Source organism: Streptomyces sp. NPDC028711, from assembly GCF_055565415.1.
Genome location: NZ_JBVHUJ010000014.1, coordinates 109,303 through 222,250 on the forward strand (window position 1 = coordinate 109,303; position 112,948 = coordinate 222,250).

At 72.5% G+C, this 112,948-nt stretch carries 101 protein-coding genes, 1 tRNA gene and 2 pseudogenes (2 of these 104 running past the window's edge); 68 read left to right on the forward strand and 36 right to left on the reverse strand.

Translation table 11 applies throughout. From position 1 onward, the window contains the following. On the reverse strand, nt 1-451 hold the start of the coding sequence (locus ACZ4VK_RS33275; protein WP_468360521.1) for a metallophosphoesterase. It extends 488 nt beyond the left edge of the window; the window shows 451 of its 939 coding nt (coding positions 1-451); its start codon is at nt 449-451; its stop codon lies off the left edge, out of view. A gap of 74 nt (nt 452-525) precedes the next feature. Between ACZ4VK_RS33275 and ACZ4VK_RS33280 the strand changes: the two genes are divergently transcribed. Continuing rightward, complete coding sequence (locus ACZ4VK_RS33280; protein WP_468360524.1) at nt 526-990, forward strand: GatB/YqeY domain-containing protein; 465 nt, start codon at nt 526-528, stop codon at nt 988-990. Nucleotides 991-1,068: 78 nt separating this feature from the next. Here ACZ4VK_RS33280 and ACZ4VK_RS33285 read toward each other — a convergent pair whose 3' ends face one another. After that, nucleotides 1,069-3,306 (reverse strand): transglycosylase domain-containing protein, encoded by a 2,238-nt coding sequence (locus tag ACZ4VK_RS33285; RefSeq protein WP_468360527.1) that lies wholly within the window; start codon nt 3,304-3,306, stop codon nt 1,069-1,071. Between the two features lie 538 nt (nt 3,307-3,844). Here ACZ4VK_RS33285 and ACZ4VK_RS33290 point away from each other — a divergent pair. Continuing rightward, on the forward strand, nt 3,845-4,189 hold the full coding sequence (locus tag ACZ4VK_RS33290; protein WP_026058363.1) for a WhiB family transcriptional regulator: 345 nt from the start codon (nt 3,845-3,847) through the stop codon (nt 4,187-4,189). A 14-nt stretch (nt 4,190-4,203) separates the two neighbouring features. Here the strand turns inward: ACZ4VK_RS33290 and bagB are convergent, their stop codons facing one another. Then, a complete protein-coding gene (bagB, locus tag ACZ4VK_RS33295) occupies nt 4,204-5,529 on the reverse strand; it encodes an ATPase BagB (protein ID WP_468360893.1) in 1,326 nt (441 codons plus the stop codon). 170 nt (nt 5,530-5,699) lie between these two features. Beyond that, the gene (bagA, locus tag ACZ4VK_RS33300; protein ID WP_468360530.1) at nt 5,700-6,662 is read right to left on the reverse strand and encodes an ATPase BagA; all 963 of its coding nucleotides are present in this window, start codon (nt 6,660-6,662) and stop codon (nt 5,700-5,702) included. 123 nt (nt 6,663-6,785) lie between these two features. Here bagA and ACZ4VK_RS33305 point away from each other — a divergent pair, with 123 nt between their 5' ends. The 5 genes from ACZ4VK_RS33305 (at nt 6,786) to ACZ4VK_RS33325 (ending at nt 10,419) form a co-directional block, all read left to right on the forward strand. Continuing rightward, nucleotides 6,786-6,944: a DUF4177 domain-containing protein gene (locus ACZ4VK_RS33305; RefSeq protein ID WP_015034547.1), complete on the forward strand. Its 159-nt coding sequence runs from the start codon at nt 6,786-6,788 to the stop codon at nt 6,942-6,944. Continuing rightward, nucleotides 6,941-7,411 (forward strand): RidA family protein, encoded by a 471-nt coding sequence (locus ACZ4VK_RS33310; RefSeq protein ID WP_468360533.1) that lies wholly within the window; start codon nt 6,941-6,943, stop codon nt 7,409-7,411. Before ACZ4VK_RS33305 ends, ACZ4VK_RS33310 begins: the two co-directional genes overlap by 4 nt. A gap of 97 nt (nt 7,412-7,508) precedes the next feature. Then, nucleotides 7,509-8,555 carry an NUDIX hydrolase gene (locus ACZ4VK_RS33315; protein ID WP_468360536.1) on the forward strand — a complete coding sequence of 349 codons (1,047 nt, stop codon included), beginning with the start codon at nt 7,509-7,511 and terminating at the stop codon, nt 8,553-8,555. After that, the gene (locus ACZ4VK_RS33320; RefSeq protein WP_468360539.1) at nt 8,552-9,382 is read left to right on the forward strand and encodes an MBL fold metallo-hydrolase; all 831 of its coding nucleotides are present in this window, start codon (nt 8,552-8,554) and stop codon (nt 9,380-9,382) included. Before ACZ4VK_RS33315 ends, ACZ4VK_RS33320 begins: the two co-directional genes overlap by 4 nt. Nucleotides 9,383-9,534: 152 nt before the next feature. Then, complete coding sequence (locus ACZ4VK_RS33325; protein WP_468360542.1) at nt 9,535-10,419, forward strand: prohibitin family protein; 885 nt, start codon at nt 9,535-9,537, stop codon at nt 10,417-10,419. 80 nt (nt 10,420-10,499) lie between these two features. Here ACZ4VK_RS33325 and ACZ4VK_RS33330 read toward each other — a convergent pair whose 3' ends face one another. After that, complete coding sequence (locus ACZ4VK_RS33330) at nt 10,500-11,174, reverse strand: Crp/Fnr family transcriptional regulator (protein WP_015034542.1); 675 nt, start codon at nt 11,172-11,174, stop codon at nt 10,500-10,502. A 254-nt stretch (nt 11,175-11,428) separates the two neighbouring features. Here ACZ4VK_RS33330 and nth point away from each other — a divergent pair, with 254 nt between their 5' ends. From nth to ACZ4VK_RS33345, 3 genes are all read left to right on the forward strand, one after another. Then, a complete protein-coding gene (nth, locus tag ACZ4VK_RS33335; protein WP_468360545.1) occupies nt 11,429-12,448 on the forward strand; it encodes an endonuclease III in 1,020 nt (339 codons plus the stop codon). A gap of 70 nt (nt 12,449-12,518) precedes the next feature. Next, on the forward strand, nt 12,519-13,268 hold the full coding sequence (locus tag ACZ4VK_RS33340) for an NUDIX hydrolase (protein WP_468360548.1): 750 nt from the start codon (nt 12,519-12,521) through the stop codon (nt 13,266-13,268). Between the two features lie 47 nt (nt 13,269-13,315). Next, nucleotides 13,316-14,515, forward strand: coding sequence for a MarP family serine protease (locus ACZ4VK_RS33345; RefSeq protein ID WP_468360551.1), 1,200 nt, complete (start codon nt 13,316-13,318; stop codon nt 14,513-14,515). Nucleotides 14,516-14,550: 35 nt separating this feature from the next. Here the strand turns inward: ACZ4VK_RS33345 and ACZ4VK_RS33350 are convergent, their stop codons facing one another. The 6 genes from ACZ4VK_RS33350 to ACZ4VK_RS33375 form a co-directional block, all read right to left on the reverse strand. Further along, nucleotides 14,551-14,748 carry a hypothetical protein gene (locus ACZ4VK_RS33350; protein WP_468360554.1) on the reverse strand — a complete coding sequence of 66 codons (198 nt, stop codon included), beginning with the start codon at nt 14,746-14,748 and terminating at the stop codon, nt 14,551-14,553. Nucleotides 14,749-14,867: 119 nt separating this feature from the next. Continuing rightward, nucleotides 14,868-15,809, reverse strand: a complete 942-nt coding sequence (locus ACZ4VK_RS33355; RefSeq protein WP_468360557.1) for an alpha/beta fold hydrolase — start codon at nt 15,807-15,809, stop codon at nt 14,868-14,870. Next, entirely contained in the window at nt 15,806-16,303 is a 498-nt protein-coding gene (locus ACZ4VK_RS33360; protein ID WP_468360560.1) for a phage holin family protein, read from the reverse strand. Before ACZ4VK_RS33360 ends, ACZ4VK_RS33355 begins: the two co-directional genes overlap by 4 nt. 57 nt (nt 16,304-16,360) lie before the next feature. Next, nucleotides 16,361-17,782 (reverse strand): Na+/H+ antiporter NhaA, encoded by a 1,422-nt coding sequence (gene nhaA / locus ACZ4VK_RS33365; RefSeq protein ID WP_468360563.1) that lies wholly within the window; start codon nt 17,780-17,782, stop codon nt 16,361-16,363. A 299-nt stretch (nt 17,783-18,081) separates the two neighbouring features. After that, nucleotides 18,082-20,037 carry an acetate--CoA ligase gene (gene acs / locus ACZ4VK_RS33370; protein WP_468360566.1) on the reverse strand — a complete coding sequence of 652 codons (1,956 nt, stop codon included), beginning with the start codon at nt 20,035-20,037 and terminating at the stop codon, nt 18,082-18,084. Between the two features lie 274 nt (nt 20,038-20,311). Continuing rightward, entirely contained in the window at nt 20,312-22,678 is a 2,367-nt protein-coding gene (locus tag ACZ4VK_RS33375) for a SulP family inorganic anion transporter (protein ID WP_468360569.1), read from the reverse strand. A 301-nt stretch (nt 22,679-22,979) separates the two neighbouring features. Between ACZ4VK_RS33375 and ACZ4VK_RS33380 the strand changes: the two genes are divergently transcribed. Next, a complete protein-coding gene (locus ACZ4VK_RS33380) occupies nt 22,980-24,284 on the forward strand; it encodes a polysaccharide deacetylase family protein (protein WP_468360572.1) in 1,305 nt (434 codons plus the stop codon). A gap of 70 nt (nt 24,285-24,354) precedes the next feature. Here the strand turns inward: ACZ4VK_RS33380 and ACZ4VK_RS33385 are convergent, their stop codons facing one another. Continuing rightward, nucleotides 24,355-25,341, reverse strand: a complete 987-nt coding sequence (locus tag ACZ4VK_RS33385) for an ATP-binding protein (protein WP_468360575.1) — start codon at nt 25,339-25,341, stop codon at nt 24,355-24,357. 102 nt (nt 25,342-25,443) lie between these two features. Between ACZ4VK_RS33385 and ACZ4VK_RS33390 the strand changes: the two genes are divergently transcribed. After that, complete coding sequence (locus ACZ4VK_RS33390) at nt 25,444-26,262, forward strand: Fic family protein (RefSeq protein WP_468360578.1); 819 nt, start codon at nt 25,444-25,446, stop codon at nt 26,260-26,262. A 363-nt stretch (nt 26,263-26,625) separates the two neighbouring features. On the opposite strand, the gene ACZ4VK_RS33395 is transcribed toward ACZ4VK_RS33390, so the two are convergent. Next, nucleotides 26,626-27,492 carry an HAD-IB family hydrolase gene (locus tag ACZ4VK_RS33395; RefSeq protein WP_468360580.1) on the reverse strand — a complete coding sequence of 289 codons (867 nt, stop codon included), beginning with the start codon at nt 27,490-27,492 and terminating at the stop codon, nt 26,626-26,628. Between the two features lie 451 nt (nt 27,493-27,943). Here ACZ4VK_RS33395 and ssd point away from each other — a divergent pair, with 451 nt between their 5' ends. The 7 genes and pseudogenes from ssd to ACZ4VK_RS33430 form a co-directional block, all read left to right on the forward strand. After that, nucleotides 27,944-29,089, forward strand: a complete 1,146-nt coding sequence (ssd, locus tag ACZ4VK_RS33400) for a septum site-determining protein Ssd (RefSeq protein WP_468360582.1) — start codon at nt 27,944-27,946, stop codon at nt 29,087-29,089. Then, nucleotides 29,086-30,261 (forward strand): TadA family conjugal transfer-associated ATPase, encoded by a 1,176-nt coding sequence (locus ACZ4VK_RS33405; protein ID WP_468360585.1) that lies wholly within the window; start codon nt 29,086-29,088, stop codon nt 30,259-30,261. The genes ssd and ACZ4VK_RS33405 overlap by 4 nt, the downstream gene beginning before the upstream one ends. Nucleotides 30,262-30,287: 26 nt before the next feature. Further along, entirely contained in the window at nt 30,288-31,232 is a 945-nt protein-coding gene (locus ACZ4VK_RS33410) for a type II secretion system F family protein (protein ID WP_468360588.1), read from the forward strand. After that, nucleotides 31,232-31,993, forward strand: coding sequence for a type II secretion system F family protein (locus ACZ4VK_RS33415; RefSeq protein WP_468360896.1), 762 nt, complete (start codon nt 31,232-31,234; stop codon nt 31,991-31,993). The genes ACZ4VK_RS33410 and ACZ4VK_RS33415 overlap by 1 nt, the downstream gene beginning before the upstream one ends. A gap of 152 nt (nt 31,994-32,145) precedes the next feature. Then, on the forward strand, nt 32,146-32,289 hold the full coding sequence (locus ACZ4VK_RS33420) for a DUF4244 domain-containing protein (protein ID WP_468360899.1): 144 nt from the start codon (nt 32,146-32,148) through the stop codon (nt 32,287-32,289). Then, nucleotides 32,276-32,662: a TadE family type IV pilus minor pilin gene (locus ACZ4VK_RS33425; RefSeq protein WP_468360591.1), complete on the forward strand. Its 387-nt coding sequence runs from the start codon at nt 32,276-32,278 to the stop codon at nt 32,660-32,662. Before ACZ4VK_RS33420 ends, ACZ4VK_RS33425 begins: the two co-directional genes overlap by 14 nt. A 65-nt stretch (nt 32,663-32,727) precedes the next feature. Next, nucleotides 32,728-32,961: pseudogene (locus tag ACZ4VK_RS33430) on the forward strand (Rv3654c family TadE-like protein); the annotation flags it as partial. A 40-nt stretch (nt 32,962-33,001) separates the two neighbouring features. On the opposite strand, the gene ACZ4VK_RS33435 reads toward ACZ4VK_RS33430, so the two are convergent. Next, complete coding sequence (locus tag ACZ4VK_RS33435; RefSeq protein WP_468360594.1) at nt 33,002-35,632, reverse strand: DEAD/DEAH box helicase; 2,631 nt, start codon at nt 35,630-35,632, stop codon at nt 33,002-33,004. A gap of 80 nt (nt 35,633-35,712) precedes the next feature. On the opposite strand from ACZ4VK_RS33435, the gene ACZ4VK_RS33440 reads away from it, so the two are divergent. The 16 genes and pseudogenes from ACZ4VK_RS33440 to ACZ4VK_RS33515 all read left to right on the forward strand — a co-directional run bounded on the left by ACZ4VK_RS33440 (nt 35,713) and on the right by ACZ4VK_RS33515 (nt 56,584). After that, nucleotides 35,713-36,066 (forward strand): STAS domain-containing protein, encoded by a 354-nt coding sequence (locus ACZ4VK_RS33440; protein ID WP_015034520.1) that lies wholly within the window; start codon nt 35,713-35,715, stop codon nt 36,064-36,066. A gap of 15 nt (nt 36,067-36,081) precedes the next feature. Next, entirely contained in the window at nt 36,082-36,540 is a 459-nt protein-coding gene (locus ACZ4VK_RS33445; RefSeq protein ID WP_468360598.1) for an ATP-binding protein, read from the forward strand. Nucleotides 36,541-36,723: 183 nt separating this feature from the next. After that, a pseudogene (locus ACZ4VK_RS33450) lies at nt 36,724-39,124 on the forward strand (sodium-translocating pyrophosphatase). Nucleotides 39,125-39,241: 117 nt separating this feature from the next. Then, nucleotides 39,242-39,976 carry a small secreted protein gene (locus ACZ4VK_RS33455; RefSeq protein ID WP_468360601.1) on the forward strand — a complete coding sequence of 245 codons (735 nt, stop codon included), beginning with the start codon at nt 39,242-39,244 and terminating at the stop codon, nt 39,974-39,976. Between the two features lie 108 nt (nt 39,977-40,084). Then, complete coding sequence (locus ACZ4VK_RS33460; RefSeq protein WP_468360604.1) at nt 40,085-41,635, forward strand: DUF7059 domain-containing protein; 1,551 nt, start codon at nt 40,085-40,087, stop codon at nt 41,633-41,635. Further along, the gene (locus tag ACZ4VK_RS33465; RefSeq protein ID WP_468360607.1) at nt 41,632-42,636 is read left to right on the forward strand and encodes an ArsR/SmtB family transcription factor; all 1,005 of its coding nucleotides are present in this window, start codon (nt 41,632-41,634) and stop codon (nt 42,634-42,636) included. The genes ACZ4VK_RS33460 and ACZ4VK_RS33465 overlap by 4 nt, the downstream gene beginning before the upstream one ends. A gap of 115 nt (nt 42,637-42,751) precedes the next feature. Further along, complete coding sequence (locus tag ACZ4VK_RS33470; RefSeq protein ID WP_468360610.1) at nt 42,752-43,849, forward strand: ABC transporter ATP-binding protein; 1,098 nt, start codon at nt 42,752-42,754, stop codon at nt 43,847-43,849. Beyond that, entirely contained in the window at nt 43,846-44,640 is a 795-nt protein-coding gene (locus tag ACZ4VK_RS33475; protein ID WP_468360613.1) for an ABC transporter permease, read from the forward strand. Before ACZ4VK_RS33470 ends, ACZ4VK_RS33475 begins: the two co-directional genes overlap by 4 nt. Before the next feature lie 87 nt (nt 44,641-44,727). Then, on the forward strand, nt 44,728-45,519 hold the full coding sequence (locus ACZ4VK_RS33480) for an ABC transporter permease (protein WP_468360616.1): 792 nt from the start codon (nt 44,728-44,730) through the stop codon (nt 45,517-45,519). Nucleotides 45,520-45,678: 159 nt separating this feature from the next. Next, on the forward strand, nt 45,679-45,876 hold the full coding sequence (locus ACZ4VK_RS33485; RefSeq protein WP_468360618.1) for a hypothetical protein: 198 nt from the start codon (nt 45,679-45,681) through the stop codon (nt 45,874-45,876). A 227-nt stretch (nt 45,877-46,103) separates the two neighbouring features. Continuing rightward, nucleotides 46,104-48,956 carry a type I DNA topoisomerase gene (topA, locus tag ACZ4VK_RS33490; RefSeq protein ID WP_468360621.1) on the forward strand — a complete coding sequence of 951 codons (2,853 nt, stop codon included), beginning with the start codon at nt 46,104-46,106 and terminating at the stop codon, nt 48,954-48,956. A gap of 129 nt (nt 48,957-49,085) precedes the next feature. Beyond that, nucleotides 49,086-52,580 (forward strand): dTMP kinase, encoded by a 3,495-nt coding sequence (gene tmk / locus ACZ4VK_RS33495; RefSeq protein ID WP_468360624.1) that lies wholly within the window; start codon nt 49,086-49,088, stop codon nt 52,578-52,580. Between the two features lie 108 nt (nt 52,581-52,688). Next, nucleotides 52,689-53,891: a DNA polymerase III subunit delta' gene (locus tag ACZ4VK_RS33500; protein WP_468360627.1), complete on the forward strand. Its 1,203-nt coding sequence runs from the start codon at nt 52,689-52,691 to the stop codon at nt 53,889-53,891. Nucleotides 53,892-53,955: 64 nt separating this feature from the next. Continuing rightward, entirely contained in the window at nt 53,956-55,506 is a 1,551-nt protein-coding gene (locus ACZ4VK_RS33505; RefSeq protein WP_468360630.1) for an alpha/beta hydrolase, read from the forward strand. A gap of 85 nt (nt 55,507-55,591) precedes the next feature. Then, a tRNA-Thr gene (locus ACZ4VK_RS33510) sits at nt 55,592-55,665 on the forward strand. 214 nt (nt 55,666-55,879) lie between these two features. Beyond that, nucleotides 55,880-56,584 carry a pyridoxamine 5'-phosphate oxidase family protein gene (locus ACZ4VK_RS33515; RefSeq protein WP_468360633.1) on the forward strand — a complete coding sequence of 235 codons (705 nt, stop codon included), beginning with the start codon at nt 55,880-55,882 and terminating at the stop codon, nt 56,582-56,584. Here the strand turns inward: ACZ4VK_RS33515 and ACZ4VK_RS33520 are convergent. Beyond that, nucleotides 56,532-57,131: a sigma factor-like helix-turn-helix DNA-binding protein gene (locus ACZ4VK_RS33520; protein ID WP_468360636.1), complete on the reverse strand. Its 600-nt coding sequence runs from the start codon at nt 57,129-57,131 to the stop codon at nt 56,532-56,534. The two genes, ACZ4VK_RS33515 and ACZ4VK_RS33520, sit on opposite strands and share 53 nt — an antisense overlap. Nucleotides 57,132-57,190: 59 nt before the next feature. After that, nucleotides 57,191-57,583 (reverse strand): DUF6479 family protein, encoded by a 393-nt coding sequence (locus tag ACZ4VK_RS33525; protein ID WP_468360639.1) that lies wholly within the window; start codon nt 57,581-57,583, stop codon nt 57,191-57,193. 151 nt (nt 57,584-57,734) lie between these two features. Between ACZ4VK_RS33525 and ACZ4VK_RS33530 the strand changes: the two genes are divergently transcribed. Both ACZ4VK_RS33530 and ACZ4VK_RS33535 read left to right on the forward strand, forming a co-directional pair. Further along, entirely contained in the window at nt 57,735-58,244 is a 510-nt protein-coding gene (locus tag ACZ4VK_RS33530) for a SigE family RNA polymerase sigma factor (RefSeq protein WP_468360642.1), read from the forward strand. A 175-nt stretch (nt 58,245-58,419) separates the two neighbouring features. Further along, entirely contained in the window at nt 58,420-59,727 is a 1,308-nt protein-coding gene (locus tag ACZ4VK_RS33535) for a hypothetical protein (RefSeq protein WP_468360645.1), read from the forward strand. Nucleotides 59,728-59,822: 95 nt separating this feature from the next. Here the strand turns inward: ACZ4VK_RS33535 and ACZ4VK_RS33540 are convergent, their stop codons facing one another. Both ACZ4VK_RS33540 and ACZ4VK_RS33545 read right to left on the reverse strand, forming a co-directional pair. Beyond that, a complete protein-coding gene (locus ACZ4VK_RS33540; RefSeq protein ID WP_468360648.1) occupies nt 59,823-61,514 on the reverse strand; it encodes a bifunctional 3'-5' exonuclease/DNA polymerase in 1,692 nt (563 codons plus the stop codon). 255 nt (nt 61,515-61,769) lie between these two features. Beyond that, nucleotides 61,770-63,014, reverse strand: coding sequence for a helix-turn-helix transcriptional regulator (locus ACZ4VK_RS33545; protein ID WP_468360651.1), 1,245 nt, complete (start codon nt 63,012-63,014; stop codon nt 61,770-61,772). Nucleotides 63,015-63,165: 151 nt separating this feature from the next. On the opposite strand from ACZ4VK_RS33545, the gene ACZ4VK_RS33550 reads away from it, so the two are divergent. Both ACZ4VK_RS33550 and ACZ4VK_RS33555 read left to right on the forward strand, forming a co-directional pair. Further along, a complete protein-coding gene (locus ACZ4VK_RS33550) occupies nt 63,166-64,095 on the forward strand; it encodes an NADP-dependent oxidoreductase (RefSeq protein WP_468360653.1) in 930 nt (309 codons plus the stop codon). Between the two features lie 76 nt (nt 64,096-64,171). Beyond that, on the forward strand, nt 64,172-64,780 hold the full coding sequence (locus ACZ4VK_RS33555; RefSeq protein ID WP_468360656.1) for a GNAT family N-acetyltransferase: 609 nt from the start codon (nt 64,172-64,174) through the stop codon (nt 64,778-64,780). Between the two features lie 85 nt (nt 64,781-64,865). On the opposite strand, the gene ACZ4VK_RS33560 is transcribed toward ACZ4VK_RS33555, so the two are convergent. From ACZ4VK_RS33560 to ACZ4VK_RS33570, 3 genes are all read right to left on the reverse strand, one after another. Beyond that, nucleotides 64,866-67,091: an FtsX-like permease family protein gene (locus ACZ4VK_RS33560; RefSeq protein WP_468360659.1), complete on the reverse strand. Its 2,226-nt coding sequence runs from the start codon at nt 67,089-67,091 to the stop codon at nt 64,866-64,868. Then, nucleotides 67,085-67,891: an ABC transporter ATP-binding protein gene (locus ACZ4VK_RS33565; RefSeq protein WP_468360662.1), complete on the reverse strand. Its 807-nt coding sequence runs from the start codon at nt 67,889-67,891 to the stop codon at nt 67,085-67,087. Before ACZ4VK_RS33565 ends, ACZ4VK_RS33560 begins: the two co-directional genes overlap by 7 nt. A gap of 70 nt (nt 67,892-67,961) precedes the next feature. Then, nucleotides 67,962-68,780, reverse strand: coding sequence for an NAD(P)H-binding protein (locus ACZ4VK_RS33570; protein ID WP_468360664.1), 819 nt, complete (start codon nt 68,778-68,780; stop codon nt 67,962-67,964). Nucleotides 68,781-68,853: 73 nt separating this feature from the next. Between ACZ4VK_RS33570 and ACZ4VK_RS33575 the strand changes: the two genes are divergently transcribed. The 7 genes from ACZ4VK_RS33575 to ACZ4VK_RS33605 all read left to right on the forward strand — a co-directional run bounded on the left by ACZ4VK_RS33575 (nt 68,854) and on the right by ACZ4VK_RS33605 (nt 75,340). Next, on the forward strand, nt 68,854-69,291 hold the full coding sequence (locus ACZ4VK_RS33575; RefSeq protein ID WP_468360667.1) for a winged helix-turn-helix transcriptional regulator: 438 nt from the start codon (nt 68,854-68,856) through the stop codon (nt 69,289-69,291). Beyond that, the gene (locus tag ACZ4VK_RS33580; protein WP_468360670.1) at nt 69,288-70,418 is read left to right on the forward strand and encodes a DUF2786 domain-containing protein; all 1,131 of its coding nucleotides are present in this window, start codon (nt 69,288-69,290) and stop codon (nt 70,416-70,418) included. Before ACZ4VK_RS33575 ends, ACZ4VK_RS33580 begins: the two co-directional genes overlap by 4 nt. A gap of 148 nt (nt 70,419-70,566) precedes the next feature. After that, nucleotides 70,567-72,645, forward strand: coding sequence for an FUSC family protein (locus tag ACZ4VK_RS33585; protein ID WP_468360673.1), 2,079 nt, complete (start codon nt 70,567-70,569; stop codon nt 72,643-72,645). A gap of 143 nt (nt 72,646-72,788) precedes the next feature. Next, complete coding sequence (locus ACZ4VK_RS33590) at nt 72,789-73,400, forward strand: hypothetical protein (protein WP_468360676.1); 612 nt, start codon at nt 72,789-72,791, stop codon at nt 73,398-73,400. Nucleotides 73,401-73,531: 131 nt separating this feature from the next. Next, nucleotides 73,532-74,086: a SigE family RNA polymerase sigma factor gene (locus tag ACZ4VK_RS33595; protein ID WP_468360679.1), complete on the forward strand. Its 555-nt coding sequence runs from the start codon at nt 73,532-73,534 to the stop codon at nt 74,084-74,086. Next, nucleotides 74,083-74,880, forward strand: coding sequence for a hypothetical protein (locus ACZ4VK_RS33600; RefSeq protein WP_468360682.1), 798 nt, complete (start codon nt 74,083-74,085; stop codon nt 74,878-74,880). Before ACZ4VK_RS33595 ends, ACZ4VK_RS33600 begins: the two co-directional genes overlap by 4 nt. A 247-nt stretch (nt 74,881-75,127) precedes the next feature. Beyond that, the gene (locus ACZ4VK_RS33605) at nt 75,128-75,340 is read left to right on the forward strand and encodes a DUF397 domain-containing protein (RefSeq protein WP_173861569.1); all 213 of its coding nucleotides are present in this window, start codon (nt 75,128-75,130) and stop codon (nt 75,338-75,340) included. 123 nt (nt 75,341-75,463) lie between these two features. Here the strand turns inward: ACZ4VK_RS33605 and ACZ4VK_RS33610 are convergent, their stop codons facing one another. Next, nucleotides 75,464-75,961, reverse strand: a complete 498-nt coding sequence (locus ACZ4VK_RS33610) for an ATP-binding protein (RefSeq protein ID WP_389680513.1) — start codon at nt 75,959-75,961, stop codon at nt 75,464-75,466. 308 nt (nt 75,962-76,269) lie between these two features. Between ACZ4VK_RS33610 and ACZ4VK_RS33615 the strand changes: the two genes are divergently transcribed. The 7 genes from ACZ4VK_RS33615 to ACZ4VK_RS33645 all read left to right on the forward strand — a co-directional run bounded on the left by ACZ4VK_RS33615 (nt 76,270) and on the right by ACZ4VK_RS33645 (nt 83,250). Further along, on the forward strand, nt 76,270-77,142 hold the full coding sequence (locus tag ACZ4VK_RS33615) for a helix-turn-helix domain-containing protein (RefSeq protein ID WP_468360685.1): 873 nt from the start codon (nt 76,270-76,272) through the stop codon (nt 77,140-77,142). 85 nt (nt 77,143-77,227) lie between these two features. Then, nucleotides 77,228-78,685 (forward strand): aldehyde dehydrogenase family protein, encoded by a 1,458-nt coding sequence (locus tag ACZ4VK_RS33620; RefSeq protein WP_468360688.1) that lies wholly within the window; start codon nt 77,228-77,230, stop codon nt 78,683-78,685. A 118-nt stretch (nt 78,686-78,803) separates the two neighbouring features. Next, nucleotides 78,804-79,343: a DinB family protein gene (locus ACZ4VK_RS33625; RefSeq protein WP_468360902.1), complete on the forward strand. Its 540-nt coding sequence runs from the start codon at nt 78,804-78,806 to the stop codon at nt 79,341-79,343. A gap of 47 nt (nt 79,344-79,390) precedes the next feature. Next, nucleotides 79,391-80,005, forward strand: coding sequence for a PadR family transcriptional regulator (locus ACZ4VK_RS33630; protein WP_468360691.1), 615 nt, complete (start codon nt 79,391-79,393; stop codon nt 80,003-80,005). Nucleotides 80,006-80,123: 118 nt separating this feature from the next. After that, entirely contained in the window at nt 80,124-81,089 is a 966-nt protein-coding gene (locus tag ACZ4VK_RS33635; protein ID WP_468360694.1) for an ATP-binding cassette domain-containing protein, read from the forward strand. Further along, a complete protein-coding gene (locus ACZ4VK_RS33640; RefSeq protein WP_468360697.1) occupies nt 81,086-81,850 on the forward strand; it encodes an ABC transporter permease in 765 nt (254 codons plus the stop codon). The genes ACZ4VK_RS33635 and ACZ4VK_RS33640 overlap by 4 nt, the downstream gene beginning before the upstream one ends. A 422-nt stretch (nt 81,851-82,272) precedes the next feature. Continuing rightward, nucleotides 82,273-83,250, forward strand: coding sequence for an exo-alpha-sialidase (locus ACZ4VK_RS33645; protein WP_468360700.1), 978 nt, complete (start codon nt 82,273-82,275; stop codon nt 83,248-83,250). A 13-nt stretch (nt 83,251-83,263) separates the two neighbouring features. On the opposite strand, the gene ACZ4VK_RS33650 is transcribed toward ACZ4VK_RS33645, so the two are convergent. From ACZ4VK_RS33650 to ACZ4VK_RS33660, 3 genes are all read right to left on the reverse strand, one after another. After that, nucleotides 83,264-84,682: a glutamate decarboxylase gene (locus ACZ4VK_RS33650; RefSeq protein ID WP_468360702.1), complete on the reverse strand. Its 1,419-nt coding sequence runs from the start codon at nt 84,680-84,682 to the stop codon at nt 83,264-83,266. Nucleotides 84,683-84,718: 36 nt separating this feature from the next. After that, nucleotides 84,719-86,008, reverse strand: a complete 1,290-nt coding sequence (locus ACZ4VK_RS33655; RefSeq protein ID WP_468360705.1) for an ion channel protein — start codon at nt 86,006-86,008, stop codon at nt 84,719-84,721. A gap of 149 nt (nt 86,009-86,157) precedes the next feature. Further along, entirely contained in the window at nt 86,158-86,526 is a 369-nt protein-coding gene (locus tag ACZ4VK_RS33660; protein WP_317596576.1) for a YbjQ family protein, read from the reverse strand. A 151-nt stretch (nt 86,527-86,677) separates the two neighbouring features. Here ACZ4VK_RS33660 and ACZ4VK_RS33665 point away from each other — a divergent pair, with 151 nt between their 5' ends. Beyond that, nucleotides 86,678-87,379: a DedA family protein gene (locus tag ACZ4VK_RS33665; RefSeq protein ID WP_468360708.1), complete on the forward strand. Its 702-nt coding sequence runs from the start codon at nt 86,678-86,680 to the stop codon at nt 87,377-87,379. Nucleotides 87,380-87,647: 268 nt separating this feature from the next. Here ACZ4VK_RS33665 and ACZ4VK_RS33670 read toward each other — a convergent pair whose 3' ends face one another. Both ACZ4VK_RS33670 and ACZ4VK_RS33675 read right to left on the reverse strand, forming a co-directional pair. After that, nucleotides 87,648-89,315 carry a threonine/serine exporter family protein gene (locus ACZ4VK_RS33670; protein ID WP_468360711.1) on the reverse strand — a complete coding sequence of 556 codons (1,668 nt, stop codon included), beginning with the start codon at nt 89,313-89,315 and terminating at the stop codon, nt 87,648-87,650. Between the two features lie 155 nt (nt 89,316-89,470). Continuing rightward, the gene (locus tag ACZ4VK_RS33675; protein ID WP_024758444.1) at nt 89,471-89,962 is read right to left on the reverse strand and encodes an inorganic diphosphatase; all 492 of its coding nucleotides are present in this window, start codon (nt 89,960-89,962) and stop codon (nt 89,471-89,473) included. A 102-nt stretch (nt 89,963-90,064) separates the two neighbouring features. On the opposite strand from ACZ4VK_RS33675, the gene dacB reads away from it, so the two are divergent. The 6 genes from dacB (at nt 90,065) to folE (ending at nt 97,400) form a co-directional block, all read left to right on the forward strand. Continuing rightward, the gene (gene dacB / locus ACZ4VK_RS33680; RefSeq protein WP_468360714.1) at nt 90,065-91,468 is read left to right on the forward strand and encodes a D-alanyl-D-alanine carboxypeptidase/D-alanyl-D-alanine endopeptidase; all 1,404 of its coding nucleotides are present in this window, start codon (nt 90,065-90,067) and stop codon (nt 91,466-91,468) included. 93 nt (nt 91,469-91,561) lie between these two features. Further along, nucleotides 91,562-92,710, forward strand: a complete 1,149-nt coding sequence (locus tag ACZ4VK_RS33685) for a zinc-dependent metalloprotease (protein ID WP_468360717.1) — start codon at nt 91,562-91,564, stop codon at nt 92,708-92,710. Between the two features lie 208 nt (nt 92,711-92,918). Next, nucleotides 92,919-93,926 (forward strand): tRNA lysidine(34) synthetase TilS, encoded by a 1,008-nt coding sequence (tilS, locus tag ACZ4VK_RS33690; RefSeq protein ID WP_468360720.1) that lies wholly within the window; start codon nt 92,919-92,921, stop codon nt 93,924-93,926. A 41-nt stretch (nt 93,927-93,967) separates the two neighbouring features. Then, entirely contained in the window at nt 93,968-94,507 is a 540-nt protein-coding gene (gene hpt / locus ACZ4VK_RS33695; RefSeq protein WP_030219931.1) for a hypoxanthine phosphoribosyltransferase, read from the forward strand. Nucleotides 94,508-94,678: 171 nt separating this feature from the next. Further along, nucleotides 94,679-96,697, forward strand: a complete 2,019-nt coding sequence (ftsH, locus tag ACZ4VK_RS33700) for an ATP-dependent zinc metalloprotease FtsH (protein ID WP_468360723.1) — start codon at nt 94,679-94,681, stop codon at nt 96,695-96,697. Nucleotides 96,698-96,794: 97 nt separating this feature from the next. After that, on the forward strand, nt 96,795-97,400 hold the full coding sequence (folE, locus tag ACZ4VK_RS33705; RefSeq protein ID WP_389680530.1) for a GTP cyclohydrolase I FolE: 606 nt from the start codon (nt 96,795-96,797) through the stop codon (nt 97,398-97,400). A 21-nt stretch (nt 97,401-97,421) separates the two neighbouring features. On the opposite strand, the gene ACZ4VK_RS33710 is transcribed toward folE, so the two are convergent. The 6 genes from ACZ4VK_RS33710 to ACZ4VK_RS33735 all read right to left on the reverse strand — a co-directional run bounded on the left by ACZ4VK_RS33710 (nt 97,422) and on the right by ACZ4VK_RS33735 (nt 102,306). Continuing rightward, entirely contained in the window at nt 97,422-97,904 is a 483-nt protein-coding gene (locus ACZ4VK_RS33710; protein WP_468360727.1) for a DUF3180 domain-containing protein, read from the reverse strand. Nucleotides 97,905-97,965: 61 nt separating this feature from the next. Next, on the reverse strand, nt 97,966-98,565 hold the full coding sequence (gene folK / locus ACZ4VK_RS33715; RefSeq protein ID WP_468360730.1) for a 2-amino-4-hydroxy-6-hydroxymethyldihydropteridine diphosphokinase: 600 nt from the start codon (nt 98,563-98,565) through the stop codon (nt 97,966-97,968). Further along, nucleotides 98,562-98,921, reverse strand: a complete 360-nt coding sequence (gene folB, locus ACZ4VK_RS33720) for a dihydroneopterin aldolase (protein ID WP_056569486.1) — start codon at nt 98,919-98,921, stop codon at nt 98,562-98,564. The genes folK and folB overlap by 4 nt, the downstream gene beginning before the upstream one ends. A gap of 121 nt (nt 98,922-99,042) precedes the next feature. Further along, nucleotides 99,043-99,579 carry a nuclear transport factor 2 family protein gene (locus tag ACZ4VK_RS33725; RefSeq protein ID WP_468360735.1) on the reverse strand — a complete coding sequence of 179 codons (537 nt, stop codon included), beginning with the start codon at nt 99,577-99,579 and terminating at the stop codon, nt 99,043-99,045. Next, on the reverse strand, nt 99,576-100,436 hold the full coding sequence (folP, locus tag ACZ4VK_RS33730; RefSeq protein ID WP_468360738.1) for a dihydropteroate synthase: 861 nt from the start codon (nt 100,434-100,436) through the stop codon (nt 99,576-99,578). The genes ACZ4VK_RS33725 and folP overlap by 4 nt, the downstream gene beginning before the upstream one ends. A 28-nt stretch (nt 100,437-100,464) precedes the next feature. Further along, nucleotides 100,465-102,306: a phosphatidylglycerol lysyltransferase domain-containing protein gene (locus tag ACZ4VK_RS33735; protein ID WP_468360742.1), complete on the reverse strand. Its 1,842-nt coding sequence runs from the start codon at nt 102,304-102,306 to the stop codon at nt 100,465-100,467. Nucleotides 102,307-102,471: 165 nt separating this feature from the next. Between ACZ4VK_RS33735 and ACZ4VK_RS33740 the strand changes: the two genes are divergently transcribed. After that, nucleotides 102,472-103,584: an alpha/beta hydrolase gene (locus ACZ4VK_RS33740; protein ID WP_468360745.1), complete on the forward strand. Its 1,113-nt coding sequence runs from the start codon at nt 102,472-102,474 to the stop codon at nt 103,582-103,584. Nucleotides 103,585-103,587: 3 nt separating this feature from the next. On the opposite strand, the gene ACZ4VK_RS33745 is transcribed toward ACZ4VK_RS33740, so the two are convergent. Continuing rightward, on the reverse strand, nt 103,588-104,574 hold the full coding sequence (locus ACZ4VK_RS33745) for an ABC transporter ATP-binding protein (RefSeq protein WP_468360748.1): 987 nt from the start codon (nt 104,572-104,574) through the stop codon (nt 103,588-103,590). A 154-nt stretch (nt 104,575-104,728) separates the two neighbouring features. On the opposite strand from ACZ4VK_RS33745, the gene ACZ4VK_RS33750 reads away from it, so the two are divergent. From ACZ4VK_RS33750 to ACZ4VK_RS33770, 5 genes are all read left to right on the forward strand, one after another. After that, nucleotides 104,729-105,415, forward strand: coding sequence for an ABC transporter permease (locus ACZ4VK_RS33750; RefSeq protein ID WP_468360751.1), 687 nt, complete (start codon nt 104,729-104,731; stop codon nt 105,413-105,415). Beyond that, nucleotides 105,408-106,094 carry an ABC transporter permease gene (locus ACZ4VK_RS33755; RefSeq protein WP_468360754.1) on the forward strand — a complete coding sequence of 229 codons (687 nt, stop codon included), beginning with the start codon at nt 105,408-105,410 and terminating at the stop codon, nt 106,092-106,094. The genes ACZ4VK_RS33750 and ACZ4VK_RS33755 overlap by 8 nt, the downstream gene beginning before the upstream one ends. A gap of 48 nt (nt 106,095-106,142) precedes the next feature. After that, nucleotides 106,143-107,129, forward strand: coding sequence for an ABC transporter substrate-binding protein (locus tag ACZ4VK_RS33760; RefSeq protein WP_468360757.1), 987 nt, complete (start codon nt 106,143-106,145; stop codon nt 107,127-107,129). A gap of 130 nt (nt 107,130-107,259) precedes the next feature. Beyond that, nucleotides 107,260-108,399 carry a hypothetical protein gene (locus ACZ4VK_RS33765; protein ID WP_468360760.1) on the forward strand — a complete coding sequence of 380 codons (1,140 nt, stop codon included), beginning with the start codon at nt 107,260-107,262 and terminating at the stop codon, nt 108,397-108,399. Continuing rightward, the gene (locus ACZ4VK_RS33770; RefSeq protein ID WP_468360763.1) at nt 108,396-108,884 is read left to right on the forward strand and encodes a GNAT family N-acetyltransferase; all 489 of its coding nucleotides are present in this window, start codon (nt 108,396-108,398) and stop codon (nt 108,882-108,884) included. Before ACZ4VK_RS33765 ends, ACZ4VK_RS33770 begins: the two co-directional genes overlap by 4 nt. 18 nt (nt 108,885-108,902) lie before the next feature. Here the strand turns inward: ACZ4VK_RS33770 and ACZ4VK_RS33775 are convergent, their stop codons facing one another. After that, a complete protein-coding gene (locus ACZ4VK_RS33775; RefSeq protein ID WP_468360766.1) occupies nt 108,903-110,045 on the reverse strand; it encodes an NADH-quinone oxidoreductase subunit D in 1,143 nt (380 codons plus the stop codon). A 91-nt stretch (nt 110,046-110,136) separates the two neighbouring features. After that, nucleotides 110,137-111,213, reverse strand: coding sequence for an SAM-dependent methyltransferase (locus tag ACZ4VK_RS33780; protein WP_468360769.1), 1,077 nt, complete (start codon nt 111,211-111,213; stop codon nt 110,137-110,139). A gap of 108 nt (nt 111,214-111,321) precedes the next feature. On the opposite strand from ACZ4VK_RS33780, the gene ACZ4VK_RS33785 reads away from it, so the two are divergent. Further along, nucleotides 111,322-112,524 carry a sensor histidine kinase gene (locus ACZ4VK_RS33785; protein ID WP_468360772.1) on the forward strand — a complete coding sequence of 401 codons (1,203 nt, stop codon included), beginning with the start codon at nt 111,322-111,324 and terminating at the stop codon, nt 112,522-112,524. Between the two features lie 38 nt (nt 112,525-112,562). Further along, nucleotides 112,563-112,948, forward strand: the 5' portion of a protein-coding gene (locus ACZ4VK_RS33790) for a response regulator transcription factor (protein WP_468360775.1). Its footprint extends 286 nt past the window's final position; the window shows 386 of its 672 coding nt (coding positions 1-386); its start codon is at nt 112,563-112,565; its stop codon lies off the right edge, out of view.

Below are 112,948 nucleotides of genomic sequence, written 5' to 3' on the forward strand. Positions count from 1 at the left end.
CGCCGACGACCGGCTTGTTGCCGTTGAGGCCGTGGCGGCCCTGCGCCTTCTCCCTCAGGTAGCGGGCGGGGTTGCGCAGCTTCGGCCCGTAGTAGTCGTTGGACCCGAAGACGTACACCCCGGGGAACTCCATCAGCGGGCCGAGCGCGTCGAGGACCTCCGGCACCGCGTCCGGGTCGGAGAGGTTGTCGCCGGTGTTGACGACGAAGTCCGGGCGGAGCCCCGCGAGGGAGTGGAGCCAGGCCCGCTTCTTGCGCTGGCCGCTCACCATGTGGATGTCGGAGACCTGGAGGACCCGCAGGTCGTTCATGCCGGGTGGGAGCACCGGCACCGTCACACGGCGGAGCCGGAACGAGCGGGCCTCGAAGCCGGCCGCGTAGACGATTCCGGCGGCGGCCGTCGCCGTGAGACCTGCCGTGATCTTCAGGGGGATCCCGTACCGTGCGCGCATCCCCCCATCGTCGCAGACCCGTGAGGCGTAAATGCGCGGGCGGGTGGAGCGGACCACCTGACACACTTGGTCCCATGACCACGCTGAAGGCGAAGCTCCAGGCCGACCTCAACGCCGCGATCCGGGAGCGCGACGAACTGCGCTCCTCGACCCTGCGGCTGACCATCACCGAGATCTCCAAGCAGGAGGTCGCGGGCAAGACCAAGCGTGAACTCTCCGACGACGAGGTGCAGAAGGTGATCGCCAAGGAGGCGAAGAAGCGCCGCGAGGCCGCGGAGGCCTTCGCCCAGGGCGGTCGCGCCGAGTCCGCCGAGCGGGAGCGGGCCGAGGGCGTGCTCCTCGACGCGTACCTGCCGAAGCAGCTCAGCGACGAGGAGCTCGACGGGATCGTCGCGGCGGCCGTCGAGGAGGCGAAGGCGGCGGGCGCCGAGGGGCCGCGTGCCATGGGCGCCGTCATGAAGATCGTGAACCCGAAGGTGGCCGGCCAGGCCGACGGCGGGCGGGTCGCCGCCTCCGTGAAGAAGCTGCTCGCGGGCTGATCCGCGGGAGTACGTACGAGGAAGGGCGCCCCACCGGTCAGGTGGGGCGCCCTTCCTCGTACGGTCAGGTCCGGTGCGTCAGCGGCCGTTGGGCTTGCCGTTACCGCGTCCGCCGCCGCCGAACAGGTCCGTCGGGAGCGTGATCCCGGGGAGCGGCCCGGTGGTGTCGCCCGGCTTGCCGTCGGCCGGCTTCCGCGGCTTGTTCGGGCCCTCGTCGCCCTCCTTCTCCTTGTCCTTGGGCTTCTCGGCCCGCGGTACGGAGATGGGGGCGAAGCGCGGCGTCTCGGAGGCGTCCAGGGCGCCCGTCATGGCGATCTTCCAGATGGGGCCGGGAAGGCAGCCACCGCAGACCTTGTCGTACGTGACGCCGCCGATGGTGATGTCGTACATCGACTTCTTCTCGCCGACGTCGTCGCCGACCCAGACCGCCGTGGACAGGTTCGGCGTGTAGCCGACGAACCAGGCGTCCTTGCGGTCGTTCGTCGTACCGGTCTTGCCCGCGTTGTCGCGGTCGCTGAGGCCGGCCTTGGTACCCGTACCGTCCTCGACGACGCCCTTCAGCATCTGGTTGATCAGGTCGGCGGTGCGCTCGCTCATCGCCCGCGTGCACTTCGTCTGCGGCACGTTCAGCTTGTCGCCGTTCGCGGCCTTGACGGACTCGATGGCGACCGGGGTGCAGTAGATGCCGCGGTTGGCGAAGGTCGAGTAGACCGCCGCCATGTCGAGCGGGGTGCTCTCCTGGGAGCCGAGCGTGACGGCCGGCAGCTCCTTGAGCTTCTTGCCGAGCTCGCGCTCGTACCCGACCTTCTTCGCCATCGTGAGCGTCTCGCAGAGGCCGGTCATCTGCTCCAGCTTGGCGAAGTACGTGTTGATGGACTTGCCGAGGGCGCTGGTCATGTCGTACGCGCCCTTCTCCGACTCGACCTCGTTGCCGATCTCCCAGGTGTTGTACCCCGCCGGCTTGCCGTCGCAGCCGGTGTAGTCGCTCTCCGGGATCTTGATCTTCCACGGGGTGTCGAAGCTCGTCGCCGGGCTGATGCCCTTCTCCAGCGCCGCCGCCGCCGTGATCGGCTTGAAGGTCGAGCCGACCTGGAAGCCGTACGTCGTGCCGCCCATCCTGCTGCCGACGGCGAGGTTCAGCGTCGTCTGGTGCTGCTTCTGGTCCAGGCCGTACGGGCGGGACTGGCCCATCGAGAGGATCTTGCCGGTGCGGGGCTGGACCTGCACCACCGAGGCGGCGACCGGGTCGTCCTTGTTGATCTTCGCGACGGCGGCGTCGTTGGCGGCGGCCTGGGCGCGCGGGTCGAGCGTGGTCCTGACGGTGAGGCCGCCCAGGTTCCACAGCTTCTGGCGCTCCTCGGCCGTCTTCCCGAAGACCGGGTCGGAGAGGATCGTCTTGCGGACGTAGTCGCAGAAGAAGCCGGCGCCGTCGACGGCGGTGATGCAGCCGTTCTTCGGGGACTTGACCTTCAGCTTGAGCGGGGCCGCCTTCGCCCTGTCCGCCTCGGCCTGGCTGATGTCCTTCACGTCGGCCATCCGCTGGAGGACCACGTTACGGCGCTTGGTGGCTTCCTGGATGTCGTTGATCGGGTCGTAGCGGCTCGGCGACTGGACGAGCCCGGCCATCATCGCCGCCTCGCCCAGGCTCAGGTCGGCGGCGTGCTTGGAGAAGTACCGCTGGGAGGCGGCCTCGATGCCGTACGCCTGCTGCCCGAAGAAGGTGATGTTGAGGTAGTTCTCCAGGATCTTCTTCTTGCCCAGCTCCTCCTCGACCTGGATCGCGAACTTCAGCTCGCGGACCTTGCGGCCGATGGTCTGCTGGGTGGCCTGCGCGACCTTCTCGGGGTCGTCACCGGCCTCCTCGACGAAGACGTTCTTCACGTACTGCTGGGTCAGCGTGGACGCGCCCTGCGCGACCCCGCCCTCCTGCGCGTTGCGGTTGATCGCGCGCAGCACGCCCTTGAGGTCGATGGCCCCGTGCTCGTAGAAGCGCCCGTCCTCGATCGCGACGATCGCCTTCTGCATGTACGGGGAGATCTTCTCCAGCGGCACGACCTTCCGGTCCCGCGAGTACACCGTGGCGAGGAGACCGCCCTCGGCGTCGAGGATCGTGGTGCGCTGACTCAGCGGCGGGGTCTTCAGATTGGAGGGGATCTCGTCGAACCCCTCGACCGTGCCCTTCGCGGCCAGCCCGAGCGCACCGGCCGCGGGCAGGGCGATCCCTGCCAGCACGGCTCCCGCGAGCACACTGACACCAAGGAACTTGGCGGCCTGCTGGGTCCCGGTCAGACCACCGCCCGAGCGCATGTTTGCCATGAGAGGCAGCCTAATCCGTAGTGATGTGCGATCCGCAGGAGCGGGTGCCTCTCGGAGCGTTCGAGTACCAGACCGTGACATCCGGAGGCCGCGCACGGCCGGCCGGTGCGACGGCATGGCAGGTGAGGCGCCTACGTTCTCATTCGCCGGACACACGTATATGCCTTGGCCTAAGCTGCTCCCAACTGTCACAGCAGTGCGGTCTGGCATCAAGACCCGGGTGTGACATCGACATGAATTCCCCTGACCCCGAAACAGGGGAAGCTCGTGTCCGTTTCCGGCTCATGCGTCACGCGGTGTCCGAAGTGACCCCGTCGAGGAAGGGCGTATCCAGGCGATATGTCCGCTATCACACGCATGTCCTTCGATCACTCCCCTGGGTGATCTGACGCGCACGCATAGTCCGTTCGGGCCATCCAAGATTGGGCCCGAAGGGGGTGTTGCGCTGTGCCCACCTTCCGTAACGTCCCAACTGGCAGCGGTGAATATGCCGCTGCCGCCGTGGGGGAGCCTCGATTCGGGAGAGGACGGCGCCGGTATGGGCTGGGTAGCTGACTGGAGTGCGCAGGCGGCCTGCCGCACTACCGATCCGGATGAACTTTTCGTGCAGGGAGCGGCACAGAACAGGGCAAAGGCGGTGTGCACCGGATGCCCGGTGCGGACCGAGTGCCTCGCCGACGCCCTCGACAACCGCGTGGAGTTCGGTGTGTGGGGCGGCATGACGGAGCGCGAGCGCCGTGCTCTGCTGCGCCGCAGGCCGACCGTCACCTCGTGGCGCCGGCTTCTGGAGACCGCGCGCACGGAGTACGAGCGGGGAGCGGGCCTGCTGCCCGTGGCGATGGAGGACGACGCGACGTACGAGGCGTACGCCGCGGTGGGCTAGGACCTCGTCAGGGGTCAGGCCGAAGGTCTCCGACCGGCCGTGAGCCGGTCACCGATGGCCCGCAGCCCGGCGAGGTCGTGCACATCGCCGGGCAGGGCCGCCACTTCGGTCACCGCCACCTCGGGGTGGAGTGCCGTGAAGCGGTCACGCGTGCGCTGCTCACGCGCGAGCACCCGCATGCGCTCGGCATGCAGGCGCAGGAGTCCCGCGGTGAGATGTCGTACGTCCACGTCTGTTTCCTGTGCCGGGTCGGCTGTGGGGGCAGCCTCGGGTACGGGAGTTGCGGCGGCGGTGGCGAGGTCGAACGGCTCGTGCTCCGTGGCCGGGGAGCCACTGCGATCAGCTTTCCCGCCCCCCTGATCCACAATGCGCCCCTCCTCAAGATTTTCCGCGGCGGCCCGCGCCCGCTCGGCCGAAAGTCGGGCGGCACCACTGCCGTGGACCCGGTTGAGGACGAGACCGGCCAGGGGCATCTCCTCGGCGGCCAGCCGCTCCACGAAGTAGGCGGCCTCCCGCAGCGCGTCCCGCTCCGGCGTTGCCACCACGAGGAAGGCCGTGCCCGGGGCCTGGAGCAGCTTGTACGTGGCGTCGGCGCGGGTACGGAAGCCGCCGAACATCGTGTCCATGGCCGCGACGAACGTCTGCACGTCCTTGAGGAACTGACCCCCGAGCAGCTTGCCGAGGGTCCCCGTCATCATCGACATGCCGACGTTGAGGAACTTCATCCCGGCCCTGCCGCCCACCTTCGCCGGCGCCATGAGCAGCTTGATGAACTTCCCGTCGAGGAACGACCCGAGCCGCTTCGGCGCGTCCAGGAAGTCCAGGGCGGACCGGGACGGCGGGGTGTCCACGACGATCAGGTCCCACTCGTCGCGGGCCCGGAGCTGACCCAGCTTCTCCATCGCCATGTACTCCTGCGTACCGGCGAATCCGGCGGACAGGGACTGGTAGAAGGGGTTCTCCAGGATCGCCCGCGCCCGGTCGGGCTCCGCGTGCGCCTCGACGATCTCGTCGAAGGTCCGCTTCATGTCCAGCATCATGGCGTGCAGTTCACCGCCGTCCGAGCCCTTGATGCCGTCGACCTTGCGCGGGGTGTTGTCGAGGGAGTCGATCCCCATCGACTGGGCGAGGCGGCGGGCCGGGTCGATGGTGAGGACCACGACCCGCCGGCCGCGCTCCGCCGCCCGTACGCCGAGGGCCGCGGCCGTCGTCGTCTTGCCGACCCCGCCGGCGCCGCAGCAGACGATGATGCGGGTCCCCCGGTCGTCGATCAGCGGATCGAGCTCGAGGACGGGCACGGCGTCGAGCCCGGAAGAGCCGGGGGCCGTGTCGGAGTCCACGACCGGAGCGCCGTCGGTCTTCAGGACCGGAGCCGTGTCGGAGCCCACGAGCCGAGCCCCGTCGGCCTCCAGGACCGGAGCCGCGTCGGAGCCCACGAGCCGAGCCCCGTCGGCCTCCAGGGCCGGAGCCGTGTCGAGGCCGCCCTCCCCGGGGCCCGCTGCCTTCACCGTCACGTGCCCACCCCTTGCCTCCGCAGTTCCTTCGCCAGCCGGTAGAGCCCCGCGATGTCCGCCCCGTCCCCCAGGAACGGAAGCTCGTACGACGGGACGCCGATGCCGTCCAGGACCGCCCGCTGCGCCCGCTCGAGCTCCACCCGCCGGGCGTGCTCGCCCGCCTGGTCGAGCAGCGGCTCGACCAGCGTCATGCCGCCGCTGACGCCGGCGGAGGCCAGCGCCCCGGCGATCGCCTCCCGGTGGTCGCCGGAGGCGGCCCGTACCGCCGCCTCGTCGAGGACGTGTGGCCGGACCATGTTCACCACGACGCGGCCCACGGGCAGTTCCGCGTCCCGGAGCTCCGCGACGCCGTCCGCCGTCTCCTGGACCGGCATCTCCTCCAGGAGGGTCACGAGATGCACCGCCGTCTCCGGGGACTTGAGGACCCGCATGACGGCCTGCGCCTGGTTGTGTATCGGACCGATCCTCGCCAGGCCCGCCACCTCGTCGTTCACGTTGAGGAAGCGGGTGATGCGGCCGGTGGGCGGCGCGTCCATGACCACGTGGTCGTAGGTGTGGCCGCCGTGCTTCTCGCGCCGCCGGACCGCCTCACAGGCCTTGCCGGTCAGCAGGACGTCCCGTACGCCCGGCGCTATCGTCGTCGCGAAGTCGATCGCGCCGAGCTTCTTCAGGGCCCGCCCCGCCCCGCCCAGTTTGTAGAACATCTGGAGGTAGTCGAGGAGCGCGCGCTCGGCGTCGATCGCCAGCGCGTACACCTCCCCGCCGCCGGGGGCGACGGCGATCTTGCGCTCCTCGTACGGAAGGGCTTCCGTCTCGAAGAGCTGTGCGATGCCCTGTCTGCCTTCGACCTCGACGAGGAGGGTGCGCTTGCCCTCCGTCGCGAGGGCGAGCGCGAGGGCGGCGGCGACCGTCGTCTTACCGGTACCGCCCTTGCCGCTGACGACCTGAAGCCTGCTCACGTTGTCGAGCCTAACCACTGGCGGCGGTACCCAATCAGGTGGCCGCCCCGGAGAAGCTCCCTAGGGGAGGCTTCAGGGGCCGCCTCGACGAGCGGCCGAGCGGCAGCGGATACAGTCGGGCCCATGACCAAGTGGGAGTACGTCACGGTGCCGCTTCTGGTGCACGCGACCAAGCAGATTCTGGACACCTGGGGCGAGGACGGCTGGGAGCTCGTCCAGGTCGTGCCCGGGCCGAACAACCCCGAGCAGCTCGTGGCCTATCTGAAGCGGGCCAAGTCGTGAGCGGGGCCGTCGAGGCGAAGCTCGCCGAGCTGGGCCTGACCCTGCCGGCGGTCGTGCCGCCGCTGGCCGCCTACCAGCCGGCCGTGCAGTCCGGCGTGTACGTCTACACCTCGGGCCAGCTCCCGATCGTGGACGGCAAGCTCCAGCTGACCGGCAAGGTCGGCGGCGAGGTCACCGCCGAGGAGGCCAAGCAGCTCGCGGCCACCTGCGCGCTGAACGCGCTCGCGGCCGTGAAGTCCGTCGCCGGTGACCTGGACCGGATCAAGCGGGTCGTGAAGGTCGTCGGCTTCGTCGCCTCCGCCCCCGACTTCACCGGACAGCCGGGCGTCATCAACGGCGCCAGCGAGCTGCTCGGCGCCGTCCTCGGCGACAAGGGCGTGCACGCGCGCAGCGCCGTCGGCGTGACCGTGCTGCCGCTCGACGCCCCGGTCGAGGTCGAGGTCCAGGTGGAGCTCGTCGACGCCTGACCGCCTGTCGTACGTCCGTACGCGACGCAGAGCCGGTTCCCTCCGTGCGAGGGGATCGGCTCTCGTGCATTCCTGTGCTTGCGCATAGCATCCGGCCATGTCGAATGGTCAGCCGAAGCAGGCGAGTGGTCAGCCGGAGCAGCCGAGCGGTCAGCTCGGGCAGCCGAGTCAGTCGGAGTCGTCGGAGCAGCTGAGTCCGTCAGAGCCTTCGGAGTCGTCGGAGCAGCTCAGTCCGGCGGAGCCGGCGGGGCGGCCCGAGCCGTCCGGCGGGCCCCAGCGGGCGAACGGGCAGTGGTACCCGCCCGAGTGGCCCGACCGGATCCGCGCCCTCGCCGCCGGCGAGCTCACCCCGGTGACCCCCCGCCGCGCCGCGACCGTCCTGCTGCTGCGGGACGGGGCCGCGGGACCCGACGTCCACATGCTGCGCCGCCGTACCTCCATGGCCTTCGCGGGCGGCGCGTACGCCTACCCCGGCGGCGGTGTCGACCCCCGTGACGAGCAGCCCGTGCGCTGGGCGGGGCCCTCCCGGGAGGCCTGGGCGGCCCGGCTCGGCCTCGACGACCCCGCGCAGGCCCAGGCCGTGGTCTGCGCCGCCGTGCGCGAGACGTACGAGGAGGCGGGCGTCCTGCTCGCCGGGGAGACCGAGGAAGGCGTCGTCGGCGACACGACCGGCGAGGACTGGGAGCGGGACCGTGAGGCGCTCGTCGCCCGCGAGCTGTCCTTCGCCGACTTCCTGGACCGGCGGGGGCTCGTGCTCCGCTCCGACCTGCTCGGCGCGTGGGCCCGCTGGATCACGCCGGAGTTCGAGCAGCGCCGCTACGACACCTGGTTCTTCGTGGCCGCGCTGCCGACCGGGCAGCGCACTCGGAACGCCTCCACCGAGGCCGACCGGACCGTCTGGATCCGCCCCGCGGACGCCGCCGCCGGCTACGACCGGGGCGAGCTGACGATGATGCCGCCGACGATCTCGACCCTGCGGAGCCTGGAGCGGTACGGGACGGCCGGCGATGCCCTCGCGGGGGCCGGGGAGCAGGATCTGACCCCGGTGCTCGCCCACGCGCGCGTGGAGGGCGACGAGCTGGTCCTGAGCTGGCCGGGTCACGAGGAGTTCACCAAGATCATTCCGATGGGCGGTGAGCGATGAGCGACGCAGCGGCCCTGCCGGGCCAGCCGCGCGGAGTCGTGGTCTCCGGTCCCGCGACCGCCCGCGCCGTGAACGTCCTCGCGCCGAACCCGTCCGCGATGACCCTCGACGGCACCAACACCTGGCTCCTCTCCGAGCCCGGCTCCGACCTCGCCGTCGTCGTCGACCCCGGTCCGCTCGACGACACCCACCTGCGCCAGGTGATCGCGACCGCCGAGAAGCTCGGCAAGCGGGTCGCGCTCACCCTGCTGACCCACGGCCACCCGGACCACGCCGAGGGCGCGGGCCGCTTCGCCGAGCTGACCGGGACGGCCGTACGGGCCCTCGATCCGGCGCTGCGGCTCGGCGACGAGGGGCTCGGCGCGGGGGACGTGGTGACGGTCGGCGGCCTTGAGCTGCGGGTCGTCCCGACGCCCGGCCACACCTCGGACTCGCTCTCCTTCCACCTGCCCGCCGACCGGGCGGTGCTCACGGGGGACACGATCCTGGGGCGCGGGACGACGATGGTGGCCCATCCGGACGGGCGGCTCGGCGACTACCTGGACTCGCTGCGGCGGCTGCGCTCGCTCACCGTCGACGACGGGGTGCGGACGGTGCTTCCGGGGCACGGGCCGGTCCTCGAGGACGCGCAGGGGGCCGTGGAGTTCTATCTCGCGCACCGGGCGAGCCGGCTCGCCCAGGTCGAGACGGCGGTGGAGAACGGCCACCGGACGGCGGCGGAGGTCGTCGCCCACGTGTACGCGGACGTGGACCGCTCGCTGTGGCCGGCGGCCGAGCTGTCGGTACGGGCCCAGCTGGAGTACCTGCGGGAGCGCGGCCTGGCGTAGGCGGGAGAGGCGGGGGTGGCCCCATGACCGGCCGGGCCCGGTCCTGGAGACGTCACGATCCTGTCCCGAGGCGGACCCCGCCCCTGCGGCGTTCTTGACCCGTGCTTTACGCTCCGCTTACTTCTGGCCGTAGCTTTCGGGGGGGAACGCCCGTGTTCGTCATCGCCATCCTGCTGCTCATCGCCGCAGTGGTGCTCTACTTCGTCGCCCGCTCCAACGACTCGAAGGGGCTGAAGCTGGGCGCCGTCGGCGCGGTGGTCGCCGGCCTCTTCTCGCTGGTCGTCAGCATGACGTACGTGATCAGCGCGTACGAGGTCGGTGTGCCGGTGGCCTTCGGCAAGGTCGGCTCGCCCATGACCTCCGGCATGCACGTGAAGTCGCCCTTCACCGACGTCACGACCTTCTCCACCCGCCCCGTCGACCTCAACCTCTCCGACAAGGACGTCGTCGAGGTCCGCTCCTCGCAGGGCGGTGTCATGTACGTCGAGGTCACGGTCAAGTGGGCCGTCGTCCCGTCGAAGTCCGTCGAGCTGTACAAGCTCGCGGGCAGCGAGGACGCCATCCAGCAGCGGCTCGTCTACCCCGACAGCCGGGAGATCGTCCGTAACGTCTTCGCCCGCTACACGAGCGAGCAGGGGTACGCCACCGACCGCGAGAAGATCAACGCCGAGATCGGCGACCTGATCAAGGAGCGCCTGGCCCCGCGCGGCATCGACGTGACCACGGTCAACCTGCGGAACGTGAAGCCCTCGGAGGCCCTCCAGAACCAGATCGACCGGAAGATCCAGCAGCAGCAGGCGACCGAGCGCGCCCTCGAGGCCGCCCGTACCGCCCAGGCCGAGTCCGACCGGCGCCGGATCGAGGCGGAGGGCATCGCCCGCGCCAACAAGATCCTCAACGACTCGCTGACGGACAAGGTCCTGATGAACCAGTGCATCGACGCGTTCAAGGAGGCCGCGGCGAAGAACCCGATCTACACCGTGCCCTGCGCGAACGGCGCCTCGGCCCCGGTGATCGTGGACGGTTCCAAGCGCTGACCGACGGTCCGTACGTAGCTGAAAGGGCCGCCCGGTCCGATGGCCGGGCGGCCCTTTCACGTACGGCGGTGCTGCGGGGTCTACCGCGAGCGCTTCGCGAGGCGCTCCACGTCGAGGAGGATCACGGCGCGGGCCTCCAGGCGCAGCCAGCCGCGCTGGGCGAAGTCGGCGAGCGCCTTGTTGACCGTCTCGCGGGAGGCGCCGACCAGCTGGGCCAGCTCTTCCTGGGTGAGGTCGTGGACGACGTGGATGCCCTCCTCCGACTGCACGCCGAAGCGGCGCGACAGGTCGAGGAGCGCGCGGGCGACACGGCCCGGCACGTCGGAGAAGACCAGGTCGGACATCTGGTCGTTGGTCTTGCGCAGGCGGCGGGCGACCGCGCGCAGCAGCGCGGTGGCGACCTCGGGGCGGGCGTTCAGCCAGGGCTGGAGGTCGCCGTGGCCCAGGCCGAGCAGCTTGACCTCGGTCAGCGCGGTCGCGGTCGCGGTGCGCGGGCCCGGGTCGAACAGCGACAGCTCGCCGATGAGCTCGCCGGGGCCGAGGACGGCCAGCATGTTCTCCCGGCCGTCGGGGGAGGTGCGGTGCAGCTTCACCTTGCCCTCGGTCACCACGTACAGGCGGTCGCCGGGGTCGCCCTCGTGGAAGAGCGCGTCGCCACGGGCGAGCGTCGCCTCACTCATCGAGGCGCGCAGCTCGGCAGCCTGCTCGTCATCGAGCGCCGCGAAGAGCGGGGCGCGCCGCAGAACGTCGTCCACGAGTTCTCTCCATACTGTCGACCAGCTCAGGGACCTGCGTCCCATGATGCCGGACGTACACAACAGTGCGATCAATCACAACAAGTTTGACGTACCGCGCCGCCCGTCCGTACGTCAGGGGCCCGATTGGGGGCTGATCGGCCACGACCGGGGCGGATGTCGGTGGGGCGCTCTAGGCTGGCCGGGTGTCCAACTCGCCGGTGAGAGCGCAGGCCAAGGGGGCTGGAAGAGTGTCCGCCGAAGGTAATTCCGCCGTGGGCGAACGCGGCGTGTCGAAGCGGGCAAAAGCCGCGAATCGGAAGCCCGCGAAGTCCACCGAGCCGGGGAAGGCCGCGCCCGTGAAGTCCGCCGAGCCGGGAAAGGCAGCCGTGCCCGTGAAGTCCACCGAGCCGGGGAATGCCCTCGCGTCCGTGAAGTCGCCCAGGCCGGGCAAGGCCGCCAAGCCCGCCGATCCGGTCACGGCCGCCCAGCCGGTCAAGGCTGCCAGGGCCGCCAAGCCCCCCAAGCCCGAGTCGCGCCTCGCGATGGTCCGTCGCGCCCGCAAGATCAACCGCGAGCTCGCCGAGGTCTACCCGTACGCCCATCCGGAGCTCGACTTCCGCAACCCCTTCGAGCTGCTCGTCGCCACGGTCCTCTCGGCGCAGACGACGGACCTGCGGGTCAACCAGACCACCCCCGCCCTCTTCGCGAAGTACCCCACGCCCGAGGACCTCGCCGCCGCCGTGCCCGAGGAGGTCGAGGAGCTCATCCGCCCCACCGGCTTCTTCCGCGCCAAGACCAAGTCGATCATGGGCCTCGCCGCCGCCCTCAGGGACGACTTCGGGGGCGAGGTGCCCGGCCGCCTCGACGACCTCGTCAAGCTCCCGGGCGTCGGCCGCAAGACCGCCTTCGTCGTCCTCGGGAACGCCTTCGGGGTCCCCGGCATCACCGTGGACACCCACTTCATGCGGCTGGCCAGGCGCTGGAAGTGGACCGAGTCCGACGACCCGGTGAAGATCGAGGCCGAGGTCGCCGAGATCTTCCCGAAGAGCGAGTGGACGATGCTCTCGCACCGGGTGATCTTCCACGGCCGGCGGATCTGCCACGCCCGCAAGCCGGCCTGCGGCGCCTGCCCGATCACCCACCTCTGCCCCTCGTACGGAGAAGGCGAGACCGACCCCGAGAAGGCGCGGAAGCTGCTCAAGTACGAGAAGGGCGGCTTCCCCGGCCAGCGACTCAGCCCGCCGCCCGGCTACCCCGGCCGCCCGGCGCCCCCGCTGGGCGCGGGCGACTGAGCCCGTGCCGCCCCGGAGGGCCCGGGGAACGAACCCGTCCATCGATGGCGTTGTGAAAACGGGGGTGCCTATGACGCGCACTGACGAAGAGATCCACGGCGAGGACGTCCGCGACGGCGACGTCCGCCACGACGATGTCCACGGCGAGGGCGCCCACGGACTGCTCAGCCGCGACGGGCTGCCCGACTGGCTGGGGCCCGTCGACCGGGCGGCCCGCACGGTCGCGCCCGAGCAGCTGAGCCGCTTCCTGCCGCCCGCCAGCGGCGCCGGGCGGCAGTCCGCCGTCCTCGTCCTCTTCGGCGAGGGGAAGCGCGGCCCCGAGCTGCTCCTCATGGAGCGGGCCGGCAGCCTGCGCTCCCACGCGGGCCAGCCCTCGTTCCCCGGTGGCGCCCTCGACCCCGAGGACGGCGACCCGGCGGACGGCGGGCTCCTGCGCGCGGCCCTGCGCGAGGCCCAGGAGGAGACCGGGCTCGACCCGGCCGGCGTCCAGCTCTTCGCGGTGCTGCCCCGGCTCTACATCCCGGTCAGCGGCTTCGTCGTCACCCCGGTCCTCGGCTGGTGGCGCACCCCCAGCCCGGTCGGGGTCGTCGACCCCGGAGAGACCGCCCGGGTCTTCACCGTCCCCGTGGCGGATCTCACGGATCCCGCGAACCGCGCGACGGCGGTCCATCCGAGCGGCCACAGGGGCCCGGCGTTCCTGGTCGAGTCCGCTCTGGTCTGGGGTTTCACCGCCGGCGTGATCGACCGGCTGCTGCACTTCTCCGGCTGGGAGCGGCCCTGGGACCGGTCCCGGCAGGTCCCGCTCGACTGGCGGTCATGACAGGCTGAACCCCGGCGACCGGAAACGAATCTGCGAGGCAATTGACGGTGAACGTGCTGGACATCTTGTTGCTGCTCGCCGCCGTGTGGTTCGCGATCATCGGTTACCGCCAGGGATTCGTGGTCGGCATCCTGTCGGTGATCGGCTTCCTCGGCGGCGGTCTCGTCGCCGTTCTGCTGCTTCCGGTCCTGTGGAACCAGCTGACCGACAACAGCGAGGTCTCGACCACGGCGACGATCGTCTTCGTGATGATCGTCATCGTCTGCGCCTCGGTCGGCCAGGCCTTCACCACCCACCTCGGCAACAAGCTGCGCCGCCACATCACGTGGTCACCCGCGCGCGCCCTCGACGCCACGGGAGGTGCCCTGGTCAACGTCGTCGCGATGCTGCTCGTGGCCTGGCTGATCGGCTCGGCGCTCGCCGAGACCTCCATGCCCACCGTGGGCAAGGAGGTACGGAGCTCCAAGGTGCTCCTCGGGGTGGAAGAGGTGATGCCGGATCAGGCGTCGCGCTGGTTCGACGACTTCAGCTCCACCCTGGCCCGCAGCGGCTTCCCCCCGGTCTTCAGCCCGTTCGCCGACGAGCCGATCACCCCGGTCCCACCGCCCGACCCGGCGCTCGTGGACAGCCCGGTCGCCGCGCGCGCCCAGCGCTCCATCGTGAAGGTCGTCGGCACCGCGCAGAGCTGCGGCAAGGTCCTCGAAGGCACCGGCTTCGTCTTCGCCGACCGCCGGATCATGACCAACGCCCACGTCGTCGGAGGCGTCGACGAGCCGACCGTGCAGATAGGCGGTGAGGGCAAGCTGTACGACGCCAAGGTCGTCCTCTACGACTGGCAGCGCGACATCGCGGTCCTGGACGTGCCGGACCTCAAGGCCGTGCCGCTCGTCTTCGCCGACGACGACGCCAGGAGCGGCGACGGCGCGATCATCGCCGGTTTCCCCGAGAACGGCTCGTACGACGTGCGCTCGGCGCGCGTCCGGGGCCGTATCCACGCGGACGGACCCGACATCTACCGCCGTGGCGATGTGCGCAGGGACGTGTACTCGCTGTACGCGACGGTCCGCCAGGGCAACTCCGGCGGTCCGCTCCTCACCGAGGACGGCGAGGTGTACGGCGTGATCTTCGCCCGCTCCCTCGACGACGCGAACACCGGCTACGCCCTGACGGTCGACGAGATCCGCGAGGACATCGAGCGCGGCCGGACCGCCGCCCAGCAGGTCGACACCCAGGCCTGCGCCCTCTAGGGGGCGTCGCGGCATGTGCCAAAGCCCGACGTCCCCTAGGGGGCGTCGCGGGGATGCCGGAGCCGGGCCGAGACCCAGCGGGCCCGGCGGCGGAGGATGAGCGAGATCCCCACCTCTTGCACGGCGTGCGAGCCGCCGGCGTCCGGCGGTCCACCCCCCTCGCGAGAACTCGGCGCGGCGGCCGAGCGGCGGTTGCGTGCAGTCGTGTCACCGTAGTCGTGCGTCCAGCCCATACTTCGACGTCTGCCCGTGGCCCAAGGTCGGTAACCTCCCGGGGGCCCGCCAATCGGAGTATGCGCGGGGCACATGGCCGTTCGAAGGAAGTCTGTACGCCTCCGGGGACGACGGGCCGTCAGCGGTCGGGCTCGGGGTCCTTCAGCCAGTTGACGAGCTCCGTGGAGAAGGCCACCGGGTCCTCCTCGTGCGGGAAGTGACCGAGACCGTCGAAGAGCCGCCAGCGGTAGGGCGCCTCCACGTACTCGCCCGACCCCGCCGCGCTCCGGGTCCGCATCACCGGGTCGAGGGAGCCGTGCAGATGGAGCGTCGGCACCCGCACCGGCCGCTTCATGCGCCGGTTGAACTGGATGCCGTCCGGGCGGGCGAGCGAGCGCACCATCCAGCGGTACGGCTCGATCGAGCAGTGCGCCGTCGACGGCACCAGCATCGCCCGCCGGTACACCTCGACCGCCTCGTCGTCCGCCGCGCCACGGGGCTGGGGACCCGACCAGTCCCGGATCAGCTCCCCGACAAGCGCCGCGTCGTCGGCGACGAGCTGACGCTCCGGCAGCCACGGCCGCTGGAAGCCCCAGACGTGCGAACCGGCCCGCGACTGGGCGAAGTCGGAGAGCATCGCCGAGCGCCAGCGGCGCGGGTGCGGCATCGAGGAGACCGCGAGCCGACGCACCAGCTTGGGCCGCATCACGGCCGCCGTCCAGGCGAGGTACCCGCCGAGGTCGTGCCCGACGAGCGCCGCGTCCGGCTCGCCGAGGGAGCGGATGACGCCCGTGATGTCGAGGGCGAGGTTGGCGGGGTCGTAACCCCGGGGCGTGCGGTCGCTGCCGCCGACGCCGCGCAGGTCCATCGCGACCGCCCGGAACCCGGCCTCGGCGAGGACGGGCAGCTGATGGCGCCAGGTCCACCAGAACTGCGGAAAGCCGTGCAGCAGCAGCACCAGCGGGCCGTCGCCCATCTCGGCGATGTGGAAGCGGGCGCCGTTGGCGGCCACGTCGCGATGGGTCCAGGGCCCGTCGAGCCGTACGGGGCCGCCGTTGCCGTTGCTCTCGGGAAGGGTCATACGGACGAGCGTGCCACAGCGGGAGACCTGTCCAGCGCCTTCTCCAGCGCCTTGTCCTGCTCCGGACGGGGGTGCGGCTTCGCGTTCTGCATGATCGCCGCCGTCTGCTTGGCCGAGGCGATGGACTTCTCCGGAGGCTTGACCTTCTTGAACTTGGCGACGGCGATCACCGCGAGAAGACCCGCGAGCAGCACGTTCGCCGCGAAGGAGAGGAGGAAGCACCAGACGAGGTTCCACCCCCCGTTGCCGTTGTGCCCGCCGGTCCAGGTGTTGATGCCGTACGCGAGTGCGAAGCTCAGCATGGGCAGCGAGAACAGCAGCACGACCGCCGCCGCGCCGCCCGCCGCGCTGCCGATCGCGCCGCGCTTGACGTCCTGTCGGATCTCGGCCTTGGCCAGGGCGATCTCGTCGTGCACCAGCGCGGACATCTCGGCGGTCGCCGAGGCGACCAGCTGGCCGAGGCTGCGCTCGGTTCCGTAGAACGGGTCGCTCATCGGTGCTCCCTCTTCTCTTCTGCGGTCCGGGTTCTCTTCTACGCGGTCCGACTCAGATCATGCCGGACGGTCGGCCCCGTCGCGCGGTGCCCCCGCCGCTCGGGCGCGCTCACGGTGCTCGGCGGCCTTCTTCTCGTAGATCCCGGCCATGCGCAGGTGGTACTCCGGGTCGTCCTCCTCGTAGATGTCGGGGATGCCGTCCTGGTCGTCGTCGCGCTCCTCGGCCGCGCAGAGCGCCTGGTACGTGCGGACGCGCAGCTTCAGCAGGACGGAGGCGAGGACGGCCGCGATGAGCGAGCCGATGAGGACGGAGGCCTTCACCTCGTCGGTGAGGGCGGCGTCCCCCTCGAAGGCGAGTTCGCCGATGAGGAGCGAGACGGTGAAGCCGATGCCGGCGAGGGTGGCGACGGCGAACACGTCGGGCCAGGCAAGGTCGGAGTTGAGTTCGGCCTTGGTGAAGCGGGCGGCGAGCCAGGTGCCGCCGAAGATGCCGACGGCCTTGCCGACGACCAGGCCGAGGACCACGCCGAGGGTGACCGGCTGGGTGAAGACGTCGCCGATCGCCTTGCCGGAGATGCTCACACCGGCCGAGAAGAGCGCGAACAGCGGTACGGCGAGGCCGGCCGAGATCGGGCGCACGAGGTGCTCGATGTGCTCGCCGGGGGAGTGCTGCTCGCCCTCGCGGGTGCTGCAGCGCAGCATCAGGCCCATGGCGACGCCGGCGATGGTGGCGTGGACGCCGCTGTTGTACATCAGGCCCCAGATGACCAGGGCCAGCGGCACGTACACGTACCAGCCGCGGACGCCCTTGCGGAGCAGCAGCCAGAAGAGGACCAGTCCGGCGAAGGCGCCGCCGAGCGCGGCGAAGTTCAGGTCGCTGGTGAAGAAGACCGCGATGATCAGGATCGCGAACAGGTCGTCGACGACGGCGAGGGTGAGCAGGAAGGCGCGCAGCGCGGACGGCAGTGAGGTGCCGATGACGGCGAGGACGGCGAGCGCGAACGCGATGTCGGTCGCGGTGGGCACGGCCCAGCCGTCCATCGAGCCGTCGCCGACGGCGTTGACCAGGACGTAGACGAGGGCGGGCGCGGCCATGCCGCAGAGCGCGGCGATGACGGGGAGCGCGGCGGCCCGGGGGTCGCGCAGCTCGCCCGCGACGAGCTCGCGCTTGAGCTCGATGCCGGCGACGAAGAAGAAGACCGCGAGGAGGCCGTCGGCGGCCCAGTGCTGGATCGACAGGTCGAGGCCGAGGGCGGCGGGGCCCAGATGGAAGTCGCTGACGGACTCGTAACTGTCGCTCAGCGGGGTGTTGGCCCAGACGAGGGCGGCGACGGCGGCGACGAGGAGCAGGACGCCGCCCACGGTCTCGGTGCGCAGGGCGTCGGCGAGGTAGCGCCGCTCGGGCAGGGAGAGGCGGCCGAGGAACTTGCGGTCGTCCCGCTTGCGGTCGTCACGGTCGGTGGGTGCGGGCGCGGCCACGGGGGAACCTCCGGTTGGTGGGCAGGGCGAAGCTCATGCCGACCAGACTTCCCGGCGCACCTAGGTTCTTCTTGTCGCGTCACTGACGCGGTCTTTACTTTACCTAACGAGCACGGGTCGTGTCCGGCGGGACTTACTCTAGGGAGCTTTGCCCTTTTCGTCCCGTTGGGTGTGGCTACGGAAACGCCCTACGGAAACGCCCTACGGAAACGCCCTACGGAAACGCCCTACGGAAACGCCCTACGGAAACGCCCGCCCCCAGGAGCTCGGGGCGGGCGTCCACGACGTACGGCCGGGGGTCAGTCCTCGCTGGAAGCGGCCGGCAGCTGGGTCTGGATGAGCGACATCACCGAGGAGTCGGTCAGCGTGGTGACATCGCCCAGCTCCCGGTTCTCGGCGACATCGCGCAGCAGGCGGCGCATGATCTTGCCCGAGCGGGTCTTGGGCAGCTCCGCCACCGGCAGGATCCGCTTCGGCTTGGCGATCGGGCCGAGGGTCGCGCCGACGTGGTTGCGCAGCTCGGCGACGAGTCCGTCGTCCTGGCTCGCCGTACCGCGCAGGATCACGAACGCGACGATCGCCTGGCCGGTGGTCTCGTCGGCGGCGCCGACGACGGCCGCCTCGGCCACGGACGGGTGCGAGACGAGGGCCGACTCGACCTCGGTGGTCGAGATGTTGTGCCCGGAGACGAGCATGACGTCGTCGACCCGGCCGAGCAGCCAGATGTCGCCGTCGTCGTCCTTCTTGGCCCCGTCACCGGCGAAGTACCTGCCCTCGAAGCGGGACCAGTACGTGTCGATGTAGCGCTGGTCGTCGCCCCAGATGGTGCGGAGCATCGACGGCCACGGCTCGGTGAGGACCAGGTAACCGCCGCCGCCGTTCGGCACCTCGTTCGCCTCGTCGTCGACGACGGTGGCGGAGATGCCCGGCAGCGGGCGCTGCGCGGAGCCCGGCTTGGTCTCGGTGACGCCCGGCAGCGGCGAGATCATCATCGCGCCGGTCTCGGTCTGCCACCAGGTGTCCACGATCGGGGTCTTCCCGGCGCCGATGTGCTCCCGGTACCAGATCCAGGCCTCGGGGTTGATCGGCTCGCCGACCGAGCCGAGCACACGGAGGCTGGACAGGTCGAACTTGGCGGGGATGTCGTCTCCCCACTTCATGAACGTACGGATCGCGGTCGGCGCCGTGTAGAGGATCGTGACGCCGTACTTCTGCACGATCTCCCAGAACCGGCCCTGGTGCGGGGTGTCCGGGGTGCCCTCGTACATGACCTGCGTCGCGCCGTTGGCCAGCGGGCCGTAGACGATGTACGAGTGCCCGGTGACCCAGCCGATGTCGGCGGTGCACCAGTAGACGTCGCTCTCCGGCTTGAGGTCGAAGACGGCGTGGTGGGTGTAGGCGGCCTGGGTGAGGTAGCCACCGGAGGTGTGCAGGATGCCCTTCGGCTTCCCCGTGGTTCCCGAGGTGTAGAGGATGAAGAGCGGGTGCTCCGCCTCGAAGGCCTCCGGGGTGTGCTCGGCGGACTGGCGGGCGACGATGTCGTCCCACCACACGTCACGGCCCTCGGTGAACGCGGTCTCCTGGCCCGTACGGCGCACCACGAGGACATGCTCGACCTGCGGGCACTTGGCGACGGCCTCGTCGATGGCCGGCTTGAGGGCGCTCGGCTTGCCCCGGCGGTAACCGCCGTCGGAGGTGACGACCAGCTTGGCGTCGGCGTCCTGGATGCGGGAGGCCACGGCATCGGCCGAGAAGCCGCCGAACACCACTGAGTGGGCGGCGCCGACACGGGCGCAGGCCAGCATCGTGATGGCCGCCTCGGGGATCATCGGCAGGTAGACGGCGACCCGGTCGCCCTTGCGGACACCGAGCTCCGTCAGGGCGTTGGCCGCCTTGGAGACCTCGTCCTTGAGCTCGGCGTAGGTGATCGCGCGGCTGTCGCCCGGCTCGCCCTCGAAGTGGATGGCGACGCGGTCGCCGTGACCGGCCTCGACGTGGCGGTCGACGCAGTTGTACGCCACGTTCAGCTCGCCGTCGGCGAACCACTTGGCGAACGGCGGGTTCGACCAGTCGAGGGTCTCGGTCGGCTCGGTGGCCCAGGTCAGGCGCTTGGCCTGCTCGGCCCAGAAGCCCAGCCTGTCCGCCTTGGCCTGCTCGTACGCCTCCGCCGTCACGTTGGCGTGCGCGGCCAGCTCGGCGGGCGGCGGAAACCGACGCTCTTCCCGAAGCAGATTGGCCAGGCTTTCGTTGCTCACGACATCTCCCTTTCCCAGGGCGTCCTCTGTGCGTATGTGTCCCGCGTCATAGCGTCATAGCTCATCAGTCAGATGCCCGGGTGACAAGAGCATCCGGGCAATTGGTTTAGACCTGTGGGGCGAATGATGGGCGGGGGCCCCTTCGTCCCGGGCGGTGTTCCCGAGTTCTTCCCGGGTGGTTTCCCGAGCGGTGGCAGAAGGGGCCACACAGTCTCACGGACGGGGGAGCCGGAAGGTTCAGGGCGCGCGGACTCCGGCCGGGGAGCCGGAAGGTTCAGGACACGCGGACCGTCTCCATCGGGCCCGTCGGCATGACCTGGGTGAACACGTCGTCGTAGCTGTGCACCTCGTCCGCCCCGGCCAGCAGGTACGCCTGCGCCTCGCCCACGTGGAAGTACATGCCGTGCAGAGTGAGGTCGCCGTCGGCGAGGCGGCGCGCCACCGGCTCGTACGCCCGCAGGTGCTCCAGCTGCTGGACCACATTGGTCAGGCAGAGCTGCTCGACCGCGTCGGCCGGAAGCCGCCCGGAGATTCGGGCCCAGGCGTGTCTCCGGCTCTCCATCCGCTCCAGGCTGGGCCGGCCGTGGCGCAGCCAGCGGCGGAGCGGGGTCGGCGGGTCGTCCGGCCCGGCGTTCAGGAGGGCCTGCATCGCACCGCAGCCGGAGTGGCCGCAGACGGTGATCGAGCTGACCCGCAGGACCTCCACCGCGTACTCGATCGCCGCCGCCACCGAGTCGTCGCCGCTCTCCTCGCCGGGGAGGGGGACGAGATTGCCGACGTTGCGCACGGTGAACAGGTCACCCGGTCCGCTCGACGTGATCATGCTGGTGACCAGACGGGAGTCCGCGCAGGTCAGGAAGAGCTGCGAGGGCCGCTGGCCCTCCCGGGCGAGCCGTGCCAGCTCCTCCCGTACCCGCGGGGCCGTGTTCCGCTGGAACTGGCCGATGCCGCTCGCCAGATGAAGGCCCGGCGCCCGCCGGGGCTCGGCCGGCTCCGCGTCCAGGTCGGGACGGTCGGCCGGCTGCTCGCCGCACTGGTGGTTGTGCCAGGGAGTCCAGGGACGGCAGCAGCCGTGCGCGGCCGAGTCGTCGGCGGGGGCCGGCTCGGCGATCCGGGCGCCGGAGGGGCCCGTCGTCTCGACCGTGCCGCCGTGGGCGAGGTGGCCGGCGGTCCAGTCGCTCAGCGTCTCGTAGGCCGCGTGGTCCATGAACGAACCGTCCAGCTCGACCACGACGTCGGAACCGTGGGGCAGCTGGTGCAGGGCCCGGCTCAGCCGGGGCACGGCGAGGAACGTCAACTGGCCCCGGACGTGCAGGAGGTGACGCCCGTCCCGGTCCTCGCGGGTGATCCGGGTGCGGGCCAGCCGGTGCAGGGAGACCGAGATGGCCACGGCGATGCCCAGGGCGACGCCCTCCAGGATGCCGACGAGGACGACACCGGAGAGTGTCACCACGTAGACGACGACCTCGCGGTGCCGGGTGACGGTACGGATGTGGGTGATGCTGACCATCTGGATGCCGACCACCATCACGAGGGCGGCGAGCGCGGGCAGCGGGATCAGGTCGATCACGGGAACGAGCAGCAGGGCCGCGAGCACGATCCACAGACCGTGCAGCATCGTGGACGCCCGGCTCACCGCGCCCGCCGAGACATTGGCGACGCTGCGGACCGCGACCCCGGCGACCGGCAGTCCGCCGAGCGCCCCGGAGACCACGTTGGCCGCGCCCTGGCCGGCGAGCTCGCGGTCGAGGACCGAGCGCGGCACGCCCCGGCCGCCGTCCGGGCGGGCGGCGACCAGCTTGTCGACGGCCACGGCCGAGAGCAGCGACTGCACACTGGTGACCAGGGTGATCGTCAGTACGCCGGCCGCGATGCCGAGCACCGGGCCCTCGGGCAGGCCCGGCAGCGCGTGGCTGCTCCAGGACGGCAGGTCGACGCGGGGTACGGCGAGCCCGGCGACGGTCGCCACGGCCGTCGCCCCGGCCACCGCGACGAGCGCGGCCGGCACCTTCCGTACGAGGCGGCCGGCGCGGCCCGGCAGCCGGGGCCAGCACAGCAGCACGGCCACCGTGAGGGCGCTGACGGCGAGCCCCGCCGCGTGGATGTCGGCCAACTGGGCCGGAAGCCCGAGCACGTTGTCGACGGCGGAGCTCTGCGGGGTCCCGCCGAGCACGATGTGGAGCTGGGCGAGAGCGATGGTCGCGCCGATGCCGGCCACCATGCCGTGCACGATCGCGGGCGACACGGCGAGCGCCGACCGGGCCACCCGGAGGGCGGAGAGGCCGAGCTGGGCGAGACCCGCGAGGACGGTGATGGCGCAGGTGGTGCGCCAGCCGTACAGCTGGATGAGCTCGGCGGTCACGACGGTGAGTCCGGCGGCGGGGCCGCTGACCTGGAGCGGGGAGCCGCCGAAGCGGCCGGCCACGAGGCCGCCGACGGCGGCGGCGACCAGGCCGGCCTGGAGCGGGGCTCCGGTGGCGAGCGCGATGCCGAGCGAGAGGGGCAGCGCGATCAGGAAGACGGCGACGGAGGCGGAGAGGTCGGCTCCGGCGATTCGGAAGCGGCGGGGTCCGTCCGGCGGGCTGTGAGGCCGCTGGACTCGGGGCCGGGTCGTGGTGCGGGCGGGGGTGCAGAGGGTCATTCCCGTCTCCTCCGGGGCAGCGCGGTCGCGGTTCGTGCGGGACGAACATGGGGGCTCGCGGCCGTGGGTCACGGCGTGCAGCGGCGGGATCCGAGCGGGGTCCCCGCATGGACGAGGATCAACGCTCGGTAAATGGATCGTAATGGAGAGTAAAGTCTCCGGCATTATTTTCGGGGCAAACAGGGCAATGATTCACCGGTTCCGGTGATAGACGCACGGATTGCCGCTTGTCGTTTCATCTCCCCGGCCGTCGTGGTGCGACGTTGACGCCGCCCGTACCGAACCGAGGAGAGGTGGGCGGATGACAGCCGCCGGGAGAAGGACCACTGCCCAGAGGAAGGCGCTCGCCGCCGGCGCCCTCGCCGTCGCCCTGATCACCGGCCTCGCCGGCTGCTCGGGCTCCGACGGCACCGCCAAGGAGGGCGCGCAGGGCGGTGCGGGCGCCAAGAAGGGCCCGGCCGCGGCCCCGCCGAACGCGGTCCGGCTGATCGGCGACGGCTCCACGGCCTTCACCGGCGCCCAGCCCCACCAGCCCGTCTGGCAGCGCCTCAAGCCGGGCGAGACCCCGCCGCAGTTCGTCGTCTTCTCGTGGGACGGCGCCGGCGAGGACAGTCAGAAGCTCTTCTCCCACTTCCGGTCCGTGGGCAAGAAGTACGACGCCACCATGACGTACTTCCTCAGTGGCGTGTACCTGCTGCCCGAGGAGAAGCGGAAGCTCTACGAACCGCCGCAGCACAGTGCCGGGCGCTCCGACATCGGATTCAACGACACCGAGGGCATCCGTGCCACCGTCCGCGAACTGCGCGGCGCCTGGCTGGAGGGCAACGAGGTCGGCACTCACTTCAACGGGCACTTCTGCGGGAAGGAGGGCGGTGTCGGTAACTGGTCGGTCGAGGAGTGGAAGAGCGAGATCAACCAGGCCAAGTCCTTCGTCAAGAACTGGAAGACCAACGCGGGCCTGCGCGCCGAGCAGCCGCTGCCCTTCGACTACGACAAGGAACTCGTCGGCGCCCGCACGCCGTGCCTCGAAGGCCGGAAGAACTTCGTCCGCGCGGCGGCGCAGATGGGCTTCCGCTACGACACGAGCGGCGTCAACGACCAGATCTGGCCCAAGAAGGACCTGGGCCTCTGGGACCTGTCGATGCACCTCGTGCCCGTCCCCGGCCGCTCCTTCCAGACGCTCGCCATGGACTACAACTTCCTGGTCAACCAGTCTCCCGGGACGACCCAGGGCGATCCGTCCCAGCACCGGTACTGGGGCGACCAGATGCGAGACGGCCTGGTGCAGGCCTTCGAGCGCTCCTACCGGGGCAACCGGGCGCCGGTCATCATCGGCAACCACTTCGAGTCCTGGAACGGCGGCACGTACATGCGGGCCATCGAGGAGACCATCGCGACGGTGTGCGTGCAGAAGGACGTCAAGTGCGTGTCCTTCCGCCAGCTCGCCGACTGGCTCGACGCCCAGGACCCGGACGTCATCGCGAAGATGCGCACCCTGAAGGTCGGCGAGGCCCCGCCGGCCGGCTGGGCGAACTTCCTCGCCCCCCGGCCGGCGGCCCCGGCGACAGGCGCCAAGCCGGCGGCCGGAGGGGCTGAACGCCACTGAGCCCCGCGTCAGACCGGCTGAACGGCGCTGAGTCGTGCCTCGGACCGGCCGAACCGCACCGAGCTCCGCGTCAGACCGGCTGAACGGCGCTGAGCCCTTCGGACAGTACGAAGCCGGGGTCGACCTGCGCCGCCAGGTCGGCCCCGGTTTTGGCGTTGCCCCAGCTCTCCGCGTTGCGGAGGTGGAAATGGACCATCTGGCGCGTGTAGCGCTCCCAGTCGCGATGGGCGTACGAGTCGTCCGCCGCGTCCTGGAGGGCCTGGAGCGACATCCGGTTCTCCGCCTCCAGGAGCTCGAAGCGGGGCGGGCGGCCCTTCTCCATCGCGCGGACCCAGTCCGAGTGGCCCACCGTCACCAGCAGGTCGTCGCCGACCTCCGCGCGCAGGAAGTCGAGGTCGTCCTCGCCCTGCACCTTGTTGCCGACGACCTTGAGCGCGACGCCGAAGTCCCGGGCGTACTCCTTGTACTGGCGGTAGACCGAGACGCCCTTGCGGGTTGGCTCGGCGACCAGGAAGGTCATGTCGAAGCGGGTGAAGAGGCCGGAGGCGAAGGAGTCCGACCCCGCGGTCATGTCGACGACCACGTACTCGTCGGCCCCGTCGACCAGGTGGTTGAGGCAGAGCTCCACCGCTCCGACCTTCGAGTGGTAGCAGGAGACCCCGAGGTCCGACTCCGTGAAGGGGCCGGTCGCCATCAGGCGGATCTCGCCGTCGTCGAGCCGGACCGGCCGGGCGCAGGCCTCGTACACCGGGTTCTCCTCGCGGACCCGCAGCAGCCGTGAACCCTCCCCGGGCGGCGTCGTCTTGATCATCGTGTCGGCGGAGACGATCCGGGGATTGGTGCCCCGCAGGTACTCCTTGATGAGCGGCAGGTGCGCGCCCATCGCGGGCAGCGCGGCGGCCTCCGCGTCGGGCAGGCCGAGCGCGGCGCCGAGGTGCTGGTTGATGTCGGCGTCGACGGCGACGACCGGGGCTTCGTTGGCGGCGAGGTGGCGGATGAAGAGCGAGGACAGCGTGGTCTTCCCGCTGCCGCCCTTCCCCACGAAAGCGATCTTCATGTTCACCTAGGGTAGTGGCATGAACGCATCGCGTGGTCAAGGTGCGTGAAGAAGACCACTCCATCGTGGGGTGGAGCCCCGGGGCGCGTAGCCTCCCTACTTATGAGTACGCACGCCTCTGACCCCTTGGCCGCCCTCGGCTCCCTGCCGGGCGTCGCCGACGCGGTGGACTCCGTACGCAAGGCCGTCGACCGGGTCTACGGCCACCGTGTGATGCGCCGCCGCAGCAACGAGATCTCGTCCGAGGCGGCCCTGCGCGGCGCCCGCGGCTCGGCCGCCCTTTCCGGTGCCGACTGGGCCCTCGAAGAGGTCCGGCGGCGCACCGACTTCGGCGCCGACCCCGAGGCCCGCACGGTCGGAGCCGCCCTGCGGCTCGGCGCCGAGGCCGGGCAGCTGCTCTCCATCTGGCGCCAGTCTCCGCTGCGCGTGCTCGCCCGACTCCACCTGGTCGCCGCGGGCGAGCAGGGCGATGCGGTGGGCCGGCCCCGGCTGGAGGGCGAGGCGGTCGACGAACCGCTGATCGACACCCCGCCGCCGTCCCCCGCGGAGGTCGCGGGGCGGCTCGACGGCCTCGCCGAGCTGATCGTCGCGGGCGGCGAGGCCCCGGCGCTCGTGACGGCCGCCGTGGTGCACGGCGAACTGCTCGCACTGCGCCCCTTCACCTCGTACAACGGTCTCGTGGCGCGGGCGGCGGAGCGGATCGCGCTTGTCGGCAGCGGTCTCGACCCCAAGGCGATCTGCCCGGCGGAGGTCGGCCACGCGGAGCAGGGGCGTGCCGCGTATCTCGCCGCGTTCGAGGGGTACCTGTCGGGGACCCCGGAGGGTGTGGGCGGCTGGATCGCGCACTGCGGGCGTGCGGTCGAGCTGGGTGTCCGCGAGTCGACCGCCGTCTGCGAGGCGCTTCAGCGCGGCGCGGCCTGAGGAGGGCCCGGCCCGGGAAGGGTCCGGCCTGGGAAGGGTCCGGCCTGGTCCGGCCTGGGAAAAACAGCCCTGAACAGGGTTGCGGCGGTACCAGTTCTGGTACCGCCGCTGGCACGTCCACCCAGTTACCAAGCGTCCTCGATATGTGCCCATCAGGCCGGGAACTTTGCCCGTGGCCTGGTGCGGCTGGCCCGTAATCGACGGGTCGACGTCGCGTGGGTGCCCGGTTTCAGTGCTAGGTCCGTGGGGCCTTCATGCTCAACAGGTGATCCTCTCGGATGTCCTCGGTCTCGCGGGCCTGATTCCTTTCTACTCCTGTCGGCGTGGAAGCGAAAGTGCTGGCTCCACTTCTCTGCTTATTGCTCAAATTCGGGCAAAGTCATCCGCGAGCCGATGGGCGAGAGCGGCCTGTCGGCGACGGGAGACGTACCAGACGAGCCCGGCCCCGACGGCCGCCGCACCGACGGCCGCCGCCGCGACGAGCGTGGGCCGTGGCGGCATCCGGAATCCGGGCAGCCGCTGCTTGAGCCGTACCGGCTTCTCGAAGGCGAGAACCGGCCATTCCCGGGCCGCGGCCTCGCGGCGCAGGGCCCGGTCGGGATTGACCGCGTACGGGTGGCCGACGGCCTCCAGCATGGGGACGTCGGTCGCCGAATCGCTGTAGGCGTAGCAGCGCGCGAGGTCGTAGCCCTCCGACTTCGCCAGCTCCCGGACCGCCTCGGCCTTCGTCGGTCCATAGGCGTAGTACTCCACCTCACCGGTGAAGCAACCGTCCTCGCCGACCACCATGCGGGTGGCGACGACGCGGTCGGCCCCGAGCATCTCGCCGATCGGCTCGACGACCTCGGCGCCGGAGGTCGAGACGATCACGACGTCACGGCCGGCGGCGTGGTGCTCCTCGATGAGGGAGGCCGCCTCGTCGTAGATGATCGGGTCGATGAGGTCGTGAAGGGTCTCGGCGACGAGCTCCTTCACCTGGGCGACGTTCCAGCCTTTGCAGAGCGCGGAAAGATATTCGCGCATCCGCTCCATCTGGTCGTGATCGGCCCCGCCCGCCAGGAAGACGAACTGGATGTAGGCCGTCCGCAGGGCGGCGCGGCGGCTGATCAGTCCTCCCCGGTAGAAGGACTTGCTGAAGGTCAGCGTCGAGGACTTCGCAATGACCGTCTTGTCCAGGTCAAAGAAGGCGGCTGTGCGCGGCAAGGAGTGGTTTTCCACAAGCCTGAGCATAGGTGCCCGCCATTCGGCGTACGCTGGGGCGCGTGGGTTTGCCTGAGAAGGCTCTCGGGTACACCATGGAAGTCACGGATCGTTCGCGACCGTGCTAACCCGGTCCGGCTCCTCCCCCCCCGAGTCGGCCGGAAAGACGACCCCCGCTCTCCCCCCCGGCGGGGGTCGTCGCATGTCCGGAGCCGTTTTGGCGCTGTGCGACATCGTCCGCTCCCTTCCTTCCGGCCTGAGGCCGCGACGCGACCGATGCCCGGTCACGCTCTCGATTCATCACTCACGGTAACGGGCAGGCTGCGCTCCGGACAGTCCCCAGGAGGAGTGACGAAGATATTCACAGGGCTTCGGATATCCCCAGTTTTTCGGTGAGATCCGCAGGATTCTCGGCACGGCCCCACGGTGATTCCTGTCGCGAAGTTCGCGAACGGCAGGAATCACGAGAGGGGTGGGTGTCATGGAGGCATCCAGGACGTCCGGGGCCAGGGGGACGGCGCGGACTTCGCCGCCGAGCGGGGCGGCGATGCCCGGTGCCGACGAGCCGCGCCGCGCGGGCCCGCTGATCGTCACGGAGGACCTCGGCCTGCTCGACGACCTCCTGCGGCTGTGCGCCGCGGCCGGAGTCGAGCCCGAGGTGCACCACCGGGTGCCGGAGCGACGGGCGAGCTGGACCGACCCGCCGCTCGTCCTGGTCGGCGACGACGCGGCGCCCCGCTGCCGGGGAGCGGCGCGCCGCCCGGGGACCCTCCTCGTCAGCCGCGACCGGGACGACCCGGGGGTGTGGCGGCTGGCCGTCGAGATCGGCGCGGAGTGCGTGCTGCGGCTGCCGGACGCCGAAGGTCTCCTCGTCGACCGCATCGCCGACGCGGCCGAGGGCGTGGGCCGGCAGGCGCTGACCGTCGGGGTGGTCGGCGGGCGAGGGGGCGCCGGAGCCTCCACCCTGGCGTGCGGCCTCGCGCTCGGCGCCGCGCGGACCGGGCGGCGCACCCTGCTCGTCGACGGCGACCCGCTCGGCGGGGGGCTCGACGTGTTGCTCGGCGGGGAACGCGAGGAGGGCAGACGATGGCCCGACTTCGCGGCCTCGAAGGGCCGTCTGGCCGGCGGTGCCCTCGAGGAGTCCCTGCCGTCCCTGCGGGGGGTCCGGGTGCTCAGCTGGGGCAGGGAGCCCACGGCACCCGTCCCGCCCGAGGCCGTCCGGTCCGTGCTCGCCGCGGCCCGCCGCCGTGGCGGTGTCGTGGTGGTCGACCTGCCGCGCGGAACCGACGCGGCGACCACCGAGACCCTGGCCCAGCTCGACCTCGGACTCATCGTGGTACCAGGGGAGTTGAGGGCCGTCGCGGCGGCCCACCGGGTGGCCTCGACCCTCGCCCTGAGCGTGCGCGATCTGCGGGCCGTGGTCCGCGGACCGTACGCGGCGGGCCTTGACGACTGCTGGGTCGCCGACGCGCTGCGGTTGCCACTCGCCGGTGAACTCCCTTACGACCCGGGGATCGTGGCCGACCAGGACGCGGGCGTACCGCCGGGCGCCGAGCCCCGTGGGCCGCTCGGACGGTTCTGTGACGCCTTCTGGGCGTGCGCCCTGGGCCCCGGCGGTGCGGCATGACCGGGACGGGGAACGCGGGTGGCGGCGCGGGGCTGCTCGACGCCGTGCGGCAGCGCCTCGCGGCCAGCGGTTCCGATCCCACCCCGGCTCGGGTGGCGGCGGCGCTGCGCGCCCAGGGGCGGTTGCTCGGCGACGCGGAAGTACTGGGCGCCGCAGAGGAGTTGAGGTGCGAACTGATCGGCACCGGCCCGCTCGAACCGCTCCTCGCCGACCCCGCCGTCACCGACGTCCTGGTCTCGGCGCCGGACCGGGTCTGGGTGGACCGGGGCGCCGGGCTGGAACGGGCCCCCGTGTCCTTCCCCGACGCGGCGGCCGTGCGCAGGCTCGCCCAACGGCTCGCGGCGGTGGCCGGACGCAGACTCGACGACGCGCGGCCGTGGGTGGACGCGCGGCTGCCCGACGGCACCCGGATGCACGCCGTGCTGCCCCCCGTGGCGGTCGGCTCGACCTGTCTGTCGCTGCGGGTCGTGCGGCCCCGCGCCTTCACCCTGGAGGAGCTCGCGGCGGCGGGCACGGTGCCGCCGGGCGGCGCCCCCATCCTGCGCGCCCTGATCGACGCCCGGGTGTCGTACCTGGTCAGCGGCGGCACGGGGACGGGGAAGACCACCCTGCTCGCCTCCCTGCTCGGCCTGGTGGGAGAGCGGGAGCGGATCGTCCTCGCCGAGGACTCGGCGGAACTGAGGCCCGACCACCCCCATGTGGTGCGACTCGAGGCACGGCCCGCGAACCAGGAGGGCGCCGGCCTGGTGACCCTGCGGGACCTGGTCCGCCAGGCGCTGCGCATGCGGCCCGACCGGCTGGTGGTGGGCGAGGTCCGGGGCGGCGAGGCCGTGGACCTGCTCGCCGCCCTCAATACGGGCCACGAAGGCGGCTCGGGGACGGTCCATGCCAACACGGCGGCGGACGTACCCGCGCGGCTCGAGGCCCTGGGGACGGCGGCCGGGCTCGACCGGGCCGCCCTGCACAGCCAGCTGGGCGCCGGCCTCTCGGTCGTGCTGCACCTCGCCCGTGACCGGGACGGGCGGCGGCGGATCGCAGAGGTGCACGTCCTTGAGCGGGACCGCGACGGCCTCGTACGGACGGTTCCCGCGCTCCGGTGGAGTGCGACCGGGTTCGAGCGGGAGCGGGGCTGGGAGCGGCTGCGGTCGCTGATCGGAGGGGAAGCGTGGTGACGGTGGATCCGGTTTCCGTACAGGGCTTGACCCAGGGAGCGGCGGCGCTCTGCGCGGGTCTCGCGCTGTGGTGGGCGGTCGAGCGGCGGCGCGGGGTGAGCAGGGCGCGGGCCGTGTTCGTACGGGGTGGACCCGGCGAGCGTGGCGGCGGGGGCGGGGAAGGGGCCCGTGGTGCCGCCGGCGACTCCCGTGGTCTCGGTGGTCTCGGCGGTCTTGATCGACTGGGTCGTCTTGGTGGTCCGGGCGGGGCGTGGCCGGGGACGGTCGCGCGGTGGTGGGCGGTGGCGCGCGGACGGCGTGCGTGGCTGTGTCTGCCGGTGGCGGGGGTCCTCGCGCTGCTCGGGGAGTCGCCGTTGCCGCTCGTGGCGGGGGCGGTCGCGGTGCCGCTGGTGGGTCGGCGGCTGCGGGCGGCCGGGCGCCGGAAGGAACGCGAGGCCCGGGCCGAGGGGGTGGCGGCCCTGTGCGGGGCGGTCGTCGGGGAGCTGAGAGCCGGCTGGCAGCCCGCGCAGGCCTTGGCCTTCGCGGCCAGGGAGACGGGCGCGTTGGGCGGCGAGGAGGCGGCGGTGCTCGCGGCGGCCCGGTTCGGCGGGGACGTACCGGATGTGCTGCGAAGGGCCTCCGGGCAGGACGGCGCCGAGGGACTCGCGGGCATGGCGGCGTGCTGGCAGGTGGCCGTGGACGGGGGCGCCGGACTGGCCGCCGGGCTCGACAGGCTCGAAGCGGCCCTGCGGGGCCACCGAGAGCAGCGGGAGCGGCTGCGGGCCGAACTGGCGGGTGCCTGGGCGACGGTGGCGGTGCTCGCGGTGCTTCCGGTGGCCGGGGTCGCCCTCGGCGCGGCGCTGGGCGCCGACCCGCTGCGGGTGCTGCTGCACACTCCGGCCGGCCTGGGCTGCCTCGTCGTGGGCGGGGCTCTGGAGGCGGCCGGGCTGTGGTGGGCCGCGCGGATCGTACGAGGAGGGGAGCGGGCGTGATCGGTGAATGGCGAGTGGTGGGTCTTGTGGTCCTGGCGCTGTTCTGCTGCGCGCAGGCCGTCCGGGTGGTGGCGCGCGGGCGCCGGGAGCGGGGCATGCGGCGACGGCTGGGAGGCCTCTTCCCGGCGCCGGCGCCACGGCTCCCGAAGGCCCGCCGAGGGCTGCCGCGGTGGACCGGCCAGTGGGTGGCGCCCGTCGGGGCGTTCGGTCTCGGCTGGGTGCTGTTCGGGGCGTTCGGCGGTCTGTTCGCCGGTGTCCTGATGCTGGCCGGGGTGAGGCGGGCGGCGGCGCGGAGAGCCTCTCCGCCGGCCGAAGGCGAGGAGGCGGCACGCCATCTTCCGCTCGCCGCCGATCTGTTGGCGGCCTGTGCCTCGGCGGGAGCCGGGCCAGCGGAGGCGGCGGAGGCCGTCGGCCGGTCCCTTGGCGGCCCACTGGGCGAGCGCCTGACCCGTACGGCGGCGGAACTGCGCCTCGGTGGTGAACCGGCCGAGGTGTGGCGGAGGTTCGGCGCGATACCGGGCGCCGCGGGTCTTGCCCGCTGCATGGAACGGGCCGGTTCCTCGGGGGCGCCCGCGGCGGAGGGCGTCGCCCGGCACGCGGCAGCGCTGCGGTCGGCCAGGGCCCGCACGGCGGAGGCCCGGGCACGCCGGGCGCAGGTGCTGATCAGCGCGCCCGTGGGGCTCTGCTTCTTGCCCGCCTTCCTGGCGGTGGGGGTGGCCCCGGTGGTGATCGGCCTCGCGACGGGACTCCTGGACGGATGACGGCGAGCACGCCGGCGCACGGCAGGGAACGGCGCGAAACAACGAGACACGACGAGACACGCGAGACACGACGATTCGAGGAGGTCGGCATGGCAGGCAGGGCGACGGTGTGCGGTTGGTGGCGGAGGCGACGGGAGGCCGCGCACGGGGACATGGGGATGACCACGTCCGAGTACGCGGTGGGGACGATCGCCGCGGCGGGCTTCGCCGCGGTCCTGTACAAGATCGTGACCAGTGGGGCGGTGTCGGGGGCGCTCGAATCGGTGATCGGGAAGGCGCTCGGTGCGTCGTTCTGACCGCGGGTTCGTGACCGTGGAGGCGGCGATGGTGCTGCCCGTCCTCGCGCTGTTCACGGTGACGCTGCTCTGGGGCCTGGCCGCGGCCGCCGCGCAGATCCGGTGTGTGGACGCGGCTCGCGCGGGGGCACGGGCAGCGGCCCGCTCCGAGCCGGTGGCATCCGCCGAGGCGGCCGCACGGTCCGCCGCGCCCGAGGGCGCCCGGGTGTCGGTGACACGGTCGGGGGAGCTCTGGCGGGTGACGGTCGAGGCCAGTGCGCCGGGCCCCCGGGGCCTGGGGCTCACCCTTCGGGCGGACGCGGCGGCCCTGGCGGAGGACACGTGGGGCGGCGGCGGCGCGGCCGGAGGGCCGGAACCCGGAGGCCCGCCGTGACGACGTCGGAGCCGGGCCGGGGCACGGGCGGGGGCGCGGGTCGGTCCGACCGGGGTGCGGCGACCGTGTGGGTGGCGTTCGCGGCCTGTGCGCTGTGCGTGGTGTTCGCGGCGGTGCTCGCGCTCGGACAGGCGGTGGCCGCCCGGCACCGGGCCGGCGGGGCCGCGGACCTGGCCGCTCTGGCCGCCGCCGACCGGGCGCTGTGGGGCGAGGCCGAGGCGTGCGCCGTCGCCTCCCGGGTGGCCGCGGCGCAGCGTGCGGAGCTGCTGCGGTGCGCGGTACGGGGTGAGGTCGCCGAGGTGACCGCCCGCGTCGTGGGCGGCCCCTACCGGCCGGAGGTCAGGTCGCGGGCGGGGCCTGCGGGGCCGGCTCAGTCGGTGGCCCGTGGACCTGGCCTCCCCGAGCCCCCTGGCCTCCCTGGGTCCCCTGAGCCCCCTGGGTCCCCTGAGCCCCCTGGCCCCCCTGCGCCTCCTGGCCCCCCTGGGTCCCCTGCGCTTCCGGGGCTTCCTCGGCCCCCGGGACCTCCGGAGCTTCCCGGAGGATCTCCGTGAGGAGGCGTACCGCGCCCCGCTTGTGGAGCGGATCGTTGCCGTTGCCGCACTTCGGGGACTGGATGCAGGAGGGGCAGCCCGCCTCGCACTCGCAGGAGGCGATGGCCTCCCGGGTGGCCGTCAGCCAGGCTCGGGCCGTGTGGAAGGCGCGCTCGGCGAAGCCCGCGCCCCCCGGGTGGCCGTCGTACACGAAGACGGTCGGCAGCAGGGTGTCGGGGTGCAGCGGTACGGAGACGCCGCCGATGTCCCAGCGGTCGCAGGTGGCGAACAGCGGCAGCATGCCGATGGAGGCGTGTTCGGCGGCGTGCAGGGCGCCGCCGAGGATCTCCGGGGTGATCCGGGCGGCGCCGAGCTGGTCCTCCGTGACCGTCCACCACACGGCCCTGGTGCGCAGGGTGCGGGGCGGGAGGTCGAGCTTGGTCTCGCCGAGCACCTCGCCCGTGATCAGCCTGCGGCGCAGGAACGAGACGACCTGGTTGGTGACCTCGACGGAGCCGTAGCAGAGGCGGCCGGCTCCCCAGGGGATCTCGGTGTCGGTGTCGAGGACGGCGATGGAGGTGGTGTCGCGGGCGGTGGTGGAGTACGGCGGGACGGCCTCCTCCACGAGGGCCACGGAGTCCTTGAGGTCGAGCTCCCGCACCAGATAGGTGCGGCCCTGGTGGAGGTGGACGGCGCCCTCGTGGACGGCGGTGTGGGAGGCGGCCTCGTCGACGGTGCCGAGCAGCCGGCCGGTACCGGCCTCCACGATCCGGACGGGGCTTCCGCCGCCGCCCCGGATGTCGGTGAGGTCGGCGGCCCGCTCGCGGCGGGTCCAGTACCAGCCGGTGGAGCGGCGGCGCAGCAGACCGGCGCCCTCCAGCTGGGGCAGCAGGTCGGGGACGGCCGGGCCGAAGAGCGCCAGATCCGGTTCGGTCAGCGGGAGCTCCGCGGCGGCGGCGCACAGATGGGGGGCGAGGACGTAGGGATTGTCGGGGTCCAGGACGGTCGACTCGACCGGCTGGTCGAAGATCGCCTCCGGATGGTGGACCAGGAAGGTGTCCAGCGGGTCGTCGCGCGCGATCAGGATGGCGAGGGCGCCCTCGCCGGAGCGGCCCGCGCGGCCCGCCTGCTGCCAGAGGGAGGCCCGGGTGCCCGGATAGCCGGCGATCAGGACCGCGTCCAGGCCCGAGACGTCCACGCCCAGCTCAAGGGCGGTCGTGGCGGCCAGGCCGAGGAGCTCGCCGGAGTGCAGGGCCCGCTCCAGGGCCCGGCGCTCCTCGGGCAGGTAGCCGCCCCGGTAGGCGGCGACGCGGCGGGCGAGGGAGCGGTCGGTCTCGGCGAGCCGTTCCTGGGCGATCACCGAGATCAGTTCGGCGCCGCGCCGGGAGCGGACGAAGGCGACCGAGCGGACGCCCTGCCGGGTCAGGTCGGTCAGCAGGTCCGCGGTCTCGGCGGTGGCGGTGCGGCGCACGGGCGCGCCGCGCTCGCCGTGCAGCTCGGTCAGCGGCGGTTCCCACAGGGCGAAGACCAGCTCGCCGCGCGGTGAGGCATCGTCGGAGACCTCGGTGACGGGCAGGCCGGTGAGGCGGCCGGCGGCCACGGCGGGGTCGGCGGAGGTGGCGGAGGCGAGGAGGAAGACCGGCTCGGAGCCGTACCGGGCGCAGATCCGGCGCAGTCGCCGCAGCACCTGGGCGACGTGCGAGCCGAAGACGCCCCGGTAGGTGTGGCACTCGTCGATCACGACGTAGCGCAGGGCGCGCAGGAAGGAGGCCCACCTGGGGTGGGAGGGAAGCACGCCACGGTGCAGCATGTCGGGGTTGGTCAGCACGTAGTTCGCGTACTGCCGGACCCATTCGCGTTCCTCGACCGGGGTGTCCCCGTCGTAGACGGCGGGGCGGATCCGGTTGCCGAGCGGGGCGGCGAGTTCCCGCACGGCGCGCCGCTGGTCGGCGGCGAGGGCCTTGGTCGGCGAGAGGTAGAGGGCGGTGGCCCCGCGACCGTTGGGGGCCTCCGCGCCGTCCAGGAGGGTGCTGAGGACCGGGGCGAGGTAGGCCAGCGACTTGCCCGACGCGGTGCCGGTGGCGATCACCACGGATTCGCCGTCGAGGGCGTGCTCGGCGGCCTCCGCCTGATGGGCCCAGGGGTGCGCGATCCCGGCCGCCTCGATCGCCGCGATCACTTCTGGACGGATGCGGTGCGGCCAGACTGCATGACGGCCCTCCCGGGCGGGCATGTGCTCCGTATGAGTGATGCGCGCGGCCCGGCTCTCGCCCGACGAGAGCCGGTCGAGGACCATGCCGGGGGAGGGTCGGTTGCCCATGTCCCCGGCTGGACGACTGGGGCGGTGATTCTTGGCCATCGGCACCGAGTGTGTCACTGCCATGACGGACAATGCTTCCAAGGCGTCGTGCATGGCTGCTGGTAAGTGATTGAATGCCATCGCGGCTGACGATCAGTTCTCTGACTCCGTCCGGGAGACCCCGGGGGACGATCGTTCGATAGCAAGGTGCTGGAGGATCCGTGGACCTGTCCCTGTCGACTCGCAATGTGTCCGGCGCTGGTGGTGACCGTACGGTCGTCGAGGTCGGTGGCGAGATTGATGTGTATACCGCGCCCAAGCTGCGCGAGCAGTTGGTCGAGTTGGTGAACGACGGCAGCTACCACCTGGTCGTCGACATGGAGGGCGTGGACTTCCTCGACTCCACGGGCCTCGGTGTGCTCGTCGGTGGTCTGAAGCGCGTCCGCGCGCATGAGGGCTCGCTGCGTCTGGTCTGCAACCAGGAGCGCATTCTGAAGATTTTCCGGATCACGGGTCTCACCAAGGTGTTCCCGATCCACACCTCGGTCGACGAGGCCGTCAACGCCGTCGACTGAGCCCAGGGGGTTCGCATGACCACCGTTGAACTCCGCTTCAGCGCTCAGCCCGAGCACGTCCGCACGGCCCGCCTGGTGGCGGCCGCGGTGGCGCGCCGGGCCGGTGTGGACGAGGCGGTCCTCGACGAGGTGCGTCTCGCTGTCGGTGAAGCCTGTTCCCGTGCCGTCGGGCTGCACCGCAGCAATGACGTCACGACCCCCATCAGGGTGGTGCTGACCGAGGAGGAGAAGACGTTCTCCATCGAGGTCGGCGACGAGGTGCCCGGTGCGGGGGTGGCGGCGGCCGATGCCGCCGGTGTCCCCGGTGCGCGGTCCGCGGCCCCGGCCGAGGACTTCGACGACGCCGACGGTGAGGACGAGATGGGGCTCGCGGTGATCCGCGGGCTCGTCGACGATGTCGAGGTGAGCGCCGGTGAGGCCGGCGGCACGATCCGGATGACCTGGCCGGTGAGTTCGGCGGACGTCCTGTCCTGACCCGTAGGCGCTGAGCACGAGACAGCACGAGAAGAGGCCCTGCCCCCGGCAGGGCCTCTTCTCGTTGCGCCTGCTCAGATGGTGAGCCTGCTCCCATGGTTCGCTGGTTCCGATGGGTGCATCCGCGCGGGTGGACTCCGGCATCCCCGTATGTGCCGGTTCGTCTCCCTATGATCCGTCTCCATGGACCCCACTTCCCTCGCCGCGGCGGTGCTCACGAGCGGGAACCGGACGATCGTGATCGTCGTCGGCGGCGTCGCCCTCGCCGCGCTGGTCGTCGCGCGGCTCCTCGTCCGCCAGGTGCTCTCCGCCGGTGAGGGCACCGAGAGGATGCGGGAGATCGCCGCGGCCGTGCAGGAAGGGGCCAACGCCTACCTCGCGCGGCAGCTGCGGACCGTCGCCGTCTTCGCGGCCGTCGTCTTCTTCCTGCTGATGCTGCTGCCCGCGGACAACTGGTCGCAGCGCGCGGGACGCTCCCTGTTCTTCCTGGTCGGAGCGCTCTTCTCGGCGGTCACCGGGTACATCGGCATGCGGCTCGCCGTACGGGCCAACGTGCGGGTCGCCGCGGCGGCCAGGGAGGCCACCCCGGCGGCGGGCGAGCCGGAGAAGAGCCTCACCGAGGTCGCGCACCGGGCCATGCGGATCGCCTTCCGCACCGGCGGGGTCGTCGGCATGTGCACGGTCGGCCTCGGGCTGCTCGGCGCGGCCTGCGTCGTCCTCGTCTACGCCGCCGACGCGCCCAAGGTCCTCGAGGGATTCGGCCTTGGCGCCGCGCTCATCGCCATGTTCATGCGGGTGGGCGGCGGAATCTTCACCAAGGCCGCCGACGTCGGCGCCGACCTGGTCGGCAAGGTCGAGCAGGGCATCCCCGAGGACGATCCGCGCAACGCGGCCACGATCGCCGACAACGTGGGCGACAACGTCGGCGACTGCGCGGGCATGGCCGCCGACCTCTTCGAGTCGTACGCCGTGACCCTGGTCGCCGCGCTGATCCTCGGCAAGGCGGCCTTCGGCGATCACGGCCTCGCGTTCCCCCTGATCGTGCCCGCGATCGGCGTGGTCACCGCGGTCATCGGGATCTTCGCGGTCTCACCCCGGCGCGCCGACCGCGGCGGGATGACCGCGATCAACCGCGGGTTCCTCGTCTCGGCGGTGATCTCGCTCGTCGGGGTCGCCGTCGCCGCCTTCGTGTACCTGCCGTCCTCGTACGCCGAGCTCGAGGGCGTCACCGAGCCGGGCATCAACGACCACGCCGGCGACCCCCGGGTCCTCGCCCTGGTCGCCGTCGCCCTCGGCATCGTCCTCGCCGCCCTCATCCAGCAGCTCACCGGCTACTTCACGGAGACGAGCCGGCGGCCGGTCAGGGACATCGGCAAGTCCTCGCTCACCGGCCCCGCGACCGTCGTCCTCGCGGGCGTCGCCCTCGGTATGGAGTCCGCCGTCTACACGGCCCTCCTGATCGGCCTCACCGTCTACGGGGCGTTCCTGCTCGGCGGCGGCTCGATCATGCTGGCGCTCTTCGCGGTCGCCCTCGCCGGTACGGGGCTGCTCACCACGGTCGGCGTGATCGTCGCCATGGACACCTTCGGCCCGGTCGCCGACAACGCCCAGGGCATCGCGGAGATGTCCGGGGACGTCCGGGGCGCGGGAGCGCAGGTCCTCACCGACCTGGACGCCGTCGGCAACACGACCAAGGCCATCACCAAGGGCATCGCCATCGCCACCGCCGTCCTGGCCGCCTCGGCGCTGTTCGGCTCGTACCGGGACGCCATCGCGACCTCGATCGCCGAGGTCGGCGCGAGGGCGGACGAGCTGACGCTCTCCATGGACATCTCGCAGCCCAACAACCTCTTCGGTCTGATTCTCGGCGCGGCGGTCGTCTTCCTCTTCTCGGGGCTCGCGATCAACGCGGTGTCCCGGTCGGCGGGATCCGTGGTGTACGAGGTGCGGCGGCAGTTCCGTGAGCATCCCGGGATCATGAGCGGCACCGAGAAGCCCGAGTACGGGCGGGTCGTCGACATCTGCACCAAGGACGCGCTGCGCGAACTCGCCACGCCCGGGCTGCTCGCCGTGATGGCCCCGATCGCGGTCGGCTTCGCGCTCGGGGTCGGCGCCCTCGGCTCGTACCTCGCCGGAGCGATCGGCACGGGCGCGCTGATGGCGGTCTTCCTCGCCAACTCCGGTGGCGCCTGGGACAACGCGAAGAAGCTGGTCGAGGACGGGAACCACGGCGGCAAGGGCAGCGAGGCGCACGAGGCGACCGTCATCGGGGACACGGTCGGAGATCCCTTCAAGGACACGGCGGGTCCGGCGATCAACCCGCTCCTGAAGGTGATGAACCTGGTGGCGCTGCTGATCGCTCCGGCGGTCGTGCGGTTCAGCTACGGGGGCGACGCCAGCGCCGGGCTGCGGGCGGCGGTCGCGGGGATCGCGCTGGTGGTGGTCGTCGCCGCCGTACGGGTCTCCAAGAGGCGTTCCGTGACCGTCTCCTGACGAGGGATCGCCTGCCGTGGGGGGCTCCCTCGCGCGGGCTCCGCCGACGTGTCGTCCGTCTCATTCCCGCGTGTTTCAGGGGTGGGTGTGAGGTGTCTCCCTTGGTTCAAAAGACTGCAATCCGGGGCGAATCCGTCGTACGAAAGGTGGAAGTAGCCCGTTCGGCGTGTATGTTCCGGGGCCGAGAGCCTTGGAAGGGACCGATCCGGTGAACAAGAAGCTTGCGGCCGCACTGTCCGGCGGCGCGGTACTGGTGCTCGCGCTGTCCGGTTGCAGCGACGAGGGTGACAAGGTGGGTGACTGGGCGAAGACGTTCTGCGACCAGGCGAAGCCTCAGATCCAGAAGCGGGCCGACGCCCACCAGATCATCATTTCGACGGCCGCCGACAGCAAGCCGGCCGAGATCCAGGCCGCCGACTCGAAGGCGTTCCAGGACATCGCCAACGCCGACAGGGCGCTGGCGAAGGCCGTCGAGGGCGCCGGGGCCCCGCCCGTCGAGAACGGCCAGAAGATCCAGCAGGACGCGATCAAGGAGCTCAACGCCACCGCCGTGGCGTACGAGGGGCTCAAGAAGCAGGTCGACGCGCTGGACCCGACGAACCAGCAGAAGTTCGCGGACGGCCTCCAGGGCGTCGCCGACGGTCTGACCAGGATCGAGAAGATGGACCAGAACGCGCTGGCCAAGCTGGAGGAGGGCGAGCTGGGCCAGGCCATGGCCAAGCAGCCCGGCTGCCAGAAGCCCACGGCCTCGACCCCGCCGAAGGCCTCCGGCTCCGCCTCCCCGCAGCCCGGCTCCACGTCCTCGGACTCGAACAAGGGCTCCGACGCGGGCTCGGACATGGGCTCGGACACGGGCTCCGACGAGGGTTCGGACTCCGAGCCCTCGGGGAAGTCCTCGACCAAGCCGAGCAAGAAGACCTCGGCGAGCAAGAGCGCGGAGTAGGCGCGAGGAGCGCGGCGCCGCCCTCACCTTCGGCATCGGGGCCGTCGATCCGGCGGTCGCCGCCGGGTCGCCCGCCCCGATGTCGGTGGCGGCGGTCACAATGGGGTGGTGAGTACGACCAGCCTGTCCCCCCGCCTCCCGGTGCCCGCGCACGCCGCCCGTCTGCGCGAGGCTCTGCTCGCCGCCGACTTCACCGCCGACGGCCTGCTCGACCTGCTCGGCGCCCCGGCGTACGCGGCGCTCGCCCGCAGCGAGACCGTGCCCGCCCTGCGCGCCACCCGCGGCGACTCCCCGGTGGAGACCCTCGTCCGGCTCTTCCTCCTCCAGAAGGCCGTCGGGTACGAGCGGGCCGCCGCCGCGCTCCCGCTGGACGAGGCCCTCGCCGACGGCTGGGTGGTCCGCGAGGACGACACCGTGTCCGCGACGGTCGACGTCCGGCCGTACGGCGGGCCGGACGGCGAGGACTGGTTCATCGTCTCCGACCTGGGATGCGCCGTCGGCGGCGCCGGAGGCATCGGCAAGAAGGCCGAGGGCGTCGTCCTCGGCGTCGGCGGCGCCTCCACCACGCTCGCCGGCATCACCGTCCGTACGCCGGTGTCCTCCGCGCTCGACCTCGGCACCGGCTCCGGCATCCAGGCACTGCACGCCGCCCAGCACGCCACCCTGGTCACCGCGACCGACCTCAACCCGCGCGCCCTGGACTTCACCCGGCTGACGCTCGCCCTCTCCGGCGCCCGGGAGGCCGAGCTGCTCGCGGGCTCGCTGTTCGAGCCGGTCGACGGCGACACGTACGACCTGATCGTCTCCAACCCGCCGTTCGTGATCTCCCCCGGCGCCCGGCTCACCTACCGGGACGGCGGGATGGGCGGCGACGACCTGTGCCGCACGCTCGTGCAGCAGGCGGGCGAGCGGCTCAACGACGGCGGATACGCCCAGTTCCTCGCCAACTGGCAGCACGTCGAGGGCGAGGAGTGGCAGGAGCGGCTGCGGTCCTGGGTGCCCGCGGGCTGCGACGCCTGGATCGTGCAGCGCGAGGTCCAGGACGTCACCCAGTACGCCGAGCTGTGGCTGCGGGACAGCGGCGACCACCGCGGTGACCCGGACGAGTACCGGCTTGCTTACGGGCGCTGGCTCGACGAGTTCGAGGCCCGCAAGACCCGCGCGGTGGGCTTCGGCTGGATCACGATCCGGCGGAACGAGGCCGTGGCCTCGGGGGCCGTCGAGCCGTCCATCGTCATCGAGGAGTGGCCGCACCCCGTCGAGCAGCCCCTCGGGCCCACCGTCCTCGCCCACTTCGAGCGCCAGGACTATCTGCGCGCCCACGACGACGCCGCCCTCCTCGCCGACCGGTTCACGCTCGCTCCCGAGGTGGTGCAGGAGCAGGTCGGGCTGCCGGGCGCCGAGGACCCCGAGCACGTCGTGCTCCGGCAGAACCGGGGCATGCGCCGCGCCACCAAGGTCGACCACGTCGGCGCCGGGTTCGCCGGGGTGTGCGACGGCACCCTCAGCGCGGGCCGGATCCTGGACGCGATCGGTCAGCTGATGGGCGAGGACCCGGTCGTCCTGCGGGACCGCACCCCGCAGGCGATCCGGCTGCTCGTGGAGGAGGGCTTCCTGCTGCCCGCAGGGGAGGAGACGCCCGAGGAGCACGGCGCTTGATACGGATCGAGCTGGACGAGGCCTCGCTCGGGGCGACCCGGATCGCGATCAGTCCGCTGCGCGACGCCTTCTGCTCGATGCACCTCGCACTGCCGCGACGGCGCCCCTCCTGGCCGTACCAGGAGTGGGTCGGTCAGGCGCGGGAGGTGTGGCGGGACGACGACCGGCTCCGGCCGCTGTGGGACCTCTTCGCCGAAGGGCGGATCGACGTCTCCGACTTCCTGCTGCCCCGGCCCTTCGGCACGGTCCACGTCCACGAGGAGCTGGCCGCGCTGCGTGCCACCGACCCCGAGTTCGTCCGCGCCCAGGTGGCCGTCTGCTACCCGGGCATGGCCGACGCGCCCTTCGTACAGCCGTACCTGAAGGACCCGGAGGCGGCCTGCGCGGCGCTCGCCGACGCGTACGCGGCCTACTGGGAGGGCGCGATCGAGCCGTACTGGCCGACGATGCGGCGGCTCGTCGAGGACGAAGTGCTCGTCCGGGCCAGGACGTTCGCGACGGAGGGCGTCGACGCGCTGTTCGCCGGCCTGGAGACCCGGGGACGGTGGCGCCCGCCCGTGCTCGAACTGACCAAGCACATCGACGCCGCGTACGCGCCGGGGGAACGGCGGCTCGTCCTCGTGCCGCTGGTCTTCGCCGAGGGCTGCCGGCTGTACTCGACGGACGACCCCGAGGTCTTCGCGGTCAGCTTCCAGGCCCGGGGCGCCGGCGCGCTGCGCGAACCGCCCGAGCCCGTCGCCGAGGACCGGCTCGGACTGATGCTGGGCCGGGGCCGGGCGGCGGTCCTGCGCGAGCTCGGCGGGCCGCTGACCACGGCCGGGCTCGCCGACCGGCTGGGACTCGCGCCCAGCACGGTCTCCGAGCACCTGTCGGTCCTCTCCGAGGCCGGGGTGGTCACCCGGCACCGCGTCGGGCGTTCCGTGTACTACCAGCTGACGGACACCGGGCGTTCGCTGCTCGCGCTGCTCACCGGCGAGGACGTCCTCACGGCGGTCGCCTGACGAGAGGGCCCGCCCCGGCGATCCGGGGGCCCGAGACGGGAGGGCAGGGGCCCGACGATTCGGGGGCGCCCGAATCGATGGCCCGGCTCCTCCCGCGGCCCCTACCGTCCGGCGCATGCTCGCAATCGAGGCGGACGCGCTGCGCCGCACCTTCACCAGCAGGACCGGGTGGCGGAAGTCCCGGCGGACCGAGACGCAGGCCGTGCGGGGGGTCACCTTCGACGTGGCGCCGGGGGAACTGTTCGGCCTCCTCGGGCCGAACGGAGCCGGCAAGACCACCACGATCAAGATGCTGAACACCCTGCTCCTGCCGACCTCCGGCACGGCCCGGGTGTTCGGCCACGACGTGGCCCGTGACCCCGTGGCCGTACGCCGCCGCATCGGGTACGTCTTCGGCGGCGACCGGGGCCTGTACGACCGGCTCTCCGCACTCGACAACCTGCGCTACTTCGCCGAGCTGTACGGGGTCGAGGCCCGCGACCAGAAACGGCGCATCGCCGAACTCCTCGAAGCAGTGGGGCTCGTGGGGCGGGAGAGGGAGCGCGTCGAGGGGTACTCGCGCGGGATGCGGCAACGCCTCCACATCGCCCGCGGGCTGCTCCACCGCCCCGAGCTCCTCTTCCTCGACGAGCCGTCCATCGGCGTCGACCCCGTCGCCGCCCGCGACCTGCGCCGCACGGTCGGCGACCTGGCGGCGGCCGGTACGACCGTCCTCCTCACCACCCACTACATGGCGGAGGCGGACGAGCTCTGCGACCGGATCGCCGTCATCGCCGGCGGCCGGATCCGCGCGCTCGGCACCCCCGACAGCCTGAAGTCCCGTGTGCGGGAACGGGACGTGCTGGAGATCGAGGCCTACGGGGTGGACGAGGAGCGGCTCGACCGGCTGCGGCGGGTGCCGGGTGTGCGGGGCGTGTCCGCCGAGGACCGGGGCGCGCTCCAGACCGTCACGGTGCAGACCGGGCGCGGGGCCGCCGAGCTGCACGGGCCGGTCCTGGCCGCGCTCGACGGCGTGCGGATCGGCCGTGTCACCAGCCGCGAACCGTCCCTGGAGGACGCGTACATCGCGATCGTGGAGGAGGCGGCGACGGCTGCCGACGGCGCTGCGGAGGAGCCCGCTGCGGCGGAGGCCGGGGCTGCGGAGAAGGCTGCCGCGGATGAGGCGGATGAGGCTGCGGAGAAGGCCTCCGTGGGCGAGGTGGCGTCCGCGTGAACTCCCGTACCGCCGTACTCAAACGCGTTCCACGACTCGTCCTCGTCGGGGTGCGCACCCACGTCTCGTACATGTCGCGCTCCCCGATCGAGATCACCTTCGCCGTCCTCGTCCCGCTCGTCTACGCGACCCTCGCCGTCTATCTGTTCCGCGCCGCCGGGGACCCCGACCGGCTGCTCACCGCCTCCGTCGGGGCCGGACTCATGGGCATCTGGGGCTCCGTGCTCTTCGGCTCGGGCGGCGCGGTGCAGAACCAGCGCTGGCTCGGCACCCTGGAGACCCTGGTCGTCGCGCCGACACCGCTCGCCCTCGTCCTGCTGCCGATCACCCTCGCGACCGCCGTCATCGGCACGTACGCGATGGGCGCGACGGTCCTGTGGGGCGTGCTGCTCTTCGGCGTGCCGCTCGACTTCGCGCACCCGCTGCTCTTCCTGGTCGCCGTCCCGGTGTGCGTCCTCGCGCTCGGCATGACGGGGCTGCTGCTCGCCGCCACCTTCGTCCTGCTGCGCAACGCCAACGCGCTGGCCAACCCGCTCGACACCCCGGTCTGGCTGCTGTCCGGGCTGCTCGTCCCCGTCACCGTGCTGCCGGCCTGGACCCACCCGGTCTCCTGGGCGCTGCCCACGACCTGGGGCGCGCGGGCCGTGCACGCGGCGACCTCCGGCGGGGACGTGGTCGCACCGCTGTTCACCGCCGTCGCGCTCGGGGCCGGATACGCCCTCGCCGCCGTCCTCGTCCTCGGCCGTGTGGAGCGCAGGGCGCGCGCCGCCGCCACACTCGCCCTCGCCTGAGAACCCTCGCCCGAGACCCCTCGCCCGAGACCCCCCGAGAACCCTTCCCCGAAAGGCCAGAGAGACATGCTGAAGGGCCAGAGAGACATGTTCCGTTTCCTCGGCACCGCGCGGCTCGTCGTCGTCGGCGGCGCGATCTCCTACCGGGCCCTGTTCAACTGGACCACGCCGCCCATGTTCATCGGAACGCTGCTGGTCGGGCCGCTGCTCCAGGTTTTCTTCTTCGTCTACCTCGGCCGGGAACTCGGGGTCGCCGACGACCGTTTCCATCTCGTGGGGAACGCCGTCCTCGCAGCTTCCGCCTCCTGCGTGTACGGCGGCACGATGGCCGTCGCCAACGAGCGCCGGTACGGCACGCTCGGCGCCGTCCTGCTCTCGCCCCGGCACCGGGTCCCGCTGTGGATCGGACGAGCCGTCCCGTACGTCCTCAACGGGCTGTTCGTCAGTGCCTTCGTCCTCACCGCCGCCTCCCTCGTCCTCGGGCTGCCCGTGCCCGCCGGGGCGCTGCCCGGTCTTGGCCTGGTGCTGCTCGTCGCGGCGGGCGCCTGCTCGGCCTTCGGGCTCGCCCTGGGCGCGCTCGGGCTCCGCTTCCGTGACGTGTTCCTGGTGTCGAACGTGGCCAGTTCGACACTGCTCCTGCTGACCGGCGCCGCCGTGCCCCGGGAGACCCTGCCGGAGTGGATGCGTACCGCCGGTGAGCTGCTGCCGCTCACGCACGCGGCGGACGCGGCGCGCGGGCTGACCGCGGGCGGCGGTCTGGACCGGGCCCTGCTCGGGGCGGAGCTCGCGGTGGGCGCGGGCTGGGCACTGCTCGCCGTGGTCCTGCTCGGTGTCTTCGAGCGGGGCAGCCGGCGCCGGGCCACGCTCGACACGATGTGACGAAAGAGGAGGTGAGGGGCTGGTCACTACCGGCCATCTTCGTGAAACCGTTCGGGACGGCCCGCGTCGTTCACCCGGAATTCGCGCCCAGGACGCCCGGAGGTGTCAGCCTCGGCTCCGGGAGACGAACACCGCACGTGGACGGAACGGGGTACGGGCATGGAGAGCGGGCCGGCGATTTTCGCGGGGGCGGCGTTCACGCTGTTCGGAGGCGCGCTGCTGCTGTGGACCACCGTGCGGGCGCTGCACCGCGAGCCCGTCGCGTACGGGGTCGCTCCAGGGGCCGCGGTCGCGCTGACGAGCCTCTTCGGCACCGCCTCTCTCGTCCTCGGCGTCTGGTGCTTCGGCAGGCTCTGAACCCTCCGGCGCGGACGCCCCGCCCCGCCCGACCGGGACTCCGGGCGGCAGGAATGCCAAAACTCGGGTTACCGTTCGAGTGGCCGTTGCGGGCTTTCGCCGTTTGACACGGGGGCGGGTTGTACCGTCACACTCCGCAGCGACGGGAGCGTCACCGTCCGTGCCGCTGCCGTGCGTGCCAGCGCCGTACGTGCCAAGAGAGTGTCGATCCGGAGAGAAGAGCGAAGTTGTCCCCGACCAGCGAAGCCGCCCACGGCGGCCGCCGACTCGTCATCGTCGAGTCGCCTGCCAAGGCGAAGACGATCAAGGGTTACCTCGGCCCCGGCTACGTCGTCGAGGCGAGCGTCGGGCACATCCGAGACCTTCCCAGCGGCGCCGCCGAGGTGCCCGAGAAGTACACCGGTGAGGTGCGCCGCCTCGGAGTCGACGTCGAGCACGACTTCCAGCCCATCTACGTCGTCAACGCCGACAAGAAGGCGCAGGTCAGGAAGCTCAAGGAGCTTCTGGCCGAATCCGACGAGCTCTACCTCGCCACCGATGAGGACCGCGAGGGCGAGGCCATCGCGTGGCACCTCCAGGAAGTCCTGAAGCCCAAGGTCCCCGTCCACCGGATGGTCTTCCACGAGATCACCAAGGACGCGATCCGCGAGGCCGTCGCCAACCCGCGCGAGCTGAACCAGCGCATGGTCGACGCCCAGGAGACCCGCCGCATCCTCGACCGGCTGTACGGCTACGAGGTCTCGCCGGTCCTGTGGAAGAAGGTCATGCCGCGGCTCTCCGCCGGCCGCGTGCAGTCCGTCGCCACCCGGCTCGTCGTCGAGCGGGAGCGCGAGCGCATCGCCTTCCGTTCCGCCGAGTACTGGGACCTCACCGGCACCTTCGGCACCGGACGCTCCGGTGACGCCTCGGACCCGTCGCAGCTGGTCGCGCGCCTCGCGGCGGTCGACGGCAAGCGGGTCGCGCAGGGCCGTGACTTCGGTGCCGACGGACGGCTGAAGAGCGAGGCCGTACTCCACCTGGACGAGGCGAACGCCCGGGCGCTGGCCGCCGCGCTCGCCGACACCGCGTTCTCCGTGCGCTCGGTCGAGTCGAAGCCGTACCGCCGCTCCCCGTACGCCCCCTTCCGGACCACCACCCTCCAGCAGGAGGCGAGCCGCAAGCTGGGCTTCGGTGCGAAGGCGACCATGCAGGTGGCGCAGAAGCTGTACGAGAACGGCTTCATCACCTACATGCGTACGGACTCCACGATCCTGTCCGACACCGCCGTCGCGGCGGCGCGGGCGCAGGTCACGCAGTTGTACGGCGCCGACTACCTGCCGGAGAAGCCCCGCGTCTACGCGGGCAAGGTCAAGAACGCGCAGGAGGCGCACGAGGCGATTCGCCCTTCGGGTGATCGTTTCCGCACCCCGGCGGAGACCGGTCTGACCGGCGACCAGTTCCGGCTCTACGAGCTCATCTGGAAGCGGACCGTCGCCTCCCAGATGAAGGACGCGACCGGCAACTCCGTCACCGTGAAGATCGGCGGCCGCGCCGCCGACGGCCGTGACGCCGAGTTCAGCGCGTCCGGCAAGACGATCACCTTCCACGGCTTCATGAAGGCGTACGTCGAAGGCGCCGACGACCCGAACGCGGAGCTCGACGACCGCGAGCGGCGCCTGCCGCAGGTCGCCCAGGGCGACGCGCTGACCGCCGACGAGATCACCGCGGACGGCCACGCGACCAAGCCGCCCGCCCGCTACACCGAGGCCTCGCTCGTCAAGGAGCTCGAAGAGCGCGAGATCGGCCGCCCGTCGACGTACGCGTCGATCATCGGCACCATCCTCGACCGCGGCTACGTCTTCAAGAAGGGCACGGCGCTCGTGCCGTCCTTCCTGAGCTTCGCCGTCGTCAACCTCCTGGAGAAGCACTTCGGGCGGCTCGTCGACTACGACTTCACCGCGCGGATGGAGGACGACCTCGACCGCATCGCACGCGGCGAGGCCCAGTCCGTGCCGTGGCTGAAGCGCTTCTACTTCGGTGCCGAGGAGGGTACGGCCGCCTCCGGCGGTGCCGCGGACGCCGGGAACGGCGACGGCGACCACCTCGGTGGCCTCAAGGAACTCGTCACCGACCTCGGTGCCATCGACGCCCGCGAGATCTCCTCCTTCCCCGTCGGCAACGACATCGTGCTGCGCGTCGGCCGCTACGGCCCGTACGTCGAGCGCGGCGAGAAGGAGGCCGAGGGCCACCAGCGGGCCGACGTCCCCGAGGACCTCGCGCCCGACGAGCTGACCGTCGAGCTCGCCGAGGAGCTGCTCGCCAAGCCGAGCGGCGACTTCGAGCTGGGCGCCGACCCGGCCACCGGGCACCAGATCGTCGCGAAGGACGGCCGCTACGGCCCGTACGTCACCGAGATCCTGCCCGAGGGCACCCCGAAGACCGGCAAGAACGCGGTGAAGCCGCGCACGGCCTCCCTCTTCAAGTCGATGACCCTCGACACCGTCACCCTGGAGGACGCGCTCCGGCTGATGTCCCTGCCCCGGGTCGTCGGCACGGACGCCGAAGGCGTCGAGATCACCGCGCAGAACGGCCGCTACGGCCCGTACCTGAAGAAGGGCACGGACTCGCGGTCGCTCACCGACGAGGAGCAGCTCTTCACCATCACCCTCGAAGAGGCGCTCGCGATCTACGCCCAGCCCAAGCAGCGGGGCCGGGCCGCGGCCAAGCCGCCGCTGAAGGAGCTCGGTACCGACCCGGTCAGCGAGAAGCCCGTGGTCGTCAAGGACGGCCGCTTCGGCCCGTACGTGACGGACGGCGAGACCAACGCCACCCTGCGGACCGACGACAGCGTGGAGACGATCACGCCGGAGCGCGGGTACGAGCTCCTCGCCGAGAAGCGGGCCAAGGGACCGGCGAAGAAGACCGCCAAGAAGGCCCCGGCCAAGAAGACCACCACGGCCAAGAAGACGACCACCGCGAAGAAGACGGCCACGAAGACGGCGGCGAAGAAGACCACCGCCGCCAAGACCACGGCCGCGAAGAAGACGGCGGCGAAGAAGACGACCGCCGCCAAGAAGACCGCGGCGGCGAAGCCGGAGTAGTCCTCCTGGGACCGTGAAAGGTGGGGTGGAGGCCGTGTGCCTCCACCCCGTCGTTCGTCCTGTCACAGGCTCGTCCGGATGTTCGGGCGCGGGCCGCGGCGGGCGAGGCCGTCCGGATAGGGTGGACGGATGACGCGAGCAGAGCAGCCAGACCGCCTCGGCGATTCCGACGCCGCACTCGTCGCGGATTCCCGGGAGCGTGCCGTACGCGCCCTGTTGCGCCATCAGCCGCTGCGCCGGCTGTGGAGCGCGCACCTCGCCGGCAGCACGGCCGACGCCCTCGCTCTCCTGGTCCTCGTCCTCCTCGGCCTCCAGGCGGCCGTCTCCGAGGGCGCGCTCGGCGGGGGTGAGCGGGGTGCGGCGTTCGCCGTGGCCGCCGTCGTCGGCACGCGCCTCCTTGCCTCGGTCCTCTTCGGGGCGGTCCTCCTCGGACCGCTGACCGCGCTCACCGGGCCCGGCGGCGCGCTCGACCGGCGCTGGACCATGATCGGCGCCGACGGCGTCCGGCTCGCGCTGCTCGTCATCGCACCCCTGTGGATCGACTGGACCCCCGGCAGCGCCCTCTGGTACCTGCTCGGCACCGTCTTCGTCTCCGGCGCCGCCGAGCGCCTCTGGACGATCAGCCGCGAAGGCGCCGCCCCCGCGCTGCTGCCCGCGCCGCCGATCGAGGGCGGAGCCGTACGGCCGCTGCCCGACCACCTCGGCGCGCTGCGCCGGCTCTCCCAGCGCACCGGCTTCCTCGCCGTCCCGGCCGCCGCCGCCGTGCTGCTCGTCGCCACCCTCGTCGGCAACCTACTCGGCGCCGGACTCGACTGGTTCTCGCAGCACCAGGCCGCCCTCGGCTCGTACGTCGCCGCCGGACTCTTCGCCGCCTCCGTCACCGTCCTGTACGCGATGACGCTGCCCGGCGGGGAGACGCCGAGGCCCCGTTCGCCCCTGGAGGGCCTGCGCCGGCCCGCGGCCGAGAAGGGCCGCACCGGGGCCCTGAAGCCGCTGGTCCTGACCTGCGCCACCGTCGCCGGGGCCATCGCCGCCGCCGCCTCCGTCGCCGTCCTCCACGCCTTCGACCTGGGCGGCGGACCCGTCACCTACGCCCTGCTCATCCTCGCGCTCAGCGGCGCCACCGCCGTCGGCATCCGCACCGCGGGCTCCGTCCTGCCCGTGCTGTCCCGTCGCCGGCTGCTCGCCTTCGCGACCGCCGTCACCGGGGTCGCCCTGATCGCGATGGGCCTGGTGCCGGACACGGCGACCGTGCTGTTCCTCGCCGTCCTCGCCGGATACGCGGCCGGAGTCGCCGCGAACACCGGCCACACCCTCGTCGACCAGGAGACCGAGGAGCCCCGCAGGGACCGGACCACCGAGCACCTCCAGGCCTCCGCCCGCGTCGGCATGGCCATCGGCGCGCTCGCCGCCCCGCTGCTCGCCGCCGCGATCGGCCCGCACCGCCTCGCCTCCGGCGACCTCGTCCTCGCGCACGGCGGCGCCGCCTTCACGCTCGCGCTGATCGGCGCCCTGCTGCTGCCCGTCGCCGCGCTCGTCCTCGCGAAGACCGACGACCGGGCGGGCGTCCCGCTCCGCCGCGACCTGCGCGACGCGCTGCGCGGCTCCGACCCGGCGCAGGCGCCCTCCGCGACCGGCTTCTTCATCGCCCTCGAGGGCGGCGACGGCGCCGGCAAGTCCACCCAGATCGAGGCCCTCGCCGAGTGGATCCGCGCCAAGGGCCACGAGGTCGTCGTCACCCGCGAACCCGGCGCCACCCCGATCGGCAAGCGGCTCCGCTCGATCCTCCTCGACGTGTCGTCGGCGGGGCTCTCGAACCGCGCCGAGGCCCTGCTGTACGCGGCCGACCGCGCCGAACACGTCGACTCCCTGGTCCGGCCCGCCCTGGAGCGGGGCGCCATCGTCCTCTCCGACCGGTACATCGACTCGTCGGTGGCCTACCAGGGCGCCGGCCGTGACCTGTCCCCGACCGAGATCTCCCGCATCTCGCGCTGGGCCACCGACGGACTCGTACCGCACCTGACCGTCGTCCTCGACGTCTCCCCGGAGACCGCGCGGGAACGCTTCACCGAGGCACCCGACCGCCTGGAGTCCGAGCCGCCCGAGTTCCACGCGCGCGTACGGGCCGGATTCCTCGCCCTCGCCGCCGCCGACCCCAGCCGCTACCTCGTCGTCGACGCCGGCCAGGAGCCCGAGGCCGTCACCACCGTCGTACGCCACCGGCTCGACCGGATGCTGCCGCTCTCCGAGGCCGAGGTGAAGGCCGTCGAGGAGGCCCGCCGCAAGGCCGAGGAGGAGGCGCGCCGCCGGGCGGAGGAGGAAGCGGCCCGCAAGGCGGAGGAGGAGCGTCTGGAGCGCGAGCGCCAGGAGCAGCTCGCCAAGCTCCGCGCCGAGGAGGAGGAGCGCAAGCGGCGCGAGGAGGAGGAGGCGCGCCGCCTCGAGGCCGAACGGCAGGCGGAGGAGGCCCGGCGGAAGGCCGAGGAGGCCAGGCTCGCCGCCGAGGCCGCCGCCGAGGAGGAGCGCAGGAGGCTCGCCGCCGAGGAGAAGGCCCGCCAGGAGGAGCAGGAACGACTCCGCAAGGAGGCCGAGGAGGAGGCCCGGCTGCGGGCCGAGGCGGAGGAACGCCGCCTGGAGAAGCAGCGCAAGGCGGAGGAGGCCCTGCTCCGGGCCGAGGAGGCCCGCCGGACGGCCGAGGCCGCCGCGGCCGCGAAGGCGGCGGAGGAAGCAGCGGCGAAGGCCGCAGCGGAGAAGGTCGCGGCCGAGGCAGCCGCCAAGGCCGCGGCGGAGCGCGCGGCGGCCGAACGGGCCGCCGCCGAGCAGGCCGCTGCGCAGCGGGCCGAGGCGGCGAAGGCGGCCCGGGAGCGGGCCGCGGCCGAGAAGAAGGCGGTGGAGCAGGCCGCTGCGGCGAAGGTGGCCGCCGAGGAGAAGGCGGCTGCCGAGCGGGCGGTGGCGGAGAAGGCCGCCGTCGAGCGGGCCGCGGCCGAGCGGGTGGCGGCCGAGAAGGCGGCTGCCGAGAAGGCCGCTGAGCAGGCCGCTCGCGCCGCGCGTGCGGCCGAGGAGTCCGCGAACGAGGTCACGGTCGCTACCCCGATCGTGAAGCCGGATCTCTCGAAGCCGGACCTGTCGAAGCCGGATCTCTCGAAGCCGGATCCGCGCAAGGGCTCGCGTACGGACCCGCGTGCCGACCCGCGTACCGACCTCCGTGCCGACGACGCGCCCACCGTCTCGCCCGACGAGGTCACCGTGGCCACGCCGATCGTGAAGGTTCCGGAGCCGGAGGCCGAGACGGCCGTCCTGCCCCAGGTCCGTGAGACGCGCGGCGCCGACGAGACCGCCGTCCTGCCCCCCGTACGGGACACCGAGGAGACCGCCGTCCTTCCTCCCGTACGGGACACCCCGGCGTCCGACCCCGCCGACCGGGTGCCGCAGGGCATCTTCCGGGACGCGCGGGAGGATCGGCACGGCGCCAACGACCGGACCCGTGAGCTGCCCCAGCTCGACGAGAACGGCCGGCCGCGCCACCGCTCCGACTGGGCCGAGGAGACCCCGCTCGACGACCTGCCGACGCTGGCGGACGAGCTGTTCGGACCGCACGACCACGAGGGCCCGCGGGGCCGCCGCTGACCCCCGCCGGGGGCGGCCAGGCGCTCCCGGGGCGTGCCCCTCCGCCGTCCGGCGGGGCTTGTCAGAGGACTGCCCCACAATGGAGGGCGTACCTGAGGAGGGGCAGACATGGCCGTATGGGACGACCTGGTCGGACAGACGCGCGTCGAGGAGCAGCTCGCCGCCGCCGCGCGGGACGCCGACGCGTTCGTCACGGCCCATGCGGCAGGAGAGCCCGAGCCCGAGGCCTCGCAGATGACCCACGCCTGGCTCTTCACCGGTCCGCCGGGATCCGGGGTGAAGACCGCGGCGCGGGCGTTCGCCGCCGCGCTGCAGTGCGTGAGCCCCGACCGGGCGCTCGGCGGCGCGCCGGGCTGCGGGTTCTGCACCGGCTGCCACACGGCACTGGTCGGCACCCACGCCGACATCACCACCGTCACCGCCGTCGGCGCCGTGGTCCGGGTCGAGGACATGCGCGACACCGTCCGCAAGTCCTACACCGCGCCGGCGAACGGCCGCTGGCAGGTCATCCTCGTGGCCGACGCCGAGCGGTTGAACGAGAAGTCGGCCAACGCGGTCCTGAAGGCCGTGGAGGAGCCCGCCCCCCGCACCGTCTGGCTGCTCTGCGCGTCCTCGATCGAGGACGTGCTGCCCACGATCCGCTCCCGCTGCCGCCACCTGAACCTCCGTACGCCCCCGGTGGACGCGGTCGCCGACGTGCTCGTACGGCGCGACGGCATCGAACCGGAGACGGCGTACGCCGCCGCCCGGGCCACCCAGGGGCACATCGACCGGGCCCGGCGGCTCGCCACCGACGAGCGGGCCCGTGCGCGCAGAGCCGCCGTCCTCAAGGTGCCGCTGCGGATCGACGACGTCGGCGGCTGTCTGAAAGCGGCCCAGGAGCTGATCGACACGGCGACGGATGACGCGAACCAGGTGGCGGAGGAGGCCGATACCAAGGAGACGGAGGAGCTGAAGGCGGCTCTCGGCGTGGGCCCCGGCGGGCGGCTGCCGCGCGGCACGGCCGGGGTGATGAAGGACCTGGAGGCGGACCAGAAGCGGCGGAAGAAGCGGACGCAGATCGACAGCCTGGACCTCGCGCTCAGCGACCTGACCGGCTTCTACCGCGATGTCCTCGCCCTCCAGCTGCGCTCGCGCTCGGACATCGCCAACACGGACGTGCGGGACGCGCTCGAGCGGATCGCCCGCGCCACCACCCCGGAGCGGACCCTCCGCCGTATCGAGGCGATCCTGGCCTGCCGCGAGGCCCTCGAACGGAACGTGGCACCGCTGCTCGCGGTGGAGGCCATGACCCTGGCGCTGCGGGGCTGACCGGCGACAGGGGGGAGACGGCACGATTGGACACGATGTGTGCCGGTCCCGATACGCTCCGGGGATGGACTCCAGGCGCTTGCTCCGTACGTCCGCCACGGCCCTCGCGGCCGCCGGACTGATCCTCTCCGGCTGCACGGGGGGAGGCGACGCGGCGGCGTCCCGCACCACGGCGGCCCGTTCCGCCCCGTCGGCCTCACCGGACGCCGAGGCGCTGAGGAAGTTCTACGACCAGAAACTGACGTGGCGTGACTGCGGAGTCGCGGGCTTCCAGTGCGCCACCCTGCGCGCCCCGCTCGACTACGCGAAGCCGGACGGGGACGAGATCAAGCTGGCCGTCTCCCGCGTCCGGGCGACCGGTCCCGGCAAGCGGCTCGGTTCGCTCCTCGTCAACCCGGGCGGCCCCGGCGGCTCCGCCGTCGGCTACCTCCAGGGGTACGCGGGCATCGGCTACCCCGCACCGGTCCGCGCCCGCTACGACATGGTGGCCGTGGACCCGCGCGGAGTCGCCCGCAGCGAGCCCGTCGAGTGTCTGACGGGCCCGCGGATGGACACGTACACGCAGGTCGACCAGACCCCCGACGACACCTCGGAGGTCACCGCGCTGAGCGCCGCCTTCAAGGAGTTCGCGGCGGGCTGTGAGAAGCGCTCGGGGAAGATCCTGCCGCACGTCTCCACCGTCGAGACGGCCCGTGACATGGACGTCCTGCGGGCGGTGCTCGGCGACGCGAAGCTCAGTTACGTGGGGGCGTCGTACGGCACGTTCCTCGGCGCCACCTACGCGGAACTCTTCCCGGACCGGGTCGGCCGCCTCGTCCTCGACGGGGCGATGGACCCCTCGCTGCCGGCGATCGACCTGAACCGCGACCAGACCGCCGGCTTCGAGACCTCCTTCCGGGCCTTCGCCGCCGACTGCGTCCGCCAGCCGGACTGCCCCCTGGGCACCGGCTCGGTCGAGGCGGCCGGCGAGGCGCTGAAGAAGTTCTTCCGCGACGTGGACGCCGAGCCCGTTCCCACCGGCGAGAGCCGTCCGCTAGGCGAGTCGCTCGCCACCACCGGCGTGATCGCGGCGATGTACGACGAGGGCGCCTGGCCCCAGCTGCGCGAGGCCCTGACCCGGGCGATCGGCGGCGAGGGCTCGGGCCTCCTCGCGCTGGCCGACAGCTACTACGAGCGCGAGGCGGACGGCACGTACGCCAACCTCATGTCCGCCAACGCCGCCGTGAACTGCCTGGACCTGCCGCCCGCCTACACGGGCCCCGCCGACGTCCAGAAGGCGGTCCCGTCCTTCGAGAAGGCGTCCCCGGTCTTCGGCAGGGGCCTCGCCTGGGCGGCCCTCAACTGCACCTCCTGGCCGGCCGAGCCCACCGGCCGCCCCCACCGCATCACCGCCGAGGGCGCCGCCCCGATCCTGGTCGTCGGCACCACCCGCGACCCGGCCACACCGTACAAGTGGGCCCAGTCCCTCGCCGGCCAGCTCTCCTCCGGCACCCTCCTGACCTACGAGGGCGACGGCCACACGGCGTACGGCCGGGGCAGCGACTGCATCGACACGGCGATCAACACCTACCTCCTGGAAGGCACGCCTCCGCAAGACGGAAAGCGCTGCTCATAGCCATGATCCGGGGGTGGTCGGAGCACCCCCGGAAACTGTGTAGACTTGGCGGCGCTGCTGCACCCAACATGGGTCTGCACGGCAAGCCGCCTTAGCTCAGTTGGCCAGAGCAACGCACTCGTAATGCGTAGGTCTCGGGTTCGAATCCCGAAGGCGGCTCGGAATTACCCCAGGACTCACTCGCCGTGACCTGGGGTTTTTTCATGCCCGGACGGGTGTGGTTCGTGTGGTCGGAACGCCGTGGGCGGGGGAGCGGCGGGGGCCGACTCCCTTGGTGTGCGCCGTCGTTCCGACAGGTGGGCGGTGGTGGCGGGGGTGGGGTGGAACGCCGTACAACTCCACCTGCAACCGGTTCGCGGAACGAGAGGGCAGCATGAGCAGCACCACAGAAGCCACCGGCGGGCCGACGGGTGAGGGGGAGCTTGTCGTCACCGGGCGGACCCGGCTGCGGCGGATGCGGGAGAAGGGGAGCCACCGGCGGGCCGATCTGGACGCCGTGCTCGCGGCTGGTTTTCTCTGTCACCTGGGCGTTCCCGTCGACGGTACGACGATGGTCGTGCCCACCGCGTACGGCGTGGACGGCGACGCGCTCTACCTCCACGGCTCCGTCGCCAGCCGCAGCCTGGTCCAGGCGCCCGACACCACCGTCTGCGTCACGGTCACCCATGTCGACGGGCTCGTCCTCGCCCGCTCCGTCTTCGAGCACGGGGTCAACTACCGCTGCGCGATGGTCTACGGCATACCCCGGCTCGTGACCGACCCCGAGGAGAAGCTGCGCGGTCTTCGGGCGCTCACCGAGCAGAGCTCCCCGGGGCAGTGGGAGTACGTGCGGCAGCCCAGCCGCAAGGAACTGGCCGCGACCGCCGTCCTCGCGCTCGATCTCACCGAGGCCTCGGTGAAGACGCGGAGCGGCCCGCCCGACGACGGCGACTCCGAGGACGCGGCGCTCGGTCTCTGGGCAGGCGTGCTGCCCGTGGTGACCACCTTCGGCGAGCCGGTCACCGACCCCGTGCTTCCTCCGGACCTCACGCCGCCCGCCCATGTGGCCTCGCGTGCGGGGCGGGTCCTGGGGGAGTGACCTCACGCTGTCGCTCCGGATCCCGCTCGGGCATCTCCTCGGCCGCCTGCAGCCGGTGCCGGGCCCGGGCGGCGAGCCGGCGGGCCGCCACCGGGGTGTGGCCCAGGGCGGGGGCGATCTGCTCGTAGGGGACCTCGAACTCGTCGTGCAGGACGAACGCCAGCCGCTCCGGGGGCGTCAGGCCGGGGGTCAGCCGGTCGAGGGGTGCCCGGGGGCGCGGGCGCTCTGCCGTGGATCTCTCCGCGTCCTGTGCGACCCGTGGGTCCTGTGCGTCCTGTGCGTCCTGTGGTTTCTGTGGTTCCTGTGCGGCGGCCCATGGGTCCCAGGAGCGGGCGCGGTGCGCCTCCCGGGCCCGGAGCCGGGTCAGGCATTCCCTCGCCACGGCGGTCGTCGGATCGTCCGGCCGGTGCCAGGCACTCCTCGCGTCCTCCACCGCCTCGTCCGCCTCGGGGAACGTGCCCAGCAGGCGGTGCGCCATCGCCCGCAGCAGCGGGCGACGGCGCTCGAAGACGGCGTCGGGGCCGGTGGAGCCGTGTTCGTCAGCCACGGGATACGACCTCCGTCAGGCAGGTGTCTCGGCCGGTCTCCGCCCGGCAGGTGCCTCGGTCAGTCGCCGTGGCCCGTGCCTCCGCTTCCGAAGCCTCCGCTGGAGATCCCGCCCCACTTGCGCTTCTCCTCGGACGGCGGGTCGGGTGACGTCTCCGTACCCGACGTACCCGCGTTCTTGAGCTGGTACGGCATGAGCCGGTGTTCGCCGTCCGTCTGCGGCATCTCGGCGGGCCTGCGGTACTCGGACACCTCACCGGGCGGCCGCTCGGTCTCCGGCCGGTGCGGCTGTTCGTCCGGCTTGGGCGGACGCGACTCGCGGTCACGGACCCGGAACCCGAGCCACACGGCCGCGATCAGGACGAAGACGACGACGAGCCCGGCGAGGAACTGCCCGAGGCCTGACTGCCAGACCCCCGCGGCCATGGTCTGGGCTGCGCTGAGAGTGTTCATACAAGGGGATTACCCGATTCCACTTCTTTGGATGCGTCGGGCGGGGCTCCTCGAAAAATTATTGAACAGGCGCTGAAACATTTGCCTCCCCCCACCGCGTCAATGAGGTGTACGGCGACCACACCCCGTGACCGCGAGGGAAAGGAGGGGCATGAGAAAGTCCCGCGCGGACGAGTTCCAGGAGTTCGCCTCCGCACGCACGGGCCATCTGTTCCGCTCGGCATGCCTGCTGACCAGCGGGGACACCCATCTCGCCGAAGACCTCACCCAGGAGACGCTCGGCCGCATGTACGCCCTGTGGGGCCGCATGGCACGGATCGGCAACCCCGCCGCGTACGCCCAGACCGTGCTCGTCCGCACGTTCCTCAGCCACCGGCGCCGCCGCTCCGCCACCGAGCGCCCGCTCGGCGAACTGCCCGACCGCGCCCCCGACACCGGCGAGGACCCGGCGCTCCGGATCGCACTGCTCGACGCGCTGGCCGGACTCGCACCCAAGGACCGGGCGGTCGTGGTGCTGCGGTACTGGGAGGACCGCAGCATCGAGGAGACCGCCGACGCCCTGCACGTCAGCTCCGCGGCGGTACGCACCCGCTCCGTGCGGGCGCTCGGGAAGCTGCGGCAGCGGCTCGGCGGGAGCCTCACGGAGTTCGCCACCCGCTGACGGCATCCGCGTGCTGATGGTTTCCCGCGCCTGCCGACCGCTCCCCTGCTTGCTGACAGACCCCACGCCCGCCGGCGGTTCCCCGCCTGCCGGTGCCTCCCACGCCCGCTGACAGTTCCCACGCCTGTCGGCAGCCCTTCTGCCATCCACCACGACCGGAGACGGTGAATTCGACATGCCCCAGAACGCAGACCCCCAGCACGAGGGATTCGAGGAGGAGCTCGGCGCGGTCCTGCGCCGCGCCGGCGACGGTTTCGCCGTCGACGACCGGCGCGAGCTGGTCGCCGGCGGGCTCCAGCGCGGCCGGCGCCGCTTGGTCCGCCGCCGCCTCGCGGTGACCGGCGGCGTCCTCGCGCTCGCCGCCGTCGGCATCGGCGGGGCGTACGGCGGCTCGCTGCTCTCGCCCGCCGCCGGGCCCGACCAGGTCTCCGTGGCCGCCGGCCCCAAGACCCCCAAGCCGACCTCCGCCACGGAGCAGCCCGCGTCCACGACGAAGAAGCCCCCCCAGGCCCAGATCCCGGTCAAGGACCTCGCCGCCGTCCTCAAGGCCCACACCCCCGCGGGAACCTGGGAGATCGACGACCTCGACGGCAAGGGCCAGTCCGTCCGGGGCGTCTACGACGACGGCAAGGGCAAGGCGGGCGTCACCGTCGGTCTCTACCGTGCCTCCGGCACCGGCGAGGCGGGCGCCGACCAGGTGACCTGCCCCTCGAAGGCCCTCGTCCCCCACGACGGCTGCGTGAGCGAGCGCCTGCCGAACGGGGCACGGCTCATGGTCCTCCAGGGGTACGAGTACCCCGACAAGCGTGAGGAGACCAAGCTGTGGCGGGCGGTCCTGCTCACCAAGGACGGCTTCCTCGTCGACGCGAGCGAGTACAACGCCGCCGCCGAGAAGGGCGCCGCGATCAGCCGCGAGAACCCGCCCTTCAGCCCCGCCCAGCTGAAGGCCCTGGTCACCACCGACGCCTGGCGCCCGTACCTGAAGCAGCTCCCCGTCGAGCCGAAGACGAAGAGGCCCGGCGGCGCCGACGTCCCGCAGCCGCCCGCCCAGCCCAGCGGAGCCGCCATGCAGGCAGCCCTGCGCTCCCTCCTCCCCCAGGGCCTCACCGTCGTCGACAAGGGAGCGGGCGACGGCCACGCCTTCGCCGTCGTCGACGACGGCAAGGGGAAGAGCTTCGTCGGGGTCAACGTCCAGCCGGACATGTCCGACGTGAGGGGCGAGCTCTTCGGCAGCGGGGACGTCACCACGCTGCCCGACGGCCGCCTGGTCAAGCTCACCCAGCAGCCCGGTGAGAAGGGCGGCGCGGGTGTCGTCTGGTGGACCGCGGACACCATCACGCCGGACGGCTTCCGGGTCGTCGTCTCCGCCTTCAACACCGGCGCCCAGCACGAGGCCGCCACGCGCGCCGAGCCCGCGCTGACGATGGAGCAGCTGAAGACGCTCGCGCTGAGCCCCAAGTGGCAGAAGCTGCCGCTGAAGTAGGCGAGTAGTCGATCGACGGGGGAGACGCGGCGGTACGGGGGGGGCGGGCGCCCACCACCCGTACCGCCCGCCGCCATGTCCGGCGCGCGGCGCCCCTACTTCGCGTCCGCGTACCGCTCGACCGTGGCCGTCGTGAACGGGAACCGCACCGGTGTCTCCCCGAACGCGATCCGCCCCGCCTCGTCCCCGGCGCCCCGGATCGCCTCCGTGACCGCCTCCGTCTCCTCCGCCGGGCAGTGCACGATCACCTCGTCGTGCTGGAAGAACACCAGCTCCGCCCGCATCCCCGCAAGGGACCGCCGCAGCGCCGCCAGCATCAGCAGCGCCCAGTCGGCCGCGCTGCCCTGCACCACGAAGTTACGGGTGAACCGGCCCCGCGCCCGCGCGTTCCCCGAGGCGTACCCGGGGACGAACTCGCCCTCCTCCGCCGCCGGTTCACCGCCCTCCTGCGGCAGGCCCGCCTCCTCGTCCTCGCCCGCGCCGACCGCCCGGGGGCTGGTTCTCCCCAGCCAGGTCCGCACGAGCCGGCCCTCCTCGCCCGCCTTCGCCGCGTCGTCGACATACGCCACCGCGCGCGGGAAGCGGCGTCGCAGCGCCGCCAGGTTCTTCAGGCCGTCACCGCTCGTCTGCCCGTAGATCGCGCCGAGGAGCGCGATCTTGGCGTGGTCGCGGTCGCCGGAGAAGGCCCGGTCCGAGAGGCGGGTGTAGAGGTCGTCGGGGTGCCCCGCCACCTCCATCAGGCCGGGGTCCCGGGAGATCGCGGCCAGCACCCGCGGCTCCATCTGGTCGGCGTCGGCCACCACCAGGCGCCAGCCCGGATCCGCGACCACCGCTTGCCGGATCACCTTCGGGATCTGCAGGGCCCCGCCGCCGTTGGTCGTCCAGCGCCCGCTGACCGTGCCCCCAGGCAGGTACTCCGGCCGGAAACGCCCGTCCCGCACCCAGTCCTGGAGCCACGACCAGCCGTGCGCCGTCCAGATCCGGTACAGCTTCTTGTACGCGATCAGCGGCTTCACCGCCGGATGGTCCAGCTCCTCGAGCTCCCAGCGGCGCGTGGATCTCAGCCGGACACCGGCCTGCGCGAAGGCCTTCACCACGTCGGCGGGCAGGTCCGGCCGGACCCGGCGGCCGAAGGCCGCGGACACCTCGTCTGCCAGCTCCGCGAGACGGCGCGGCTCGCCACCGCCCGCGTACCGCTCGCCGAGCAGCTCGTGCAGCAGGTCCCGGTGCACGTCCGCCCGCCACGGCAGCCCCGACCGGTGCATCTCGGCCGCCACCAGCATCCCCGCCGACTCGGCGGCCGTGAGCAGCCGCATCCTGCCCGGGTGCTCCGCCCGGTCGTGGCGGCGCAGCTGCTCGGCGTAGACCGCGAGGAGACCGTCGAAGGGGACGGAGACCACCGGCCTCGGCTCGAAGAGCGAATCCTGCGAACCGGGCTCGGCAACGCGCTGCGGCGGATCGGGCGGCACCGGGCCGTTCCGCAGGCGCGCCAGGGCCGCCGCCGCCGAACGCGGTTCGCCGAGCCGGCCCTCGTGGCCCAGGAGCAGCTGCTCCGCGTCCTCCATGTCGTAACACCGCTCGACCCGCACTCCGGCGGCGAGCAGCCGGGGATACACCTCGGGCGTCGACCGCCACACCCAGCGGGTCACCTCGGGCCGCGCCCGCACGGCCTCGACCAGGTCCGGTTCGCGCCGCACCTCGGCCGCGGGCAGCCCGTCCGGGCCGAGGGGGACGAGCAGCGCCCCGTCCCCCTCGGCCTCGGCCGCCAGCGCCCACCTCTCGCTCATGGGTACGAGTCTGGCACCCCCCACTGACAGCGCCCGGGAGCCGAGCCGCGCGGCCTGGCGCCGCTGGAGTCGCGGCCCGGACTGCCCTGCGTACGGCGCCCCGGAGGCGCGGCTTCCGACGTGGGCGCCCACCTGGCGGGCCGGGTCCGGGGATGGCTCAGCGCCGTGGTCCGGTTGTGCCCACCCGTTCCGCCCTTGCGGAACAGATGCCCACAACCTGGGGTCGGGTGCCCACAACCTGGGGCCGGGGCCGGGCTACGCCGCCGCGTGGAACAGGGCCGCCGCCTCTCCCCGTGAGTCGACGCCCAGTTTGTTCAGGATGTTCGCGACGTGGAACTTCACCGTCGACTCGCTGATGTGCAGCTCCTCGGCGATCCGCCGGTTGCGGTGACCGAGGGCCAGGTGCCGCAGGACCTCCACCTCCCGCCCGCCGAGACCGGCCAGCGGGTGCGCCGCCTCGACCGGTGCGGCCGGTGCCGCCAGCGGGATCACCGCCGTGATCGTCGTGCCCCAGCCGGGGACGGCGTCCATGTCGAGCCGTCCGCCGAGCACCTCGAGCCGGTCCCGGATCGTGCCCGCCCCCAGGTCGCAGGGGGCGAGCGCGCCCGCGCCGTCGTCCCGTACGGACGCCCGCAGTTCGTGTTCGGTCAGCTGCCAGCCGACGTGGATCCGCCGCACCGAGTCCTGTTCCAGCACGATCAGGAGCAGGGACCGGACGATCGCCCGCGCGCTGTGCGCCACGTCCGCCGCGAGCGACCGGTCGGAGTCCGGGGCCCCGAGGCCGAGCCGGACCTGGCTGTGCCGCAGCATCGGCCGCAGCTCGCCGGCGAGCCGCTCGAAGGCGTCCTGGGCGGGTTCCTCCGCGAGCGCCCGGTCCCGCCGCTGCTCGGCCCGCATCTCGATCAGCGCGGTGGCGGCCAGGTCGGTCGCGGTCGTCCGGGCCGTCGTGTCGTCGAGGGCGCGGCTCCGCAGCACCCCGAGGACGCCGGAGAGCACCGCCGTGTGCGAGGTGGTGAGTTCCGCGATCACCCGGGCCCGGGTGTCGGCCGCCGCCCGCGAACGGGCGAGGGCGCCCGGCAGGGCCTCCGTCGCGAACCGGTCGAAGTGGCTGGACACCAGGTCCCACAGGGCCTGCGCCACGGTGAGCGCGGCCGCGTCCACGGGGGCGGCGCCGTCCTCCCGTACGAGCACGAGCACGGCCCCGCGCGCGGTCGCGTGGCTCGTGACGGCGACCACCTCCCGCTCCCGGCCGCCGATCGTCGCCGTGCCCTGCCAGGGGCTTCCCGGCACGCCTGCCGCGAGCAGCGGCGCCAGTTCGGCGACGGTCAGCAGCTCCGTACCGCCGAGTGCCTTGAAGGGGGAGTGGGCGCAGTGGGTGGAGAGTTCGGCCGCGTCCACGTGAGGGACGAGGGGGGCGAGGGCCGCCGAGACCTTGGGGAGGATCTCCCCGAGCGGCTGCCGGATGATCTCGTACGCGGTGGTCAGCGTGAGCGCGTCCATACGGGGAGCGTACGCGCGCGTGGACCGGCCGCGGCTGGTCTTTCGGGTAGGTGGGACTGGCCGTTGGGAGGGCGGGGAGCGGGTGGCCGAGGGCGCAGTCTTGATCACGTCGAAGAGCGGCGAACGTGAACGGGCAGCAGTGGAGGCTGAGATGGAAGCGATCGTGTACGAGGAGTTCGGTGGCCCCGAGGTGCTGCGCCACGCGACCGGTGTCGCCGTACCGCAGCCGGGTCCCGGCGAGGTGCGCGTGAAGGTCGCGGCCGTCGGGGTCAACCCGGTGGACTGGAAGCGCCGTTACGGCTGGGTCGAGGAGTTCTACCCGACGACCTTCCCGGCCGTCCCGGGCCTGGAGTTCGCCGGCACCGTGGACGTGCTGGGCGAGGGCGTCACCGGTCTGGCCGTCGGCGACGAGGTGCTCGGCTGGACGAAGACCGGCGCCTACGCCGAGTACGCCATCGCCGACATCGTCGTCCCCAAGCCCGCCGGGCTCTCCTGGGCGGCCGCCGCGAGCCTCCCCGTGGCGGCGGAGACGGCGCAGCGCGTCCTGGACCTGATCGGCGTAAGGGAGGGCGAGACGCTGTTCCTGCACGGCGCGGCGGGCGTCGTCGGCTCGGTGGGCGTCCAGCTCGCCGTCGCGGCGGGGATCACGGTGATCGGCAGCGCGTCCGAGTCCAACCACGCGTATCTGCGCGGGCTCGGCGCGGTCCCGGTGGCGTACGGGGAGGGCCTCGCCGACCGGGTCCGCGCCGCCGCCCCCGACGGCGTCGACGCGGTCTTCGACGCGGCGGGACACGGTGTGCTGCCGGTCGCGATCGAGCTCCTCGGCGGGGAAGGGGTGGCACGGAAGGAGCGGATCGCGACGATCGCGGCGACGGACGCGGCGGAGTACGGGATCACCTTCTCCGGGGTCCTGGGCGACCCGGACGCCGTACGGGCCGGGCTCACGGCCCATGCCCGGCAGGCGGCGGAGGGCAGCCTCGCGGTCCGGCTCGCCGACACGCTGCCGCTGAAGGAGGCCGCACGCGCCCAGGAGTTGAGCGAGTCGGGCCATGCGCGGGGCAAGCTGGTCCTCGTTCCGTGACACCGGCGGGCGCGGCGGGGAGGTGAGAGGATCCCTCCGCCGTGAGTGCCGGCTCCGACCGTGGAAGGCGATGACGATGTACGCGATACCCCTGGGGGACGCCGGCGCGGAGCTGCGCCCGCTCGAACCGTGGCAGGCCGAGGAGTTCCTGGCCCACATGGACCGGGGGCGCGAGTTCATCGGCGCCCGCAACGGACTCCCCGACGTCGTCACCGACCTGGAGTCGAGCCGCGCCTTCCTCCGTCTGTACGCGGAGAAGACGGCCACCGACACGGGCCGCATCCACGGGATCTGGTCCGACGGCACCCTCGTCGGCGCGGTGATCCTCCGGAAGCTGGACACCCGCGACGGCACGGCCGAGGCGGGCTGCTGGCTGGAACCGGCGGCCGTCGGCAAGGGCCTGGTGACCCGGGCGGCGCGGATGCTCATCGACTGGGCGATCGAGGTACGGGGGATCCACCGGGTGGAGTGGGTGGTCTCCTCCGACAACGAACCGAGCATCGCCGTGGCCCGACGCCTCGGCATGAGCAGGGACGCGGTCCTGAAGGAGAGCTACCCCTACCGGGGCAGGTGCCACGACGAGGAGATCTGGTCGGTCCTGGCACCGGAGTGGAGGGCGGCGAAGTCCGTGCCGGGGGCGGTTGCGGGGGAGGGGCCGGCGGGGGTGGAGCCGACGGGGGGCTGAGGCGGCGCGCCGGGGCGCGTTGTGTGGGCGGGGCGGTGACCCGGCTCCGACCCCGGTCACCGTCCCGTCCGTCCACCTTCGCCGCTCAGCGCGTCAGGCGCCACGCGGGAAGGGCCGACGCGGCGACCGCGACCGTCGCGCACACCCCCGCCGCCGCGCCGACCGTGCCCCAGGGCAGGGCGAGGGCCACCGGTGCGGACAGGGCGGCCAGGCCTGCGCCCAGGGTGCCGAGGACGAGGGCGGTCACCGCGAGGCCGAGCACCGTTCCGATCGCGACGGCGAGCGTCGCCTCGCCCGTCACGACCCGCAGGATCTGGGCCCGGGTGGCTCCGGCCAGCCGCAGCGAGGACAGTTCCCCGCCGCGTACGGAGGTCGCCATCAGCAGGGTGTTGGCCAGGCCGATCACCGTGTAGACGAGCGCGATGCCGAGCACGAGGAGCAGGCCGAGCCGGGTCTGCGGGCTGCCGGTCGACGCACGGTCGGCCTCTGCCCACGCGTCGGCGGTCCTGACGGTGCCGCCGCTCGCCTCCAGCGCCCGCACGGTCGCGGCCGCGCCGCCGCCCCGTGCCTCGATCCGGTCGGGGGCGGAGCCGGGGGCGTTCGCCCGGGTGACGTACGGCCCGTTGTCGCCCGTCCCCAAGGCGAGGACGGCCGCCACCCGGAGCCGTACCGGACCGGTCCCGTCCGCGCGCCAGACCTCGACGGTCTCGCCCACCCGGCGCCGCTCGAACTCCTCGTTGACGACGATCGACCGGTCGTCGAGGTCCCGCAGGTCGCCGGCGACCACGGGCAGCCGGGCGAGCTCGGCGAAGGCCGCCGGGTCGGTGACCGCCCGCGCCCCGTACTTCACGACGGCCTCTGCCCCGTCCCGTACGAAGAGGGAGGTCGCCCCGCTCGCGGACACGACCGCCCCGGGCGGCGCCGTCACCGGCTTCAGGCCCGCGCCGGCCACGACGTACCGGGCGGTCGTCTGCTCCCGCGCCTCGACCCCCTTCGCCTTCGTGACGCTCGTCGCCGAGCCGAAGAGCGTCCCGGCGAGCGCCACGGTCACGAGGACGGGAGCGGCGACGGCGGCGGTACGGCGTACGGAGGCCGCGCTGTTCTCCCGTACCAGCGTCCCCACGGCCCCCCGCAGCCGCAGCAGCCGGGCCACAGGCCGGACGAGCAGCGGGGAGAGCAGGGCGACGCCGGTGATCAGGAGCATCGGAAGCGTCGTGTACGTCTTCCGCTTGAGCAGCGCGGACGGATCGGTGGCGTACGTCCAGACGAGGAGCCCGAGGCCGGACAGGAGCAGTCCCGTGCCGAGCAGGGCGCGGCCGAGGGGCAGGGTGTCGGCGTCGACGTCCGCCTCGCGGAGCGCCGCCGCCGGACCCACCTTCCCGGCGCGACGGGAGGCGGCCACCGCCCCGGCGAGGGCGACGGTCACCCCCGTCCAGAACGCGGTGTGGAAGGGCCAGACCGCCCCGCCGACAGCGAACCACTCGGGTGCCAGACCGCCGCCGACGAGGGTCCTGGCGAGCAGGGGCGCGCCCAGGGCGCCGAGCGCGCAGCCTGCGGCGGAGGCGAGCACCCCGAGGGCCGTGGCCTCGGCGAGGAGGAGCCTGCGGATCTGTCCTGGGGTGGCTCCGGCGGTTCTGAGCAGCCCGAACTCGCGGCGGCGCAGCGCCACGGCGAACGCGAAGGTGGAGGCGACGACGAAGACCGAGACGAAGGCGGTGACGCCGCCGGAGGTGCCGAGGAGGGCGTTGAGGGCGACGAGCGCTTCGGCGTCCCGCTCCGGGTCGGGGTCCGCGAGCCGCCGATCGTCGCCGGTGAGGACCTGGGCACGGTCGCCGACGAGCGCGCGCACCTCGGCGGCGGGGGCGTCTACGCCGACGGCGTCGGGGCCGGTGGAGGCCGATCCGGCGGAGCTCGATCCGGCGGAGCTCGATCCGCCGGAGGTCGATGCGGCTGAGGCGGCTCGGTCTGACGTTGCCGCTCCGTCCGACGTCGCCACGGGCGCCGTCGTGACGGTCCAGCGGGCGCGGAGTTCACGGAGCACTTCGCTGTCCACAGGCTGTGGACGGTCGAGCCGCTGCGCCACGGAGACGGTGCGCGGCCCGCGCCGCACGTCGAGCGTCAGCCGGTCCTGGCCCTGCACGACGACGGGCGACGAGGCGAACCGCTGAGGAGAACGCTCGGGCGCGTCAAAGGTGGCGGAGAGGCCGAGCCCCATGGTGGTGAGCAGCCCCACGCCGAGGGCGAGGGCGACGAACCCGCCGAGGAAGGAGGCCCAGCGGGCCCGGAGCCCGGACATGACGACGGTCAGCACGAGAGCCTCCCTACGGCAGCACCAGCCGCAGCGGCCGGCGCGGTCCCCGGCCGGGACCCCGCCTCCGTCTCCAGCGCCGTCATCCGCGCCGCGACCCTCTCCACCGTCGGGGAGGGCAGCTCGCCCGCCACACGGCCGTCCACCAGGAACACCACCCGGTCCGCGCGGGCCGCCGCCACCGGGTCGTGGGTGACCATCACGATCGTCTGACCGTCCCGGTCGACCAGCTCCCGCAGCATGCCGAGCACCTCGCGGCTCGTCGTCGAGTCGAGCGCGCCGGTCGGCTCGTCGCCGAAGAGCACGGCGGGCCTGGTGATCAACGCGCGGGCGATCGCGACCCGTTGCTGCTGTCCGCCGGAGAGCTCGCCGGGCCGGTGCCGTTCCCGTCCCGCGAGCCCGACGCGGGCCAGTGCCTCCCGTACCTCCGTACGCGACGGACGACGGCCGGCGAGCCGGAGCGGCAGGGCCACGTTCTGCGCGGCGGTCAGGGAGGGCAGCAGGTTGAAGGCCTGGAAGACGAAGCCGATCCGGTCCCTCCGCAACAGGGTCAGACGCCGCTCGCTCAGCCCTTCGAGCGCGGTGCCGCCGACCTCCACCCGTCCGGCGGTGGGCCGGTCGAGACCGGCCGCGCACTGCAGCAGCGTGGACTTGCCGGAGCCCGAAGGCCCCATGACGGCGGTGAAGGTCCCGGTCAGGAAGTCGAGGTCGACGCCGTCGAGGGCGCGGACCTCCCGGTGGTGCCGGGTGAGCCCCCGGAGCCGTACGGCGGTGGCGGTGGCGCTGGCAGCGGTCGTGGTCATGGCTCAAGCGAACCGTTTCCGCCGCCGCCGATCACGACCACTGCCGGGCGTCCGGAAGGTAGGCCTGGCCCTACCCCTCCCGTACGGCCTTCACGAACACGTCGAGCGCGTCGAGGGGTTCGCGACCGCCGAGCAGCGCCCGCAGATCGCTCGCGATCCCCGTACCGTCCATGAAGCCGTGGGCGATGGCCGAGTACGTGCTCGCCAGCATCGGCACCTGGAAGGGCACGGCCCCGGAGGCGGCGACGGCGGCGCGGGCGTCCGCGAGCGTGCCGGGGGCGTACGTGGCACCCAGGGCCGCCGCGAGGTCGGCGCCGCCGAGGGGGCGCTCGCCCACGAGCTCGTACACCCGGTTCCGGTGGGCCGCCGGGTCCGTCGCCACGGACACCGCGATGTCGGCGAGGTCGGCGCGGGCGACGGCGGCGAGCCGGCCCTCGCCGAGGGGGCCGGTGATGCGGTTGTCGGCGTCGGGCGTGGCGATCCAGGTGAGGAACTCGGCGTAGAGGCCGTTGCGGAGGATCGTCCAGTCGAGGGTCGTGGAGCGCCGCAGCCGCCGCTCGGTCCAGCGGTGCGCGAGCGCGTACGTGAGGTGGTCGCCGTCGCCGGAGAGGCTCGTGTAGACGACGTGCCGGACGCTCGCCCGCTCGGCGGCGGAGATCGCGGCCCCGTGGCGGGCGACGACCGTGTCGTCCTCGCCGTAGCCGGCGGATATCAGCAGCAGCGTGTCCACCCCGGCGAAGGCCGCCGGGAGGGTCTCGGGCGCGTCGAAGTCGAGGCGGCGGGTGCCGGGCAGCCCCGCGCGCGTACCGAGGACGACGTCGGCACGGCCGGCGAGCCGTTCGGCGACGAGCGAGCCGAGGGCGCCGGAGACGCCGGTGACGAGCAGCATGGTTTCCCCCAAGGGTCGTGATGGCTGAGACCATCGTGGGGGGACGGGGAAGATCGCGGAAGGAGGCACATTGATGTCGGAGGGGCACACGGAGGTAACCACCGAGCCCTTGGTGAGCTGTGCCGAGGACTGCGGGGTACGGGACGTGCAGGACCGGCTCGGCGACAAGTGGAGCGTGTTCGTCGTCGTCGAACTCGCCGCCGGGGCGAGGCGGTTCAGGGAACTGCAGCGGCTTGTCACGGGCATCTCGCAGCGGATGCTGACCCTGACGCTGCGCCGCCTCGAACGGGACGGCCTCGTCTCGCGGACGGTGTACCCGACGACGCCGCCGCAGGTGGAGTACGCACTGACGGAGACCGGGCGCAGCATGACTCACCTGATCAAGCAGCTCGTGGACTGGTCGCTCGACCACCGCGCGGTGATCGCCCGCTCGCGCGAGCAGTGGGACGCGAGGGACGCGGGAGGCCCGACGACGGAGACGGCGAGGGGCGCGACGAGGGGTACGGAGTGAGTACGGGCGACGGTACGGCCATCGACAAGGCCTTCGAGGCGCTGTACGCGAGCGACGACGGGTCGCTCGACACGGCGGCGTCGCTGCTGGCCGCCGACCCCGGCGCCGACGCCGAACTGACCCGGCGCGGTGAGGAGTTCGTCCGGACGCTGTGGACGCGGGGCTGGCAGCCGGCCGACATCGTCCGGATGGCCCGCCGGGACCTGTCGGACGACCACCTCCGGGTCCTCACCGGCCTGATCCTGGGCGAGATGGCCCGGTACGGGACGCTGCCGCGCCGCTGGCGGGCCCAGCTCGACGAGCTCGACGCCTCCCCCGGCCGGCCGACGGACCGCTTCTCGTACGCGACGACTGTCCTGGAGCTGTACCGGCTCCTGGTCCGGCTGCCGCGCCTGGACGCCGTCGGCCCCGTCCCCGGCGAGGCCCTGCCGCCGGCGGCGGCCGGCGAGCCCCGGATGCTCACCCGGATCAGGGCGCTGCTCGCGAAGGCGGAGGCGACCGGCTACCCGGAGGAGGCGGAGGCGCTCACCGCCAAGGCCCAGGAGCTGATGGCCCGCCACAGCCTGGACGAGGTGACGCTCGCGGCGGGCGCGCCGTCGCCGGAGACGCCGGGGGCGATCAGGATCGGCGTGGAACCGCCGTACGAACAGGCGAAGGCGATCCTGCTGGACGCGGTGGCGACGGCGAACCACTGCCGGGCCGTGTGGAACGAGACGTACGGCTTCTCCACGGTGATCGGCTTCGAGGCGGACCTCGACCCGGTGGAGCTGCTGTACACGTCGCTGCTCGTGCAGGGCACGGCCGCGATGACGCGGGCGGAGGCGGAACAGCGGGCCGGCGGGCGCAAGCGCACGAAGTCCTTCCGGCAGTCCTTCCTCCTCGCGTACGCGAACCGGCTCGGCGCGCGCCTCTCGGCGACGTCCCGGCGGGTCTCCGCCGAGACCCCGACCCTCCTCCCGGCCCTCGCCTCCCGCGACCTCGCGGTCACCACCCGCACGGACGAACTCTTCCCGGAAACCCGCGCCACGCGGGTGCGTGCGGCCTGGGACGAGGCGGGCTGGACACACGGCGCGTCGGCGGCGGACAGGGCCGGCCTGCACCCGGGACGACGAAGGCTGCGGGGATAGAGCCGTAGGGGAGCGGGCAAGGCGTCGGGCGCGGGCTGGCCCGGCGGCAGAGCGGGCGGCCGGGCCAGGCGTCGGGCACGGGCTGGCCCGGCGGCAGAGCGGGCGGCGAAATGACCGGCTATGCCCCGATCGCGGATACGCTCGGGCCATGAGCTGGCTCCGGGCCTTGAGGGAGACCGCCCGCTCCGGGCTCACCGTCGAGCGGCGGCGGCTCGACCCCATCATCGCCGCCCGCGCCGCCCTCGGGCTCGCCCTCGTCGTCGGCTTCTCGCTCGCCCTCTTCGGCCCCGCCGTCGCCGCCGCCTCCGCCTTCGGCGCCTTCCAGGCGGCCATCGCCACCTTCCAGCGTTCCTGGCGCCCCCGCCCCACCCTCGCCCTCGCGTCCGGCGCCAGCCTCGCCGTGTCGACCTTCTTCGGCTACCTCACGGGCGCCCACGACGGCCTCTTCCTCGCCCTGCTGCTCGCCTGGACGTTCCTGTCCGGCCTCGTCTGGGCCGCCGGCCCCACCGCAGGCATCATCGCCTCCTCCAACGTGGCGATCATGCTGGTGACGGTCACCCTCCCCACCTCGGTGGCGACCGCCGCAGGCCACGCCGTCATGATCTTCGCGGGCGGTGTCGTCCAGGCCGCCCTGGTCGTCCTCCTCCCGGTCCGCCGCTGGGGCGCCCAGCGCGACGCCCTCGCGGACGCGCTCGCCGCCGAGGCGGACTACGCGCGCCGCCTCCGCCACGACCCGGTGGCCCCGTTCGATCCCGTACCGCTCATGACGGCCCGCAGCGCGGCCGCCGTGACGCCCCGCCAGGCCCGCCGCCGACCGGCGGAGCTGCACGGGGCGCGAGGGCTCGCGGAGCGCATCCGTCCGGTGCTCGCCTCCCTCGCCGATCCGGCGGTCGGCGTACCGGAGGAGGGCCCGGAGCGGGAACGGGTGCGGGAGCTGCTCGCGGCCGCCGGCGCGGTCCTGGACGCCGCCGCGCACGCGATCCGGCACGGCGAACCGGTCGTCCTCCCTCCGCCCGCCGTCGCCGCCCTCCGCACCCCGGACACGGGCGCGATCCTCACCGGCCCGTCCCGCCGCGCCGCCGTCCGTCTCGCCGCGCTGCTCGGTGACGTCGTCGAGACGGCGGAGCCGAGGACGGAGACCATGGCGACGCGCGGGCACGGCACCACGCCCGCCGCCCGCTCCCGCCCCACCCTCGTCCGGCTCACGCCGATCGTCGCGGCGAAGGTACGGGCCGAACTGCGCCGGGACTCCCCGATCCTGCGCCACGCGATCCGCGTCTCGGCGGTCACGGGCACCGGCTATCTCCTCGGGGCGGTGCTCCCCCTCGGGCACGGCTACTGGGCGCCGATGGCCTCGGTGATGGTCATGCGCCCGGACTTCTCGCAGACGTACGCGCGCTCGGTGGCACGGTTCGGCGGCACGCTGGTCGGGGTCGCCCTGGCGACGGCGGTCGTGCGGTTCGCGCACCCGGGCACGTACCTGTCGGCGGCGCTCGCGGTGGTGTGTGCCTTCGCGATGTACCTGCTGATGCGGACGGGGTACGCGGCAGGCCAGGTCTTCGTCGCCGCGTACGTCGTGTTCCTGCTCGGCATGGAGGGCGCGGGCCTGACCCAGACCGTACGGGACCGGGTGACGCTGACCTTGCTCGGCGGGCTCCTCGCGATGCTGGCGTACGCCGTCTACCCGGCCTGGGAGACCCCCCGGCTGCGGGGCCGGCTCGCGGACTGGCTGGCGTCGGTCGGGCGGTACGCGGCCGTCGTCACCGCGCGGTACGCCGACCCGGCGGGGACGGGCAGCCCCGACGTACGGGAGGCGCTCCTGAACACCCGCGAGGCCCGGGTCGCCTGGCAGGAGGCGGTGGACCGCGCCACGCACGAACCGGTACGGCACCGGGGCCTCTCGCACGCGGCGGCGGAGCAGGCCGGCCACGCGCTCGCGGAGTTCGGGCGGGTGGCCATGCTCATGGAGGCACACCTGCCGGAACGCGGCGCTCCGCCCGTGCCGGCCGCCGCGGCCCTCGCGGAGTCCCTCCGCCGGGCGACGGAACGCGGTGCGAAGGAGGTACGGGAGCGCAGGGAGCCGCACTGGGACGACCTGCGCGAGACGCTGGAGGCCTGGTCGGACGACCCGCCGGACCACTTCCTGCTGCACAAGGGCGCCGTGCTGCTCCTGGAGGCCCTGGACGAGGTCACGACGGCGCTGACGGACTCCACGCGCGCGCGGTGAGCCGGACACGTTCTGTTCGGATCGGATGGGGCGAGCACGTCATCCGGACGGGGCGGAACGGGAGTTGGTAGGGGTGAGGGCCGCGGACGCTCGCTGCCCGGGGAGACATCGAACCCCGATCCACCGATCCCAGGAGCAACCAGATGAAGAAGTACCTGCTCGCCGCGGCCGGCGTCGTGGCCGCGGCGGTGATCGCGGCACCGGCGGCCGTGGGGGCAGCGTCCGCCGAGACCTCCGCCGCGTCCCGGCCCGCCGCTCCGGCCCCGGCGCAGGCCGTCCCCGCGAAGGTCACCCCGGTCAAGGCCGTCACGCCCGCCCCGGGCCCGGTCCTCACCGTCCGTCCCGGAGAACGCGTCGACGCCGGCCAGGGGTACACCGTGTGGCTGACGAGGGAGGGCAAGCACTGGACCGGACCGGACGGTTACGAGAACTTCCGCAGCGTGGTCGACGGCAACATCGACCGCTCTCAGCCCGGAGTGAGCCACCAGAGCGAGGGGGACGCGTCGGGCGTCTTCCACTCGGGCCTCTACTACGGCACCCGTGACGCGGGCCGCGTCGAACTGACCGACGCCGAGGGCCACAAGACCGTCGCCACCCTCATCGCGCTGCCCGGCCGCCCCGACTGGGGCGTCTGGTACGCCCACACCGGGCCGTCGGAGGGCAACCAGGGCGGCGGCCTCGGCGTCGCACTGTACGACCGCTCGGGCAGGCTCCTCGCCGACCTGCCGGGCTTCGACGCCCCGACCGGCGGCTGATCCGCCGCTCACCGGAGGGGCGAAGACGTGGCGGGGCCCGGCACGGGGCGGGCCCCGCCACCCCCTCCCGACAACACACCGACAGCGAAGCCGAAGCCGACACCGACCCACCGATCGCGAGGTCCGACACCGTGCCGCACAAGCCCGTCACCGTCACCGACGACGACGGCTTCGCCGAGTTCGCCGTCGCCTCCTGGCCGCGTCTGGTGCGTACGGCTCAGCTCCTGACCGGGGACTTCCACGAGGCCGAGGACCTGGTGCAGACGACGCTGGCCAAGGTGTACGGGCGGTGGCGGAAGGTGCCCCGCGGCGAGATCGACCTCTACGTACGCCGGGCGCTGATCAACAACAACCTCAGCCGGCTCCGCCGGAAGCGGGTCGTCCATCTGCTGACGCCGGTCCTGCCCGACGCGGCCCGTCACACCTCCGCGGGCCACGCCGAGGCGGTCGAACAACGCGCGTCGCTCCTGGCGGCGCTGGCGGACCTGACCGCCCGCCAGCGCGCGGTCATGGTGCTCCGCTACTGGGAGGATCTGACCGAGCTGGAGATCGCGACCGTGCTCAACTGCTCGATCGGCACGGTCAAGACCCATGCCCGGCGCGGTCTGGCGGCCCTGCGCGCCCACCCCGGGCTCGCCCCCGCCCCCGCCCCGCCGCTGCCCTCCCCCTCCGGAGCCCGACGATGACCCCCGCCACCCCGACGTCACCCCCCGACCCCGCCGCCCGCCACGCCCCCGCGTCCGCTCCCTCGTCCGACCCGGCGTCGGAGTCCGCCCCGACCGCCGATCTCGACGAGGCCGATGTGCGCGCGGCGTTCCTGCGGGCCGCGCTCGACGTCACCCCTGGTCCGGTGCCGCTGGCTGCCGTCCGGCGGGCCGGCCGCTCGCGCCGGAGGCGCCGTACGACCGTCGTGTCGGCGTTCTCCGTGCTCGCGGTCGCGACGTCCGTGGCGGCGGTCATGGCCCTGACGCCCGTACGCCCGGGCCCGCCGTCCCCCGCTCCCGTCGCCGTCCCGCCGTCCGCCGTCCCGACCTCGGCGTCCGCCTCGCCGCGGATCCAGGACCCGCCCCCTGCCCCCACCCCGGTCCGGGTGGTGGCCTCCGGCGAGCGGGTGAGCGCCGGGAAGGGCTGGACGGTCTGGCTGACGGAGGAGGGCAAGCACTGGACGGGGCCGGACGGTTACGAGAACGTCCGCAGCGTCACCGATGGCAACGTCGACACGGCCCGGCCCGGCCTGAGCCACCAGAGCGAGGGCGACGCGACCCAGGTCTTCCATTCGGGCCTGTACTACGGGACCCGTACGGTGGGACGCGTCGAGCTGACGAGCGCGGGGGGCCGCAGGACCGCCGCCACCCTGCTCGAACTGCCGGGGCGGCCGGGCTGGGGGGTCTGGTACGCGTACACCCGGCCGGAGGACCAGGACGCCGGCCTCGCGCTGTACGACCGCGCGGGCAGGCTCCTCGCGGAACTGCCCGGCTGACCCGAGGGTGCCGGGGCGGCAGGAAGACTTCCGAGAACCGCTGAACCGGCGCCACGGATTCGCCGTCTTCCCTCGCGAGGGAAGACGGCCGCACGCTGAGTCGCGTAGCCGCTACGCCACCCCGCGTGCACGTGCATCTGCTCATGCATCGGCCATGTGAACACAGCTATGATCCGAGGAAGTTGATACCTGCACCAAGCCACCCGGGGAGCTACCAGTGCATCATGCGCATCGCGCGTACAACGGCATGGCGGCGACGGAGCTGCGAGGCGTCGTGTGGCAGAAGAGCAGGCACAGCAACTCCCAGGGGTCCTGCGTGGAGTTCGCCAAACTGCCGGGGGGAAACGTTGCCGTACGGAACTCGCGCCACCCCGAGGGGCCCGCGCTCGTCTACACGCCCGCGGAGATAGAGGCACTCCTGCTGGGCGTCAAGGACGGCGAGTTCGACCACCTCGTGTGACCCCCGGGGTGGTGGCCGCCGGGCGGTGACGGCCTCGACGATGACGGCGTACGAGCAGCGAGAAGGGCCCGGGCGCATGTCGCCCGGGCCCTTCTCTTCGTACGTGCGTACCGGGTCCGGCGCCTACTCCGGTCCGACCCGGAACAGCGCCCACACCACCTTGCCGCGCAGCGTGCCGGCGAGCGGATGCCACCCCCAGCTGTCGCTGAACGAGTCCACCAGGAAGAGACCGCGTCCCGACTCGGCGGCGAAGTCCTCCTCGCCGCCGCGCGCCTCCGGGCTCTCCTGGCTCGGGTCGCGCACGGCGCACACCAGGCGCGAGGACCAGCGCATCAGGTGCAGCCGCACCGGCGGGTTCTGGCCCTCTTCCTGAGGGGCGTCGGCGGGCACCGCGTGGCGCAGTGCGTTGGTGACGAGCTCGGAGACGACCAGGGCGACGTCGTCGAACCGTTCGGTCAGTTCCCAGCGGTCCAGCGTCGCGCTGGTGAACTTCCGGGCCCCGCGCACGGCTTCGTACCGCGCCGGAAGGGCGCAGGAGGCGGAGGTGGAGACGGCGCCGGGATCGATCGGCGGAAGGCCCTGCCGTAACGGCTCGAGCACGGTCGATCCATTCGTCCCCATGCGAGGCACTCCCGGGAATCGCGACTGTGGTGCGACAACACGACAACACGAACGAGTACGCGGCTGCGCGGGGTCCATGGTTCCGAATGCGCCCACTGGATGCAAGGGCAGATGCACGTGCACGCGCCGGACCTGTCCGTCCCCGTGCCTAATCTGTGCATAAGTCGTCCGCGCGGTTACGGGTAACTTTCCGGGACTGCCCGGAAGTCGCCGCCTTTCCGTAATCGAATGTGTACGCGCTGAAGCGTTTGGTGGCAGAATCCGGGGCTCGACGGGGGCTCGACACCGTAAAGGGGAGGCTGAGAGCCGTGACCGCAGGCGAATCGAGCGGAGCGAGCGGGAGCGTGGTGCGGCGCATCCTGCTGGGCTCCCAGCTGAGGCGGTTGCGCGAGTCGCGCGGGATCACCCGCGAGGCGGCCGGCTATTCGATCCGCGCGTCCGAATCCAAGATCAGCCGTATGGAGTTGGGACGGGTGAGCTTCAAGGCCAGGGACGTCGAGGATCTCCTCACGCTGTACGGCGTCGGGGACGAGGCCGAGCGCGGCTCGCTCCTCGGGCTCGCCCGCGAGGCCAACGTGGCCGGCTGGTGGCACAGCTTCGGCGACGTCCTGCCCGGCTGGTTCCAGACGTACATCGGGCTCGAAGGCGCCGCCTCCCTCATCCGCGTCTACGAAGTGCAGTTCGTCCACGGCCTGTTGCAGACCGAGGAGTACGCCCAGGCCGTCGTCACCCGGGGCATGCCCGGCGCCCCGAGCGCCGAGATCGACCGGCGGGTCGCCCTCCGGCTCGAACGGCAGAAGGTCCTCGTCTCCGAGCGCGCCCCGCAGTTCCACGCCGTCCTCGACGAGGCCGCCCTGCGCCGCCCCTACGGCGACCGGGCCGTGATGCGCGGCCAGTTGAAGCACCTCATCGAGGTCTCCGAGCATCCGGGCGTCACGCTCCAGGTCATGCCCTTCAGCTTCGGCGGTCACGCGGGCGAGAGCGGCGCCTTCACGATGCTGCGCTTCCCCGAGTCCGACCTCTCCGACATCGTCTACCTGGAGCAGCTCACCAGCGCCCTCTACCTCGACAAGCGCGAGGAGGTCGCCCAGTACCAGCGGGTGATGGAGCGACTCCAGGCGGAAGGACCGGATCCGGCCGAAAGCCGTGACCTTCTCCGGGGACTCCTCCAACTCATCTGACACATCAGTACGATGACGTGACATCAGTTTTCGACGTCACTTCTGTCATCGCGCAGAGGCAGAGCGGGTAGAGGGGTCTCGATCCATGTCGCACTTCACCGACCTGGCCCACCAGTACATCGACGGCGAGTGGAAGCCCGGCAGCGGCTCGTGGGACATCATCGACTTCAACCCGTACACCGGGGAGAAGCTGGCGTCGATCACCGTCGCCACCGCCGGTGAGGTCGACCGCGCCTACCGGGCCGCCGAGCGCGCCCAGGCCGCATGGGCCGAGACCAACCCGTACACGCGCCGGCTCGTCTTCGAGCGGGCGCTGCGGATCGTCGAGGACCGCGAGGAGGAGATGGCCGAGACGATCGTCGCCGAGCTCGGCGGCACCCGTCTCAAGGCGGCCTTCGAGCTGCACCTCGCCAAGGAGTTCCTGCGCGAGGCGGTGCAGCTGGCGCTGCGCCCCGAGGGCCGCATCCTGCCGTCGCCGGTCGACGGCAAGGAGAACCGCGTCTACCGCGTCCCGGTCGGCGTCGTCGGCGTCATCTCGCCCTTCAACTTCCCCTTCCTGCTCTCGATCAAGTCGGTCGCGCCCGCGCTCGCCCTCGGCAACGCGGTCGTCCTCAAGCCGCACCAGAACACCCCGATCTGCGGCGGCACCCTCGTCGCCAAGGTCCTGGAGGAGGCCGGGCTGCCCGCCGGTCTGCTGAACGTCGTCGTCACCGACATCGCCGAGATCGGCGACGCGCTCCTGACCCACCCGATCCCGAAGGTCATCTCCTTCACCGGCTCCGACAAGGTCGGCCGTCACGTCGCCACGGTCTGCGCGCAGAACTTCAAGCACGCCGTCCTGGAACTCGGCGGGAACAGCGCCCTGATCGTCCTCGACGACGCCGACGTCGACTACGCCGTGGACGCGGCCGTCTTCAGCCGCTTCGTCCACCAGGGCCAGGTCTGCATGGCCGCCAACCGCATCCTGGTGGACCGCACCCTGGAGGAGGAGTTCACCGAGAAGTTCGTGGCGAAGGTGAAGACCCTGCGGGTCGGCGACCCGGCCGACCCCGCCACCCACATCGGTCCGCTCATCAACTCCCAGCAGGCGGAGGCCGTCTCCTCGCTCGTCGACCAGACGGTGGAGGCCGGCGCGACGGCGCTGCTGCACGGCACGGTGGACGGCAACCTCGTCTCCCCGTCCGTCCTCACCGGCTTCGCCCCGGACGCCCCCGTCCTGCAGCAGGAGATCTTCGGCCCGGTCGCCCTGATCGTCCCGTTCGACGGCGAGGAGGAGGCCGTACGGATCGCCAACGACACGCCGTACGGGCTGAGCGGCGCCGTCCACACCGGGGACATCGAGCGGGGCGTACGGCTCGCCAAGCGCATCCACACCGGCATGATCCACATCAACGACGGCACCGTGCACGACGAGCCGATCGTGCCCTTCGGAGGCGAGAAGCACTCGGGCGTGGGGCGGCTCAACGGCGAGGCGATGGTGGAGAGCTTCACCACCCAGAAGTGGATCTCGATCCAGCACGGCCGGAGCCGGTTCCCCTTCTGAGTCCTCTTGAGGACGCCTGGATCCGGCTTGAGGACAGTCGTTGTCCGCAAGCCTCCGTAGCGTGATCGGTGTGGAGAAGGTCCACGAACACGACCCGTACGTACGGAAGGCGGACACCATGGTTGCTCTCGTTCCCACGGAGACCCACGGCGACGAGCGCGGCGCGCTCCTCAACTTCGTCGAGGCCCAGCGTGCCGCGATCCGCCGCTCGCTCCTCGGGCTCACCGAGGAGCAGGCGGCGAGCCGCCCCAGCGCCAGCGAGCTCAGCCTCTCCGGTCTGCTCAAGCACGTCGCCGAGGTGGAGCTGAACTGGCTGCGCCTCGCGCAGCAGCGGCCGAACGAGCGGCAGCGCACCCAGGAGACCTGGGGCGACGCCTTCCGGCTCGTGGACGCGGAGACGATCCCGGAGATCGTGGAGTTCTGGGCGGGCGTGGCGAAGGAGACCGAGGACTTCGTCCGTTCCGTGCCCAGCCTGGACGACACGTTCCCGCTGCCGGAGGCTCCCTGGTTCCCGAAGGACGGCCGGGTGTCGGTCCGCTGGATGCTGCTCCACCTGGTCCAGGAGGCAGGCCGCCACGCCGGCCACGCGGACATCATCCGCGAGTCCCTGGACGGCAAGGGCTCCTTCGACCTGATCGCGGAGGAGCAGGGGCGGTGACCCCGCGCGCGCGTACCCTGGTCAAAATTGACTAGGAGGTACGTGGGATGTCGGCGATCCGTCTTCTCGTCCTGGGCGCGGTGAAGCAGCACGGCCGCGCCCACGGCTACCAGGTGCGCAACGACCTGGAGTACTGGGGCGCGCACGAGTGGTCCCATGCCAAGCCCGGCTCGATCTACCACGCCCTGAAGCAGATGGCGAAGCAGGGGCTGCTGCACGCGCACGAGGTGGCGCCCAGCGCGGTCGGCGGGCCGCCGCGCGTCGAGTACGAGCTGACGGAGCGCGGTACGGAGGAGTACTTCGCGCTGCTGCGCGAGGCGCTGACCACGTACGACCAGAAGGTGGACGTCCTCTCGGCGGGCATCGGCTTCATCGTGGACCTGCCCCGGGAGGAGGCGGCGGAGCTGCTGCGCCGACGGGTCCGGGCGCTCGACGAGTGGCGGGCGGCGGTCACCGAGTACTACACGCCGGAGGGCGGCCCCGGCCAGCTCGGCCACATCGGCGAGATCATGCACATGTGGGTCCACTCGGCCGACGCGGGCAAGGAGTGGACGCTCGGCCTGATCGAGCGGATCGAGGGCGGGGCGTATGTGTTCGCGGGGGAGGGGGATCCCTTCGTCGGCGTGCTCGCCGAGGGGGAGGAGAACCCCTTTGCGACCTGATGCGGGACAGGGCTGTACTCCAGCTAATCAAGTTTGACTAAACCGCTGCGAGGGCATACCTTCCTCCGTCGGCGGCAAGTGGTCAAATTTGACTACGAATATTTCGGGAGGAATCAATATGGTGGCGGACGCGATCCTCGTGGAGGGCGCACGCAAGCGGTACGGGGAGAAGGACGCCCTCGCGGGCCTCGACCTGGCCGTCGGACGCGGCACCGTCCACGGCCTGCTCGGCCCCAACGGCGCGGGCAAGACCACGACCGTACGGATCCTGGCCACCCTCCTGCGCCACGACGAGGGCCTGGTGCGGGTGGCGGGACACGACGTACGGACCGAGGCCCGGGAGGTACGGCGGCGGATCGGGCTGCTCGGACAGCACGCGGCCCTCGACGAGGAGCTGGGCGGCAGGCAGAACCTGGAGATGTTCGGCAGGCTCCACCACCTGGGCGCGCGCCGCGCCGGGACACGGGCCGACGAGCTCCTGGAGCGCTTCGGCCTCGGCGACACCGGCCACAAGCCGGTCAAGCAGTTCAGCGGCGGCATGCGGCGCCGGCTCGACCTGGCCGCCTCGCTGATCACGGAGCCCGAGGTGCTCTTCCTCGACGAGCCGACGACCGGGCTCGACCCGCGGGGGCGCGGCGAGGTCTGGGAGTCGGTGCGCTCCCTGGTCGGCGGCGGCACCACCGTGCTGCTCACCACGCAGTACCTGGAGGAGGCCGACCGGCTCGCCGACCGCATCTCGGTCGTCGACCGGGGGCGGGTCGTGGCGGACGGCACGGCCGACGAACTCAAGACGCGGGTCGGCGTCGACCGCATCGACGTGGTCGTACGGGACGCCGCACGGCTTGAAGAGGCGGCCGGCCTGCTGCCCGTGGCGCGGGCCGAGGTGGGCGTGGATGCCGACCGGAGGCGGCTCAGCGCGCCGGTGACCGACCGGATGGCCTCGCTCGCCGAGACCGTGCGGGCGCTGGGGGCCGCCGGCATCGAGGCGGAGGACATCGCCCTGCGCCGGCCGACGCTCGACGAGGTCTTCCTCCGTCTGACGGACGGCCGGAGCGGGTTCGAGGCACGGGAGGTGGCGGCATGAGCGCGGCGTACGTGGTGAGCGACTGCTGGACGATGACCCGCCGGGAACTCGCGCACTGGGCGCGGCAGCCGGTGCAGGTCCTCGTCGGGCTCGTGTTCCCGGTGATGATGCTGCTGATGTTCGGCTATCTGGTCGGCGGCGGCCGGAGCGTCGAAGGCGACTACGTCGACTTCCTGGTGCCCGGGATGCTCACCCTGACCATGGTGTTCGGACTCGAAGGCACCATGACGGCGGTCACGCAGGACCTGAACAAGGGCGTGATCGACCGGTTCCGCTCGATGCCGATGACCGACGGAGCGGTGCTCGTCGGGCGGGCCGCCGCCGACATGCTGCAGTCGACCGTGGGACTGCTCGTGATGGTCGGCGTCGGGTACGCGATCGGCTGGAGGGCGAACGGCGGCCTCGGCAGCACCCTGGGAGCCCTGGGACTGCTGCTTCTGCTGCGTTTCGCGATGCTGTGGATCGGGATCTTCCTCGCCCTGGTCGCCGGGCGGGCGGAGCTGGTGCAGGCGGTGCAGATCCTGGTGTGGCCGGTCGGCTTCCTCTCCAACGCCTTCGCCTCGCCGGACTCCATGCCGGGGTGGCTCGGCACCTTCGTGGAGTGGAACCCGATGTCGGCGACCGCGACGGCGGTCCGTGACCTCTTCGGCAACCCGGGCGGCGAGCCGGGGCACATCGGGGCGGCGGTGGTGTGGCCGCTGGTGCTGCTCGCGGTCTTCTTCCCGCTGGCGGTACGGAAGTTCGGGCGGCTAGGGAAGTAGCGGCGCGGAGGTGGGAACCCGAAGGCGGTGAGCGGTGTATTGAAAGCAGCGGCCCACCGCGGACCGCCCGAGGGAAGACAGGGGGACGTGCGATGCGCAGGCCGGTGGGAGTGGCCGGCGCCGTCGTGGCGCTGGTGTTGGTGGTACTGACGGGGTGTACGGGGACGGGGGCTTCTGGCGCGGGGCCTTCGGGGCCGGGGCCTTCGGTGTCGGGTTCGGGGGCTCAGGGGTCCTCGGGTTCGGCTTCGGCGGATGCCCCGCGGCCTCCGGGTTCGGGTCCGGCGGGGGCTCCTGCGGCTTCCTCGTCGCCCGGGCTGTTCGGGGCGCCGCCCCGGATACCGTCCGGGCCGGGGCTGCCCGGCTGGGCGCACAGTCTGGGCTTCGCCCGGGACGGCAGCGGGTTCGCGCTGCTCGCCGAGTGCGTGAGCGACCCTGCGGCACCGGAGAGCGGCTTCTGCCGACAGCACGTGGCGGTGCGGGACGCCGGGGCGAAGGAGTGGGTGCTGCGGCGGTCCCCGCTGCCCAGGACCTCGGGGACGGACGGCATCTCCTCCCAGCTGGTCCCGCTCGGGCAGGGCCGCGCACTCGTCGAGGACGGCGGTGCGGAGCCCGGTGACGCACGGAGCTGGTTCACCCGGGACGGCGGCCGCACCTGGCGGGAGACCGACCGGCGGACGGTCGGGACGACCCCGGAGATACCCGCGGGGGCGGTGCTCACCACCGGCTGCGCCGCGCCCGCCGGCGCCCTGCCCGACGCGTGCGAGCGGGAGCGACTCGTGGTCGTCTCACCGCAGGACGGGAGGCGCAGGGCGCTGGCCGGGGTGCCGCTGCTCGGGGCGCATCCGCGGCCGCAGGAGCGGCCGGAGCCCGACGGCTCCTGGTGGGTCTCGGGCACGGATCCGCTCTCGGGGCGTGCGGCGGTCGCCGTCTCCCGGGACGGAGGGCGCTCCTGGACGGTCGGCCGGCTGCCGAGCCCCGCCACGGGCCCCGGCTGGTACACGGTGGTCGCGGTGGGCCAGGACGCGGTGTACGCGGCGGAGATGGGTGAGCTGGCGGGCGGCGAGCCCGTCAAGAACCCGATGCGGGCCCTGCACCGCTCCCTGGACGGCGGCGTGACCTGGCAGCGGATGTGGACCACCGGTCCGACGGCGGAGCCCCGCAGCCTGCTGGGCGTTCCCGTCCCGGGGCCCGGTGGCCGGGTCGGGATCGGCGCGGAGTCCTCGGGGTACGAGAGCGTGGACGGCGGCCGTACCTTCGTCCGGCTCGGCGACGGCAGCCGTCACACCCGCCGCACGCCGCTCGGCCTGCTGCGCGAGTCGTCGAGCTGCCGGTACGAGCTGACCGCGGACGGGGTGCGGTGGTCGGAGTTCCGGCTGGCCTGCGAGGGGCAGGTGCCCTGAGGTCTGACGCGCTTCAGTGATGGAAGGAGGTGGCCGCGCTCCGGTCGTCGGTGAACGGACGGGGCTGGCGTCGGAGTTCGGGGAGCAGCCGGTTCAGGTCCTCGACGAGGAGCCCGGCCAGGTCGGCCGAGAAGCCGTTGCGGCAGACCACGCGCAGCACGGACAGGTCCTCGCGGTCGGCGGGGAAGGTGTAGGCGGGGACCAGCCAGCCCCGTTCGCGCAGCCGCCGTGACACGTCGAAGACGTCGAAGGAGGTCACGTCGGGAGCGGTGGTGAAGGCGAAGACGGGCAGCTGGTCGCCGCGGGTGAGGAGCCGGAAGGCGCCCATGGCCTCCACGCGTTCGGCGAGGCCGCGGGCGATGTCCCGGGAGGCCTGCTGCACCGCCCGGTAGCCCTCCCGGCCGAGCCTCAGGAAGGTGTAGTACTGCGCGACGACCTGGGCGCCCGGCCGGGAGAAGTTGAGGGCGAAGGTGGGCATGTCGCCGCCCAGGTAGTTGACGCGGAAGACGAGCTCCTCGGGGAGTTCGGCGGGCGAGCGCCACAGGGCCCAGCCGACGCCCGGGTAGACCAGGCCGTACTTGTGACCGGAGGTGTTGATGGAGGAGACGCGGGGGAGCCGGAAGTCCCACACGAGGTCCTCGTCGAGGAAGGGGGCGACCATGGCGCCGGAGGCACCGTCGACGTGGACGGGGATGTCGAGACCGGTGCGTTCCTGGAGCGCGTCCAGAGCGGCGCAGATCTCGGCGACGGGTTCGTAGGAGCCGTCGAAGGTGGAGCCGAGGACGGCGACCACCCCGATGGTGTTCTCGTCGCAGAGCGCGGCTGCCGAGTCGGCGTCGAGGTGGAAGCGGTCGCCCTCCATGGGGACGAGCCGGGGTTCGACCTCCCAGAAATTGCAGAACTTCTCCCAGCACACCTGGACGTTGACGCCCATCACCAGGTTGGGGCGGGCCGAGCCCGGATAGCGGCCGGCGTTCCGCTTGGTCCAGCGGCGCTTGAGGGCCATGCCGGCGAGCATGCAGGCCTCGCTCGAGCCGGTGGTGGAGCAGCCGACGGCGGTGGCCGGGTCCGGGGCGTGCCACAGGTGGGCGAGCATGGCCACGCAGCGGCGCTCCAGTTCGGCGGTGCGCGGGTACTCGTCCTTGTCGATCATGTTCTTGTCGCGGCACTCGCCCATCAGCACCCCGGCCTGGGGTTCCATCCAGGTGGTGACGAAAGTGGCCAGGTTGAGCCGGGAGTTGCCGTCGAGCATCAGCTCGTCGTGGACGAGCTGGTAGGCGCTCGTCGGGGGGAGGGGACCGTCGGGCAGCCGGTGGTGGGGCGGCGCCTCGGTCATGCCGCCGACCGGGTCGGCCTCCCCGAAGAAGGGGTTGAGAGCGAGCCGGCGTTCGGGCTCGGGAGGGGAGGCGGCGGGGCCCTGGTGCAGCGGCATGGGGGACTCCTTCTTTCCGGTGGGGGGGGGAGGGGGTCAGCGCAGGGCCCGGCCGTGTTCGTCGAGTTCGAGCTGGGGGCGGCCGGTGACGATCAGCCAGGCGGGGAGGGAGGCGAGGCAGAGCAGGGCAAGCATCGCGGGGGAGGCGGCGAGGACTGCGCCGGTGAAGAGGCTGATCCAGCCCTGCCGGGTGGTGGCGAGCAGCACGCCGAGGACGGCGGAGGAGACGGCGACCGCCGGGTGGACCTCGGGCACGAGGGCCTGGGCGAGCAGCCCGAAGGCGGCGCCGATGAAGACGGCGGGGAAGATCCGGCCGCCCCGGAAACCGCAGGAGGCGGCGACGAGGAGGGCGAGGAGTTTGACCACGGCGAGGGTGGCCAGTTCGCCCGAGGACCAGCCGCCGATCGAGGAGGTGAGCTCCTTGACCTCCTCCAGGCCCTTGAAGAGCGTCAGATGGCCGCCGAGGGCGCCCAGGAGGCCGAGGAGGAGGCCGCCGAGGGGCAGCATCACCATCGGGTGGCGCAGGCGCCGGAAGGCCGCGTGGGTGTAGGGGAAGAGGTAGCAGGAGGCGAGACCGAAGACGGCCGCGGCGGAGGCGATGACCAGGGCGGCGAGGAGGTCGCCCCAGCCGGGGTCGGTGAGCGGGGGGAGGCCCAGGGCGAAGCTGGGTTCGGCGAGGAGCTGGGTGGTCATCGACCCGGCACCGGCGGCGACGAGCGGCGCGAAGAGCCGGTCCCAGAGGGAGCCGCGTCCCGGCTGGCCGGCCAGGGCCTCGGAGATGACGAGGGCGGCGGCCACCGGGGTGCCGAACAGGGCGCCGATCGTGGCGGCCGAGGCGAGGGAGACCCAGACGGCGCCGGGCAGCGAGGGCTGGGCCTTGCGGCCGAGCCAGTACGCGAGGGCGATGTTGGTCGCGATGATCGGGTTCTCGGGGCCGAGGCTGACCCCGCCGGCGAGCGCGAGCACGCCGGCGAGCAGCAGCCCCGGTACGACCCCGGGGGCGATCGGCGCCCCGCCGAGGCCCGTGGAGGCGGGGTCGGGACCGGCGTGCCCGGGCGCCTTCCAGATGACGAGGCCCACGGCGATGCCCGTCGCCGTGAGCATGATGATGATCCAGAGGGAGGAGTACCCGCCGATGCCGAGAGCGTCCGGCAGGTCGTTCCAGAGGACCACCTGGAGCTCCTCCGCGAGGGCGCTGATCCCCAGAAAGAGCAGGCTCGCGGCCACGCCGACCACGAGCGCGGGGAGCAGCTGCGGCAGCAGGACCCGGAGCGGGGTCTCGTCGTCGGAGGAGGACGACGCGGTCGGAGCATGATCGGTGGCCACCGACTCACCATAAGTGGACGAATGCCGCAGAACGCCCCAAGGGGCGACGCGAACGGGCTTGCGCCTCGGGTGTCACGTCGCCACCCGGTGCCGCTGAACCCGCCCGGTCCCACCGAACCCGCCCCCATAGGGCCGTCCCGCGGCTCCGCTCAGGCGCGTGGGGCGATCACGACGGCTGTGCCGTACGCGCACACCTCCGTGCCCACGTCAGCCGCCTCCGTCACGTCGAAGCGGAACATCAGCACCGCGTTCGCGCCGCGTGCCTGAGCCTGTTCCACCAGGCGTTCCATCGCCTGGTTGCGGGTCTGCACCAGGGTCTTCGTCAGACCCTTCAGCTCCCCGCCGATCATCGACTTCAGGCCGGCGCCGATCTGGCTTCCCAGATGGCGGGAGCGGACCGTGAGCCCGAAGACCTCACCGATCACCTGCCGGACCTCGAACCCCGGCACGTCGTTCGTCGTCACGACCAGCACGTCGGGGTGCGGTCCCTGACCGCCCCCGTACTCCTCGATGCCCATCGGCATACACCTCCTGACCCCCCAGCCTCGGGGCCCCGCCCCTCGTCCGCATCCCGTGAGGTCCGGGTGGAACCGGGCGCGTCCGGCTCGCGTTGATAACTTGGGGCCAGCCGTCCCCCACGCCCCCACCGACCGCAGGAGCCCGGAACCCGTGAACACGCTTGCCCTCGGACCGAGCTGGCTGGACCCGGACTATCTGATCCAGACCTTTGGTCTGATCGGTGTCCTGGTCATCGTCTTCGCCGAGTCCGGACTCCTCATCGGGTTCTTCCTGCCCGGCGACTCGCTGCTCTTCACCACCGGCCTGCTCGTCACCACAGGAAAGCTCGACCAGCCGCTGTGGCTGGTGTGCACCCTGGTGGTGGCCGCCGCGATCATCGGCGACCAGGTCGGCTACCTCTTCGGCCGGAAGGTGGGTCCGGCCCTCTTCAAGCGGCCCGACTCCAGGCTCTTCAAGCAGGAGAACGTGGAGAAGGCCCACGAGTTCTTCGAGAAGCACGGCCCGAAGTCGCTGATCCTGGCCCGCTTCGTCCCCATCGTGCGGACGTTCACGCCGATCATCGCGGGCGTCAGCCGGATGAACTACCGCTCGTTCATCACGTTCAACATCATCGGCGGCGTGCTCTGGGGCGCGGGCGTGACCATCCTCGGCGCCTCCCTCGGCAAGATCGACTTCGTGCACAAGCACATCGAGATGATCCTCGTCGGGATCGTCCTGATCTCCGTGATCCCGATCGTGATCGAGTTCCTCAGGGCGCGCTCCCAGTCCAAGAAGGAGCGGGCCGAAGGCGAGCACGACGCCCCCGGCACCCCGAACCCGCAGTCCGCCCGCGGCCGCCACGCCAAGCGCTAGGGGGTGTCTTGACGATCAGGCCGGGCTCGCGGCGTCTGGCACCGCACCTCGCCGCGTTGTCGTCGGTCGACAACGTCCCCCAGCTACCGCTGGGAGGTGCCCCCACCGCGTTGCCTCCCTCCTCCGCCTTGCGAGGCACGGCACCAGACGCCGCTCCCTGATCCGGCCTGATCGACAAGACACCCCCTAGGACCTGTCCGGAAAGTCCCGCCTGGCTCGTGCCTGTCCGGACGCCGGCGCCCCGTCCAGGTGCCGGCGCCGGACCGGGTCAGAACCCCCGGGTGCGCTTCGCGGCGCGACGTGCCGCCGCCGCGCCCGGGGCCTGCATGAAGAGGCGGGCCAGCTCGCCTCCCAGGTTCACGCCGATGGCGATCGCCAGGGCCAGGGCCGCCGCCTTCGCCAGCGAGGCGAAGCCCTTGTCCAGGTTGTTCTGGGCGATCGCGAGCACCCCGAAGTACATCGCCGAACCGGGAAGCAGCGGCCCGATAGCCGCCGTCACGTACGGCAGCGACGAGGTGTGCTCGTAGCGGGCGATCAGCTGCCCGAAGAGCCCCACGAGGCCCGCCGCCACCGCCGTCGCCATGACCGCCGAACCCTCCGCCGTCACCGCGATCGACGCGTAGATCACCCATGCCACCCCGCCGTTCAGCGTCGCGAACAGCACGGTCGCCCGCGACTGCTGCAGCAGGATCGCGAAGGTCGCGCACAGCACCATCGACGCCAGGATCTGCGTCACCGGCCGCTCCACGGCCTGCGGCGCCCCCTCGGGGTTGAGCTCCGCGTCGAACTGCACGGCGATGTACAGCACCGACAGGACGCCCACCACGATCGCGACGAAGAAGTACGCGACCTCCAGGAGCCGTGCCGACGCCGTGATGTAGAAACCGGTGAGACCGTCCTGCACCGCCGCCACCAGCGCACGCCCCGGGATGAGCGCGAACAGGCCACCCGTGATCACCGCCGAGGGGCGAAGATCCGCGTGCAGCATCGTCAGGAGCACGCCCATCGCCGCCGGCGGCATCGCCGCCACCAGGAACTGGTAGAACTCCGGCAGCCCGCGCCCCGCGCACAACCACGCCAGCCGGTCGCCGAGCACCGCGCCGAGGGCCGCCACGAAGAAGACCGTCGGACCACCGCCGAGCAGCACCGAGGCCGCACCTGCGAGGACCCCCGCCGCCGCCGTGAGCACCCATCCCGGATACGGGTGCCGGTTGCGCCGTATCTCCGCGAGCCGCCGGTACGCCTCCTCCGGCGTCACCTCGTGCGCCTGGGCGTTGATGTCGGCGAGCAGCGTGTACACCGCGGCGAGCCGCGTGTAGTCCGTTCCCCGGCGCCGTACCGTCCGGTTCGCCGTGATCGGATCGTCCACCAGGGACGGCTGGTAGGTGACGGACAGCAGGGTGAACGTGACCGTCGGCTCGACCCGGTCGAGACCGTACGAACGGCAGATCGCGAACATCGCCGCCTCGACGTCCTCCGCGCCTTCCCCGCCCGCGAGCAGCAGCTCGCCGATGCGCAGGGTCAGGTCGAGCACGCGCGGCACCGAAGGACCGGACTCGTCCTCCTTGTGCCGCGCCTCCGGCACCGGCCGCTCACCCACCGGCAGCCGCAGCATGGTCCGCATCCGGTCCTGCCACGGCGCGTCCTGCGAAAGCCGCACCAGAGGCACCCCGTACGCCGGGGTGAAGACGGGCGGCGAGTTCTTCGCCGAGTACGTCGCCGGCGTCGCGAAGGCCGAGCCCTCCTGCTCGGCCGGCGGCTCCGTGGTGAGCCCCGCGGGCAGGGCGAACTCGGAGGTCGGATGCTCCTCCTCGGGCGGCGCGGGCTGCTCCACACCGGCAGGCGGTACGAACGCGCTCCGCGCCTCGTCCGACTGGGGCTTGCGGTCCTCCGGAGCGTCGTCCGGACTGCCCTTCGAGCCGTTCGGCTCCGCCACCGCTCTCTCCGCCTCACTCCCTAGGGAATCGTGGATTCCAGTATGGGCATGCGACGGACGCGCGAAAGGCGGTGCACCCCCAGAGGTGCACCGCCTGTCACACGATCAGAACATAAGCCCGCCGAGAAGCGGGGGGCCTACCGGGACGCGGAGGCTCAGTGGCCGCCCTGCTCCTTGGCGCGCGCGTAGGACTTCTCGATCTCTTCCTCGGCCTCGGCGCGGCCGACCCAGTCGGCGCCCTCGACCGACTTGCCCGGCTCCAGGTCCTTGTAGACCTCGAAGAAGTGCTGGATCTCCAGGCGGTCGAACTCCGCCACGTGGTGGATGTCCCGCAGGTGCTCCATGCGCGGGTCCGTGGCCGGGACGCACAGCAGCTTGTCGTCGCCGCCCGCCTCGTCCGTCATGCGGAACATGCCGATGGCGCGGCACTTGATGAGGCAGCCCGGGAAGGTCGGCTCGTCGAGGATGACGAGAGCGTCCAGCGGGTCGCCGTCCTCACCCAGGGTGTTCTCGACGTAGCCGTAGTCGGTCGGGTAGGCCGTAGACGTGAAGAGGCGACGGTCCAGACGGATGCGACCGGTCTCGTGGTCGACCTCGTACTTGTTCCGCGATCCCTTCGGGATCTCGATGAGAACGTCGAACTCCACGGGTGGCTCCTCCTGAATCAACACAAGTGAATGCTCGCGACGGCGCGCGGTGGTTAAGTGTCCCTCACGCACGTGTGTGATCGCGAAAGGGGCTGGTCAGCAATGCCCGAGCCGAGGATGTGGCAGGTCACGGCGGGCTCCGCCGCCCTCGGTCTCGCCCTGGCCGCCGTCGCGGTGACCGCGGCAGGGCCGTGGGACTCGGGTCAGCGTACGGCCGAGCGGGCCCGCGCCGCCGCCCCGGTGGCGGGTGGCGCGCGTCACGCCCCGCCGCCCGCGCCCGCAGCGCCCCGGCCCCCCGCGCCCGCACCCAGCGCCCCCGGCGTCCTCGCCGCCCTGCACGCCCCGGCCCCCGCCGGTCGCCCCGCGGACCTCGCCGCCGTCCTCGTCCCCCTCCTCGCCGACCCCGGCCTCGGGCCGCTGAGGACCGCCTCCGTCGTCGACACCGCCACGGGCGAGCAGCTCTACGGCGAGGGCGCCGGCACCCCGATGACACCCGCCTCCACCGTCAAGATCGCCACGGCCGCCGCCGCGCTCTCCGCGCTCGGCCCGGACCACCGCATCCCCACCACCGTCACCGCGGCCCCCGACGGCGGCACCGTCACCCTCACCGGCGGCGGCGACCCCACCCTCGACCCGGCCCGCCTGAAGGCCCTCGCCGCCGACACCGCCGCGGCGCTGAAGAAGCGGGGCCACACCTCCGTAGGCCTCACCTACGACGCGACCCTCTACCCGGGCCCCACGCTCCACCCCATCGGCCCCAACGAGAACATCGCCCCCGTCGTCGCCCTCATGACCCGCGGCGGCCGCCTCGACGACAGCACCGGCGGCCCCGCCCCCCGCACCGCCGACCCGGCGGGCGACACCGCCAGGGCCTTCGCCGGCCTCCTCACCGAGGCCGGTATCACGATCACCGGCGACCCGGCGCCCGGCCGCACCCCCCGGGCCGCCCCCCTGGCCCGTACGCACTCCGCCCCCCTCGCCGACCTCGTCGAGCAGACCCTCACCCACAGCGACAACGACCTCGCGGAGGCCCTCGCCCGGCAGACCGCCCTCGCTCGCGAGCGGCCCGCGAGCTTCGACGGCGCCGCCGAGGCCGTGCGCGACGAACTCGCCCGCCTCGGCCTCCCCGTCGCCGGAGCCCGCTTCGCCGACGGCAGCGGACTCGACCGCGGCGACCGCGTCTCCGCCTCGCTCCTCACCGGACTGCTCACCCGAGCGGCCGACCCCGCGCACCCCGCCCTGCGCCCCCTCCTCACCGGACTTCCCGTCGGCGCCTTCACCGGCACTCTCGCCGGCCGTTTCGACACCGCACCCGCCACCGCCGGCGCCGGACTCGTCCGCGCCAAGACGGGCACCCTCACCGGCGTCAACACGCTCGCCGGGACCGTCGTCACCGCCGACGGACGCCTCCTCGCCTTCGCGTTCCTCGCCGGCCGCACCGTCTCCCCGTACGAGGCGCAGCCCGCCCTCGACCGGCTCTCCGCCGCCCTCGCCGGGCAGCGCTGACCGCCGGCCGGCCCCGCTCCGACCCGTACCCCACCCGTGTCCGACCCGCTCCGAACCCTCACCGAACACGCGTCGAGACCGTACGGTTGACGCATGACGAGCATCGGTGGCGCAGGCACATCCGGGATGGTCGACTGGAACCTCGCGGTCGCGACCGCGACCCGCCTCGTGCGGCCAGGACCCGAAGTCAGCCGCGACGAGGCCCGCGAGGTCGTCGCCGAACTCCGCAGGCACGCCAAGGCCTCCGAGGAACACGTCCGCGCCTACACGCGGATGATCCCGGAGGGCCCCGACGCCCACGCCGTCCCCGACACCCCGGTCCTCGTCGTCGACCGGGCCGGCTGGATCAGGGCCAACGTCGCCGGCTTCCGCGAACTCCTCACCCCGCTCCTCGGCAAGATGCAGGAACGCCGCTCCGCGACCCCGGGCAGCGCCGTCCTCGGCGCCGTCGGCGGCAAGGTCACCGGCGTCGAACTCGGCATGCTCCTGTCCTTCCTGGCCTCCCGCATCCTCGGCCAGTACGAGACCTTCGCCCCCGCCACCCGCGAACTCCCCGCCGGAGCCAACGGCGGCGGACGCCTCCTCCTCGTCGCCCCGAACATCGTCCACGTCGAACGCGAACTCGACGTCACCCCGCACGACTTCCGCCTCTGGGTCTGCCTCCACGAGGAGACCCACCGCACCCAGTTCACCGCCGTCCCCTGGCTCCGCGACCACCTCCAGGGCGAGATCCAGTCGTTCCTCGCCGCCACCGACGTCGACCCCGGCACCGTCGTCGAACGTCTCCGCGAGGCCGCCCAGACCCTGGTCGGCGGCCGCCCCGAGGGCGAGGAGGGCGAGCCCTCCCCGTCCCTCGTCGAACTCGTCCAGACCCCCGAACAGCGCGAGATCCTCGGCCGGCTCACCGCCGTCATGTCCCTCCTCGAAGGCCACGCGGACTACGTCATGGACGGCGTCGGCCCCCAGGTCGTCCCCACCGTCGCCGAGATCCGCGAGAAGTTCCAGGCGCGACGGGCCCGCGGCGCCTCCCGCCTCGACCTCGCCCTCCGCAAGCTCCTCGGCCTCGACGCCAAACTGCGCCAGTACCGCGACGGCGAACGCTTCGTACGCGCCGTCGTCGACCAGGTCGGCATGGACGGCTTCAACCGCGTGTGGACCTCGCCCAACACTCTCCCCACCAAGACCGAGATCGCCGCCCCCGCCGACTGGATCGCGAGGGTGCACCGTAAGGCAGACTCGTGAGACGGATGCGGCACACGACACGGGAACACGTCGGAAGACCCCACCAATCACCCATCCGAGGGACCCTGACCACGGGGTGAGGCGTGCAATGCTCGGGTAACGGCCGGGTTTCTGTCACCATCGACGCACTCTGAGTGACCGAACCCCCCTTTCCGACCGTTAAGACTCCGACCGAGGCACTCCACCCCCATCACGAAGGGCACCGGACATGGGTCCCCATCCTGCGGTCGCGGCGATACGCCTGGCGGTCCGCCGCGTACTCCACGACGTCCTCTCCGAACACACCACCACGGACGACGCGCACACCCCCCTCGTGCTCGTCGCCTGCTCCGGAGGTGCCGACTCCATGGCGCTCGCCTCCGCCCTGGCCTTCGAGGCCCGCAAGCTTCCCGTGCGCGCCGGCGGCGTCACCGTCGACCACGGACTCCAGCACGGCTCCGACACCCGCGCCGACGAGGTCGCCGGCCGCATGACCGCCCTCGGCCTCACCCCCGTCGAGGCCGTCGCCGTCACCGTCGGCCGCGAGGGAGGCCCCGAGGCCGCCGCCCGCGACGCGCGGTACGCGGCGCTCGACGCCACCGCCGAACGCCACGGAGCCGCCGCGGTCCTCCTCGGCCACACCCGCGACGACCAGGCCGAGACCGTCCTCCTCGGCCTCGCCCGTGGCTCCGGCATCCGCTCGCTCTCCGGCATGGCCGCCGTCTCCGGCGCCGCCGGCCGCTACCGGCGCCCCTTCCTCCAGCTCGACCGCCAGACCGTCCGCAAGGCCTGCGTCGCGCAGGAGCTCGCCGTCTGGGACGACCCCCACAACAGCGACCCCGCCTACACCCGCTCCCGGCTCCGCCACGAGGGCCTCCCCGCCCTCGAGAAGGCCCTCGGGAAAGGCGTCGTCGAAGCCCTCGCCCGAACGGCCCAGCTCTCCCGCGACGACGCCGACGCCCTTGACACCTGGGCCGCCGACGCCGAGACCTCCGTACGCGACGACGCCGGCGCCCTCGAATGCGCCAAGCTCTTCGGGCTGCCCCCGGCCGTGCGCCGCCGGGTCCTGCGCCGGGCCGTCATCGCCGAGGGCGCACCCGCCGGCTCCCTCTTCGCCCGGCACATCGAGGAAGTCGACCGGCTCATCACCGGCTGGCGCGGCCAGGGGGCCATCAACCTGCCCGGCCGCGTCGAAGCCCGCCGCCAGGGTGGCAGACTGGTCATCCGGCAAGGCTGACGCACGCTGCAACGAAAGTGACCCGGGTGAACGAGAAGGACATGGGCACCGACCTCCAGTCGGTGCTCATCACCAAGGAAGAGATCGACGCCAAGCTGGCAGAGCTGGCCGCGAAGATCGACGCGGAATACGCGGGCAAGGACCTGCTCATCGTCGGCGTCCTCAAGGGCGCCGTGATGGTGATGGCGGATCTGGCTCGCGCCCTTTCCACCCCCGTCACCATGGACTGGATGGCCGTCTCCTCCTACGGCGCCGGCACCCAGTCCTCGGGCGTCGTCCGGATCCTCAAGGACCTCGACACCGACATCAAGGGCAAGCACGTCCTGATCGTCGAGGACATCATCGACTCCGGCCTGACCCTGTCCTGGCTGCTCTCGAACCTCGGCTCGCGCGAGCCCGCCTCCCTCGAGGTCTGCACGCTGCTGCGCAAGCCCGAGGCCGCCAAGGTCGCGATCGACGTCAAGTGGATCGGCTTCGACATCCCCAACGAGTTCGTCGTCGGCTACGGCCTCGACTACGCGGAGAAGTACCGGAACCTTCCGTTCGTCGGCACGCTCGCCCCGCACGTCTACGGCGGCTGAACAACCGGCTGTACGGGGAACCCCGACCGCCTTCCCCCCGTTGAACCACGGGAAGGCGGTCGCGGGCGACGATGCTGAGGTACCGTCCGAAGAACAGCTTTTTCACACAGCAGCTCTCACAGCAGCATTTTCCTACGGGCAGGAGGGACGGAGCGTTCTCGCTCCGTATGGATGGACGTGAAGCGATACTTCCGTGGGCCGGTCATGTGGATCGTGCTGGCCGTCCTCGCCGTGGTCGTGCTGATGCAGGTCGTCGGCTCGTCCGAGGGCTACAAGACGGTGGACACCGGCAAGGTCGTCCAGGCGATCGACAAGAACCAGGTCAAGCAGGCAAAGATCACCACCGGTGATGAGCAGATCGTCAAGATCGAGCTCATCGACGGCCAGAAGATCGACAAGAGCAGCAAGGTCCAGGCCAGCTACATCGGCAGCCAGGGCGTGGACCTCGCCGACAAGCTCCAGGAGAAGTTCGAGGCCGGGCAGATCGAGAAGGGCTACACCGTCTCCCCGACGAAGCAGTCGCCCTTCGTCTCGATCCTGCTCTCGCTCCTCCCCTTCGTCCTCATCGTGGTCGTCTTCCTCTTCCTGATGAACCAGATGCAGGGCGGCGGCTCCCGCGTCATGCAGTTCGGCAAGTCCAAGGCGAAGCTCATCACCAAGGACACGCCGAAGACGACCTTCGCCGACGTCGCCGGCTCGGACGAGGCCGTCGAGGAACTCCACGAGATCAAGGAATTCCTCCAGGAGCCCGCGAAGTTCCAGGCCGTCGGAGCCAAGATCCCCAAGGGTGTCCTGCTCTACGGCCCGCCCGGAACCGGCAAGACGCTCCTCGCGCGCGCCGTCGCCGGCGAGGCCGGCGTGCCGTTCTACTCGATCTCCGGATCCGACTTCGTCGAGATGTTCGTCGGCGTCGGCGCCTCCCGGGTCCGCGACCTGTTCGAGCAGGCCAAGGCGAACGCTCCGGCGATCGTCTTCGTCGACGAGATCGACGCCGTCGGACGCCACCGCGGCGCCGGCCTCGGCGGCGGTCACGACGAGCGCGAGCAGACCCTCAACCAGCTGCTCGTCGAGATGGACGGCTTCGACGTCAAGGGCGGGGTCATCCTCATCGCGGCGACGAACCGCCCCGACATCCTCGACCCGGCGCTCCTCCGCCCCGGGCGCTTCGACCGGCAGATCGCCGTCGACCGTCCGGACATGCAGGGCCGTCTGGAGATCCTCAAGGTCCACCAGAAGGGCAAGCCGGTCGCTCCGGACGTCGACCTCGGCGCCGTCGCCCGACGCACCCCCGGCTTCACCGGTGCGGACCTCTCCAACGTCCTCAACGAGGCGGCGCTCCTCACCGCCCGCTCGGACAAGAAGCTGATCGACAACCACTCGCTGGACGAGGCGATCGACCGGGTGGTCGCGGGCCCGCAGAAGCGGACCCGGATCATGTCGGACAAGGAGAAGAAGATCACCGCGTACCACGAGGGCGGACACGCCCTGGTCGCGGCGGCCTCGCCCAACTCCGACCCCGTCCACAAGATCACCATCCTGTCCCGCGGCCGTGCTCTGGGCTACACGATGGTCCTGCCGGAAGAGGACAAGTACTCGACCACCCGCAACGAGATGCTCGACCAGCTGGCGTACATGCTGGGCGGCCGCGCTGCGGAGGAGCTCGTCTTCCACGACCCCACCACGGGCGCGGCGAACGACATCGAGAAGGCCACGGCCACGGCCCGCGCGATGGTCACGCAGTACGGCATGACCGAGCGTCTCGGCGCCATCAAGTTCGGTGGCGACAACACCGAGCCGTTCCTCGGCCGTGAGATGGCGCACCAGCGCGACTACTCGGAAGAGGTCGCGGCGCTGGTCGACGAAGAGGTCAAGAAGCTCATCGAGACCGCGCACAACGAGGCCTGGGAGATCCTCGTCGAGAACCGCGACGTCCTCGACAACCTGGTCCTCGCCCTCCTGGAGAAGGAGACGCTGGGCAAGGAGGAGATCGCCGAGATCTTCTCCACCATCGTCAGGCGTCCGGCCCGCCCGGCCTGGACCGGCTCCTCCCGCCGCACGCCGTCCACGCGTCCGCCGGTGCTCTCCCCCAAGGAGCTCGCCCTGACGAACAGCGCGAACGGCTCGGCGACCCCGACGGTCGACACCACCAAGGGCATCGACATCGCCCCGGTGGAGACCCCGGAGGACTGAGGTCCCGACCCCCGGAATGGCTGCCGCGCCCCCACAGGTTTTAGCCTGTGGGGGCGCGGCTTTTCGCGTAACGGTTCATACGGAACGAGGCACAGAGATGACCGACCCGGTGACGCTGGACGGCGAGGGCACGATCGGCGAGTTCGACGAGAAGCGCGCCGAGAACGCCGTACGGGAGCTCCTCATCGCGGTCGGCGAGGACCCGGACCGCGAGGGGCTGAGGGAGACGCCGGCGCGGGTGGCCCGGGCGTACAAGGAGATATTCGCGGGGCTGTGGCAGCAGCCCGAGGACGTGCTGACGACCACGTTCGACCTGGGCCACGACGAGATGGTGCTGGTCAAGGACATCGAGGTGTACTCGACGTGCGAGCACCATCTCGTGCCGTTCCGCGGGGTGGCGCACGTCGGATACATCCCGTCCACCACAGGGAAGATCACCGGCCTGTCGAAGCTGGCCCGTCTCGTCGACGTCTACGCCCGCCGGCCTCAGGTGCAGGAACGTCTCACCACCCAGGTCGCGGACTCGCTGATGGAGATGCTGGAGCCGCGCGGCGTCATCGTGGTCTTCGAGTGCGAGCACATGTGCATGTCGATGCGCGGCATCCGCAAGCCGGGCGCCAAGACCATCACCTCGGCCGTGCGCGGCCAGCTGCGCGACCCCGCGACCCGCGCCGAGGCGATGAGCCTCATCATGGCGCGCTGAGGCGCCACGGCGGGGGAGGACTCAGGCCCGGGCCTTGCCCGGGCCTTCGTCGTCGTCCTCCGGGAGCTTGCAGACGCGCTCAAGGAAGAGGGCGGCGGCGATGACGGCGATGCCCGCCGCGACCGCGAGGGCCGCGTAGAGCGCCTGGTCGCGGCGGGCCGGGACGTCGAGGGAGCCGAGGAGGAAGACTCCCGTGCCGCCGTACATGCCGGCGACGAGGGAGGCGACCAGGGCGCTCGCCTGACCGAAGACCACCGCGCGGGCCGCCATCAGGGGTTCGACGCCCTTGGCGCCCGGGCGGCGGTCGCGCTGCGCCCTGAGGCGGGAGCGGATCGAGAGGGCCGTCGCCGTGAGGACGACCGCGATCACGGCGAGGACGATGGGCGCGGCGATCGGCACGCTGGGAAGGGTGCCGACCGAGTCCCAGAGCCGGGCGCCGCCCCAGGAGAGGATGCCGGCGACGAGGAACAGTCCGGCGAGCACCTTCAGCCGCAGTTGTTTCACCGGATGTCCTTCGCGTGGTCGTCGGTCGTGGTCGTGGGCGGTCTGCCACGAAGCGTAACGACTACTCGGGGAGACGGAGTTCCAGGTCGGCGCGGCGGGTGACGCCCGCGCTGCCGAGCGCGGCGAGGAGCTCCGCCACGGGGCCGTGGCCGGAGAGCCGGGCGTCGGGGTCGACGTCGTGCCAGGGGGCGAGCACGAAGGCGCGCTGGTGGGCGCGGGGGTGCGGGAGGGTGAGGACCGGGTCCTCGGAGACGACGTCCGCGTACGCGATGATGTCGACGTCGATGGTGCGGGCGCCCCAGCGCTCCTCGCGGACGCGGTGGAAGGCCTCTTCGACGGCGTGGGCCCGCTCCAGGAGGGAGGACGGCGGCAGCGTCGTCTTCACCAGCGCGACCGCGTTGAAGTACGAGGGCTGGGTGCCGGGCTCGACGCCCCAGGGCTCCGTCTCGTACACGGGGGAGACGGCCTTCACCCGGAGGCCGGGCGTGTCCGCGAGGGCGTCGACGGCGCCCTGGAGGGTCTCCAGGCGGTTGCCGAGGTTGGCGCCGAGGGCGAGGACGGCCCAGCGGGGGTTGGAGAGCGTGACGTCGGCGGCGTCGACGGCCTCGACGACCGAGGCCGGTACGGGCTGCACGGTGGGGTCGCTCTGCGTCGGCTTCATCGTCGGCTCCGGGTGATCGTGATGGTCACGTCGTCGAAGGGCACGGTGATGGGCGCGTCCGGCTTGTGGACGACGACTTCCACCTCCTGGACCCCGGCGTGGCTCAGGCACTGCTGGGCGATGCGCTCGGCGAGGGTTTCGATGAGGTCGACGGGCTCGCCCTGGACGACGTCGACGACCTCTTCGGCGACGATCCCGTAGTGCACGGTCTTCGTCAGGTCGTCGTCGGCGGCCGCCGGGCGGGTGTCCAGGCCGAGGACCAGGTCCACGATGAAGGTCTGGCCCTCCTCGCGCTCCTTGGGGAAGACGCCGTGGTGGCCCCGGGCCTTGAGGCCGCGCAGCGCGACACGATCCACGCGAATCACTCCTGCTGTCGTAGTTCGGTGGCCACGCAGCCGGGTGCGGACGGCCGGGTGTCCACTGTCGAATCTACCTGCGGGCACCGACAGCGCTTGCCCGTGGGGGGCGCGGGCGGGGTCAGGACGGCGGTTCGGCGTCGTCCGCGCCGGGCTCGCCGTCCTCGGTTCCCTCGGTCTCCGCCAGGACGGGAGAGGCGTGGTGGGACCAGATCCTCCAGCCGTCCGGTGTGTGACGGAACACATTGGTGGCGACGACGAGCTGGCCGACGAGCGGGCCGAGCGCGGCGCCGTCCTCGGCGGGGCCGCCGCTGAGGATGTTCTCGGTGCAGGTGACGACGGCGGTGCCGCCGGCGAGGGAGATCTTCAGGTCGGTGAGGAAGAACTGGATGTACTCGGTGTTCGCCATGATCAGCGCGTACGAGCGGAGCACCTCGCCCCGGCCGGTGAGGACGGGCCAGCCGGGGTGGACGCAGGTGATGGGGGTGGCGCCGTCGTCGAGCCAGAGGTCGGCGACGCCTTCGAAGTCGCCGGTCTCCATGGCCTCGTAGAAGGCGGTGTTGGCGGCTTCGACGGCCCTCTCGTCGGCGCCGCGGGTGCCCCGGGGCTCGTCGTCGTGCCCGCTCTCCCCGTCCTCCGTCCAGTCCTCCCGGTTCATGCGGCTCCCTCGACGGCCCGGGCGACCCGTACGGCGTCGGCGGTGGCCCTGACCTCGTGGACGCGGACGGCCCACGCGCCCGCGTGGGCGGCGAGGGCGGAGACGGCCGCGGTGGCGGCGTCGCGTTCACGGGCCGGCGGTGGGGCGGCGCCCTCGCGGGCGAGGACATGGCCGAGGAAGCGCTTGCGGGAGGCGGCGACCAGGAGGGGGCGGCCGAGGGCGCGGAGCTCGGGGAGGTGGGCGACGAGGGCGAGGTCGTGCGGAGCGAGCTTGGCGAAGCCGAGGCCGGGGTCGACGACGATGCGCTCGGGGTCGATGCCGCCGTCGACGACGGCTTCCAGGCGGGCGCGGAGTTCGCCGACGACCTCGGTGACGACGTCGTCGTACACGGCGAGGCTGTTCATGTTCTGGCTGAATCCGCGCCAGTGCATGACGACGAAGGGGACCTCGGCGGCGGCGACGGCGGGGACCATTCCGGGGTCGGCGAGGCCGCCGCTGACGTCGTTGACGAGGACGGCGCCCGCTTCGACGGCGCGGGCGGCGACGCCGGCGCGCATGGTGTCGACGGAGACGGTGACGCCTTCGGCGGCGAGGCCGCGGACGACGGGGACGACGCGGCGGAGCTCCTCCTCCTCGTCGACGCGGCTGGCGCCGGGCCGGGTGGACTCGCCGCCGACGTCGACGAGGTCGGCGCCCTCGGCGACGAGTTCGATGCCGTGCTTGACGGCGGCCGTGGTGTCGAACCAGCGGCCGCCGTCGGAGAAGGAGTCGGGCGTCACGTTGACCACGCCCATGACCGCGCAGCGGTCCCACTCGGGCAGGCCCCGGGCGGTGCCCCGGTCGATCGTCGTACTCATGTGTCCAGCGTAGGGCCCGGGGGTGAGATCAGGCCGCGCGGACCTCGCGTTCGGCGGGGGCGGGGACGATGTGGGCGCAGGGCCGGGGGGCCGGGGCGGGGCGCCTGCGGGTGAAGGGCCGGGGCAGGGAGAGGTTCACGAAGCCTTCGGCCTGCATGGCGGCGAAGCCGATGCGGGGGAGGTCGCGGCTGGTGCGGTAGACGACGAAGCGGGGTTCCCAGCGTGGCCGGAACTTGGCGTTGAACTTGTACAGCGACTCGATCTGGAACCAGCGGGAGAGGAAGACGAGGAGTCCGCGCCAGACGCGCAGGACGGGTCCGGCGCCGATCTTCTCGCCGCGGGCGAGGGCGGAGCGGAACATGGCGAAGTTCAGGGACACGCGCGCGATGCCGAGGCCGGGGGAGGCCTGGAGGGCGGCGACGATGAGGAGCTCGTTCATGCCGGGGTCGGCGGAGCGGTCGCGGCGCATGAGTTCGAGGGACATGCCGTCGGGGCCCCACGGGACGAAGTGGATGATCGCCTTCAGGTCGCCGTAGGGGGAGGCGGAGCCGTCCTCGTCGGTCTTGTGGGCGGTCGCTATGACGGCGTCGCCGTCGCCGGGGGCGCCGATGCGGCCGAGGGCCATGGAGAAGCCGCGCTCGGTGTCGGTGCCGCGCCAGTCGGCGGCGGCGCGGCGGACCCGTTCGAGTTCGGCGTCGTCGAGGTCACGGACGCGGCGGACCCGGGTGGTGTAGCCGTTGCGCTCGATGCGCTTGACCATCTGGCGGACGTTGCGCATGGCCCGTCCGGAGAGGGAGAAATCCGCGACGTCGACGACCGCCTCGTCGCCGAGTTCGAGGGCGTCGAGGCCCGTCTCGCGGGTCCAGACCTGGCCGCCGGTCTCGGAGCAGCCCATGACGGCGGGGGTCCAGGAGTGGGCCTTGGCCTCGTCCATGAAGCGTTCGATGGCGCCGGGCCAGGCCTCGACGTCGCCGATGGGGTCGCCGCTGGCGAGCATGACGCCCGAGACGACGCGGTAGCAGACGGCGGCCTTGCCGCTGGGCGAGAAGACGACGCCCTTGTCGCGGCGGAGGGCGAAGTGGCCGAGGGAGTCACGGCCGCCGTGCTGGTCGAGGAGGGCGCGCAGCCGGGTCTCGTCGTCGTCGGTGAGGCGGGCGGCGGGGTGTTCGGGGCGGAAGGCCAGGTAGATGGTGGTGAGGGCGGTGAGCATGCCGAGGGCGCCGAGGGAGTAGCCGACGGTCCAGTCCACGCCGTTGCTGTAGCCGACGGGGCCCTCGACGCCGAAGAGTCCGTAGAGGACGTGTTCGAGGCGGTCCGAGAGGCTGGGGCTGCCGATGACGCGGCGCGGGTGGGCGCTGACGATGACGAGGCCGAGGGCGATGGATCCGCCGCCCATGACGACGAAGTTGGCGAGTGCGCGCCAGCGGCTCCGCGGGTCGGGGAGGGCGGCGAACTCGGCCCGGTGGCGGAGGAGGAGGGCGAGGAGTACGAGGGAGAGGAGGGCGCCGAGGACGGAGTGGCGCCAGACGAACTGGGCGGCGGCGCCGAGGGGCAGGAGGACGACGGCGGCGCGCCAGGCACGGCGTTTGTGCCGCTTGAGGCCGTGGGCGAGGAGCAGGAGGAGGACGCCGGCGCTGAGGGAGAGGGCGGCGGAGAGGGGGCCGAGGGTGCCGGGGAGCACCTCGGCCATGGCGTGCATGCGGCTGGCGCGGAAGCGGGGGAAGACGCCGGCGGCGATGTCGATGAGGCCGATGAGGGTGCAGGCCGTGCCGACGATCGCGGGCACCTTCTCGGGCCGGGGGCCGCGGAGAATCCGGCGTACCCGGACCGGAACCATTCCTGATTTGTCCCCATCTAGCGTGACAGACATGGCTTCCCGTACTTCCCGTGGTCCAGCGAGGGGTCTTTGACTCCGGTCCGGCCCTGCGGCGCGTTCGGCGGGCTGTTCCGGCTGGTGCGCCTTCTAGGACGGAGCCGCGCGGAGTCGGGTTCATTCGGTCACAGGAAATTCTCGGAAAGAAGGCTCGGTCGCCCCATGGGTCTCACCAGCAACAAAGTCCTCGTGGTCGCGGTCGTGCTGGCCGTGGCGCTGTTCCTCGGCACGGTCTGGTTGTGGCCGCGGCTCGCGCGTCGTGGCTGGCGGGCGTACGTGGGACGGGTGGGGCTGCTTCTCGCGACCCAGGTGGCGCTGTTCGCCGCGGTGGGTCTGGCGGCGAACCGGTCGTTCCTCTTCTACGGCTCGTGGGCCGATCTGTTCGGGCAGGAGCAGGACATGGGCGTGGTCGTCGACCACGCGGCCGGTTCGAAGGACCTGCGGGTGGTGGGCAGGCAGGGTCTCGACGTGCCGGGCGGCGGGCGTCCCGCGACCGCCGGCCAGATACAGAAGGTCGTGGTGGCGGGAGAGCGGTCGGGGATCGTCTCGCCGGCCTATGTGTACCTGCCGCCGGAGTACTTCCAGGAGCGGTACGCGAAGCGCACCTTCCCGGCCTCGGTGGTGCTCACGGGGTATCCGGGGACCGCGGAGAACCTCATCAAGGGGTTGAAGTACCCGAAGACGGCGTACCTCCAGGCGAAGGAGGGGCGGATGCAGCCGATGATCCTGGTGATGCTGCGGCCGACGGTGGCGCCCCCGCGGGACACCGAGTGCGTGGACGTGCCCGGGGGACCGCAGACGGAGACCTTCTTCGCGGAGGACCTGCCGAAGGCGGTCTCGGAGACGTACCGGGTGGGGACGAAGGCCCGGAACTGGGGGTTCATGGGGAACTCCACGGGCGGGTACTGCGCGCTGAAGATCGCCCTGCACCACCCGGACCGGTTCGCGGCGGGGGCCGGGTTCTCCGCGTACTACCGCGCGGCGGAGGACGTGACGACGGGGGACCTCTTCCACGGCGACGACCGGCTGCGGAAGCGGGGCGACCTGCTGTGGAGCCTGGACCACATGCGGCAGGGCGACTCGTCGTTCCTGGTGACGACGTCGAAGCGGGGGGAGGGCAACCTGCGGGGCACGCTGGACTTCATCAAGAAGGTGAAGAGCCCGGCGCGGGTCTCGTCGATCACGCTGGAGAGCGGCGGCCACAACTTCAACACGTGGAACAGGGAGATCCCGCCGGGCATGGTCTGGATGGGCGGCAAGCTCAGCGCGACCTGAGGGCTACTCCACCGTGGCCCGGCGCAGGGCGCGGTGGACGCCCGCCGGGGTGAGGACGCCGAGCGGGCGGCCGTCGGCGCCGGTGACGGTGAGCCGGCCGGTGTCGTGCTGGAGGAGCACGGCGAGGGCGTCCTTGAGGGAGGTCCCGAGGGGTACCCGGGCGTCGCCCTGGGTGCCCTCGGGGCTTCCGGCGTACCGCTCGGTGCCTTCTGTCCAGGAGTCGAGGTCGGCCTCGGTGACGGGGGTGACGGCGAGCCGCTTGAGGCTCCGGTCGCTGCCGACGAAGTCCGCGACGTACGGGGTGGCGGGGGCGCCGAGGACGGTGGCGGGGGTGTCGAACTGCTCGATGCGGCCCTGCCCGTAGACGGCCATGCGGTCGCCCATGCGGACGGCCTCCTCGATGTCGTGGGTGACGAGGAGGACGGTCTTGCGGACCGTGGCCTGAAGGGCGAGGAACTCGTTCTGGAGGCGCTCGCGGACGACGGGGTCGACGGCGCCGAAGGGCTCGTCCATGAGGAGGACGGGCGGATCGGCGGCGAGGGCGCGGGCGACGCCGACGCGCTGGCGCTGGCCGCCGGAGAGCTGGGCGGGGTAGCGGGAGCCGTAGACGGCCGGGTCGAGGCCGACGAGATCGAGGAGTTCGGCCGCACGCGCGCGTGCCGCCGCCTTCTTCCAGCCGAGGAGGGCCGGGACGGTCGCGGTGTTGTCGAGGACCGTGCGGTGGGGGAAGAGCCCGACCTGCTGGATGACGTAACCGATCTTGCGGCGCAGGGCGACGGGGTCGACGCCCGAGATGTCCGCGCCGCCGACGAGGACGCGGCCGGAGGTCGGTTCGACGAGCCGGTTCACCATCATCATCGTGGTCGTCTTGCCGCAGCCGGACGGCCCGACGAGGGTGACGAGTTCACCCTCGGCGACCTCGAAGGAGAGGTCGTCGACGGCGGTGGTGCCGTCCGCGTACCGCTTGGTCACGTGCTCGAACCGGATCATGGTTCCCCATTCTGTCCCCTGGGTGCCGGGGGTGTGTGAAGGGCGTGTTGCCGCATTGTGGCGGGTCTCGGGGATTGTCGGTGGCGGGGGTTAGGGTCGTCAGACATGCGTTCGGGAAGATCGACGGCATCGACGGCCCCGGGGGGAGGGACGGATGAGCGCACCGAACTGTCTGGTCACGAACGACTGGATCTGCGGCGAATATCTGCGCACGCGCGCCGGTGAGTTGACGGACGCCACGCTCCAGCACGTGGGAATCACGGTCGTGTCCGTGGTGATCGCGCTCGCCGTCGCGGTGCCGCTCGCGCTCCTCGTCCGCGCCAGGCCCCGGTTCGCGGGACCGGTCCTCGGCCTGACCACCCTGCTCTACACGGTGCCGTCGCTCGCCATGTTCTCGCTGCTGCTGCCCTTCTTCGGCCTGTCGGCGGCGCTCGTGGTGACCGGCCTCGTGCTGTACGCGCTGACGATCCTCGTGCGGAACACGCTCGCGGGCCTCGCCGCGGTGCCCGCCGAGACGCGGGAGGCCGCCCGGGGCATGGGGTACGGCTCACTGCGGCTGCTCTGGCAGGTCGAACTGCCCCTCGCGCTCCCGGTCCTGATGGCCGGAATAAGGATGGCGACGGTCTCCACGATCGCGCTGACGACGATCGGTTCGGTCGTCGGGCGCGGCGGCCTCGGCAACCTCATCGAGGAGGCGCTGCCCACCTTCTTCAAGGCGCAGATGCTCGCCGCCTCGGTGCTGTGCGTGGTGCTCGCCGTCACCGCCGACCTGTTGCTCCTGGGACTCCAGCGGCTGCTCACGCCCTGGACCCGGATACGGACCGCGCCGGGAGGTGGGTGAGACGGGCATCGTGACGGAGGCCTGGGGCTGGCTCACCACCGGCGCGCACTGGACGGGCGAGGAGGGCATCGGGCAGCGGCTCGCCGAGCACGCGTACGTGAGCGGGGCGGCGCTGCTGATCGCCGCGGCGCTCGCGCTGCCGCTCGGGCTCTGGCTCGGTCATCTCGGCCGGGGCGGGGCGCTCGCGGTGAACGTGTCGAACGTGGGGCGGGCGATCCCCGTCTTCGCGGTCCTGGCCCTGTTCATGGTGTCGCCCCTGCGGAACGCCGGGTATGTGCCGACGGTCGTGGCTCTCGTGCTCTTCGCGATACCGCCGCTCCTCACCAACGCGTACGTGGGGGTGCGGGAGGTGGACCGGGCCGCGGTGCGGGCGGCCAGAGGCATGGGGATGACGGGCGGTCAGCTCTTCCGCCGCGTCGAACTCCCGCTCGCCCGGCCGGTGGTGATGACGGGCGTGCGCTCGGCCGCGGTGCAGGTGGTCGCCACGGCGACCGTCGCGGCGATGGTCGGGCAGGGAGGCCTCGGCCGGATCATCACGGCCGGCTTCGCCACGTACGACACCGCGCAGGTCGTCGCGGGCGCGGTGCTCGTGGCCCTGCTCGCCCTCCTGGTGGAGGGCGTCCTCGTGGGCGCGGACCGTCTTTTCGAACGACGCGAACGACGCGAACGACGCGAATGAAATGAACGACGCGAACGACGTGAACGATCGACCGAACGCTGACTGGAGATGGGTGATCTCGTGAACAGGGTCTCGCGTATCGCGGGCGCGGTACTGGGTACGGCGGCGCTGACCGTCGCGCTCGCCGCGTGCGGCGGTGACAGCCTGGAGCAGGGCAAGGAGAAGGGCCAGGGGAAGGGCTCGGGGGAGAAGGGTTCGCTGGTGGTCGGCGCGGCGGCCTTCACCGAGGCCAAGGTCCTCGCCGAGCTGTACGCCCAGACGCTGCGGGACGCCGGATACTCCGTGTCCGTCACCACGGTGAAGAACCGCGAGCTGTACGAACCGTCCCTCGAGAAGGGCGAGATCGACGTCCTCCCGGAATACGCGGCGACGATGGCGGAATTCCTCAACGCGAAGGTGAACGGGCCGAAGGCGCCCGAGGAGAAGCCGGTCGCCTCCGGTGACGCGGCGGCCACCGTCGAGGCGCTGCGGAAGCTCGCCGAACCGCGTGGTCTGAAGGTGCTCGCGGTCGGTGAGGCGGTCGATCAGAACGCGTTCGCGGTGACCAAGGAATTCGCCGAGAAGAACAAGCTGAGGACGCTTTCCGATCTCGGCCGCGCGAAGCTGAAGGTGAAGATCGCCGCCGGTGACGAATGCGCGGTACGGCCCTTCTGCGCGCCGGGTCTGAAGAAGACGTACGGGATCGACGTGACCGGGATCGACCCCAAGGGGGTCGGCACCCCGCAGGCCAAGCAGGCGGTCAAGGACGGGGTGGACCAGCTGGTCCTGACGACCACCACGGACGCCACCCTCGACAGTTACGGCCTCGTCTTCCTCGACGACGACAAGAAGCTGCAGAACGCCGACAACGTCCTGCCCGTGGTCAACGCGAAGGACGCGGGTTCCCCCGAGATAGCCGCCGCACTCGACAAGATCACCAAGGTGCTGACCACAGCGGATCTCGCCGAACTCAACCGCAAGGTGGACGCCGAGCGGGCGAAGCCGGAGGACGTCGCCAAGGAGTATCTGACGGCGAAGGGGCTGCTCGACAAGTAGTTCCCGGGTGAGGGGAGTCGGCCCGAAGCGGAACCGGAACGGTGGATATCCACTTCTGACGGCGAGAAGTGGCCAAGAGATTACCGGGCCGACGCCCCACACGACGCCTACGCACGGTAAATTTCAGGCCATGCCACGTGGACGCCACCGCCATTCCCCGCCTCTGCACAAGCTGCTGCCGCCCTCCGCGGTCGCCGGCGCCGCGGTCGTGTGCGCCGCGGCCTCCTGGCTGCCCGGCGACCTCGTGGTCGTGCGGCTGCTCGCCGCGGCGGCGGCGGCCGCCGCCGTCACCGGTGCCGTCCTCATGCGCAGTTGGGACCGGGGCGCCGGTCTGAAGGTCGCCGAGCTCGACCGGGCCCGCACCGCCGACCAGTGGAAGGCCGAGGAGCGGACCGCCGAGCTGGAGTCCGACCTGGAGGAGTCCCGCGCGCTGCGCGCCCGGCTCGACGCCAAGCTCCGCTCCAAGCGCGTGGAGCTCGCCGCCCTTCGCGGGGAGCACGCCGACCTGCTCCGGCGGTACGCCACCGCGGAGACCGAGCGGGCCAGCGCCCTGGAGGGCCGACGCGTCCTCGCCCTGGAGACCACCGGCACGGCCGACGGCACGGGGTCCGGCACGGCCGCCGCCAAGGCGCTGACCGCCGGCGGCTCCTCTCCCACCCCCGAGGCCTTCCGCCGCGCGGCCCAGGCGCTCCGCGACCTCCCGCGCAACGCCGCCGCGCAGCAGGCCCGCCGCACCGCCGAGGCGGCCCGCGCCCGCGACCTCGCCGAGCGGGCCCGTGAGACGGAGGAACCGCAGGGGAAGCACGCGGCGGCCGCCGGAACCGAGCACACCCGCCCGGCCGCCCCCGCCCTCGCGCTGCCGCCGGCCGCGCCGGTCCCGCCCGCGTCCACGAGGGTGCCGGCCGTCCCGACCGCCGCCGCGATCGTCCCGTACGCGGCCCGCAGGCCCGTCCCGCGCCCCGAGGGCGGCTTCGACTTCTTCGGTACGCAGAAGGCGGCGGAGGCCATCGAGGCCGTGCAGAACACGGACCTCGCCGACGTCGTGGGCGAGGAGGTCCTCGAAGAGGCCCTGGCCGCCCGGACCGCGCTCGGTGCCTCGCTCCTCACCCCGGTCGCGCCCGGCACGTCGGCCGGCACGCCCGCGGGGAACCCGCTCGCCCCCCGCCTCACGGCCCCCGGCCAGGCGATCGGCCAGGTCATCGACCTGACCGCGCACGACGAGACCGAGCAGCTCGACGTCGCCGAACTGCGGGGAGCGGTGAACTCGTGACGTACCGCCTCACCGACCTCCCGGTCGGCGAGGGCATCCGCCGCCGCGACGAACTGCTGGCCCTGTGCGCCCAGGCGTTCTGCGGCGCTCCCTGGCACGAGCCGCCGCTCAGCGCCGTACGGACCGTGGACAGGCTGCTCGACGCGGCCGCGCGGAAGGACGCGTTCACCGGGGTGATCGCGCTCGCCCCGGACGACACCCTCCTCGGCTTCGCGGCCGGATGGAACGACACGGCCCTGTCCGGCGGCGCCCCGGTCTTCGAGCTCGCCGAACTCGCCGTCGCCCCGGCCCACCAGGGCCAGGGCATCGGCAAGCACCTCCACGACGCGCTGCTCGTGGTCGGGACGCCCGGGCCCGCGCTCCTGATGACCCTCGACGTACCGGAACTGACGGACCGGTACGCGCGCTGGGGCTGGAGCACCGTCGACCGGCGGACGCCCGGCACGGAGGAGCGGGAGTACGCCGTGATGCGCTGGGGGCCCTGAGCCCCCGCCGCGCGCCGGCTACTTGTCGATGTCGCCGACGACGAAGAACAGCGAACCCAGGATCGCCACCATGTCGGCGACGAGCGTCCCCGGCAGCAGCTCCACGAGCGCCTGGATGTTGTTGAACGAGGCCGAGCGCAGCTTCAGCCGGTACGGGGTCTTCTCGCCCTTGGACACCAGGTAGTAGCCGTTGACGCCGAGCGGGTTCTCGGTCCACGCGTACGTGTGGCCCTCCGGCGCCTTGAGCACCTTCGGAAGCCGCTGGTTGATCGGCCCCGGCGGCAGCTCCGCCATCCGGTCAAGACAGGCGTCCGCCAGGTCCAGGGAGTTGTGCGTCTGCTCAAGGAGGCACTCGAACCGGGCCAGGCAGTCGCCCTCCTCGCGCACCGCGACCCGCAGCGTGTCCTGGAGCTCCCCGTACGCCAGGTACGGCTCGTCGCGGCGCAGGTCGAAGTCGACGCCCGAGGCGCGCGCGATGGGCCCCGACACCCCGTACGCGTGGACCGCGGCCGGGGTCAGCACGCCGACCCCCCGGGTACGGCCCCGGAAGATCTCGTTGCCGAGGACCAGCCGGTCGTACACGTCCATCCGCGACCGCACGTCCGCGACGGCCTGCCGTGCCCGCCCGAGCCAGCCCGCGGGCAGGTCCTCCTTGAGGCCGCCGACCCGGTTGAACATGTAGTGCATGCGGCCGCCGGAGACCTCCTCCATCACCGCCTGGAGCTCCTCCCGCTCCCGGAAGGCGTGGAAGACCGGGGTGATCCCGCCCAGTTCGAGGGGGTACGAGCCGAGGAACATCAGGTGGTTGAGGACCCGGTTCAGCTCGGCGAGGAGCGTACGGGTCCACACCGCGCGCTCCGGGACCTCCATGCCCAGCATCCGCTCGACGGCCATGACCACGCCGAGCTCGTTGGAGAAGGCGGAGAGCCAGTCGTGACGGTTGGCCAGCATGATGATCTGCCGGTAGTCCCGCGCCTCGAAGAGCTTCTCCGCACCGCGGTGCATGTAGCCGATGACCGGCTCGGCCTGCCGGACGACCTCGCCGTCGAGCACGAGCCGGAGCCGGAGCACGCCATGGGTCGAGGGATGCTGCGGCCCGATGTTCAGCACCATGTCGGTGCTCTCCGCCGCCCCGCCGATACCGACCGTCGTCTCCGTCATGCGGCCAGTATCTCCCGGGGGCGGGTGGCGGTGCCCTCGCGGTCCGTGCGGGCAACTGTCCGGCGGGGGCGGGTGCACGCGGCGCGGGCCGTCAGGGGGCCGGAGGGGCCGGGACCCGTTGCGTCAGCCACAGGAAGTCGCCCAGGCCGCCCCGCGCCGTCAGTTCGGCCCCCTCGCCGGCTGAGGCGAGCGCCCGGACGTATCCGGCGGGATCCGTGGAGGCCAGCGCGAGCGGTGGCCGCGAGCCGGACACCCCGAGTCGCCGCAGCGCCTCCCGCTGCGTGACGAGCTCGGCGACCGGCAGCTCCCGCGGAGCGACTCCGCGTGTGTCCCGTGCCGCGAGCGGCAGCTCCCGCGGGGCGACTCCGCACGCGTCCCGTGCCGCGACCGGCAGCTCCCGCGGAGCGACTCCGCACGCGTCCAGTGCCACATGGGACGTCACGTCGCAGCTGCCGTCCGGGACCGGAGGGACCTCGCGGCCGCCACGGAAGCCCGTGAGGGAGCCGAAGGGCGGCCGGGTGTCCCGTACGTGCGCGTAGTCCACGGCCACCGCCCGGCCCGCCGCCAGGCAGCCGACCGCCGCCGCCCAGGCCTCGTCCCGTGGCCGGCCGATCTCGGCCCGTGTCCCCGGTTCCCGCAGGGGCCACCAGCGGGCCAGCCACTCCGCGTCCGGGCCGGTGACGGGCGCGCCGAGCCGCTCGGCGCCGTCCGCGCGTACCTCCACGTACCGGGCCGTGCCCTCCGCGTCGGCCTCTGCGACGTCCACCGGCACGTTGTCGAGCCACTCGTTCGCGAAGACCAGCCCCCGCACGCCCCGCGGCACCCGGTCCGTCCACTCCACCCGTGGGTCGAGCCCGGCCGGGCGGGCGGCGCGCTCGACCGCGTACGCCCGTACCGACAGCGAGTCCCCGACCGACGCGAGCACCGCCGTCAGCAGCTCGCCGCGTCCCGCGCCCACGTCCACGAGGTCGACCTCGGCCGTCCCCAGCTCCTCCGCCACCTCGCCGAGGAGCCGGGCCACGGCCGCCGCGAAGAGCGGGGAGGCGTGCACCGAGGTGCGGAAGTGGCCCGCGGGGCCCTCGGGGCGCAGATAGAAGCCGCCGGGGCCGTACAGCGCCCGTTCCGTGGCCTCCCGCCACCCCTGCCACTGACACGTCTCATCCGTCACGGGGCTCAGTCTCCACCCCGTCTCCACCTCGGGGAGTACGGGCCCCGCGCCAAGGATCGACCCCACGGTTGATCCCCGCACCTCCCGCTCTTCCCTACTCTGGGTGACGTGCAGCGCCTCTACGACTTCATCCGCAGACACCCGACGGGCGTCGACACCTTCTGGGCGGTCGTCCTCCTCGGGTTCTCCCTGCTGTGGGTGGGGACGACCTACCCGGCGGTGGACCACCCCGTCGCGTACGGTCTCGTGGCCGCGCTCTTCTCCCTGGTCGTGGCCCTGCGGCGGAGAGCACCGGAGAAGATGCTGCTGCTCGCGGGCGGTCTCGGGGTCGCGCAGCTCGTCTTCGGCCTGAGGCCGTTCCTGGCCGACTTCGCCATGCTCATGATCATCTTCGCTGTCGCGGCGCACGACGGACCCCGCTGGGCGTCCCGGCTCGCGCTCATCGGCGGGCTCTGCGCCTCCCCGGTCTCGCAGCTGAGATGGCCCATAGAGGGCACCGACTCCGGGGTGGCCAAGGTCTTCTTCACGGTCATCATGACCGTGCCGTTCGCGCTCGCCTGGGTCCTCGGCGACTCGCTCCGCACCCGCCGCGCGTACTTCGCGCAGCTGGAGGAGCGGGCCTCCCGCCTTGAGCAGGAGCGCGAGGCGCAGGCCAAGGTCGCGGTCGCCGCCGAGCGCGCCCGGATCGCCCGCGAGCTGCACGACGTCGTCGCGCACAACGTGTCGGTGATGGTGGTGCAGGCAGACGGAGCGGCCTACGTCATGGACTCCTCCCCGGAGACCGCGAAGCAGGCCCTCGACACCATCTCCACCACGGGCCGGCAGGCGCTCGCCGAGATGCGCAGACTCCTCGGCATCCTGCGCACCGGCGAGCACCAGGAGGCCGGGGAGTACGTGCCCCAGCCCGACGTGCAGCAGATCGGGGACCTCGTCGAGCAGGTGCGGAGCGCCGGACTCACCGTGGACTTCGCGATCGAGGGAAGCCCGCGGCCGCTGCCCAGCGGCGTCGAGCTCACCGCGTACCGCATCGTGCAGGAAGCCCTCACGAACACGCGCAAGCACGGCGGTCCCGACGTCGGCGCCGCCGTCCGGCTGGTCTACTTCGACGACGGCCTCGGACTGCTCGTCGAGGACGACGGCCGGGGCGCGCCGCAGGAGATGTACGAGGACGGGGGAGCCGACGGCCGCGGCCACGGTCTGATCGGCATGCGGGAGCGGGTCGGCATGGTCGGCGGCACGCTGGACGCGGGCCCGCGTCCCGGCGGCGGCTTCCGGATCAGCGCCCTGCTCCCCCTCAAGCCCGCCCACTGACGACCGGCCCGCTCACCGACGACCCCCGAAGGAATCTGATGTCCATCCGCGTGATGCTTGTCGACGACCAGGTGCTGCTGCGCACCGGTTTCCGTATGGTGCTCGCCGCCCAGCCGGACATGGAGGTCGTGGCGGAGGCGGGCGACGGCGTCGAAGCCCTTGAGGTGCTGCGGTCGACGGCGGTCGACGTCGTCCTCATGGACGTGCGCATGCCCAAGCTCGACGGGGTGGAGACGACCCGGCGGATCTGCTCGCAGCCGGATGCCCCGAAGGTGCTCATCCTGACCACCTTCGACCTCGACGAGTACGCGTTCTCCGGGCTCAAGGCGGGCGCGAGCGGCTTCATGCTGAAGGACGTGCCGCCGGCCGAGCTGCTCGGCGCGATCCGCTCGGTGCACAGCGGGGACGCGGTGGTGGCCCCCTC

What these genes read in the sequence shown, in the direction of transcription:
- ACZ4VK_RS33280 (WP_468360524.1), top strand. Translation starts at nt 526, where the DNA reads ATGACCACGCTGAAGGCGAAGCTCCAGGCCGACCTCAACGCCGCGATC.
- ACZ4VK_RS33285 (WP_468360527.1), bottom strand. Translation starts at nt 3,306, where the DNA reads ATGGCAAACATGCGCTCGGGCGGTGGTCTGACCGGGACCCAGCAGGCC.
- ACZ4VK_RS33290 (WP_026058363.1), top strand. Translation starts at nt 3,845, where the DNA reads ATGGGCTGGGTAGCTGACTGGAGTGCGCAGGCGGCCTGCCGCACTACC.
- ACZ4VK_RS33305 (WP_015034547.1), top strand. Translation starts at nt 6,786, where the DNA reads ATGACCAAGTGGGAGTACGTCACGGTGCCGCTTCTGGTGCACGCGACC.
- ACZ4VK_RS33315 (WP_468360536.1), top strand. Translation starts at nt 7,509, where the DNA reads ATGTCGAATGGTCAGCCGAAGCAGGCGAGTGGTCAGCCGGAGCAGCCG.
- ACZ4VK_RS33320 (WP_468360539.1), top strand. Translation starts at nt 8,552, where the DNA reads ATGAGCGACGCAGCGGCCCTGCCGGGCCAGCCGCGCGGAGTCGTGGTC.
- ACZ4VK_RS33340 (WP_468360548.1), top strand. Translation starts at nt 12,519, where the DNA reads ATGACGCGCACTGACGAAGAGATCCACGGCGAGGACGTCCGCGACGGC.
- ACZ4VK_RS33350 (WP_468360554.1), bottom strand. Translation starts at nt 14,748, where the DNA reads ATGGGCTGGACGCACGACTACGGTGACACGACTGCACGCAACCGCCGC.
- ACZ4VK_RS33355 (WP_468360557.1), bottom strand. Translation starts at nt 15,809, where the DNA reads ATGACCCTTCCCGAGAGCAACGGCAACGGCGGCCCCGTACGGCTCGAC.
- ACZ4VK_RS33360 (WP_468360560.1), bottom strand. Translation starts at nt 16,303, where the DNA reads ATGAGCGACCCGTTCTACGGAACCGAGCGCAGCCTCGGCCAGCTGGTC.
- ACZ4VK_RS33375 (WP_468360569.1), bottom strand. Translation starts at nt 22,678, where the DNA reads ATGACCCTCTGCACCCCCGCCCGCACCACGACCCGGCCCCGAGTCCAG.
- ACZ4VK_RS33380 (WP_468360572.1), top strand. Translation starts at nt 22,980, where the DNA reads ATGACAGCCGCCGGGAGAAGGACCACTGCCCAGAGGAAGGCGCTCGCC.
- ACZ4VK_RS33385 (WP_468360575.1), bottom strand. Translation starts at nt 25,341, where the DNA reads ATGAAGATCGCTTTCGTGGGGAAGGGCGGCAGCGGGAAGACCACGCTG.
- ACZ4VK_RS33390 (WP_468360578.1), top strand. Translation starts at nt 25,444, where the DNA reads ATGAGTACGCACGCCTCTGACCCCTTGGCCGCCCTCGGCTCCCTGCCG.
- ACZ4VK_RS33395 (WP_468360580.1), bottom strand. Translation starts at nt 27,492, where the DNA reads ATGCTCAGGCTTGTGGAAAACCACTCCTTGCCGCGCACAGCCGCCTTC.
- ssd (WP_468360582.1), top strand. Translation starts at nt 27,944, where the DNA reads ATGGAGGCATCCAGGACGTCCGGGGCCAGGGGGACGGCGCGGACTTCG.
- ACZ4VK_RS33405 (WP_468360585.1), top strand. Translation starts at nt 29,086, where the DNA reads ATGACCGGGACGGGGAACGCGGGTGGCGGCGCGGGGCTGCTCGACGCC.
- ACZ4VK_RS33420 (WP_468360899.1), top strand. Translation starts at nt 32,146, where the DNA reads ATGGGGATGACCACGTCCGAGTACGCGGTGGGGACGATCGCCGCGGCG.
- ACZ4VK_RS33435 (WP_468360594.1), bottom strand. Translation starts at nt 35,632, where the DNA reads ATGGCATTCAATCACTTACCAGCAGCCATGCACGACGCCTTGGAAGCA.
- ACZ4VK_RS33445 (WP_468360598.1), top strand. Translation starts at nt 36,082, where the DNA reads ATGACCACCGTTGAACTCCGCTTCAGCGCTCAGCCCGAGCACGTCCGC.
- ACZ4VK_RS33470 (WP_468360610.1), top strand. Translation starts at nt 42,752, where the DNA reads ATGCTCGCAATCGAGGCGGACGCGCTGCGCCGCACCTTCACCAGCAGG.
- ACZ4VK_RS33480 (WP_468360616.1), top strand. Translation starts at nt 44,728, where the DNA reads ATGTTCCGTTTCCTCGGCACCGCGCGGCTCGTCGTCGTCGGCGGCGCG.
- ACZ4VK_RS33485 (WP_468360618.1), top strand. Translation starts at nt 45,679, where the DNA reads ATGGAGAGCGGGCCGGCGATTTTCGCGGGGGCGGCGTTCACGCTGTTC.
- tmk (WP_468360624.1), top strand. Translation starts at nt 49,086, where the DNA reads ATGACGCGAGCAGAGCAGCCAGACCGCCTCGGCGATTCCGACGCCGCA.
- ACZ4VK_RS33500 (WP_468360627.1), top strand. Translation starts at nt 52,689, where the DNA reads ATGGCCGTATGGGACGACCTGGTCGGACAGACGCGCGTCGAGGAGCAG.
- ACZ4VK_RS33505 (WP_468360630.1), top strand. Translation starts at nt 53,956, where the DNA reads ATGGACTCCAGGCGCTTGCTCCGTACGTCCGCCACGGCCCTCGCGGCC.
- ACZ4VK_RS33515 (WP_468360633.1), top strand. Translation starts at nt 55,880, where the DNA reads ATGAGCAGCACCACAGAAGCCACCGGCGGGCCGACGGGTGAGGGGGAG.
- ACZ4VK_RS33525 (WP_468360639.1), bottom strand. Translation starts at nt 57,583, where the DNA reads ATGAACACTCTCAGCGCAGCCCAGACCATGGCCGCGGGGGTCTGGCAG.
- ACZ4VK_RS33530 (WP_468360642.1), top strand. Translation starts at nt 57,735, where the DNA reads ATGAGAAAGTCCCGCGCGGACGAGTTCCAGGAGTTCGCCTCCGCACGC.
- ACZ4VK_RS33535 (WP_468360645.1), top strand. Translation starts at nt 58,420, where the DNA reads ATGCCCCAGAACGCAGACCCCCAGCACGAGGGATTCGAGGAGGAGCTC.
- ACZ4VK_RS33540 (WP_468360648.1), bottom strand. Translation starts at nt 61,514, where the DNA reads ATGAGCGAGAGGTGGGCGCTGGCGGCCGAGGCCGAGGGGGACGGGGCG.
- ACZ4VK_RS33545 (WP_468360651.1), bottom strand. Translation starts at nt 63,014, where the DNA reads ATGGACGCGCTCACGCTGACCACCGCGTACGAGATCATCCGGCAGCCG.
- ACZ4VK_RS33550 (WP_468360653.1), top strand. Translation starts at nt 63,166, where the DNA reads ATGGAAGCGATCGTGTACGAGGAGTTCGGTGGCCCCGAGGTGCTGCGC.
- ACZ4VK_RS33555 (WP_468360656.1), top strand. Translation starts at nt 64,172, where the DNA reads ATGTACGCGATACCCCTGGGGGACGCCGGCGCGGAGCTGCGCCCGCTC.
- ACZ4VK_RS33565 (WP_468360662.1), bottom strand. Translation starts at nt 67,891, where the DNA reads ATGACCACGACCGCTGCCAGCGCCACCGCCACCGCCGTACGGCTCCGG.
- ACZ4VK_RS33570 (WP_468360664.1), bottom strand. Translation starts at nt 68,780, where the DNA reads ATGCTGCTCGTCACCGGCGTCTCCGGCGCCCTCGGCTCGCTCGTCGCC.
- ACZ4VK_RS33575 (WP_468360667.1), top strand. Translation starts at nt 68,854, where the DNA reads ATGTCGGAGGGGCACACGGAGGTAACCACCGAGCCCTTGGTGAGCTGT.
- ACZ4VK_RS33585 (WP_468360673.1), top strand. Translation starts at nt 70,567, where the DNA reads ATGAGCTGGCTCCGGGCCTTGAGGGAGACCGCCCGCTCCGGGCTCACC.
- ACZ4VK_RS33590 (WP_468360676.1), top strand. Translation starts at nt 72,789, where the DNA reads ATGAAGAAGTACCTGCTCGCCGCGGCCGGCGTCGTGGCCGCGGCGGTG.
- ACZ4VK_RS33600 (WP_468360682.1), top strand. Translation starts at nt 74,083, where the DNA reads ATGACCCCCGCCACCCCGACGTCACCCCCCGACCCCGCCGCCCGCCAC.
- ACZ4VK_RS33605 (WP_173861569.1), top strand. Translation starts at nt 75,128, where the DNA reads ATGGCGGCGACGGAGCTGCGAGGCGTCGTGTGGCAGAAGAGCAGGCAC.
- ACZ4VK_RS33610 (WP_389680513.1), bottom strand. Translation starts at nt 75,961, where the DNA reads ATGGGGACGAATGGATCGACCGTGCTCGAGCCGTTACGGCAGGGCCTT.
- ACZ4VK_RS33620 (WP_468360688.1), top strand. Translation starts at nt 77,228, where the DNA reads ATGTCGCACTTCACCGACCTGGCCCACCAGTACATCGACGGCGAGTGG.
- ACZ4VK_RS33625 (WP_468360902.1), top strand. Translation starts at nt 78,804, where the DNA reads ATGGTTGCTCTCGTTCCCACGGAGACCCACGGCGACGAGCGCGGCGCG.
- ACZ4VK_RS33630 (WP_468360691.1), top strand. Translation starts at nt 79,391, where the DNA reads ATGTCGGCGATCCGTCTTCTCGTCCTGGGCGCGGTGAAGCAGCACGGC.
- ACZ4VK_RS33635 (WP_468360694.1), top strand. Translation starts at nt 80,124, where the DNA reads ATGGTGGCGGACGCGATCCTCGTGGAGGGCGCACGCAAGCGGTACGGG.
- ACZ4VK_RS33640 (WP_468360697.1), top strand. Translation starts at nt 81,086, where the DNA reads ATGAGCGCGGCGTACGTGGTGAGCGACTGCTGGACGATGACCCGCCGG.
- ACZ4VK_RS33650 (WP_468360702.1), bottom strand. Translation starts at nt 84,682, where the DNA reads ATGCCGCTGCACCAGGGCCCCGCCGCCTCCCCTCCCGAGCCCGAACGC.
- ACZ4VK_RS33660 (WP_317596576.1), bottom strand. Translation starts at nt 86,526, where the DNA reads ATGGGCATCGAGGAGTACGGGGGCGGTCAGGGACCGCACCCCGACGTG.
- dacB (WP_468360714.1), top strand. Translation starts at nt 90,065, where the DNA reads ATGCCCGAGCCGAGGATGTGGCAGGTCACGGCGGGCTCCGCCGCCCTC.
- ACZ4VK_RS33685 (WP_468360717.1), top strand. Translation starts at nt 91,562, where the DNA reads ATGACGAGCATCGGTGGCGCAGGCACATCCGGGATGGTCGACTGGAAC.
- tilS (WP_468360720.1), top strand. Translation starts at nt 92,919, where the DNA reads ATGGGTCCCCATCCTGCGGTCGCGGCGATACGCCTGGCGGTCCGCCGC.
- hpt (WP_030219931.1), top strand. Translation starts at nt 93,968, where the DNA reads ATGGGCACCGACCTCCAGTCGGTGCTCATCACCAAGGAAGAGATCGAC.
- ftsH (WP_468360723.1), top strand. Translation starts at nt 94,679, where the DNA reads ATGGACGTGAAGCGATACTTCCGTGGGCCGGTCATGTGGATCGTGCTG.
- folE (WP_389680530.1), top strand. Translation starts at nt 96,795, where the DNA reads ATGACCGACCCGGTGACGCTGGACGGCGAGGGCACGATCGGCGAGTTC.
- folK (WP_468360730.1), bottom strand. Translation starts at nt 98,565, where the DNA reads ATGAAGCCGACGCAGAGCGACCCCACCGTGCAGCCCGTACCGGCCTCG.
- ACZ4VK_RS33725 (WP_468360735.1), bottom strand. Translation starts at nt 99,579, where the DNA reads ATGAACCGGGAGGACTGGACGGAGGACGGGGAGAGCGGGCACGACGAC.
- folP (WP_468360738.1), bottom strand. Translation starts at nt 100,436, where the DNA reads ATGAGTACGACGATCGACCGGGGCACCGCCCGGGGCCTGCCCGAGTGG.
- ACZ4VK_RS33735 (WP_468360742.1), bottom strand. Translation starts at nt 102,306, where the DNA reads ATGTCTGTCACGCTAGATGGGGACAAATCAGGAATGGTTCCGGTCCGG.
- ACZ4VK_RS33740 (WP_468360745.1), top strand. Translation starts at nt 102,472, where the DNA reads ATGGGTCTCACCAGCAACAAAGTCCTCGTGGTCGCGGTCGTGCTGGCC.
- ACZ4VK_RS33745 (WP_468360748.1), bottom strand. Translation starts at nt 104,574, where the DNA reads ATGATCCGGTTCGAGCACGTGACCAAGCGGTACGCGGACGGCACCACC.
- ACZ4VK_RS33750 (WP_468360751.1), top strand. Translation starts at nt 104,729, where the DNA reads ATGAGCGCACCGAACTGTCTGGTCACGAACGACTGGATCTGCGGCGAA.
- ACZ4VK_RS33760 (WP_468360757.1), top strand. Translation starts at nt 106,143, where the DNA reads ATGGGTGATCTCGTGAACAGGGTCTCGCGTATCGCGGGCGCGGTACTG.
- ACZ4VK_RS33765 (WP_468360760.1), top strand. Translation starts at nt 107,260, where the DNA reads ATGCCACGTGGACGCCACCGCCATTCCCCGCCTCTGCACAAGCTGCTG.
- ACZ4VK_RS33775 (WP_468360766.1), bottom strand. Translation starts at nt 110,045, where the DNA reads ATGACGGAGACGACGGTCGGTATCGGCGGGGCGGCGGAGAGCACCGAC.